The sequence below is a fragment of the Nocardia flavorosea NBRC 108225 genome (assembly GCF_001613385.1).
Classification (GTDB): Bacteria; Actinomycetota; Actinomycetes; order Mycobacteriales; family Mycobacteriaceae; genus Nocardia; species Nocardia flavorosea.
In genome coordinates, this window is the sequence record NZ_BDCG01000014.1 from 1 (window position 1) to 115343 (window position 115343).

A 115343-nucleotide genomic window follows, 5' to 3' on the forward strand; every position below is an offset into this window, starting at 1 on the left:
ACCGGTTCCGAACCCACCGGGTTCATCCACCCCGAAACCGCCGGAGTTTCCGGCCCCGGAGCCGTCGTTTCCGGACTCCGGCGTCGAGGTATCGCCCGAACCATCCGGTGCCGTCCATCCGGTGCCCGGTTCCGGCCACTCGCCGCCCGGCGCCGTCCAGTTGCCTCCCGGTGATTCCTCACCACCGGACCGACTCCCACCCGGTATCTCCGGTATTCCGGGGTTACCGTTATCGGGAAGTCCCGGTACCGGTCCGGTGCCACCGTCCGAATCCTGTTCCGGCTCACCGGTTTCCTCCCCCGGCTGTCCGCCGGGTGGGTCGACGATGGGCGTATCGCCGTCCGGGTCCGGCACGCCGGGAAGTTCGATTCCGGGAACCTCCGGTTCCGCGGGATCCGGGTCCACGGGGCCCGGATCCACAGGGGCCGGATCGGGCCGCGCCGGGAGAGCGGGCGGATCGAACGGGATCGGATTCCGGAATCGGGCCGGATCGTCGTAGCGGGATTCGTTGTCGGCGTGCCGATCGCGGGGCGAGGTGTGCGAGTCGTTGCGGTCGCCATCGCGATCCTGTGCCGGAGCCGCGGGCGCTGCCGCGGTTGCGGGCATCGGGGGTCCGTACGGTCGTGACACCCCCGCGGGGGCGATTCGCGGTCCGGTGCCGAGCGGCGCGTAGGACACACTCCATCCGCTGCCGGAGCGCTCCACCTGCGCTTCGCCGTGGATTTCGTACAGCACTGCCCCGGGGGTCTGCAGCGGCATCCTGTCCCGGTCCGGCACCACGGTGTCGGCGGCACCGTTGCCGAGGATGGTGGCCGCGGACATCGCCACCGCGGAGAATACGGCAGCACCGGAGAAGATCGGGGCATGTTCGGCCCGGGACGAGCCGGCCAGCGGAACACTTTCCGCAGCCATGGCGGCGGCACCGAGCGCCACGCATTGGGCCGAATCGGCGGCGACCGTCACCGGCAACCCGAGTTCGGCGAGGGTTTCGGCGACCTGCGGTGGCCGGGACGCACCGCCGACCACCAGAATGCGCCCGATATCGGACAGGGCGACGCCAGCCGAACGGACAGCGCCGCGCACCACCTCCAGCGAATCGCGGATATGTTCGCGACGCAGGCCTTCCGGGTCGACGAAGGACATCAGCGAAACAGTGCCGTTACCCGGTTCGGCCGGGCCGATCGCCCGCTCGCCCGCGCAGCGGGCGATCATCGCGCCGAGCGGACGACCACCGAAATCGTAGGACCGCACCGGTTTTCCGACCACGGGATGATCGGGCCAGTCCATCCCGGTCCGCACCACCGCGACATCGAGACTGTTCCCGCCCAGGTCGTAGACCAGGACGAATCCGGTATCCAGCGGGCCGTGCTCGGTATCGAGCCAATGCGCGGCGGCCACCGGCTCCGGAACCAGCTGGACATGCCCGACACCGGCGAGGTCGAGACTCTGCCGGAGCAGGTCGAGTTGTTTGGCGCTGTATCCGGCCGGATGGGTGGCGACCACTCCGGCCGCCGGTTCGGCGGTGACCAGTCCCTGCACCACCGAGGCGAAGATGGAGGCCGGCGCCCAGATCCGGCCGTCGACGTAGACCGATTCCGGGTCGCGGCCGAGGTCGGCGAATTCGCTGATCGCCGTGGAGAATCGGGTGATTCCACCGAGGCGTGCGGTACCGCGGTTGTCGAATCCGACAGCCGTCCGCCGTGTCCGCACGATCGGCCGGGCGTCGTGCTCGGCGACCCGCGCCGAGACAACGTTCACCGTGCCGATACTGATACCCAGCCCTGAAGTCATTTGCCATCCCGTCAACGCACCGAGACCACGTCCTGCGAAAAAGCCATGGGCGCGGTCGTTTTCCAAACAGCGACCACAGGTTAGCTGCAATGGCCCGAATAAATCGAATAATCGGCGATGAAAGATGAAGTTACAGAACAACTCCCCGAATACCGGCCGAAAAACAAACCGGCAGTTCAATTGCCCACCACTCAGAAAATAGGCTATGAACTGGCAATATGATAGAAATCCTCGGGGACACACCACTACCTGCAGACGTGTCCCCGAGTAACCCCCGCTGACATCCGGACGTGCATTCAGGCACGACTACCGACCGGTAACCGATCAATAGCTGTCCAGGGAGAATTCGCGCCGTGCAAACGAGGACCGCCCGCCCGGTGTGATACCGGACGGGCGGAAGCCGGCGGGTTGCCTCAGGTACGAGCGAACAAGCGGCGCACCGGCTTGGCTGTGCGAGTCACCGCACCCGCGGCCCGGACCTGAGGCCGGCGCTGCCGCAACAGCCGATCGAACGCCTCCGCGCTGCCCGCGGGCTCGGCCAAACGACCGGCGTTGAAATCGTGGGCCAGCTGCTGCACGGTTTCCTGGGCGCAGGATTTGTTGGTGCCGATGAACCCGGTGGGGCCGCGCTTGATCCAGCCGGTGACATACGCACCCGGGAGCACATCGCCTTCCGGACCCGTCAGCACCCGGCCGGCCCGGTTCGGGATGATCGCGCGCTGCTCGTCGAACGGCAGGCCGGGTGTGGGTACGCCGCGGTAGCCGACCGAGGTAAGCACCAGCCCCGTCTCCAGGAGGTCGATATCGCCCGTGGCGACCGCACTGACCCGGCCGTCGTCGCCGGGGACGAGCTCGGTCCGGTCCACTTCGATACCGGTGACCGCGTCGGGTCCGAGGATCCGGCTCGGCGCACTCAGGTAGCGGAAGACGATCCGGCGGCGCTGCCCGAACGGCCGATCGGCCACGCGGTGCAGCAATTTCAGCTTCTGCTCCACCTGGTACGGCAGGTCGCCGGTGAGCGGCGGCAGATCACCCTCGACCGCGATATCCACATCGGCACCCAGCAGCCCGACGAACTCGGGGACGGTGAAGGCAGATTCGGCCGGACCGCGCCGGCCCAGCACCACGACCTCGCGTACTTCGCTGCGCCGCAGTGCCTCGAGCGCGACCGGCGAGATATCGCTATCGGCCAGCGCTTCCGGATCGCTGGTGAGGATCCGGGCCACATCGAGGGCGACATTGCCGTTGCCGACCACGACCACCCGGCGCTGGGACAGATCGAAATCATCGTCGACATGATCGGGGTGCCCGTTGTACCAGGCCACGAAATCGGTGGCCGAGACGTTCCCGGCCAGACCTTCACCCGGGATACCGAGCTTACGGTCGGAGGAGGCACCGACCGCGTACACGACCGCATGGTGGTACGCGAGCAGTTCTTCGTGCGAAATATGTTTGCCGACCTCGATATCGAAGTACGACCCGAATCCCGGCTGCCGCGACATCACATCGAACAGCTCGGCGACCTTGCGAGTCTTCCCGTGATCCGGTGCCACACCGTAGCGGGCCAAACCGTAGGGAACCGGCAGCCGGTCGAAGACGGTCACCCGCACATCGGGCTGGGTGAGCAGTTCGTCCGCGGCATACATGGCCGAGGGCCCGGAGCCGACCACCGCAATCCGTAGCGGGCCGCGACCGGCGGTATCGATCGGCGGCGCCGGAACCGGCCGGGCGAGGATCGGGCGGGGTCGCGACTGCCGGTAGAAGTCGGCGTTGATCTCGATGAACGGCTTCTGCTCATCGGTCAGCTTCTTCGACGAGGTGATGGCATCCACCGGGCAGGCCGAAGCGCAGGCACCGCAGTCGACGCAGACGGCCGGGTCGACGTAGAGCATGTCCGCGGTCCGGAAATCCGGTTCGTCCGGGGTCGGGTGGATGCAGTTGACCGGGCAGGCGTAGACGCAGGACGCGTCGCTACAGCACGACTGGGTGACGACGTAGGGCATCGAGTGGACCCGTCGCTCAGGCGGCGGCGCCGGGCACGGCGCGCAGCGGTTCGGAACGGTACCGGGTGGTGTGCCCGGCGATACCCAGCATCTTCCAGACCCGCTTGGCGACCGGGTTCATCAGGCCGATGTCGTGTGCCAGGGCGCGCACATCGCCGAAGTAGTCGCTGAAGGTCTGCTTCGCCTCGGCGGAGCCGTAGAACAGCTCCTTGCGCACGCTCTTCGGGATATCGAATTCCTCGAAGAAGGTTTTGGGCGGGGTCGCGATGGCGCGGCCCAGGATCCACATGATCACCGGCATGGCCAGCGACAGGATGAACTTGTTGCGCCGCGAGGATTCCGGTACGTGCTGCTTGAGGAATTCGTGCGCGAACGAGATATGCCGCGCTTCCTCGGCCACGTGGATGGCCATCACACCGCGCATGATCGGGTGCACTTCCTCGCCGGAGCGCAGGATGTCCTTCTGGATGTGGTCGATGGGCTCTTCGCCGGCCAGGACGGCCATGAAGAACAGGTTCGGGAAGGCGACCGCGACCGGTACCGCGAGGTGGCGCAGCTGGCGGACCAGCGGACCCATTCCGGGGACGTCGACGCCGATCCGGTTCACCATCTCCTGGAACATCAAGGTGTGGTTGTGCTCCTCGATCATCTCGTGGGAGCAGTAGCGGAACTCCGGGTCACCGTTGGGCAGTCCGAAGACATGCTGCATCATGCCGCTGATCAGGATGGCCTCGAACTGCAGCCCGACCTTGGCGACATTGGCCTGGCGGTACTTGCCGAGTTCGATCTTCTGTTCGTCCGACAGCGCCCGGTACCAGGGGTGCCGGCCCAGGGTGTCGGCGGAAACGGGCAGGATCCAGCGTTCCGGCCGTGCGTTCACGTCGAAGTCCGGGTGATCCCAGTCGATATCTTCGAACGGGTCGAAATGCCGGTTGACCGAGCCTTCCGACAGCAGCAGCAGCTTTTCCGCGTACTCCTGGGCCTGAGCGACCAGCTGGTCGTCGGAGACCGTGGTGGCTGAAGACGTCATCGTCATGCCTCTCGTCAATGATTCCGGCTTAACTGTTTCCCATAGTTACAGCTAAGCTGGGGTACGTCAACACGGCGGCCCGCGCTACGGGATCACAGTCGATAACCGAAAGGCATCACCGCAGCTCAACACACTCATAAACGAGAAGTCGCCGCCCGCTGGGAGCTGCCGCCGCCATGCGTTCGGGACTCTGCCCTCTCTTGCTCTGCGGGATTCCCGGTCACAGATACTTGCCCGATTCGCCGGATAGAACGAGCGGGTCACCAGATCCGGACCTGCCCCGACGCCGTCGGTCCGCCCAGCCGAACCGGACGGATCGGTAGCACGGCGCGACGATGCGTCACCGAACTCGGTCTGCCGCGACGCCTGCACACCCCACCGAACCCCGGCGCTCGTACCGGCCCGCCCACGACCGGGCGGCGGACGCTGCCGGTAGCCCTCGTTGCCTCCGGCAACAAGGGACCTCGCCCGGAGTACCCGGCCTCGGGCCCTGGTACGAGCCGCGTCCGCAATGCCCGCGCACCACCGGAAGGGTGATACTCCTAGGCGACCGGCAGTTCCGGGATCCGAGTGGCACGGGCGTAGACGGTCTCCCCCTCCGCCAGCCGCAGCGCCTCGGCATCACCGCGCGTCACCTGGGCGACGAACAGATCCCCGGTGGCGGCATTGCGCATCTCCACCCGGACCTCGAACCCGAGCCGCACCACCCGTTCGATCGTCGCCCGGGTGACTCCGGCCGATTCGGCCGTGCCCTCATAGGCGGCCAGGGCCATACTCGGATCCCGGCCCACCCGGATATCGTGCGGCCGCACGAGATGGCCGTTCAACCGCGCCACCGCACCGAGGAATGTCATGACGAATTCGCTGGCCGGCCGGTCGTAGACGTCTTCGGGACTGCCGACCTGTTCGATCCGGCCGGCGTTCATCACCGCGATCCGGTCCGCGACGTCGAGGGCTTCCTCCTGGTCGTGGGTCACCAGCACGGTGGTCACATGCACTTCTTCGTGCAGGCGCCGCAGCCAGGTACGCAGATCCGCACGCACCTTCGCGTCCAGCGCACCGAACGGTTCGTCCAGCAGCAGGACCTGCGGGTCCACGGCCAGTGCGCGGGCCAGCGCCATCCGCTGGCGCTGGCCACCGGAGAGTTGCGCCGGATAGCGGTGCTGGAACCCGTCGAGTCCGACGATCTCCAGCAGCTCGTCCACCCGTTTGGCGATTTCGTGCTTGGGACGTTTGCGGATCGTCAGGCCGAAGGCGACATTGTCGCGGACCGTCATATGTTTGAACGCCGCGTAGTGCTGGAAGACGAACCCGATATCGCGTTTCTGCGGCGGCACCCGGGTCACATCACGACCGCTGATGGTCACCACACCCGAATCGAGGTTCTCCAGCCCGGCAATCGACCGCAGCAGGGTGGATTTGCCCGAACCGGAGGGGCCGAGCAGCGCGGTCAGCTCCCCGGACGGGATCTCCAGGCTGACATCGTCGAGGGCGGCGAAAGAACCGTAGTTCTTGCGCGCGTTGGTCACGGTGATCATGGGCGGCCTCCGGCGTGCACGGTCACGAAATTTCCTTCGAAGCTGATTCATGCGGTCCGCGGAGGCCGTAGCGGAGGCGGAGGTATCGCATCATGACACGTCCCGCTTACGTTCCAGGAGCGTCATCAACAGCAGGGTGATGAGGGCGAGACCCATCAACAGGACTGCGGCGCAGTAGGCGCCGAAATCGTTGTGATCGTTGATATAGCGTTCGTGCACCAGCAGGGTGAGTGTCTGCGAGACACCGGGGAAACCGGACGACACCATGATCACCGCACCGAATTCGCCGAGTGCGCGGGCGACGGTGAGCACCACACCGTACGTGAGGCCCCAGCGGATGGCGGGGAGTGTGATCCGCCAGAAGGTCTGCCAGCGGGACGCGCCCAGGGTTGCAGCCGCCTGTTCCTGGTCGTCACCGATCTCGTGCAGGACCGGTTCCACTTCGCGCACCACGAACGGCATGGTCACGAAGATGGTCGCCAGCACCATCCCGGGCAGCGCGAAGATCACCCGGAAACCCCATTCGGTGATCACCCCGAACCAGCCGCCCACACCCCACAGCATGATCAGCGCGACACCCACCACCACCGGTGAGACCGCGAACGGCAGGTCCACCAGGCCCTGCAGCAGCCGCCGGCCCGGGAAGTTCCCGCGCACCAGGGCCAGCGCGATCACCACCCCGAGGATCACGTTCACGGGCACCACGATGATCAGGATGATCATGGACAGGTTGAAGGCGGAGATGGCGGCCGGCGTGCTGATCTGGTCGATGAACGCGCCGATACCGTGCTCGAACGCCCGGTACAGGATGATCCCCAGCGGCAGTACCAGCAGCACGAACAGATAGCCGAGCGCCAGCACCCGTAAGCTCACCCGGCTGGGTGTGGACAGTTTCATCGGGCCTCGCGTTCCTTCCGGGCCGTCCGCTCGGCGAACACCCGCAGCACCAGCAGTGCGACGAACGCGATCACCAGCAGCGCCACGGATACCGCCGCGGCGTTCACCGGCCGGTCGATTTCGATCTGCTGCTGGATGTACTGCGAGGCCACCTGCGTTTCGCGGGGGATATTGCCGCCGATCAGCACCACCGACCCGAATTCGCCGATCGCCCGGGCGAAGGCCAGCCCGCCGCCGCTGATGATCGCGGGCGCCAGGGTGGGTAGCACGATCCGCCGGAAGGTGGTCCAGTTGTCGGCGCCCAGTGACAGCGCAGCCTGCTCGACCTCACGATCGGCCTCGATCAGTACCGGCTGCACCGACCGCACCACGAACGGCAGGGTGACGAAGGCCAGCGCGACCACCAGCCCCGGTTGGGTGGCATTCAGATGAATATCGATCGGACTCTTCGGCCCGTACAGCGCGAGCAGCACGATACTTGCGACGATGGTCGGCAGCGCGAACGGCAGATCGATCAAGGCGTTGACCATGCCCTTGCCGGGGAAGTCGTCGCGTACCAGCACCCAGGCGATCAACGTGCCCATGACGACGTTGAGCAACGCCACCACGAGGGATACGAGCACCGTCACCCGTAGCGAGGCCAGTGCCAGCGGGTCGGTGATCGCGCCCCAGAATCCCGACCAGCCGTCGTCGAAGGCGCTGAAGGTCAGCGCGGCCAGCGGTAGCAGCACGATCACGCTCAGCCAGAGCATGGCGGTGGCAATACCGAGCGGGCCCACCGAACCGGTGAACCGCAGCCAGGAGCCCAGCGGGCGGCGGGTGGGTTCGGCGCGCGCCGCGGCCGCGGCGGGCGCGGGCTCGGTGTCGGGGCTGTGTTCGGTCACGAGTATCGAGTATCGCGTGTGGTCCGGGTCACCCGGCTACTCGGTGGCGTTGTCGTAGGCGATGGCGATCGCACCGGAGTCGGGAGCGAACAGTTCGGCCTCTACCGTCTCCCACCCGCCGAGGTCGGCGATGGTGTACAGCGTGGCCGGTTCCGGGAACTCCTCGGCGTACTCGGCGGCGACCCCCGGGTCGACCGGCCGTAAGCCCGCCTCGGCCCACGCCCGCTGCGCGGCCGGGGTGTAGAGGAAATCCCGGAATGCCAGCGCCTTCTCCGGGTGCTGCGCATGTTCGAGCACCGCGACCGGGTTCTCGATCCGGAACGTGGTTTCCGGCACGATATGTTCGACCGGGTCACCGTGGCGTTCGGCGAAAATCGCCTCGTTCTCGTAGCTGATCAGCACATCGCCGGTGCCTTGTAAGAAGGTCTCGGTGGCCTCCCGGCCGGATTTCGGCTGCACCCGTACCCGGGTCAGCATCTGATTCAGGAAATCGATCCCGGCCTGCTGATCGCGGCCTCCGTCGCCGGCCGCAGCATAGGGCGCCAGCAGGTTCCATTTCGCGGAACCGGAACTGAACGGGTTGGGGGTGACCACATCGACATCCGGGCGCAGCAGATCGTCCCAGCCGCGGATGTTCTTCGGATTACCGGCCCGCACCACCAGGGCGACCACCGATCCGAACGGAACCCCGCGGGTGGCGTCGGCATTCCACTCCGGGTCCACCAGCCCGGCGTCCACCAGCCGGGTGATATCGGGTTCGAGCGAGAAGCTCACGATATCGGCGGGGGCACCGCGCGCGATCTTGCGGGATTGATCCGCGGAGGCGCCGTAGGACTGGCGCACCTCCACTCCTTCGCCCGCCTCGGTCTCGTTGAATGCCGGCACGACCTCGTCGTAGCCGGGCTTGGGAATCGCGTACGCATACAGGTCGACCGTGCCGCCACTGCCGTCGGCACCACCGCCACCGACCTCGTCGCTGGAACCACCCGCACAGGCGCTCAGCACTATGGGTAACGCCATCAGCGCGGCCAACAGCCGGCGGCGTCCCGCGGGGCGACCCGTACGCGACATCATGAACATGGACCTTTCCGCGCCGAATCCGCGCCGAGCTCGCGCGGCTCCGCGGCCACCCGGGCGGATCACAGTGTGAACAACCAGGCGATGACCACCAGCACCAGCAGCGCGGCCAGTGCCAGCTGTACTCGCGAGCGCGGCATCAGCCCACCTCGCTTCCGGTCTCGCGGTCTCCGTCGGTGTCAGCGTGCCCCAGCGCCCCGGCGGCCAGGCGCACGGCCCGGTCGATGAGGTAGGCGATACCGAAACTGATCGGCACCATGCCCACCAGCACCACGAGGAACTGCGGGATGAACGGCAGCCCCGCCACCCACAATTCGAACCCGTCCCACCAGTCGGCAATGCGCTCCACGGCGACCAGCGTAGAACACCGGGTCGGGGGTCCTGCCCACCTGGCATGACCGGAGACCGCATGATGACCTTCGCCACTGCCCGGGCGGGACCACTCTCGCCTTGACCTCGAGCGAGCTCGAGGTTGCAGGCTGAAGTCATGACTCAGGCCCCCGACATGTGGAACTCCGCCTACGACAACGACACCGCGCCGTGGATCATCGGCGAACCGCAACCCGCGATCCTCGCCCTGGAACGCGCCGGCCGGATCCGCGGCCGGATACTCGACCCGGGGGCCGGCGCCGGTGAACACACCATCGCGCTGACCGCAGCGGGTTACGACATCCGCGGTGTCGACCTCTCCCCCAGCGCCGTCGCCTATGCGCGGCGCAATGCCACCGCCAAGGGCGTACCCGGGGCCCGGTTCGAGGTGGCCGATATGGTTGCGCTCGCGGATTCGCCGGACAACCCGCTCGGCACCTTCGACACCATCGTCGACAGTGCCCTGTTCCACGTGTTCTCCGACGACGAGGCCCGCACCGCATACGTGCGTGCCCTGCACCGGCTGTGCGAGCCCGGGGGCTGTGTGCACATCCTGGCGCTCTCCGATGCGGAGCCGGGTTTCGGTCCGCGTATCGGGGCGGACCTCCTCCGCGATTCCTTCGCCGGACCGGGCTGGGAGCTCGAGGACCTCCGGCCCGATCACTACTACGGGCGGGTCACCGAAGCCAATGCCGACCAGCTCGGAGACCTGACGGTCGACGCTACGGGCAAGGTGAAAGTCGTGGCCTGGCTCGCCCGGATCCGGCGCACCGGATAACCGATAGTGGCAACTCGGGCCTCGGCAACACATCATGGGTGATATGCCGAGTCCCGAGCACACAGCACCGGCGAGCGGACTGCCGGGCACCTACCCGGCGGCGCCGCGTCGCGAGGACAACTTCCCGGCCATCGACGACTACGCATTCCTCTCCGACTGCGAAACCACCTGCCTGATCGCCAGCAGCGGGGCGGTGGAATGGATGTGCATACCCCGCCCCGATTCACCGAGTGTGTTCGGTGCCCTGCTGGATCGCAGCGCGGGCCATTTCCGGCTGGGCCCGTACGGGCATTCGGTTCCCGCGGCCCGCCGCTACCTGCCGGGCGGGATGATCCTGGAAACCACCTGGCAGACCGCGACCGGCTGGCTGATCGTGCGCGATGCGCTCGTCCTGGGCCCGTGGCACAGCACCGAACAGCGCAGCCGCACCCACCGGCGCACCCCGACCGACTGGGATGCCGGGCATATGCTGCTGCGCACGGTCAAATGCGTGAACGGCACCGTCGAGCTCGAAATGAGCTGCGAACCGTCCTTCGACTACCACCGGGAGACGGCCGCCTGGGAGTACACCGGCAAGGTGTACGAGGAGGCGACCGCGGTCTGCGCCGCCGATCCGACCGCCGGGCCGAGCCTGGTGCTCACCACCGATCTGCGCCTGGGTCTGCAGGGCCGGGAAGCCCGCGCCCGCACCCGGATGACCGAGGGCGACTGCGCCTATGTCGCGCTCACCTGGTCCGAACTGCCCGCGCCGCGCACCTTCGACGAGGCCGCCGACCAGATGTGGACCACGATCGAATGCTGGCGGCAGTGGATAACCCTCGGCGATTTCCCCGACCATCCCTGGCGCCGCTATTTGCAACGCAGTGCACTCACTTTGAAAGGCTTGACCTACGCGCCGACCGGCGCACTGATGGCGGCGGGCACCACGTCACTACCGGAAACCCCCGGCGGAGAACGTAACTGGGACTATCGGTACTCCTGGGTACGCGATTCCAGTTTCGCCCTGTGGGGCAACTATACCCTCGGCCTGGACCGCGAAGCCGACGATTTCTTCGCCTTCCTGCACGACGCCACCACCGGCCCCGACGGCGAACCGGTCCCGCTGCAGGTTCTCTACGGGATCGGCGGCGAACGCCATCTCCCCGAATCGACCCTCGACCACCTCTCCGGCTACGGTCACGCCAAACCCGTGCGCATCGGCAACGGTGCGTTCGACCAGGAACAGCACGATATCTGGGGCACCATGCTGGACGCGGTGTACCTGCACGTGAAATCGCGCAAACACGTCCCGGAAACCCTGTGGCCCATGCTGAAACGCCAGGTCGACGCCGCCATCGCGAACTGGCGGGAACCCGACCGCGGCCTATGGGAGGTCCGCGGCGAACCACAGCATTTCACCTCTTCGAAGGTGATGTGCTGGGTCGCGCTGGATCGTGGCGCGCGCCTGGCCGAACTGCACGGCCAGGCGCAGATCGCCCGGAAATGGCATGAGATCGCGGCGGAGATCCGCGCCGATGTCCTGGCCCACGGGGTGGACGAGCGCGGCCGTTTCACCCAGGTCTACGGCGGTTCCACGCTGGACGCCTCGCTACTGCTCGTGGTGCTGACCCGGTTCCTCCCCGCCGACGACCCGCGGGTCCGCGCCACCGTTCTGGCCATCGCCGACGAGCTCACCGAGAACGGGCTGGTCCTGCGCTACCGCACCGAATCCACCGACGACGGGATGTCGGGCGCCGAAGGTACCTTCACCATCTGTTCGTTCTGGCTGGTTTCGGCGCTGGTGGAAATCGGCGAGATCGACCGCGCCCGCGTCCTGTGCGAACGACTGCTCACCCACGCCGGCCCGCTCAAGCTCTACGCCGAGGAGATCGACCCCTACACCGGCCGCCAGCTCGGTAATTTCCCGCAGGCCTTCACCCATCTCGCCCTGATCAACGCCGTCACCCACCTGATCCGGGCCGAAGCCGCGGAACCGGCCGGTACGTTCCGGCCGGCGCACGACAAAACCGGTGGCACCCCGTGGCGCAGCCGCCCCCGCGATATCGGCGGGATGCGCTGACGCTCGCCGTCAGGCGGCGGCGATACTGCCCGCCTGCTGCCGCAGATCGCGCAACTTACCCATATCGGTATCGAGCCGGGCGAGCCTTTCCGCGCCCCGGTCGCCGTACTGCGCGCCGGCCTCCTCGGCCACCCGCAGCGCCTCATCCGCCGCACGCAGTGCCTCGGTGGCGATATCGGTGAAATGGTCCCGCAGAACCCGCTGCACCTCACGCAACCGGGTCCGCGACTCCTTACCGACCTGGAAGACCACATCGTCCATCAACCGCGAGACAGCCGCTTTCGCCTCGGCCTGCCGGCGCAACCGGCGCGCCCGGCGGTCCTCCCACAGGGCATGCAGGCCGAGCAGGATGCCCGCCCCGGCCGAATACCAGTTCACCAGCGACATCCCGAGCAAGCTGGTGGCCAGGCCGACCATCAGGATACCGCCGTAGGACCCGCGCAGCGCGGACAGGAACTGTTCGGTGACACCCGCTTTCGCGCTCTGCAGCGGTTCCAGCGGCGCGACGTCGGTCAGCAGATCCGAGGCATACCGGGGCCGGATATCGGGTAGCTCCGGACGGCGGTGCTCGGCGGGAAAACGGGCCGCGACCTGTTCGCCGAGCTCCTCGGCACGGTAGTTCGCGGTCTCGAAATTCTCCGCGATGGCCTCGGCGATCCGCCCCTCCAATTCGGTGCCGAACCGCTTCCACCGGGTGGCCGGATCTATTCCGGAGATCTCGGTTTCGGCGTCGCGCATCAGGCCCCGCAGCCGGTGCCGCAGATCGTGCTCGATATCGGCCATCAGTTCAGTACTGCCGTCGGCCAGCGTGACCTGCCAGGTCGCGGTGCGCTGCCGCAGCTGATCGGCCTGATCCCGGGCGGTCGCCAGCTGCTGGGTCACATGGGCGCGCCGCCGCGGATCGCGCAGCGCGTCGGCCTCGGTGCGCAACACCACCCCGAGATGGTCGCCCACGAGCTGGATATCGCGGACCGCGGATTTCACGGCCATGGCGTCGGCGTGGGCCACCACATAGTCGCGCAGATGCTCGACCAACTGCGGTACCCCGGATTCGACCGCCCGCTGCTGATTACCCGCCCGCTGCGCCTGATGGTGCAGTTGCGCCGACACCGGCGCCACCGCAAAGCCCAGCCCGGCCTCGTCGAGCAGTTCCCGGTTGAGCTCCTGCACCTGCGCCCAGTGCGGATTGCGGTCGATCTTGTTGAGCACACAGATCACCGTGGGGCAGATCTGCCCGATCCGCCGCAGATGCGCGATCTGATCCCGGTTGTAGGCGGTATCGGCATCGCTCACATACAGCACCGCATCAGCAGCCGCGATCATCGACCAGGTGGTGCTGTCCTGCACCGCGGCCCCCGGCGCGTCCATCAGCACGATGCCCTCGGCCAGCAACGGACTGGGGTGCGTGAAATCGGCGCGGATCACGCCCTTGGCCGACAGCGCCGGGGCCGGATTCAGCGGATCCACGGGCTGGCGCCGGACCCGGCCGCCGCCCTCCCGCCGGACCAGCGTGGCCGTCGCTTCGGGGCCGTACTCCACGATGGCCGGCACACTGATCGGGCTGTCGGTGGCGCTGACCGGCGCTCCGGCCAGCGCGTTCACCAGGGTGCTCATCCCGCTCTTCGGCGGGCCGACCACCACCAGCCGCACCCGCGTATCGGCGACCCGGGCGCGGACCATACCGAGCCGGCCCCGGAGATCGTTACGGCTGGCGGTACGGGAAACATCCCGCAACTCGTCGATGATCTGGATGAGCGGGGCCATCACATCCGGATTCTTCACCGTGGCGGCCTGCGGTCCGGCTACGGCAGACAAGCCCTGCTCCTTCGCTCTCGGTCACAACACGTCATACGGCCACGATCGGCCGTTTCACCCCCGCCCACCCGACCGGATCCAATCCGGGATCGTGAACCGTCAGAAATATACCCAGAAGCCGGGGTCGGGAACCGGGTCTTCGGCCGGCGACCCTGTATGCGGCACAAATCCCGCCGACAGATCACCGGTCAGCTCGCCACCGGCGAACCCCAGCACCGTGTGATCGGTGTAGGGCGTAGCGGTGGCGACCCCGTGCACATCGTACGGAACGACCACGGCGCCGTGCTCGGCGATCGGCTTCACCTGTGGCGCGGGCAACGGTGTCGGCATCGGCTGCGGCATCGGCTGCGGCATCGTCGGCAGCTGCGCGTCGGGCATGCTCGGCTGCTGGGCGGGCATGCTGACCGTCGGCACTTGCGGCTGCTCGATCGTCGGCACCTGCGGCGCAGACTGATCCGCGGTCGGAATCTGCTGAGTGGGCAGATCGACGGTGGACGGAGTGGTGCCCGAGGTCTGCTCCCCGGCACTCGGTGTACCGGCACTTCCACCGGTGGGTTCGGTGGTGCCACCTGTGTCACCGGTGGAAGAGCCCGGCGCGGTGGTGGTCGCACCGCCGGATTCGCCGGTGGTGGAGGCCCCCTCGGTGGCGGTGCTCGACTCCCCGGAACTGCTCGTCGGTGCCGATCCGCCGGTCTCGGTGGTCTCGGCGAGTTCCGTGGGCGTAGTGGAACCGTCCGGCGAGGTGGTGCTGTCCTGGGGGGAGGTCGTAACGCCCGGCAACACTGTCACGCTGCCACCGATCGAGGTCGGACTGCCGTCGGTGGTGGTGGTTCCGCCCGGGCCGGTCGTCGTCGAGCCTCCCGGGCCCGTCGTCGTCGAGCCGTCAGAGCCGGTGGTCGTGGTATCCGGTGTCGTCGTGACACCGTCGGAGGTGGTCACGGGCGCCGTAATGGTCGGCAGCACCGTGGTGGAATCACCCGGCAGCGTCGGCTCGGTGGGCAACTCCGGTGTCACCGGCTGCGGCAGCCGGTGGAAGAGGTCCGGCAGCTGGGCCGCCGGGGCGGTCAACGGCGAAGGCCCCGCCGGCGGCTGGAAGACATGCGCGACCGGGCTGGTCGCCACATCCGGCTGCACCGTCGTCTGCAACGGAGTGGCCGCGACCGGCTGCACCGCGGGAGCCACGGCCGCCGGCGCCACCGGCGGCGGAACCGGCGCCGCCACAACCGGAGCGGGCGCCACGGGCGCCATCGGAGCGACCGCAACCGGCGCCGGAGGCGCCACCGGGGCAACGGCCATCGGTGCGGGGGCAGCGGCCGGTGCCACCGATATCCCGGAGGTCGCCGGGCCGGCGCTACCCGCCGCATTCTGCGCGGAGGCCGTACCCGTTCCGTTGCCGGTACTGCCGCCCACCGCAATCGCGGCATCGTCGCGCTGCACCGCCGCGTCCACATCCGCCGGACCGCCGGGTTCCGGAACACCCGCCTGCCCGCCTGCGAACGCCGATTCCGCAGCACCGGTGTACATCCAGCCGGTGTACTGATCGAGCTGATCGTCGAGGGAGAAAGCGCCATCGGCCGTGATGCCGAAATCCCAGGCGCTGTCGCCCCGGACACCACCGGCGCTATCCGATTCGGCCTGCACCGACCCACCGGCGCCGCCGGCCGCCGGCCCGGCGAACCCGCTACCACCCGCATCCAGGGAGTACTCGAACCAGGCGCTGTCGTCGCCGGAACCGCCGTCGCCCGTGGTCGTCCGCGCGCCACCCAGCAGATCGGCGAAGCCGAAATCCCGGTCGGCGGGCCCGGAATCGGAGCTCTGTGCCACTGTCTTCGGCTGGCCGACCGGATTCAGGCCGAACCCGGGCAGGTCGAAGATATCGGTTTTGAACGCATCGCCGGGTGCCGGTAGATCGAAACCGCCGGACGCACCGGGACCTTCGTTCCCCGTGCCGGGAAAATTACCGTCCAGCCCCGGAATATCGCCCCCCAGGCCGGGAATACTGTCGAATCCCGGGATCCCCCCGGGGGCATCCGGGGGACCGAACTCCGGCAGACCCGGGATATTCGACTCGGGCACACCCGTTCCCGGAGCCCCGGGGACGAAATCGGATCCGGGAAAGTCGCCGTCCGGGCCGCCGGGAATCAGCTCCAATCCCGGAACCTGGTCCATGTACGGCGAGCTGTAGGAGTCCAGATCCTCGAAGCCGAATTCGCCCGGACGACCGACCTGGATATCGAAGCTTCCGTGTGGCAGCGGCACGGTAACGCTGGCGTCGCCCGGCGAACCGAACGGCATATCTTGCGGCGCAACCGGTTCCGGGTCCGGAAAGGTGACCACCGGGCTGGGCACATCGGGATCCGGATCGACATTGTGCGCCCAGCCGGCATTGCGGCTGTCCAGTTCCTCGGGCGAGGCCGGGACACCGCCGCCGTTGGCAGCAACCAGCGCGCCACCGGTCACATACGCGCCGCCGCGGGCAACTCGCGCGGTGGCGCTGGCAATACGATACGCGGCGTCACCGCCCCGCTCGGCGACCTCTTCTTCGTCGTCGAACGGCAGATCACTCGCCATTGGCATAACTCCACTCTCGCGTGCACCGGCGACCGCGCCGCCGTCGTCCGGCGCGGATCCGCCACCAGCCTATTGTCGACATCTACGGCTGTCACATTTTCGTTATCAGCAGATATCCAGGCGAGGCGAGGGGCAGCGGAACCCGGCAGCTACTTCTTGTCCTTCGGTTTATCGGACTGGGCGTCCGAGGACAGCGCCGCCACGAACGCTTCCTGCGGGACGTCCACCCGGCCGATGGTCTTCATCCGCTTCTTGCCTTCCTTCTGCTTCTCCAGCAGTTTGCGCTTCCGGCTGATATCGCCGCCGTAGCATTTGGCCAGCACATCCTTGCGGATGGCGCGGATGTTCTCGCGCGCGATGATCTTCGAACCGATGGCCGCCTGGATCGGCACCTCGAACTGCTGGCGCGGGATCAGCTCACGCAGTTTGGTGGTCATCTTGTGGCCGTAGGCCTGCGCAGCGTCGCGGTGCACGATGGCACTGAACGCGTCCACGGCCTCACCCTGCAACAGGATATCGACCTTCACCAGCTGCGATTCCCGTTCGCCGGCCTCCTCGTAGTCCAGTGAGGCGTAGCCGCGGGTACGCGATTTCAGCGAATCGAAGAAATCGAAGATGATCTCGGCCAGCGGCAGGGTGTAGCGCAGCTCCACCCGGGTCTCGGACAGATAGTCCATCCCGCCGAGGTCGCCGCGGCGCGACTGGCACAGTTCCATGATCGCGCCGATGAACTCGCTCGGCGCGATGATCGTGACCTTCACCACCGGTTCGAAGACCTGGCGCACCTTGCCTTCCGGCCAGAACGACGGGTTGGTCACGGTGTGCTCGGTATCGTCCTCCATCACCACCCGGTACACCACGTTCGGTGCGGTGGAGATCAGGTCGAGCCCGAATTCGCGCTGCAACCGCTCCCGGGTGATCTCCATATGCAGCAGGCCCAGGAAGCCACAGCGGAAACCGAAACCGAGGGCCACCGAGGTCTCCGGCTCGTAGGTGAGCGCGGCATCGTTGAGCTGGAGTTTGTCCAGTGCGTCCCGGAGAACCGGATAGTCGGAGCCGTCCACCGGATACAGCCCGGAATACACCATGGGCCGGGGTTCGCGATATCCGGTGAGCGGTTCGGTGGCGCCACCGCGGGCGGAGGTGACGGTATCGCCGACCTTCGACTGCCGCACATCCTTGACACCGGTGATCAGGTAGCCGACCTCGCCGACTCCCAGGCCCTGCGTGGGCTTGGGTTCCGGGGAGACGATCCCGATCTCCAGCAGCTCGTGGGTGGCGCCGGTGGACATCATCTTGATCTTCTCGCGCGGGGTGAGCTTGCCATCCACCACACGGACATAGGTGACCACACCGCGGTAGGTGTCGTAGACCGAGTCGAAGATCATCGCCCGGGCCGGTGCGCCGGCGTCGCCGACCGGCGGGGGCACCCGCTCGATCACCCGATCCAGCAGCTCGGTCACGCCGACCCCGGTCTTCCCGGACACCCGCAGCACATCTTCGGGCTCACAGCCGACGATATGGGCCAGCTCGGCGGCGTAACGCTCCGGATCGGCGGCCGGTAGGTCGATCTTGTTGAGGACCGGGATGATCTCCAGATCCTTGTCCAGCGCCAGATACAGGTTCGCCAGCGTCTGCGCCTCGATCCCCTGCGCGGCGTCCACCAGCAGGATCGCGCCCTCACAGGCCTCCAGCGCCCGCGAGACCTCGTAGGTGAAGTCGACGTGGCCCGGGGTATCGATCAGATGCAGGACGAATTCCTCGCCCACATGCTCGCCGGTCCCGGGCGTCCACGGCAGCCGCACGTTCTGAGCCTTGATGGTGATACCGCGTTCGCGTTCGATATCCATCCGGTCGAGGTACTGCGCGCGCATCTGCCGCTCCTCCACGACCCCGGTGAGCTGCAGCATCCGATCGGCCAGCGTCGACTTGCCGTGATCGATATGCGCGATGATGCAGAAGTTCCGGATCCGCGACGGATCGGTGAACGTCGTATCGGCGAAGCTGGCGGGCACTCCACTCCTCATGGGTATCGGGCGTACTGGCGACCATCGTCCCATGGTGAGCCGGACCACCGGCCCCCGGTCCCGCCCGCGCCCACCTTCTACCGAACGGGCCGCTACGCACCGAGCGACTTGTCCGGCGCTACTTCGCAGCCCCACCGCAGCACCGCTTGCGGTGTGTCCGGGCCGCTACCGGTCCGCCGCGTACAGGAGGCGCTGCCCGACAGCGCCTCCTGCGCAGCTCGGACCGGGCTGTAGCGCCGGACGGAAACCCCTGGTCCGGGCGCCGGGCGGCCCGGACTATGGCCATGCCAGGGATTGCGCGCATGGACGCCGACCGGTCCGAAGCAACGGCACACGCACCCAACCGCCACCTGGCCACACCCGGCAGCGAAACCCCGGTTCTCCCCAGGCGACTGCCGTCGTAACCCCGGCAGCATCCGCGGCGATACTTCCCCGGCCGGGTGTGCCGTTATCCTCCTGAGATGCCCCGCAGTTGGAACAGTCTCGGCAAGCAGCTCACCGCGATCGCGATACAGCAGGGGCCGAAGCTCGTCCGGCGGCAGGCACCGCGACTGGTGGAAGCGCTACTGGTCCGTGGCAGCTCCCGCGCCACCCGCCGCGCCCCGCGCGCGGTGACCGGATCCAAGGGCATCCCCGTCCGCCCGGCGGCCTCTACTCCGGTACCGACCGCCCAGCGCGCCCGCCGGGTGGTCTACGCGCCCCAGCTCGACGGCCGCGCCGACCCCGGCGAAATCGTATGGACCTGGGTGCCCTTCGAAGAAGATCCGGACAACGGCAAGGACCGGCCCGTGCTGGTGGTCGGGCGCGACGGACGCACTCTCCTCGGGTTGATGCTCAGCTCGAACCCGGACCGCGACCACCATCCCGAATGGGTCGGGATCGGCGCCGGAACCTGGGACCACCAGGGCCGCGCCAGCTGGGTCCGGCTGGACCGGGTACTCGATGTCCCCGAGGACGGTATCCGCCGGGAGGGCGCCATCCTGCCGCGCGCGCTGTTCGATCGGGTGGCGCATCGCCTGGTCCGGGAATACCACTGGAGCTGAGCCGAGCCCCGGCACCGCCGGATCAGGCCTCCAGTTCCCGGGACCGCCCGAAAAGCATCCCGTACAGCAGTGCGCCGAGCACGCCGCCGATCAGCGGGAACAGGATGAACGCCCACAACTGCCCCAGCGCCCCGTCCTGGTAGGGCGCTACGGCCAGGCTGCGGGCCGGGTTCACCGAGGTGTTGTCGACCGGGATCGAGATCAGGTGGATGAGCGCAAGGGTGAAGCCGATGGCCATTCCGGCCTGCGGAATCTCGGAGATCCGGTCGGTCGCGGCCAGCACCACGAAAACGAGCAGCGCGGTCAGCATCACCTCGACGATGATCATCGCCGCCATCCCGTACCCCTCCTGGATCACCACCTCGCCGCCCGGACCGGTGACCGCCGACGGGCTGTGTTCGCCCCAGCCGTTGGCGCCCAGCCCCGCCGATGCGCGATCGTAGGAGGGCAGGTTCTTGGCAATCGCGAACAAGACCAGACCGGCGAGCAGACCGCCTATCACCTGGGAGACGATGTAGCCCACCGCACTCATCGGCGAAAGCCGGCCCATCATGAGCTGCCCCACCGTCACCGCGGGGTTCACATGACAGCCGGATACCGGCCCGATCGCGTAGACCAAGACGAGCAGCGACAGGCCGAACGCCAGGGCAACCCCCAGCGGGCCCACCTTCTCCCCGGCCAGAACTGCCGTCCCGACACCCCCCATCACCAGGACGAACGTGCCGAGTGCCTCGGCGATCCATTTCTTGGTATCGGAGATATCCGCGGGCTCGACACCTTCGAGTACAGCTTCTCGTTCTTGCGCAGTGGGAGACATGAACGCCGCCTTCCGAGAAGATCGCCGCCCCGCCCGATACCGGGGCGCGCACCGGGAAAACCTGGGTCCTGCTGCGAAACCATATGGGCCGAACTTCTCGGCACCTTACGCCGCACGAATGCTATTCACAACGACATCGGGCCAGGTCAAGGCGTTGCAACACACCCACGATTTCGCGGCCACGCCCCCTGCTGGTAACCTGGCCAATCGGCATTGCCGTACCCCGCGCCCGGAGTGTTCCGAGCCGGCTGTAATCAGGATTGGTACGCGCAGACAGACTTTTCCGACCGAACCAGACAGGAACCAGAGGATACCGGCGTGGCCAATATCAAATCCCAGATCAAGCGGATCCGCACCAACGAGGCGGCGCGCCAGCGCAATCAGTCGGTGAAATCCGAGCTGCGCACCCATATCCGCGCCTTCCGGGCCGCCGCCGCGGCCGGCGACAAGGAAGCCGCCGCCACGCGCCTGCAGTTCGTGAGCCGCAAGCTCGACAAGGCCGCCTCCAAGGGCGTCATCCACGCGAACCAGGCCGCCAACAAGAAGTCGGCGATGGCCCTCGCACTGAACAAGCTCTGACAGCTCGAACTCTTTCGGACAAAGCCGCCGCGGCTTCGATGACCACGGCGGCTTTTGGTATGCCCGGTCTCGGTCAGCGCATGTTTTCCGCGGCGGTACCGGATGGCGGCCGCCCGAAGGCCGAGCGCCTGTCGTAGCATGCGGCCCATGGTTATGTTGTATGCGAACCAGTCGGTCGTCCAAGCCGAGGATCTGCCCGGCGTCATCCGCGCCGCCGAGGTACTCGGTATCGGCGTGAAAATCGAGAATGTGCTGGTCCCCGCCGATGACGACGGTAGCCAGGTCGTCGTCTGGATGGTCACCCGTGAGGAGGAGGCCCCCGTCTACGAAGAGTGGGACGGGCGTTTCGACGAGGTCGCGGAGGAAGCGCTGGAACTCAGCGCAGTCGACTAGCCGGCCCGCCCGGACCGGCAGTACACACTACGTTCCCTCGACACCCTTCGCGCGGCTTCGGCACCGCGGCCACATCCGCACATCCCGGCAGCCTCCAGCGCGGCGGCCACACAGTCACATCCCGGCAGCCTCGAACTCCGTGGCCTCAGTCACGTCCCTGGAGCGCCAGCAGCTTCAGTACGGCGTGCTCCAGGGCAAACCCCGAGTCCGCGGCTCCACCTTTCACATCCGCGTTCAACGTCGCCACGACCTGCAACGCGGAGCCGATCGCGGCCGGTGACCAGCCGCGTGCCTGCCCCTGCGCCTTCTTCACCTTCCACGGCGGCAGTCCCAGCGGTCCCGCAAGTTTGAACGGGTCACCGCGCCCCGCCGACCCGACCTTGGCAATCGTATGCACGGAATCGGCGAGCGCGTCCGCGAGCACCACATGCGGAACCCCGCGGTCCTGCGCCCAGCGCAACGCCTCCACCGCACCGGCCCTGTTCCCGGCGACGGTCAGATCCGCGACCTCGAAACCCGATACTTCGGCCTTGCCGGAGTAGTACCGCCGCACGGCCGCGAGATCGATCTTCCCGCCGGTATCGGCGACCAACTGTGAGCAGGCAGCCGCCAGCTCCCGCAGTTCCGACCCGACCGCGTCCAGCACCTCCTGCACGACCTCACCGGAGACCCGCGTTCCCGCCGCCCGGAATTCGCTCCGTACGAATTCGGCGCGTTCGGAGGCCTTCGTGAGTTTGGCGCATTCATGGACCTCCGCCCCGGCCTTCCGCAGCGCCGGCACCAGCGCCTTGGCCCGGCCACCACCGGAATGCACCACCATCAGCACCACGCCCTCGGGCGGGGCTGCGACGGCCTCGGTGATCACGGCAACCGCATCCTTACCGGCCTGATCCGCCGATTCGAGAATGATCACCCGATCCTCGGCGAACAGCGAGGGACTCAGCAGCTCGGCCAGTTCCGCACTACTGGCATCACCCGCGCGCAGCCGATCGACCGGGACGGAGTCCGGATCGGGGGCGACCGCCCGCACCTGCGCCGTCACCCGCGCAATCGCCCGCTGGATCAGCAGTTCTTCTTCCCCCAAGACCAGGTGCACCGCCGCCGCTCGCTCGTTCACGGCTCCGATCGTACGGCCGGACCCCGACCGTTCCCGGAATCGACCTCACCGGGCGCTGCATCCGCTCGGAGGCATACGGTACGAGACTGCACACTGTCCGGCTGACCGAGCAGGCCGACACCACCGCCCGTCCCCTTCTTGCGCCGATAGATCCCCTCGGCCTTCGGCCCATACACCGAGCCTGTCCGCTATGTACAAACCGGCAGCCGGACCGGTACGCCGTCGTCCAGTGGACACCGCGGCCGGGCATACAAGGCGCCGAGCCGCGTGCCGAGCACTGCTCACCAGTGCAACCACAGGAGCAGCGGTAGACAAGCGGCGCCAACGCCGAGTGCTGTGGCCACCAGGTATCGCCGTAACCCGGCAACGCGCAGCGCGGCGATCCCGACAGCCACAGCGCAGGCGGCGAACAGCCCGCCGGGCGACCCGCCCGGCACGGTGAGCACCGCACCGGGGAGAGCGGCGGCCTCGGTGGCCACGGTGAGCAGCCACCACAGCGGTGGGCCGGTGAGGTGCAGGATCAGCTCCGCGGGCGGGTACCAGCAGGTGGATACCACCGCGGCGGTGGCCCCGAGAACGGTGATCGGCGCGATCACCGGTGCCACGAGGATATTCGCGACCACCGCCACCATGCTGACCTTGCCGGACAGAGCGATGGTGATCGGCGTGGTGACTATGAAGGCCGCGGCGGCCACGGCAACGAGTTCGGCAGGCAACCGCCACCACCCGTGTGCCCGGAGATAGTCGGCCCAGCTCGGCGCCAGCAGCAGTAAAGCGCCCGTGGCCAGGACAGAGAGCGCGAACCCGGCCTGCACCGCGAGTGCGGGCCAGAGCACGAGCAACCCGATCACTGCGGCACAGAGGGCGGGCAGCGCATGTTTACGTCGACCGGTCAGGAGGGCGAGCAGCGTAACCGACCCCATAGCGGCCGCCCGCAGGACGCTGGGGTCGGGCCGGGCGATGACGACGAAGAAGATCAGTGCGGTCGCAGTCGCGCAGAAGGACAGCCCTGGACCGCAGGTCAGAACCCGGGTAAGTGCCAGCACGGCGGTCAGCAGCACGGAGAAGTTGGCACCGCTCACTACACACAAATGCTGTAGTCCGGACGCGACGAAATCCTCGTGGACTCGATCGGGCAAACCCGAGGTGTCACCCACGACCAGTGCGGGAAGCAGCCCGGCCGCGTCCGGTGCGAGCGTGGACCGCGCGACGGCGGCCAGATCCGCGCGCACCCCTGCGGCCAGAGCCTGCCACCACGGCAACGGCCCCGCCGCGGCCGGCGGACCGACCGGGCGGAGCGTGACGACCGTCAGATCGTGTTGCCGCGGAGGCGCGGTTCGGGCACGGAATTCGATGGGCTGCCCGGGCAACAGTTCACCCCAGCGCCGACCGGCCGCCAGGACGACCACCGACCCGCCCGCCCGGACCACCTCGTCGCGGTAGCGGAACTCACGTAGTCCGGCACGTACCACCCAGAGCCGACCGGCTCCGGAGCCACTGCTCCGCACGGGTTTCGGATCGTCGGACGGAGTGATCACCACATGCACCGTCACCTCGTCCGGCACCGCCCGGAGCGGATGCACGCTCACCTGATGTTCGCGCCATGCACCCGCCAGCGCGAACCCCGCGCCGAGCACGACGGCACCGATGATCGTCGTCGCGACCACGCGATTGCGCTCACTGCGGTGAGCTATTCCGGCCCACAACAGGGCCCACGAGACGAGTGCCACCAACGTCAGCGCGACCGCCACCACGATCCCGGTGAGCCAGCCCGCAGCGACAGCCGAGATCGTTGCCGCCCAGCAGGCCAGGGCTGCGGGGAGCAGCCGGACGTCCAGGACCTGAGCAACGTCATCGGAACCATCTCCGGGCCGGCCATGTCGATCCGCATTCTCGGCACTGTCCGCGCCGGTCACCGGCGGAACCGGGCGATGGTCCGCACAAGCCACCAGCTCCACTCACCCGCACTGTCATTCGGTGCGGGAGCACCGGGAAAAACAGCGGCGAGCGCGCTCGGGACGCATCGGATCTCACGGAACTCCGGCACGCCTCCCGGCCGACCCGCACCGCTCGCTCGGGACCCCCTCGCCACGGCCGGGCCGGCCTCTGCACAGGTGGCGACACGCGAACCGGAACGACGCACCACCGACTGGAACCCCGGTTCGCTACGAGCAATCAAGTCCGGCGCGGCAGTCCGCACACCCGGAAAGCCGGGCGGCCCGCTCCCCGCGTCCACCGTCACCGGCGGGACGACTTGCGGGCCCTCTCCGGCGGCTCGCCACACTGCGGGCCGATGGACGGCAACCGTCGCGGCGAATTCGCGATTGCCGCTCATCATGCTCAGCGGCGAGAGGGCACTACCGGCAGGACTCGATGCTCCCGGACTATCCGAGACCGAATCCCCGGCGATTTGCCCCGTGCGGGTTCGCCGACGTTCGGGTTCGTCGGCCGGATCGACAGCGCCACCCACATTCCCCGGAGCACATCGACTCGCCCGACCGTCCGCTGTCGAACGGCTCGACCGCGCCGGCGTCCCGGTCCCCGGCCCGGTTCCGCCCGCCTCGGTCATACCGTCACCACTTCCCTGAGCCGCGCGAGACGGGCCGGACCGATGCCGTCGACCTCGGCCAGTTGTTCCACATCGGTGAACCGGCCGTTCGCCTCCCGCCAGGCGATGATCGCCTTCGCGGTGACCGGGCCGACACCGGGCAGCGCGTCCAGGTCCGATTCGGTGGCGGTGTTCAGGTTCACCGGGGTACCGGCGGAGGGCCCTGCGCCGTCGGCCTCCGGATCTGCCGCCACGCTCTTTCCGGCGCTCACCGTGGCGCTACCGGGCGGCGGGGTCGCGGTATCGGCGGGGCCGACCCGGACCTGGTCACCGTCGGCGAGGCGCTGGGCGAGGTTGAGCCCGGTCAGATCGGCACCGGAAAGTGCTCCGCCGGCGGCGGCGAGGGCGTCGGCGACTCGGGCACCAGGTGGTAAGCGGACCAGACCGGACTGGTGCACCAGGCCCACCACGCTGACCACCAACTCGGCCGGTGCGGGCGGGGCCGGTGCGGTTCCGGACGCGGCGGGTGCCGAAGCGGAGGCCGGTACCGCGGCCGGTAGCGCGGTGGGATGGGCGGCCGGTAGCGGGGGGACGGGCTGCGCGACCGGGCGCTCCCAGAACACCACCACCAGTGTGACCAGAAAAGCGAGGAGCCCGACCCCCGCCATGGTCGCCACACCGCGACGGCCCGGGTCGAGCCGTGCGCCACGGAATCGGGGCGGTATCAAGCGTTCTCGCCAGGTGGGCGTTCCGGGCCCGGCGTCGAGCCAACGCGGAGTCCGGACGCCGTCGTCATCGTCGGTGAGTGCGGTATTCGGGTGCGGCGTATCTATCCCGGGATCGTCGCGCCGGCCGCCGAGGTATCCGCCAAGCTGCCGATGTACCCGCTCCCGCTCGTCTTGTCGTGCCATGCTCGCGACGCTAGGCCTGGAGCGGTGCCCGATCTCTGGGCCGACCAGGCACTGCGGCCAACCTGTGGACAACCCTGGTCTGTGGATAACCCTGCTTGCGCATCGGACCCGCCGAACGGGCGCCGCGGCCACCCGGCACAACTGTGCGGTGAACTCAGCCCCAGCCGCCGGGGAGTACCAGGACGCCGACCGCCCCCACCCCGAGGTGCACCCCGAGCGCGGGACCGAATTCCGCCGTCAGAATCTCCCGGACCTGCGGAAGTCGTTCACGCAGCTGAGCGACCACCGTTTCCGCCGCATCGGCCGCATCCAGATGCTGCACCCCCACTACGGCTTCCCCGGACCCGGCGGCGGCCGCGGCGGCCGCCACCAACTTCACGACAGCCTTCGACCGGGTGCGCACTTTCTCCCGTAACTCCAGCCTGCCCTGCACCAACTGCAGGATAGGTTTGCTCACCAGTTCACTGGCGAAGAATCCCGCCGCCGTACTGAGTCGTCCACCGCGGCGGAGCTGTTCGGTGCGGTTCACCAGGATGAAGGTGTGGGAATTCTCCGCCGCTGTAGCGGCGGTCCGGTGCACCGCTTCCAACGGTGCCCCCGCGGCGGACGAACGGGCGGCGGCCAGTGCCGGCAGCCCCGTCGCGAGGCCGGCACCGAGCGAATCCACCAGTAGCACGGATTCTTCGGCGCCCATATCCCGGACTGCCTGGCGCCCGGACTCCCAGGTGGCGGACAGCTGCCGGGACAGATGCACCGCGACCACGCCGTCGCCGCCGCTGCGCGCCAGTGCCGCGGTGTACGCATCGCGGAGCTCACCGGGAGATGGCGCGGAGGTACTGACCGAATCCGCGGTGTAGTCGATATCGAGGTCGTCGACACCTTCGCGGTGCGTCGTGTCCCCGACGAGGACATGCAGGGGCACGATATCGATACCCAACTCGCCGATGAGGTCCGCGGGCAGGCCGGCGGACGAATCTGTGACGACCACGACCGCCACGGCTCACCCCACCTCGCGCAGGGTTTTCACCATCGATGTGGCGACCTCGGAATGCCCGTCCCAGCCCCAGTGGATTCCGTCGGGGTTGGCGTCGCCGGAGAAGATGTTGTCGTGCACGGCGGCCTTCAGATCGACCAGCGGCACACCGGTCCGCGCCGACCAGCTCTCGAGTGCCCGCACTGCCGGTTCCCGGCCGCGGTGCACCCGCCCGTAGGCGTCACAATCGTGCACCGACGGCAGTACCGCCACCATCGGCAGGTCGGGCCGCAGCTGGGCCAGCGCCGTACGGCACTGCTCCAGGTAGTCCACGCTGATCTCCGGCGGCAGCGCTACCCGGCTGCCCAGCTTCGAGGCCCTGGGCTGGACCCACTGGTAGACCGAACGCACAACCCGGCGAAGCCCGGCAGGCCGGACATAGCGGATCAGTTCGCGGAGCGCGGTGGGCAGCGGCGAGGGCAGCGAATCCATACCGCCCACCGCGAAAACCACCGCACCGGCATACGGTACGGCCGCCCAGACCCGGGGGTCGCCGATCAACGCCCAGTAAGCGTCGCGGCAGGTCCAGCCGATACGGGCGACCAGTTCGACATCCCAGTCGAGTTCGGACGCCACCAGATTCGGCCAGATCCGGGGATGGTCGGCGGGTAGCCCGCCTTCGGGGCCGAAATAGGACAGCGAATCGGCGATCACCAGCAGAACCGGCCGCTTGCGGGCCGGATCTGCGGATACGGAATCCTCGAGCGGAAGTGCAGTGGCAGCACCGGCGGTGGCGTCCGCGGTCGAACCGGTGCCCGGCATGGGATGCGGGCCGGCCGAACCCTGTACCGTCCCGGCCGATTCCGGCCGGCTCGTATCCTCCGACCTGGCTGTCACTGCGCGACCCTCCTGATGATCAGACTGCCTTACGCATATCGTCGCCGTCGGCACTGTCGGCGTTCTCGTCCTGTTGCGGCTCGGTCGCCGGGCCGAACAGCGCATCGGGTAGCGCGCGTTCCGGTTTCGCCGAAACCCGCTGGAACAGTTCGTCCGGAATCTGCCGGTTCAGGTCTTCAGATGACATCGGGTGCTACTTTCGCCGCTGCGTTCCACACATCGAGACGCCAGCCGGGCTTCTCGATGCTCGGACCGTGGCTGCTGAGCTGCACCCAGCTGGCATTGGCGAGCCCACCGAGGGCCGGCCAGTTCTGAGGCGGCAGGTCGAGCAATGCGGCCGTGAGCGCGGCGATCAGCCCGCCGTGCGCCACGAGAATCATAGTGGCGCCCGGCCAATCCCGCCGCTCGGTGAACAATTCCTGCACCACCGGCAGCGCCCGGGCGCCGACCTCGAGCTTCGATTCGCCGCCCGGCGGGGTGTAGGTGGCGTCCATCCGCCATTCCAGGCGCGCGCCCGGATAGAGCGAATCGACCTCCACATCGCCCATCCCCTGCCAGTCACCGAGATGGGTCTCGCGCAGGCGCGGCTCCCGGACCACCTCCAGGCCGGAATGCTCCGACAGCGCCTGCGCGGTCTCGTAGGCCCGTTTCAGGTCCGAGGAGACCAGGCCGATCGCCTTGTGCGATACGAGCTCCCGTGCGGCTTCCTTCGCCTGCCGCCGGCCCAGATCGGTGAGATCGGTATCGATCTGGCCCTGCATCCGATCATTGGCGTTCCACTCGGTTTGGCCGTGCCGCAACAGGATCAGGGTGCGTGCACCGGTTTTCTGTGTCACTCGGTCTCCCCAGCACTTTCCTCATCGGCGGCCTCGGGCGCGCTGTGTTCATTCGGCGTGACCGAGGGCCCCGCGTGGTCCCGCTCCGCGACCGCCTCCGGGCCCGGCTCGTTCATGCCGATCCCCTCGACCGGAACGACGGGGCAGTCCTTCCACAGCCGTTCCAGCGCATAGAAATTACGTTCGTCGTTGTGCTGGATGTGCACCACCACATCGACATAGTCCAAGAGCGCCCAGCGGCCCTCGCGGGTCCCTTCCCGGCGAACCGGTTTGTGCCCGGCGGCACGCAGTTTCTCTTCGACATTATCGACGATGGCGTTCACCTGGCGCTCGTTCGGCGCCGAAGCGATCACGAAGCAGTCGGTGATCACCAACTGCTCGGAGACGTCGAGTACCACCACATCGGCGGCCAGTTTCTCGTCCGCGGCCAACGCGGCGACGGTCGCCATCTGCACTGCCTCGGCTGTCGCAGTCATGGTGTGGTTCCCCCTGGTCCTCGGTTCACGCTTCCATTACCTTCCGCTTGCGCCGGCACATAGAGGTGCCGTTTCGATATGTATTGGACGACCCCGTCCGGCACCAGGTACCACACGGGCCGGCCCTCGGCCGCGCGCCGGCGGCATTCACTCGACGAGATGGCCAGCGCGGGGACCTCGATCATCGTGACCGCGTCGTCGGGCATGCCGCGCAGATGGTCGGCCAGATGATCGATGTTCAGCTCGTACCCCGGCCGGCTGACGCCCACGAACTTCGCCAGCTCGAACAGTTCCGCCCAATCCTGCCAGGTGAGGATGCTGGCGAGCGCGTCCGCCCCGGTGATGAAGTAGAGCTCGGCGCCCGGATACTGGGCGTGCAGGTCGCGCAGGGTGTCGACCGTATAGGTCATCTTGCTGCGGTCCACATCGGCCCGGCTCACCGAGAACCGCGGGTTCGAGGCGGTGGCGATCACCGTCATCAGGTAGCGGTCCTCGGCCGGGCTGACCCGCCGGCCCGATTTCTGCCACGGCTGGCCGGTCGGGACGAAGATGACCTCGTCGAGATCGAACCGGTGCGCGACCTCGCTGGCCGCGACCAGGTGCCCATGGTGGATGGGATCGAAGGTGCCACCCATCACCCCCAGCTTGGGTCCGCCCCGGCCTGTTCCGCGCATGAGTGTCGAGCTTAACGGGGGGTTCGCGGCGGGTTCCGGTCAGACCGGCAGCAGCCGGGAGACCACGGCCGTGAGCTGGGACGCGGACCGGCATTCGTGCATTTCGATGACCTGCTGGTAGCGGTCGGCGGCCGAATCACCGGACCCCCAGTTCTGACGCGGTTCCGGGTTGAGCCAGTGGGCGTGCTTGGCGGTATCGACCAGCTGGGACAAGGTGGAGAGTTCCGGGTCGCGGTAATTGGTGCGGGCGTCGCCGAGGATCAGCAGTGAGCTACGGCTGGTGACGGCGTCGGCGAAGCCGTCGGCGAAGCTTGTCAGGGCGCTGCCGTAGTCGGAATGGCCGTTGAAGCCGACGATATCGGCCTCGGCGAAGATCCGCTGCATGGCTTCGTCGAGCCGGGTATGTGGATCGAAGAACCGGGTCACCTCGTCGGTGTTGTCGACGAAGGCGAAGATACGCACCTTCGAGAACTGCTCGCGCAGGGCGCTCACCAGCAGCAATGTGAAATTGCTGAATCCGGCGACGGAACCGGAAACATCGCACAGCAGCACCAGCTCCGGGCGGCCGGGTCGCGGTTTACGGTTCACCAGGTCGATCGGGACCCCACCGGTCGACATGGATTTGCGCAGCGTTTTCCGCAGATCGATTTCGCCGCGCCTGGCATGCCGCCGGCGGGCCGCCAGCCGGGAGGCGAGGATCCGTGCGAGCCGCTGCGTACTGCGTTTCAGCTCGGCCAGCTCGTTCTGCGAGGCACGCAGGAAATCCACGTCCTCGGCCTGCCGGGCGACCCCGTACGAAGCGACCCGTTCCCGGCCGATCCGTTCGGCCACCCGCCGCCGTGTCTCGGCCTCCACCGTCCGGCGGAAGTTGTCGATCCGGCCGCGGGCCGTCCGGCGCGCGATCTCGGTATCGAAATCGCTCATATCCGGTGTGGTCATCCCGGCCAGGATCTGCGCCAGCAAGGTCTGCGGCTGGATCTCCTTGAGCGCCTGATACGACGAGAACGACGCACCGCGCGCCGACTGGTACTGCCCGAGTTGCTCCACCAGCTGCGCGGCCATCAGCGCCTGCGCGCCGCCGGAGTTCTCGTCGGCGAGCATTTCGGCCAGCATCTGTCGCAGTGCCGGTACGTCGAGGCGGCCGTCGTCGCGGTACGGCAGTTCGATCTCCGCGGCCGCATCGCGCTCACCGATCGCGACGGGGAACCACAGGTCGAACAGGCCGTCGTAGGTGGCGCGGTGCGTGGTGCGCCGCAGCAGGGCACAGGCCAGGCCCTCTCGCACAGCTTCCCGGTCCATGAGATCGAGGACGGAGAGCACACGGCCCGCGTCCACCGTTTCCGAGGGACCCACCGGGATCCCGCGCGCCCGCAGCGCCTCCACGAACCCCACCAGATGCCCCGGCAGACCGTGCGGGGCCGGTGGCCGGTCCTCGGTGACCGCCATGATCAGACCGGTTTCAGCTCGGCCAGCGCGCGCTGGTGGTCGCTGCGGTGCTTCAGCACGACCCCGAGGGTTTCGCGCACCGTCGTATCGTCGAGGTCGGTATGCCCCAGCGCGAGCAGTGTGCGCGCCCAGTCGATCGTTTCGGCGACCGACGGCAGTTTCTTCAACTGCATCCCGCGCAGCACATGCACGATCCGCACCAGCTGCGCCGCCACGGCCTGTGGGAGTTCCGGCACCCGGCTGGCCAGGATGCGCCGTTCCAGGTCTTCGTCCGGGAAATCCAGGTGCAGGTACAGGCAGCGCCGTTTCAGCGCCTCGGACAGCTCGCGAGTGGCATTGGAAGTCAGCACCACGAACGGTTTGCGTTCGGCGGTGATCGTGCCCAGCTCCGGGACGGTCACCGCGAAATCGCTGAGCACCTCGAGCAGCAGTCCCTCGATTTCCACATCGGCTTTATCGGTTTCGTCGATGAGCAGCACCGTCGGGTCGCTACGCCGGATGGCGGTGAGCAGCGGCCGCGACAGCAGGAACTCCTCGGTGAATACATCGGCCTTCGTCTCGACCCAGTCGTTTTCACCGGAGGCCTGGATACGCAGGATCTGCTTGGCGTGATTCCACTCGTAGAGCGCCCGCGCCTCGTCCACACCCTCGTAGCACTGCAACCGCACCAGTTCCGCGCCCGAAGTCTGCGCTACCGCGCGCGACAACTCGGTTTTGCCGACACCCGCCGGGCCCTCGACGAGCAGCGGCTTACCGAGACGATCGGCCAGGAAAACCGAGGTCGCGGTCGCCTTGTCGGCCAGATAGCCGGTTTCGGCGAGGCGAACCTGCACATCATCGACCGACGCGAAGATCGGCTCCTGAACCGGCGGGATGGGGGAACTCGCGGGCTCCATGGGGCGTCCTTCCGTCGAACTCTGCCCATCCCACGCTACCGGGCCGGTGAGCGACCGGCCTCGTCCCCTGGGGCCAAGAGACCCAGCTCACGACCGAGCCCTGCCACTGGATAGTCGGGCAGGCGCAGGCGGGGTTCGCGGCCCGACGACAAGGACGCCTGAATCCACGCGTCGAGCCCGCGCCCGGCCACTCGGCCACTCGGCCACTCGGCCACTCGGCCACTCGGCCACTCGGCCACTCGGCCACTCGGAAGCGTCCGCCCACCGAGAACCGGCCGCAGGTCCGCTCCCGGACGGTCCTCGGGGCGGTACCGTGCCGCGAACCGCCTTGCCGGTGCGGTACCGCTTACACGGGCCGGATCTGGCCCGATCCCCGGACGATCCACTTGGAAGAAGTCAGTTCCGGCAACCCCATCGGCCCGCGGGCGTGCAGTTTCTGGGTGGAGATACCGATTTCGGCGCCGAAGCCGAACTGCTCACCGTCGGTGAAGGCGGTGGATGCGTTGACCATGACGGCCGCGGCGTCCACCCGGCGGGTGAACTCGTCGGCCGCCGCGAGTTCGCCGGTGACGATGGCTTCGGTGTGGCCGGTGCCCCAGGTGTTTATGTGGTCGACAGCGGCGTCGAGATCGTCGACAACTTTCACCGCGATATCGAGGGTCAGGTATTCCTCGGCCCAATCCTTGTCCGTGGCCGGAGTCATACCGTCGAGATCGCCGTGCAAGGTGACGCCCTTGTCGGCCAGAGCCTTGCCCAGCCGCGGCAGGGCGGTTTCGGCGATGGCAGCGTCGATCAGCACGGTTTCGGCGGCATTGCATACGCTGGGCCGGCGAGTTTTGGCGTTGATCAGGATTTCCTCGGCCATATCGAGGTCGGCGCCGGAATGGACGTAGACGTGGCAGTTGCCGGTACCGGTTTCGATGGTCGGGACCTGGGCGTCCCGCACCACGGCGTTGATGAGGCCGGCGCCGCCGCGCGGGATCACCACATCCACCAGGCCGCGGGCCTGGATCAGGTGGGTCACGCTGGAGCGGTCCTCGCTGGGCAGCAGCTGGACGGCGTCGGCCGAGAGGCCCGCCTCGGTGAGCGCGGACCGCAGCACCTCGACCAGCGCGGCATTCGACCGAACCGCCGACGACGACCCGCGCAGCAGCGCTGCGTTACCCGATTTCAACGCCAGCCCGAAGGCGTCCACGGTGACATTCGGCCGGGCCTCGTACACCATGCCGACCACCCCGAGCGGCACCCGGACCTGCCGGATCTCGAGCCCGTTGGGCAGCGTCGAACCACGTTCCACCACACCCACCGGATCCGGCAGGGCCGCCACCTGGCGCAGGCCGGCGGCAATCCCGTCGACCCGGTCCTTGGTCAGCCGCAGCCGGTCCAGCAGCGAATCCTCGGTCCCGGCCGCCTTGGCGGCCACCAGATCCTCGCCGTTGGCTTCCAGCACCGTATCCGCGGCGGCCAGCAACGCATCCGCCGCGGCGTGCAGTGCCTCGTTCTTCCGGGCCGTGGTGAGCTGGGCGAGCACCCGGGACGCGACCCGGGCCCGGCGTGCAGCCCCGTGCACGGCCTCGCGCATATCGAACTCAGCGGTGGTCTCTGCCGTCATAGGTATATAGCCTACGCACCGGGAAAACCGGATTTCACCGGTGCTCACGCGTTACGTTCTCCCTGTGACCACGCCACTGATCGCCGTGCTCGGCAGTATCAACATGGACCTGGTGACCACCACCGCGACCCGTCCCGCGCCGGGCGAGACGGTACTCGGCCGCGGTTTCACGATGGTGCCGGGCGGTAAAGGCGCCAACCAGGCAATCGCGGCGAGCCGGGCCGGTGGGCAGACCATGTTCCTGGGCGCGATCGGCACCGACGTATTCGCCCCACGGCTGCGCGCCGTACTCACCGAATCCGGCGTGGACACCACCGGGCTGCGGGTGATCGACGGGCCGAGCGGTATCGCGACGATCGTGGTCGACGATTCGGGCGAAAACACCATCGTTGTGGTCGGCGGCGCCAACTCCTCGATGACAGGCTTGACCACCACTGACCGCGCGGTCATCGCCGCCGCCGACATCCTCGTCTGCCAGCTCGAGATCCCCCTCGAGACCGTGACAGCCGCCGCTCGGCACGCACGCGCACACGACACCACGGTGATCCTCAACCCGTCGCCTGTGCAACATCTTTCGGATGAGCTGTGGGAACACGTGGACCTCGCCGTGGTGAACACCGGCGAGTCCGAGCATTTGGGCAGCCTACTCGACCGGGTGCCACACGTGGTGGTCACGCTCGGCGCGCACGGTGCCCGGCATCGTGGGCCCGACGGTGTGGAAACCACCGCCACGGGGCCCGCGATCCAGGTCGTCGACACGACCGGCGCGGGCGATACGTTCACCGGAGCACTCGCCGTGCGCTGGGCACAGGGACCGGCCACCGCTCTGCGCTTCGCCTGCACCGCGGGATCGCTGGCGACCACCGCGCTCGGTGCCAGTGCGTCGATTCCGTGGCGCACCGAGATCGAGGCTGCCATTCCCGGCTGAATCTACTTGCGCGCCAGAATGTCACCGGCCGTTCGGTCGCCTAGGCTGACCGAATGAGCGTGTACAACAACCGCTTGCAGACGCTGGCCCAGCGGGCACGGCAACTCATGGCCGATACGGAAGATCTGGACGAATCGACCTGGGATCTTGCCCACCTCACCGTTCTGGCCGCGCGTTTCGACTATGAAGTGAACAATGGCGGCTTCGAACAGCTGATCTTGAACATCAGCAATCAGGGGGAAGATGGGGTGCTGGAACAACTGGACGACATGTTGCGCACCGTGAACGCACCGGTCGCGTTGTCCTTCTACATACGCGCGGCGACGCGCTGCGCCGAGAACCTGGACGACTACCGCGATTTCTTGACCAATCCCACCGCACCGACCGAACTCGGCCGAGACCTGATAGTGGTCAGTATCGAATACCTGAACGGCGACATCAGTTTTGCCGACGAGATCACCGAGTTCCTCGACTACGCGCAAACCCAGCTCTGAGCCGCTTCCTTCGCTTTCGGCGAAGCGGTCAAGACACCGCTCCCGGCCCGGCGGCCGGACCGGCCGGCACCTCGAAAAATCGGATGCCCGCCCGCGACACGCGGCCTACCGTGAAGTACGGCGGCGAGCAACGGTCCGCCGTGAACGGAAGGATCGAAACAATGTTTCCCGTCGAGCTGTCCGGTACCCGGGCACGGACGTTGATGTGGGCCCAGGAGAGCGAGATCGATGCCGCGGCGCTGCAACAGCTGCGCAATATCGCCCGGCTGGAGTGGGTGCACGGGGTCCGCGTCATGCCGGATGTGCACCTCGGGAAGGGTGCCACGGTCGGTTCGGTGATCGCCATGCGCGATGCGGTCGCGCCGGCGGCGGTCGGGGTCGATATAGGCTGCGGGATGGAGAGTGTGCGCACCGATCTGACCGCGGCCGATCTGCCCGACGACCTGCGCGCGCTGCGCTCGGCGATCGAGGCGGCAGTACCGGTGGGCTTCAATGCCCACAAGAATCCCGTGCAGGTGAACAAGCTGGCACCCGGACCGTCCGGGGTCGCCACCTCGACCCTGCGTACCGGCTGGGACCGGTTCTGGTCGGCGTTCAACGATCTCGACGAGGCCGTAGCACCCCGGGAATCCAAGGCGCACAAGCAGTTGGGGTCGCTGGGCGGGGGCAACCATTTCATAGAGATCTGCCTCGATCAGGACGACCAGGTGTGGATCCTGCTGCACTCCGGCAGCCGCAATATCGGCAAGGAGATCGCCGAGCGGCATATGGCTGTGGCGCGCAAGCTCCCGCATAACCAGAACCTGGTCGACCGGGACCTGGCGGTGTTCCTTGCGAACACCGCCGAGATGACGGCCTACCGGCACGATCTGACCTGGGCGCAGGAGTACGCGGCCCGCAACCGCGCGGTCATGCTGGCGCTGGTGTCCGAGGCGGTGCGCAAGCAGTTCCCCACCCGCGATGTCCGGTTCGATACACCGGTGAGCTGTCATCACAACTATGTGGCGGAGGAGAAGATCGACGGTGTCCCGATGCTCGTGACCCGCAAGGGCGCAGTCCGAGCGGGCGCAGGCGATATGGCCCTGATCCCTGGCTCGATGGGAACGCGTTCGTACGTGGTGCGCGGTAAGGGGAACCCGGATTCGTTCCAGTCCGCGTCGCACGGCGCAGGCCGGCGGATGAGCCGCAATGCCGCCAAGCGGCAGTTCAGCGTCGCGGATCTGGTCGCCCAGACCGAGGGCGTGGAGTCGCGTAAGGACGCAGGTGTCCTGGACGAGATCCCGGCCGCCTACAAGAACATCGACGACGTGATCGAGGCGCAGCACGATCTCGTCGATGTGGTGGCGACCCTGCGTCAGGTGCTCTGCGTGAAGGGCTGAGCATGCGGCGGACCGGACCCAGCGGTCCGCCGCGTTCCCGGTCGGTCGTGACGGTCGGCCGGGTACGCGGCGTAGCCCTACAGCGGTGCGCAGCCGGTTGCTCCGCCTGCGGCGTATGGCCCCGACTCGACACCCACGGGAGAGTCGTACGCAGCTGCCCTCGGAGCCGCCGCCGCGAGCGGTCGGAGCGATAATTATCCTGCGAGTCTGCGGCGCAGCAGCACAGCGGTGAGTCCGGCACCGAAAAGCAGCGCTCCGATCAACAGCACGACCCCGCCCGACAACCAGCTGTGCAGCGCATGGTCGAGGTCGGTGGGCACACCGGGCACCGCTGAGATCAACCGATAGGTGTTGTCGGGTATCACGATCTGGACCACCCCGGGCAGGATTCCCCACACCAGCCCCGCGGCCATAGCCGCCACCGGCACGGCGACGGCGAGCGCCGCGACGGCCAGTAGCAGGACCGCGCCGAGCACGGACTGGACCGGGGCCAGCCAGCGATCGGTGGCGTCCCACCATCGCCCGGTGAGGACGGCGCCGTTCGCCGCTGTACCGATCGCCACCGGTGTGAGTATCAGCGCGCCCAGAGTCGCTGCTACTGCACGCAGAGGTCTCACAGGGAAGCGACCGTTCGCGTCCGCATCTCTCCGATCAGCACGGTCCCGCTCGACGAGTTCGGTCATCCAGCACTCCTCCGGGACGGTCGGCATTTGATCGCGGTGCCATTGTCGCTGCCGCGGGCCCCGCTCCGACAACTCGCCACCCCGGCGGGGCCATCGCTCACCGCGCGGTAACGGTCCGGCCACTCGGCAGCGGCGGAACCCGGAACACGACCCTATTGACTAGTTATCAGTCGATGCATACTCTTATTTATCATTCGATAACAACAACTATTCGGGTCCGCCCGAATCTCCTTTCCTAGGGATCCCCATGTTCGGAACACTCATGATGTTCGTCGTCCCCACCCTCGTTCTCCGCCTGCTCGGCCTGGCCGGCGTACGCCGATTCGCCACCTGGCGGGGCGCCGCCGCGCACGGGCTGGCTTTCCTGTTCACCATGACCGGGCTGGCGCATTTCGTGCCCGATTCGGTCACCGTCATGCCCAGCCACAGCGATCTCGTGGCGATGGTCCCCAGCGCCATACCGTTCCCGGAATTCGCCGTGTATGCGACGGGTGTCCTGGAGTTGGCCGGTGCCGCCGGCCTGCTGTTCGCCGGTACTCGCCGCTGGGCCGGGCTCGGGCTCGCCGTCCTACTGGTCGCGATGGTCCCGGCGAATATCTACGCGGCAGTCGAGGACATCCCGCTCAACGGCGAACCACCCACACCGCTGTGGTTCCGGATCCCCGAGCAGATCGTGTACATCGCCGCCGCACTTTGGATTGCGCAGGCGCTGCCCGTGCTCCGGGACAGCCGCAACCAACCCGAGCCGCCCACGGTCGCCGACCCGGGCACCACCACCCCTGCCGTGCAGCGAGGAGGCCACTGAATCGCCGTGCGGTGCGGGAGAAGTCCTGCACCACACCGAGGATCAGCCCTGCGGAGTCGGTACGAGGACCAATTCGGCGATATTGAGCCGCGCCGGAACCGAGGTCGCGAAGGCGATCGCCTCGGCGATATCCCCCGGCTCCAGAATAGTCATCGACGAGCGCCATTCGTCCAACTGCTCGCGCTGCGCCTCCCAGCTCATCCCGGCACCGAGTTCGGTACCCACGAAACCGGGCTCGACACTCTTCACCCGCACACCTCGTGGCCCGTACTCAGCCCGCATATTCCGGGTGAGATGCGCGACCGCGGCCTTGGTGGCGCAGTAGACGGCATATTCGGGAAAGATCGCATGCCCGCCGATCGACCCCACCAGCACCAGATCGGCCCGCCGGCCGTCGCCCGCCGCCGCGAGCAGATCGTCGATGAATACCCGCGCCGTGTACAGCAACCCGGTCACGTTGGTGCCGACCATCTGCTCCCACTCCCCGACTTCCGCGGATTCGAACGGCGCGCCGAGCATGACACCTGCGTTCGCCACCACCAGATCCACCGGCCCGAGGGCAGCCCGGATCGTGGCGGCCGCATCGCGCACCGAGTCCCGGTCCGCCACATCGGCGACCACTGCCACGGCGGCACCGCCGATCTCGGCCGCCAGTTCCTCGATACGTTCCTTGCGCCGGCCCAGCAACGCGACCCTGGCCCCGTCTGCGGCCAACCGCCGCGCAGTGGCGGCGCCGATTCCACTGGATGCTCCAGTCACTACCGCGACCCGGACGTTCAGATTCTCGTTGTTCGTCATGTGCACAACATTCGCCCCGCGTGCCGGTCGCTACCAGGTCGCGGGTTTCCTGGTAGTCGCAGGGCCACCCGGCCCGGCCGCCCTGCGCATACCCTGAAAACATGAATTCGGACAACCGTTTGGGTGCGTTCCTGCGGGCCCGCCGCGAACTGGTCCGGCCGGAGGAATTCGGGCTGCCCGGCGGTGGCCGGCGCCGGGTCGCGGGGTTGCGGCGCGAAGAGCTCGCGATGCTCGCCGGCGTGAGCGCCGACTATTACGTGCGGCTCGAACAGGGTCGCGATAAACATCCGTCCGAGCAGGTCGTCACGGCACTGGCCCGGGTGTTCTCACTGGACGACGAAGGAACTGCCCACCTGCGGGAACTGGCCCGGCCCACCGCGGCACGGCCGCGTACGCCGCGGCGCCCGGAACGAGTGACTCCCGGCCTGCTGCGGTTGATGGACGCGTGGTCTCACACTCCAGCGGTGGTGCTGGGCCGGCACCTGGACGTTCTGGCCGCGAACCCGCTGGCGGCCGCGGTGAACGCCTGCTCGGTCCCGGGCGTCAACCAGGTACGGATGGTCTTCCTGGACCCCCGCGCCCGCGACGTGTTCCCGAACTGGACCCAGATCGCCGCGGATACGGTGGCGAGCCTGCGGGCGACCGCGGGCACCGACCTCGACGATCCCCGCCTCACCGAACTAGTCGGCGAACTCTCACTCAAAAGCGACGAGTTCCGCCGGTTGTGGGCACGCCATGAGGTCCGGGCGAAAACTTCCGGGGTCAAACAGTTCCACAACGAGATGGTCGGGGAGCTGACACTGGCCTACGAGAGTTTCGCGGTGAGCGGGGCGCCCGGGCAGTTGCTCATCGCCTATCACGCCGAACCCGGGTCACTCTCGGAACGTTCACTCGCGCTGCTCGGCAGCCTGATCGCGGACGGCGCTCCCGGGGTGGAGTCCCGCCGGGCCGGGACCTCCGCCGGGCCGTAGGGGCCGAATCAGGCCGACAGCTCGCCGGCGATTTTCTCCACCCGGCGAGCCCGGGTTTCGGGCCGTTTGGCCGATTCGACCGCGATTACGTGCGCGCGTTGTTTGCTGTAGGAGAGCGCATCGAAACAGGCCGACGCCGCGCGCCGTATCGCCGAAGCCGGCCCAGCACCCGCTGCTCGGCACTTCCCGCGCCCCCGAGGCCCCCGGCCAGTGCGGCGGCCAGATCGCCGGGGACTGTGACAGTACGTTCCGACGTATCGAGTTCGACGTCGACCGTGACGGTCTCGCCCGCCGACACACCGGCCGCGTTCCTGTTCTCGGCGCTCAACGGGAGCATGTACTCCCCGCCGTAGACCGCGACGGTGCTGCGGTACGTATGACCACCGATCCGGACTGCCACCTTGGGTTTCTTCCCGCTGCCCAACTCCTCGACCACAGGGGCGGGCACCCGGAAACCGGTGGCGGTCTTACCGGCGAGTTCGATCACGGTGTCGAAGGTGAGCATCTGTGTCCTTCCCGCCGACTCGTCGTGTATCGGCCGGCCTAAACGCGCCGCGGCCGTTAGGGTCGGTGAATGGGCAGCGGCACGGGCGCGGCAGTGGAGCTGACAGTGGGCGACCGCGAGGTGCGGATCACCAACCCCGACCGGGTCTACTTCCCGGAAAGCGGCATCACCAAGCTTGATCTGGTGCAGTACTACCTGAGCGTGGGCGACGGGATCGTCAACGCACTGCGCGACCGGCCGTGCATGCTGCACCGATTCCCGAAAGGCCTCGCGGGCGACAAGGTGCACCAGAAGCGGCTACCGGCCGGTGCGCCGGAGTGGGTGCCCACGGTGCGGGTGTTCTTCCCCCGCTACAACCGGCACGCCGACGAACTCTGTGTGCGGGAACTGGCCGATGTGGTGTGGGCGGTGCAGATGTCGACGGTGGAATTCCACCCTTGGAACTCCCGCCGGGCCGATACCGAATGCCCCGACGAATGGCGGATCGATCTGGATCCCATGCCGGATTGCCCCTGGTCGCGGGTGCAGCGGGTGGCCGGGGTGGTGCAGGAGGTGCTGGACGAGATCGGCGCGGTGGGCTGGCCGAAAACGTCCGGGGGCTCCGGTTTGCACGTGTATGTCCGGATCGCTCCCGAGCACGGGTTCCAGCAGGTGCGCCGGGCAGCGCTGGCCTTCGCGAAGGAGGTGGAGCGCCGCGCACCCGACGATGTGACCACCACCTGGTGGCGCCGCGACCGCGATCCCGAACTGCTGTTCATCGACTACAACCAGAACGCTCGCGACCACACCATCGCCGCCGCCTATTCGGTACGCGGCGTCCCGGCCGCCACCGTATCAACCCCGGTGACCTGGGACGAGGTACCGGATATCCATCCCCGCGATTTCACCGTCGCCACCGTCCCCGGCCGCTACCGCGAGCTGGGCGATCTGCACGCCGGTATCGACGACGCGGTCTTCGATCTCGCCCAGCTCATCGACTGGGCCGATCGCGACGAGGTCGACCTCGATGAGGACGCCGACACGTCCCCCTAGAGGGCTCGACGAATACTGCCGACCTATACCTTGACGATCTTGATCCGTGGTCCACACAGCATCGTGAGATCCTCCGGATCGGAGGTCAGGATTGTCACCGGCGGCTCGGCGGCTCGGGCGACGGCAGCCAAAGCCGCATCGATCGCATATTTGTGTCCACTCAGCGTGTTCGACCGGAGAAGTTCCGCCGCAGCATCGCTGACGGCGCGACCGACGCCGTGAACGTCGATCCGGGACAGGACCCACCTTATCCTGGCGGGATGTACACGGTCGTACTCGGCTTCCAAGCGGGTCATCGCAGTGGTGCCGACACGAATTCCTTCTTGCCGGGCGGCTTCGATCCGAATTGTCGTCGCACGATCTCCCTGATACAGCTTCGACAACCCTGCACAGTCCAACAAAAGAGTGCCAGGCATCAGACAGCAGCCCCCGCCGGCCCGTCGGCATCATGACGGAGTTCGGCCCTGGCGCAGTCGATCTCCTCCTGGCTCAACGGCTCGTTATCTTTCGTGTAGTCCTCGACAAGCTCGGAAAGCTTGTCCATCGCCACCCGCTGTTCGAGGGCGTCGGCGATATAGGCAGAAAACCCGCCGGGCCCCACCTGTGCACGCACGGTCTCGGCCAAGTCTTCGGGCAAGCTGACCGAATACTTCCTGCTCCCACTCATTCATCGATGCTACCACCGGTAGCATCGATGACTTCGAGTTCAGTTCGGCCGACTCATGTCGGGGTGGCCAGAGCGAACGGCAGGACCGCACGGGCACCGGCGCGGCGCAGAGTCCAGGCGGCGACGGTGAAGGTCCAGCCGGAGTCGGTGAGGGTGTCGACCAGCAGGATCGGGCCGTCGGCGGTGGACAGGTCCGGGATCTCCCAGGAGTCGTACAGGGCGGCGACCCGATGGGCGGAGTTGACCGCCGATACCGGTGGATGGTCGGGACGCAGATACAAGGTTCCCAGATTGCGGAGGCGGCCGATATCGGCGAGGCGTTCGGCAAGCGAAGTGGTCAGTACGGGGTGGTCCGGTGATTCCAGGGCGAGTACCGCGGTGGGCCGTACGGCCCAATCCCATTCCCGCAGCACGGGAATACACGCCTGCACCACTTCGTCGGGAACCGGCCCGTCGGGTCCGTCGAGGACGGGGCGCAGCCGCCGGCCCCAGCCCAGGGAGTTGAGACGGCCCAGGACTCGTCCGGTTTCGGCGCCTTCGGCGATCTTTCCGGACAGCGAGATACCGAGTTTGGCCATACCGGTGGGCCACTGTTTGCGGGGTGCGAGATCGAATCCGGGCCGGTCCAGCCGAGCCCGGGTCGCGGCGAGAGCCTCGGTATCGACGGTGGTGTCGCGGCGGTTGCCGGTGCAGTTGTCGCAGCGACCGCAGGCACCGGTACCCGGAGCGGCGCCGATGAGGGCCGGATCGTCGAGCTGGCGGCGCAGGAATTCCATCCGGCAACCCGCGGTCTGCTGATAGTCGAGCATGGCCTGCTGTTCGGCGGTGCGGGCGGTATCCAAGCGCTCATACCGGTCCGCATCGTAGGTCCAGGGCTGCCCGGTCGCCAGCCATCCACCGCGAACCCGGCGAACCGCGCCGTCGACATCCAGCACCTTCAGCACCATGTCCAGGCGTGAACGGTTCAACTCGACCAGAGGTTCGAGGGCCGCCGTGGACTGTGGACGTTCGCGGTCCAGCGCTTCGAGTACCGAGCGGACCACGTGTTCGCGCGGGAACGCGACCGAGGCGAAATAACTCCAGATACGGGTGTCCTCGGGACCTGGCAGCAGAACCACCTCGGCCCGTTCGGTCGCACGACCCGCACGGCCGACCTGCTGGTAGTAGGAGATCGGCGACGAGGGCGCCCCCACATGGACCACGAAACCGAGATCGGGTTTGTCGAAACCCATACCCAGCGCGGAGGTCGCAATGAGGGCCTTGACCTCGTTGTCCAGCAGCGCGGTCTCGAGCGCTTCGCGTTCGGCCGGATCGGTCTGGCCCGAATATGCGGCGACCCGGTGACCGTGGGAGTTCAGCACATCGGCCAGATCCTGCGCGCCGGCGACGGTGAGGGCGTAGATGATGCCGGAACCGGGCAGCTCGTCGAGGTGGCCGCTGAGCCAGGTGGTGCGTTCCACCGCGTCGTCGAACCGGACCACCGACAGATGCAGCGATTCGCGATCCAGGCTGCCGCGCAGGACCAGGGTGTCGGTGCCGATCTGACCGGCGACATCGGTCACCACGCGATCGTTCGCGGTGGCGGTGGTGGCCAGTACCGGCACATCGGTGCCGAGATCGGCGATCAGGGTGCGGATACGCCGGTAATCGGGCCGGAAATCGTGGCCCCAGTCGGAGACGCAGTGCGCTTCGTCGATGACCACCAGCCCGGCGTCGGCGGCCAGCCTGGGCAGGACCTGATCGCGGAAATCGGGATTGTTGAGCCGTTCGGGGCTGACCAGCAGCACATCCACCGCCCCGGAGGCGACCTGCTGGTGGATCTCGTCCCATTCGGTGACATTTCCGGAGTTGATGGTGGCCGCCACCACCCCGGCACGCCGGGCGGCCGCGACCTGGTTGCGCATGAGCGCCAGCAGCGGCGAGACGATCACCGTCGGCCCGCGTCCCTGCGTGCGCAGCAGTTTGGCGGCGATGAAATACACCGCCGATTTACCCCAGCCGGTGCGCTGCACCACCAGGGCCCGGCGTTTGTCCATTACCAGTGCTTCGATCGCGACCCACTGGTCGTCACGCAACCGCGCGGCCGGCCCGGCCAGCTCGCGTAGTAACTCTTCCGCATGTCCCCGCAACCCGTCGCCGATCGCTGCGGTCTCGTTCCGAGTGCTGCCCGGTGCCGTGGTCATACGCCCATCCTGCCGCAGCGCACCGACAGTGCCCGGCCTGCAGGGCGAACCGCCCGGTCACACCGCGGATACCCGCGGGGCCGGTTTCCACAGCGATCGTGCCCGGCTGCTGGACCGGTTCGTCGCCGACCGCGGAACCGGCGTCACCCGGCATGCCGCGCGGGGAGGCCAGGAAGATCGCGGGCCGCACTCTGTTCATCCGGCTCCATCGCCGTGACCTCCTCCGGACAGCACTGTCACCGTACCCGCCGTACCGTCGACCCGAATCCGCATACCGGTCCGCAGCTTCCGGCGGCAGCCCGGCACCTGGAATACCGCCGGCACACCGAGTTCGCGGGCGACGGTTGCCGCCGGAACGAGCGGCCCCCCGCGTTCGGACACCAGCGCCGCCGCCGTCGGCAGCGCGGCCACCCACCGCGGGTCGACACGGTCGGCGACGAGGATCCCGCCCGCCACATCGCGCGGTTCGTCCACCAGTACGGCGATACCCTCGACCACACCGGCCGCCGCCGGCGACCCGGCCAGCACATCACCGGGCACGGCCGGCGGGGCTTCGGCGAGCGGGACCCAGCCGCGCTCCCTCAGCTCCGCATCCGTGAGGCCGGGGCCGATCGTGGTGAAACGCGCCGGGGCGACCAGGTCGGCGGCGACGGTCCGGTCGACCTTGCGTGCTGTGATCCGGTCGGCCAGACCCGGCATCGGCACGCGGTCGTAGCAGTTGCGCAGCTCGTCCACTGTCAGCGAGAAGATATCGGCGGCCTCGCCGATGAGGCCACGAGCGGCAAGATCGCGCCCCATCACCCGGATCATCTTTTCGACCATCCCGAACGCGCGGGTCCGGCAGTACCTCAGTTGTTCCCGGTGCGCGGCGCAGCGGGCGGTGCGGGCGCGCACCCGGTCGTAGAGCGACCGGCGGACCCCGCCGAGGTGTGCGTCGAGATAGGCGTCCGGATCGAAGCCGGGGCCGGCGGGCGGGTTCACGAGCGATTCCGGCGCTCCCGGCAGGAAGGCTTTCGTCAGCAGGAGCAGGGCGCCGGTGAAGGTCAGCACGATCGCGTCCAGCACCAGCGTCGGCCCCCAGTGCAGTACGAGGTCCCGGTCGAGGCGCCGGAACTCGGCGTAGGCGTGTTCCCCGTGGACGTATTCCATGGTGTCGTAGCGGTCGTACAGGCGAGCGAACTCGAGGCAGAATTCCCGTGTCATCGTGTCGACGGCGAGTAGCCGGCGAAGGTAGACGATGGCGGTCCGGGCCCGTGACCACGCCCGCTGCCATCCATTCTCGAAGGCGAAGGGATGCAGGGTTTTCGCCAGATCGTCCGGGAGAGGTTCGCCCACGCCGAGTTCCGCCGCGAGCGCGAGGCGGGCCGAAGAGCTACCGGGCGCGATCCCCACCGTCCGATACCAGTGCAGCAGGTTGAGGTACCCCCGGCCGTGGAATATCCCCAGCAGATACGGTGTCCACGACTCCATGTCCCGCAGCTGCTTCTCCGGCACACCGAGCGACTGCGCGTAACCGCGGTACACCCGGCTGTAGACGTCCGCCGTCATAGTGAAGACCAGCGGTGACATCGGCCCCGGAATGCGCTCCGACTTGGTTGCGGCGGCCCATATTCGTGGCTCCCCCGGCGCCACCGGTTCGCCCGCGCCGCGGAGCGCCGCCGCGGTCATCTCCTCTCCGCGGCGCGGCAATGCCCGGGTGTGTTCGATACGCCCGGGCCGGTACCCGGACGGCCCCGGCCTGCCCACATGCCCCGGCCGATCGGGCGAATCCCCCAGGGTGGTGATGGGCCGTGCCTGTAGAAACCACAACCCGTCGGCGTCGAGCGCCCATTCGATATCTCGCGGCCCACCCAAGGCATCGGCCAGTGCCCGGCCGCGGCCGGCGAGCAGCGCGATATCCTCGTCACCGAGGACAACCTCCGACCTGCGAGGTGGCACAACCTCCACAACTTCTATCCCGGCCTTGTCCGCGGGCACGTACTCGACCTCTTTGCCGCCGATGACCCGCGTGAGGACCGTACCGGCCCGGTCCACCACCACCGTATCGGCGTCGACGGCTCCCGCAGCCAGACCGTCCCCGAGCCCGTGCACCGCATTCACCACCACCTCACCGGCGGCAGGGGCCACCGGATTCCAGGTGAACAGCACGCCACTCGCCCTGGCTGCGACGAATCGCTGCAGCAGCACAGCGATCGCGGTCACCGGCGCAAGGTTTCGAGCGAATGCGTATCGGACGGCCCGCTCGGAGAAACCGGAGATCCAGCAATCCCGTACACGATCGAATACCTCACCCGGCCCGACATTCGAGTACGAATCGAACAGACCCGCATACGAGTTCGCGTCACTGTCCACTCCCGCCACAGACGAGCGGACCGCCAGCGCACCCTCGCCCAGGCGAACGTGGGCGGCGCGCAACAACTCCCGTAACCCGATGCTCTCGATCACCGCACCGGCCGACGCGATATCGGCCCGGATCCGCCCGGCCAGCTCGAGCGCTGTATCCACATCTCGGGCGTGGGCCAGTTCGCCGATCAGATCACCCAGCCCCGCCCCGGCCGCGAACTCCGCGAATACATCCGCGCCCAGCACCAGCCACTCCGGAACCCGCGCCCCCGCCGCCCCCAGTGCATACAGCCCCCGCGCCTTACCACCACCGAGCGACGCGATATCCGCTTCGGTGTCGTCCGCCGAGAGCACCCGCAAGAACCGACCTCCAACCCCGCCTGCCGCGGCGGCACATCGTTGCCCGTTCCGCATGAGTAAACCTCAGGGACGCCTTCTTTATCGCCCGATCGGGCGTTGTGTCAGCCCCGAACCCACCGATTCGGTCCGCCGTACCCGGCCCACCATCGCCCTGCCTCTGTTCTGACCGGGCGCCTCGGTCGGTCCGGCAGCGCTCCCGTCTGCCACAGCGGTACCTCTCGGCCGGTCCGGCGGTGCCCTCGGCCCGGTCCGGCGCTATCCCTCGGCCGGTTCCTGGCAGGCCCTCATCTGTCCGGCGTGGTTTCGCCCGGCGCTCCGGCAAACCCCCGACCACCGGTACGCGCCGGCACACCGGCTACTGCCGAGGCGAGCAGTTCACGACATACCACCTTTTCGCGACCGTCGCAGAACCAGTGCGGATGGGCCCCGCCCGGCCGCACCTATTAGGCTGTGGTGGCCCGCGCAGGTATCGGTGAGGATGTGATTCCGCGTGAGTTGGAGCCTGACCCCCGACGAATTCGCGCATATATGGCGCCAAGCCGACCTCGACCGGCTCCCCTACCCGTTGCGTGTCCTCGAATCGCCGCGCACCGAACGCGACGCCCAGGCGCTCTACGCCGAACTCGTCGAGCGCCTCCCACCGGACCCCGACCGCGATGCCTGCCTGCGCATCCTGGCCGACCCGCATACCCGGGTGATCGCCATCGGCGGCGCCGCCGAACCGGGCCGGGAACTGCGCGCACTGGGTTGCGTCGTCTACGACCGCGCCGTCCTCGCGGTGCAGGAGCCGGGACGTACCGCGGAATTCGGCGGCACCATCCGGTTGTCCATCGGTCACAGTGCCAAACTCGGCGCCCGCCTGGCCGCACTGCTCCCGAAATCCCGGGCCGGCCGCCATCCCGCACGCACTGCCTCGACCGCGGCGGTGCGTGACACCGAAACCGTGGTGCAGGAGGAACGCGCCGCCGCCCCGATCCGCAAACTATTACGCGCCCCGCACACCGCCCAGGGGCATATCCGGATCGAGGCGCACCTCGACCGGCCGAAACCACCGCCCGCGGTGCACTACACCTGGCTGGACCTGGAGAACGACGGCCGCTACCTACTGAGGGCCGACGACACGGTCCACATCGTGCCCGCCTCCACCGAACAACTTGCCATGCACCTGCAGAAGCGGATCCCCGCCTGATCGCCGATCATTGCGACCCGCTGTCCGCGACCCGCGGTTGCGATTAGGCTGAGCGTGACCGACGGAGGGGTACGCCAGTCATGCAGATCGAAGACAGTCGAGCCGAGATCGTCCGGTTCCGCCAGGCAGCCCATGCGGGGACCGTCAAGTTCGAACCGGAGGCGGCGCGGCGCTGCGCCGATTTCTACGACCGGCAGGCCGATCAGCTGATCCAGCTCAGGCAGAATCTCACCGACGCCGCCGACCCCCACGGATTCGGCGGCTTGAACTCCGCCCGGCAACTCCAAGCCGGGTTCGGTCACAAAGCGCGCGATACCGCGGCCCTGCTCGACCACTACATCGAAGCCGCCTACCGCATGAAGGAAGCCTTCCTGCTCAGCGGCGGCCTGTACGAGGAAGCCGACGCCGCGAACGCCGCGGCCGTGCGCGCCGTCGAAGCGAGGATTTCCCGATGAGCGGAACCGACCCCGATTACATCAGCGCCATGGAGCATTTCGAAGCCATGCGCCACGAAGACATCTACCAGGCCACCCAGCAGATCGACGCCGGTGAGATCCTGCGCCTGTCCGGCACCTGGATGAATGCCGCCGCCACGCTGCAGAGCACGTTCCCCCTCACCCGGGCGAACGCGAACCTGGTCATGAACGAGGCGGAATGGGAAGGCGAGGCCGCCGATGCCGCACTCGCCTGCGCCCGCAGCTTCGCCGAATCCATCGAAGAACTCGCCGGGGTGGTCGGTCAGGTGGGTCTGCGCCTCGGCGCGGTGGCCGCGGCCGCGGAAGCCGTGAAGATCGCGGTGGTCCCACCCGGCGGTACCGGCCCGGTCGGCGCCCTGGCCCGCCTGCTGGAAGCGGCGAAGGTGATCGACGCGGGCATGCTGCAGGAAGTCCTGCGCCAGGAAGCGATCCTCACCATGAACATGGTCTACAAACCCGCCTACACCGCCGCCGGCAGCGGCGTCCCTGCCCTGCCCGAACCACCTCCGTTGCCCGGAGCCCTGCCCCCACTGGCCCCGCCCATCGCCACGCCACAGGTCACCTCAGCACAACCGTCGTCCACCGGAACCACACCGGACGACGTGGACCCCGGACTGCCTGATCAGCCGGGCACCATCCCCGCTCCTCCGCCCGCCGGACCGTCCCCCGCACCAGAGGCCCCGGCACCGAGCCCTGAGAGCGAGGCGCCGAGACCACAACCCACACCGGAAACCCCCGCGCCCACCGATAATCCGCCGCCCCGGTCGCCCGGTACCCCCGCACCGCCGGCTCCTCCTGCCCCGGCACAACCTCCTGCTGCCGAAGCACCTCCGGAACCAGACGAACCCGATCCGGCCCCGCCCCCGCCGCCTCCCGGCCAGCCATCATCCGGCGCCCCGCTCTCCGACCCCGAAGGCCAGCCGGGCATCACCGGCCCCATCCCGGGCGGACGAGCTCCGGACCAGCCCGGCGTAATACCGCCGCCGTAGCGCTCTATTCGGAGAATGCGACGGGCCGAAAGCGCGCGGGTCCGGTGCTCATGGCGAGCAGGAGCACTAGAACCGCAGGGGCGATCGAAGCAGCTCCTGGATTCCGGGATGGGGAGTGGTGAAGTGCACTGCGCAGCGGACTGGACCATCTCACTGTGGTCACCCACGACCGGACCATGGCCGCCGTCGCTGAACCATCGCGGCCGGGTGGGGTCACCTCTTGATCCCGACTCCACCCGTCATGAAGCGAACCCCTATGGTCGTGGCGTCGGTGACGATCTCATCCGGCCGCCACAACGGCAGTGGGACGATGCCCGGTGAGAGGATCTCCAGACCGTCGAAATACTCGGCCAGTTCCGCAGGCGTCCGCACGCGGCCCGTTCCCAGCTGCGATAGCAGCACCTGTTCGAGCTCTTCGCTTTCCCGGGAGTCGCTGAGCCGGGTGAAATTGGTGATGAAGAAGTACGAACCGGGCGGCACTGCCGCGCGCAGGGTCGCGACGATTCCTTTCGGGTCTTCCTCGTCGAGAATGTGGTGCAGGATTCCGACGAGCATCACACAGACCGGCTTGTCGAAGTCGATCAGTTCCCGCACATCCGGGTGCGCGAGAACCTCGCCGGGCGTGCGGACATCGCCGGTGACCACCCGGGTATTCGGGTTGGTCTCCAGGTGCGCCCGGCCGTAGGCGAGCACAATGGGGTCGATATCGACGTAGACGACCTTCGCCTCCGGATTCGCTTCCTGCGCAACCTCGTGCGTGTTGCGCGCCGTCGGCAGACCGGAACCGATATCGAGGAACTGGGTGATCCCTTTCTCGGTGGCGAGATGGCGCACCACCCGGTGCAGGATCGCCCGGTTGTGCAGCGCGATCTCCTTCAGTTCCGGCATGACGGCGAGACTGGCTTCCGCCACCTGGCGATCGATCCGGTGGCCGCCGCCACAGCCGTCGCAGTCGCCCTGCGGGCAGTCCGCGGCCGTTCGGCGGGCGGGCCGAAAAGATTGGAACACATAATTTTTCGTTTCGAAGACGATTCATCCCGCATTGGGGAAATCCTGCACCCAGTGGAATCCGTCGCCGTTCAACGGGAAGGAACCGGGGTCGACGGCGCTGAACTCGATTCGGGTCGGGCGGCCGTCGAGTTCACCCTCCAAGTGGAGATGTTCCGGGTCCGGGCGTACATAGGAGAACGTGGCCGGCGGCTCCTGTGTCCCTGGAGCGGTGACGATGGTGAGGGTCTGTGCGGCAGGGTCCACTTCCGCGGGAGCACCCGTCAAGCGCCCGTCCATACCCTGAACGGTCACCGCGCCCTCGACCTCGATCACGAGTCGCTGCCAGCGGGTCTCGTCGGTCAGCAGGGGCGGGACGGGTTCGCCGTCGACCCGGAACTCGGTCACCTCCCATAAACCGTAGAGTTCCGGTTTCGGGGCACCGCCGCCGAATTCCTGCCAACTGCTCCAGCCCACCCACGAAATTCCGGCGACCAGCCACATCCCGATTACCGCCTGCGCCCAGGTCGCGTACCGGTTGTACCGGGCGGTGGTGAACAGCGGCGGTTGGACCGCAGGCTCGGTGTGCCGGGCCAGGAGGAAGAAATCGGCGAACCGACGGGCCTGCGGGGCGAGCAGGACCAACGAGAAGACCAAGAGGTGGAAGGACAGGATCTTGACCGGTACGTCGAAGGTCATGTTCAGCACGAATACCTGTGCCATGCTCACCACACTCAGCATCGCACCGAGGGTCGCGGTGCGCGGCAGCAACAGGAGCACTCCGCCCGTGAGTTCGGCGACGCCGAGCAGGATTTCGTACACCGGCGAACTGCCGACCTGCAACCACAGCACCGACATCGGTGTGAGCTCGCCGTACGGGAGGAGCAGAGTCGACAGCGAGGGCGGTGGCATCTGACTCGGTATCGCTTTGGCGATACCGTAGAACAGCATCTGCCCGGCCAGACACAGCCGCAACGCGGTCAGAAACCAGGCGGCCAGACGCGGATAGGCCGGGCGGCGGTCCAGCACCGACCAGACAAGGGTCACGACGGCGGCGACGACCGCGATACAGACCAGCATCACCCAGATGGCGGCCTGGTCACCGCTGCCCGAGTTCTCCTGGAATACGGCTTCGACCCCGAATACCGTGCGGCCCACCCACTCCAGCACCGGCGCAACCTGCTGTAAAGGCCACATCGGCGCGGTATCGGGAAGCCATTCGTCCAATACCGCAACGAGGGCGAAGACGATCTGCCCGATCATCACGCAGAACAGGACCGTGTAGATCACCCCGAAGCGGAACCCCACCCGCGCGGCCCACGGCCAGCGCACGGGCGCGGCCTTTCCCGTCACGGGCGGAGCCGGATCGGCACCGGATTCGACGACCGCTGTATCGATGGCACTCACACCGCACCTCACTCTCCTGGCCCGTAGCCGGCCCACGCGATCCCACGCCCGCCGGGCATCACCTCGAACCTAGGCCACCTCGATGTCCGCACGCCTCCGTGATAACCCCCATCCGCAATCCTCCGGAAGCAGCATTTCCCCCTGGGGCCGTCCCACCGGTGCACCTATGGTGAGGAGGTGGGAGCACAACCTGACCAGAATTCCCAAGCCGCCGCGACAGCCCAGGCCGTCACGGAGGTGCTCGGTGACAACCTGGCCGGACTGTATCTCTACGGTTCGGCAGTGGCAGGCGGGCTGCGTCACGACAGCGATATCGACCTTTTCGCCGTGGTCGAGGGTTCCCTCGCTGGTGACGTCCGGAAATCCTTGGTCGATATGCTGTTACACACTTCCGGCCGGTGGCCGCGGTCCGGACCGGCTCGGCCGGTGGAACTGACCGTGGTCGTCCGCGACGAGGTGGTGCCGTGGCGTTTCCCGCCACGCTCGGATTTCGTCTACGGCGAATGGCTGCGCGCGGAGTTCGAACACGGACAGCTGCCCGCCCCCACCGAAGACCCGGACCTGACGATTCTCACCACCATGGTCCGCGATTCGTCGTCGACACTGTTCGGCCCGCCCGCCGCGCACCTCTTGGATCCGGTCCCGGCGAGCGACCTGGTCCGGGCCATCGTCGCCGGCCTACCCGAGTTGATCGCCGGTGCCCGGGGCGACGAACGCAATGTCGTGCTGACGCTCGCCCGGATGTGGGTGACGGCCGAATCTGGTGTCGTGGTGTCCAAGGCAGATGCCGCCGCAGCGCTCGTATCTCGGCTGCCCGCCGGGCACGCCGCGGTGTTGCGCCTCGCCCGGGCCGGATACCTGGGCGAAGTCGCCGACGAGTGGACCTACCGCGAGACGGAAGTGGACTCGTTCACGGCCTACGCCGAACAGCAGATCAGGGACGCATGTAAGGCAACCGGCCGGTCCGGGGTTTCTCCCCCGCACAGTGGCGGACCGGTACCCCACGCCCGGTTCACCGTGGCGCCGGCATCATCCGACAGTGACCGCGGCTCCGTGTGACGAATCGGGCCGTCTCCGGCGCATGGCCCGATTCGTCACAGACGCTCTGCTACCAAGGGATCGGTCCGCCCGCACCCACGAAAGCCCCGTTGCGGCACGGGTCGGCCGATTCCGCGGCGGAAAGGATGAGCCCCGCGGCATCGGCCGGTGTGGTCGGCGCGTCCGCTGCCGCTGGGGCGAGTTCGGTCGCGACGAAACCCGGGCAGACCGAGGTCACTCGAACCGGGGTATCGGCAAGCAGTTTCGCCAAACCCACTGTGAGGCTGTTGAGGGCCGCCTTCGATGCCTGATATCCGGGCACCACCATCGAGTAGTAGGCCGAATCCGGGTTGCGCTGTTCGGACAGCGACCCCATCTCGGTGGAGACGTTCACGATATGGCCGGCCGGAGCCCGCCGGACCAGCGGCAACAGGGCTTCGATCACATTGGCCGGGCCGAAGGTGTTGGTCATCAAGGTTTCGGTGAAGGCGCCCGGGTGCGCGAAGTTGACCGTTCCGGATGCTGTTGCCTCGGGGAGGATCCCGGCATTGTTCACCAGCACGTCGATGTGGTCGTACCGCTCGCCGAGCGATTCGGCCAGGCAGCGAGCGCTGTCGACCGAGCATACGTCCAGCAGTTCACCGTCGGCGGCGAGATCTTCGGCACGCAAGTCCCGCACCACGGCGTCCACGGCTTCGGCGCGACGGCCCGTCACCACCACCCGGTAGCCTTTGCGGGCGAATGCGGTGGCGGTCGCCCGGCCGATTCCGCGCGTCGCGCCGGTGACCACCACGATATTCTCTGCCATTTCGGTCCTTTCGCGTTTTGCTGATGTACTTCGAGCAAACGCGATTCACGACATGAACGCTGGCAGAAAATCGCCATCACGTTCGAGCGCCGATACCGCGGCGACCGCGCGAGTTCCTGATCACAGTAGAGTCGCGGTGACGAGGAACGGGATCGCGACGACCAGTGCCGAAATGGTGCCGCCGGGGTCGGCGAGGTCGGCCTGGGGCCAATGATTGCCGGTGAGCAGTTGGGCCGTCACTTGGAACGCAGTATGGAAACCCATACACGCCCACAGGCTCCCGGTGACCGCATGTATCGCACCCAGCAGCGCCGAGAATACGGCGAACAGCACGATCCGGTCGATCGAGCCCGTCGCGCCGATCAGCGTGCCCCATACGGTGAACAGCACGGTCTGCCCGCATACCGAGATGGGAGGCGACCAGCGCCCGGCGAGCGCCGTATACAGGAATCCACGGAAGTGTGCGATCCGGACGCTGTGGCCGGAAACCGCACAGACAGGATGGGGTTCGTCGTTGATCCGACGCGACCAGTGTCGTTCGCAAGGTCGTCGATGCTCGTCTCGACGGACGCGCCGGCCTCGGGTTGGGCGATGCCCTGAGCGAGGCGTGCGGCGTGGGCCGGGGAACGCATCAGGCAGAGCGTCTCGCGCAGAGAGTTGTACTCGTCCCCGGAGATCAAGGTCCGGCGCCTTGCCCTGGTCGTATGTCCAGTCGGTCGTCGGATAGCATAGTCGCGGCCGCAGTGCGGCCCGCGGCGTGGTGAGGGAACCCGGTGGGAGTCCGGGACTGGCGCGCAACGGTGACACCGTGCAGGTGAAGTCCGATCGCTCACGCGCCGCACCGACGCCGGCCTCGCGCACAGGCCCAGACGCAAGGAGTCCAGCCTCGATGCGGTCCTTTCCGCTGATCATCACCACCGTCCTGGCCGCCGCCGCACTCGCCGGCTGCTCGGCCACCGAAGCCGGAACCGCCTCGGATACCGCGACCGACGCGGCGGGCTATCCGAGGAAGATCGGCAACTGCGGGGTCGAGGTCACGGTGGATGCTCCGCCGCAGCGTGCGGTCGCACTGAATCAAGGAGCAGCGGAGATCATGCTGTCGCTCGGCCTGGCCGACCGGATGGTGGGCACCGCGACCTGGACCGATCCGGTGCGCGAGAATCTCGCCGCCGCGAACGCGAAGGTCCCCCGGCTGGCCGAGAACGCCCCCTCGTTCGAGGTGGTTCTCGATACCGAACCCGATTTCGTCGCGGCCTCCTTCGGCGGCACGCTCGGCCCCGGCGGAGTGGCCGACCGGGAGCAGTTCGCGCAGCTGGGCGTGCCGTCCTATCTGTCGCCGACCGACTGCGACGGGAAAACCGATGCCAGTGTCAATGCCGACGGCGCCCGCACCGAACCGCTGACCATGAACTCGGTCTACCAGGAGGTCCGCGACCTCGCGGCAATCTTCGATGTCGAAGATCGCGGCGAGCAGCTGGTCACCGAACTGCGCGGCCGGCACGACGCCGCGGTCGGCCGGATAGCCGCCCGGGACGTATCACTGGCGTATTGGTTCGCCGACACCTCCACGCCCTATATGGCGGGCTGCTGCGGGTCGTCCGGCATCATCACCGGAGCGGTCGGCGCGAAGAACATTTTCGACGACACCACCAACGAGTGGCCACAGGTGAGCTGGGAAACGGTCCTCGACCGCAATCCGACCGCCCTCGTCCTGGCCGATCTGAGCCGGCGCAGCCTGGCCGGCGACGCCCTCGACAGCAAGATCTCGTTCCTGGAATCGAATCCGGTCACCGCGCGACTGGATGCTGTCCGGAACAGGCGCTATATCGTCGTCAACGGTGCGGATCTGAATCCGTCGATCCGGACGGTCGACGGTATCGAGAAAGTCGCCGACGCCCTGGAACGGTGGGGCTACGGTTCGTGAGTCCGCAGACAGCGCCGGTCACGCGCGCACCCGCGACGGCCGCGCTGGTGCTGCTCGGGCTGGCGGCGCTGGCCGCCTCGATGGCGTTCACGATCACCATCGGTCCCGCGGAGCTGTCCATCGGCGATGTCTACGCCGTACTGTTCGACAAGCTCGGTGTCGGCGCCGCGGAGGTTTCGGCGATCCGAAAAGGCATCGTCTGGGAACTGCGGCTACCGCGAACACTGCTCGCCGCGATCTGCGGCGCGGGGCTGGCCGTCTGCGGGGCGATCATGCAATCGCTGCTGCGCAACCCGCTCGCGGATCCGTTCGTCCTCGGTATTTCTTCCGGCGCGTCCACCGGGGCGGTGATCGTGGCGGTGCTCGGGGTGGGTGGCGGCCTGGTATCGCTGTCCACCGGCGCGCTGGTCGGCGCGCTGGTTTCGTTCAGCCTGGTGCTGCTGTTGGCGGCGGGCGCCGGGGGCGGCGCGGCCAAGGTGGTGCTGGCGGGGGTCGCGGGCACCCAGTTGTTTTCCGCGCTCACGTCGTTCATCGTGCTGTCCTCCGCCGACGCCGAACGCACCCGCGGCATCCTGTTCTGGCTGCTGGGGTCGCTGGCGGGTGCGAGCTGGACCGATGTCACGGTCACCGCGCTGGTCTGCGCCGCCGGTTTCGTGCTGTGCTGGTGGCGGCATTCCGCGCTGGACGCGTTCACCTTCGGGTCGTCGGCCGCGGCGACGCTGGGCATCGGGGTCGGACGGACCCGGCTGCTGTTGCTCGTCGTCACCGCCCTGATGACCGCTGTGCTGGTCAGTGCGGCCGGGGCGATCGGTTTCGTCGGCCTGGTCCTCCCGCATGCCGCCCGGTTCCTGGTGGGTCCCCGGCACAGCCGGCTGCTACCGGTCTGTGCGGTTCTGGGCGCGGTGCTACTGGTCTGGGTCGACGCGCTGGCGAGGACCGTTTTCGCACCACAGGAGGTGCCGGTAGGGGTGGTCACCGCATTGATCGGCGTGCCCGCGTTCGCGCTGCTGCTGTTCCGCACCCGAAGTACCGAATGACCCTGCCACAACATCCGGCCGCTCGGCGAACCGCAGGACGCAGGTGAACAGATGACACTGAACGGCACAGACCTGTCGTGGACCCGCGGCGGCAACCTGGTCGTCGACGATATCGATATCCGGCCGCGTCCCGGGCAGACCGTGGGGTTGCTCGGGCCGAACGGGTCCGGTAAGTCCTCGCTGCTGCGGTTGCTCGCGGGCGTCTCGCGACCCGATCGCGGCACCGTCACCCTCGACGGCACTCCCCTGCACCGCCTCGGGCGGCGCCCGCTGGCCCGCAGGGTCGCGATGGTCGGCCAGCATGCCCATACCGAGGTCGATATCACCGTGCGCGATGTCGTACGTCTGGGTCGTATCCCGCACCGGGACCTGTTCGGCACCGATCCCCGGGAGGACGAGTCGATCGACAAGGCATTGCACGCCACCGGTCTCGCGGCACACGCGCACCGCATCTGGCGCACTCTCTCCGGCGGCGAGCGCCAGCGCGCCCAGATCGCGCGCGCCCTGGCGCAGGAGCCCAGCGAACTACTGCTCGACGAGCCCACCAACCACCTGGATATCGCCCACCAGCTCGAGATCCTGGAGCTGATCACCGAACTGCCCATCACCACCGTGGTCGCCCTGCACGATCTGAACCTCGCGGCGATGTTCTGCGACTACGTGCTGGTGCTCGACCGCGGCCGGGTCGCCGCCCACGGACCGCCTGCCGAAACCCTGACCGAAAGCCTGGTCCACGACGTCTACGGTGTTCGCGCCACCGTCACGATCGACGACGGCGTTCCCGTGATCCGGTATCGCCGCCCGGGGGCCGTACCGCAACCTGTCGACCGGTAAGACACCCGCCGTGAGCCAGGCGCAGATATCGATGATCATGCGGCCCACAATCCGTTCGCGGCCGGCGCGCACCGTGGGCGGGACGGCCGACAGATGTTCGTGGATCTGCGCAATCACGCGGTCGTCGACTCGTCGGCACGGGCGGATTCGGTGAGCATGGCGGCGGTGGACGGTGTGATGGCCAGTTGACGTTGTAATCGCGCCCGCAAGTCGGGGTGGGCAAGGATCCGATATGGCCGGTCACCGGCAGGATCAGGCATTGCAGATATTCCGTGAGACCGGGGTCGGCCGGGAGCCGGGCGATCAGATCGGCACGGATGTGGCGTACCGGTTCGCGATAACGGTCCACCAGTTCGCGCAGGAGTTCGTCGCGTCCCCCAGCAGCAAGTGGTGCAGACGGTATGCGGGCAGGTCGCCGCAGGTCAGCAGACACCGATGGAAACCGGGAACATCACGGCACTGGCCGATACCGACAGCATGGGGACGGTGAGCATGTATCTGGCCATGGGGTGGATCATGGCCGGTTTCATGGTCATCATCGTCGGCTCTACGGCGGCACCGATGGTGATGGGCCTGCCTACCCTGCTGCCGCTCCTGGGCGGTTGGTCCTCGGCGATGTCGGCGGTCGTCTGGTTGATCGCGGGCCCGCTCGTCGGCGCCGTACACGGGCACTTCCTGCCGCTGTTCGGGGTGGGTGCGGTGGCGATATGCAGTACAGCCCTGTTCACCACGATCTTCGTGCGACTCCTCGGCATGCTGGCCGTACTTCCGGTGATCGCGGTCCTGATGTTCCTCGGTGTGCCCGCATCCAACGGCGCCATGTCGATCTATATGGAACCGGAGATGTTCCGGGTCCTGCACGAAGTGCTGCCGACGCCGGCGGCGGTGGAATCGGTGCGCTCGATCCTGTACTTCGATGCGGATACGGTCGGCACCCATCTGACGACATTCGCGGTATGGGGCGTGATTTCGCTGGTAGTCGTGATACTGATCGACCGGTCGCGGCCGCGCCGACCGGACGCCGCGCTTCCCGTAGGCACCGAAAACTGAATCGGTAGAACGCATCCGATACGTTCGGCTCGCGGCGCCACCCGGCGCCGCGAGCGGGACGGTCGAGTGCACAATCGGGCCGCGATGGCGCACTGACGCCACCCCGGGCGCGCGAACGGGAGTTGCCCGGCGATTGCCGATATCATCACAGGCACCCGAAGCAACCCTGGAGTACAGGTAGTACCGATGACATCCCAGCCGAGCACGCTGTCCGCCGAACCGCCTGAAGCCGAGGCGGGTCCGGGTGTGCAGGCCGGTCCGCCCCGGATACAGCCGGGCGGCTTCTTCCCGCCGCCGCGCGAGCTACGCGGCAACCTCAACGGCTGGACCTATCCGGCTGTGTTCCTGGTGGCGATTCTCGCCACCTTCCTAGCTGCCCAGGCGGCCCTGTCCCTCGACTCCGGTGAACCGCTGCTCACCGCGCTGCATATCGCGGCCACCGTCTGGGTGGCCTCGTTCCTGCCGATGATCTCCGCGACCTCGCGGGGCCGGTCGCGGATCAGGGTCGACGGCGCCCGGTTCGCCAGCGATCGCGGCGCACTGGTGGTGCGCCGCTCGCTCGGCTACGAGATCGCGCTGGTGATCTGCTTCCTGAGCCCGGCGGCACTCTGCGCGAACTACGGGATCGGAGTACTGACCGGCAACCTCACCCTGCGTTTGCCGATTCCGCCGTGGCTCGCGATCACGGTCGCGGCCGTACTGCTCGGATACCTCGCGGTCTACGCGCGCCGCCCGGAGATCCGCCGCCTGGTGCTCACCCCGATGCATATCGTGGTACCCACCAAGACCTCCATCGGGAACCGGGTGAGCTGGACCGCTGTGGAACGGGTCGCCGTGCAGTCGCGCAACAATTCCAAGGGCACCATCCGCATCGAATCCCCCGGTCGCCGACCCGGTCGCACGAGCATCAAACGGATACACGCGGAAAAGCTCTCGATCGGGGCCGCGGGAACATACTGGCTGATCCGCTACTACCACGAACATCCCGAGGCGCGCGCTGAACTATCCGACGACCGCGCCGTCGAGCGGTTGCGTAACTACGGGGTCGTGGATCCTTTCTCCGGGTGAGCCCGCCGACCCGTCCGGACCACTCCCGCTGAGGTGCTGTCGGACCGGGGCCCGGCAACACGGTCGAACCCGTGGCCATCGCCGGGCCCACAGATCCCCGCCGTAACGAAGCTCTTACACGGGTGGAGGCCGCGAACATGGGCCGCTGGTACGTCGACCCCGCGTCCGCGCGCTCGCCCCGGTCTGCCGAGTCGGCGGTGCGCCGCGCCTGCCAACCCGCGGTGACCGTCCGCGAATACGTCCCACCCCGAGGCGCAGATTAGGCTCCGGGAATGGTCCGGGTGCGGCAGATGCACGAATGGGTGGTGTCCGAGGAAGAGGCCGTCGCCATACAGCAGCGACTCCGGTCGCAGGTTGTGGTGGGCGACGACCACGGGCCGGTACGGCGGGTGGCCGGACTGGATGTGGCCTATCGGAACCCGGATATCGCTATCGGAGTGGTGACGGTACTGGACGCCGGATCACTGACGGTGCTCGACCAAGCCGTGGTGCGGGAACGGATCGACTTCCCCTATATATCCGGTCTTTTCGCCTTCCGTGAGGTCCCCGCACTCTCCGGGGCGCTGGAGAAGCTGACCGTCGAACCCGATGTGCTCGTGTGCGACGGTCACGGGCTGGCTCACCCCCGTCGCTTCGGTTTGGCCGCGCACCTCGGCGTCCTCACCGGCCTGCCGAGTATCGGCGTAGCGAAGAACTCCTACGGCGAGGCGGGCGCACCCGGGCCCGATCGCGGCGACTGGAGCCCGGTCGGCGCCGATGGCGAGATCGTCGGCCGCGTCCTGCGCACGCAACACGGGATCAAACCGGTCTACGTCTCGGTGGGCCACCGCTTCACCCTCGACTCGGCCTGCGAACTGGTGCTACGCCTGGCGCCCCGCTACCGGCTACCGGAAACCACCCGCGCCGCCGACCATCTGGGCCGCATTTCCTGAGCCGGGCCACCGGCCGACCGCACCGGCCGGGACCGTCAGACCTTCACGAGGTCGTCGGCGTGGATCACCGGGCGCTGCATACTGTCCGGTAGTTCCCGGGTGGACCGCCCCAGCATCGTAGAAAGTTCGGCCGCATCGTATTCCACCACGCCACGGGCCACGATCGCGCGGTCCGGGCCGACCAGATCCACCACATCGCCGCCGTGGAAACGCCCGCGTACGCCGACGATCCCCGCCGCGAGCAGCGACCGCCGGGCCTGCGCCACCGCGGTGACGGCCCCGGCGTCGATGAGAATGGCACCGCGACTGTCGGCGGCATGCCGGACCCAGAACCTGCGGGCCGACAAACGCACCGGACGGGCCGCGAAAGCCGTACCGACGGTGCCCGTTCCGAGTGCACTCGTCGCATCGGCCGCGGCCGCCAGCAGCACCGGCACACCCGCATCGGCGGCCAGCCGGGCGGCCGACAGTTTCGAGGCCATGCCACCGGTTCCGAGCACACCGCCGCTCCCGGCGATCACACCGTCGAGATCGGCGCTGCTGCGCACCTCGGCGATGAAATTCGCGTCGCCCTTGCGCGGATCTCCGTCGTAGAGGCCCGCCACATCGGAGAGCAGGAACAATGCGTCGGCGCCCACGAGATGGGCGACCAGCGCGGCGAGGCGGTCGTTGTCACCGAACCGGATCTCCTCCGTGGCGACCGTATCGTTCTCGTTCACCACCGCGACCGCCCCGAGCGACCGCAACCGGTCCAAGGTGCGCTGGGCATTACGGTGGTGCTCGCGCCGGGCGAAATCGTCGGCGCTGAGCAGCACCTGGCCCACCGTGCGGTCGTACCGGGCGAACGAGGTCCCCCACGCATGCGCGAGCGCCAGCTGACCGACACTGGCCGCGGCCTGTTTGGTCGCGAGATCGCGCGGCCGCCGGGTGAGCCCCAGCGGCGCCAGCCCGGCGCCGATCGCGCCCGACGACACCACCACCACATCGGAACCGGCCCGCATCCGCGCCTCGATGGCATCCGCGAGCCGATCCAGCCGATCGTTGTCCAAACCCCCGTGCAGGCTGGTGAGCGCGGACGAACCGATCTTCACCACGACCCGCCGCGCCCCGGCTATCGCCTGCCGGGCATCACTGAGCTCTAGCGGCAACTGGGTCACGGCCGTGCCCCTGCTCCGCGGTTCCCCAGGTTCACCTGCCTACTCCCTGTCTTCTTCGTCGACGAGTCCACGCCGCACCCGTGAGGCGTGCTTACGTTCGGCCGCACCGACCCGGTCGGTCTGTTCGAGCCGGACATCGGTGCCGCGGCCGGTGGGAACGATATCGGCGCCGGCCGCGATCTGCGGTTCCCAGTCGAAGGTCACATCGCCGATCGTCACGGGCGCACCCGGTTCGGCGCCGAGCCGCACCAGTTCGTCCTCCACACCGAGCCGGGCCAGCCGGTCGGCCAGGTAGCCGACGGCTTCGTCGTTGTCGAACTGCGTCTGGCGGACCCAGCGTTCGGGCCGGGTACCGCGGACCACGAAACCACCCGGTTCCTCCGGGTCGGGTATCACCGAGAAGCCCGAATCGTCCACCGCGATCGGGCGGATCACCGGCCGTTTCGGTTCCGCCTTGGGATGCGCTTCGCGGTACTGCTGCACCAGTTCGGCGAGGGCGAAGGTCAGCGGCCGCAAACCGGCGTGGCTGACCGCGGAGATCCGGTAGACGGGCCAGCCGCGCTCGCGCAACTCCGGCGTCACCAGATCGGCAAGGTCTTCGGCATCGGGCACATCGGCCTTGTTCAGGATCACCACCCGCGGCCGGTCGGCCAGATCACCGAGGCTCGCGTCGCCGCGCAGCGCCGGTTTGTAGGCGGCGAGTTCGGCCTCGAGCGCATCGATATCGGAGATGGGGTCGCGGCCCGGTTCCAGGGTCGCCAGATCCACGACATGGGCGAGGACCGCGCAGCGCTCCAGGTGACGCAGGAAGTCCAGGCCCAGCCCGCGGCCGTCACTCGCACCGGGAATCAGGCCGGGAACGTCGGCGATGGTGAAGGTGGTGTCACCGGCGTTCACCACGCCCAGGTTCGGGACCAGCGTGGTGAACGGATAGTCGGCGATCTTCGGTTTCGCCGCCGAGAGCACCGAAACCAGCGACGACTTACCGGCCGACGGGAACCCGACCAGCCCCACATCGGCGACGGATTTGAGTTCCAGCACCACATCGCGGACCTCGCCCTCCTCGCCGAGAAGCGCGAAACCGGGAGCCTTACGCGCCCGGGACACCAGTGCCGCGTTCCCCAGCCCGCCGCGACCGCCCTTCGCGATCACGAACCGGTTGCCGGCACCGACCAGATCCATCAGGACCTCACCGTCGGAATCCAGGACGACGGTTCCGTCCGGAACCTTCAACAGCAGCTCGGACCCCTTTTTCCCGTCCCGGTTCCCACCCTCACCCGGTTTACCGTTACCGGCCTTCGCATGCGGGTGGAAGTGGAAATCCAGCAGGGTGTGCACATTGGCGTCGACCTCGAGTACCACATCCCCACCGTTACCGCCGTTGCCGCCGTCGGGCCCGCCGAGGGGTTTGAACTTCTCCCGGTGCACCGACGCACAACCATGGCCGCCTTTACCGGCGCTGACATGAAGAACGACGCGGTCGATGAACTTGGCCATGGCCGGATCATCCTCCTCGGGAACTGGAAGGTCGGGAAGGCGCGGCATCCGATACCGGGACCGCGGGAAAGCTACGGCGAACCGTAGAAACGCGAAAAGCGGGTCGAGGGTGAATCACCCTGACCCGCTCGCTGTGGTGGAGTCGTCAGCCGGTCAGGCTTCGACCGGCTCCGGGACCACGATGTTGACGGTCTTGCGACCACGCTTGCTGCCGAACGTCACGGCACCGGCTTCCAGCGCGAACAGGGTGTCGTCCCCGCCGCGGCCGACGTTGACGCCGGGATGGAAGTGGGTGCCACGCTGCCGCACCAAGATCTCGCCGGCCTTGACGGTCTGCCCGCCGAAGCGCTTCACGCCGAGCCGCTTGGAATTGGAATCGCGGCCGTTCCGGGAGCTGGATGCACCCTTCTTATGTGCCATTGCTGATACTCCTTCAGCGCGGGACGAAAGCCCTGCGAGTGGTTACTTGATGCCGGTGACCTTCAGGACCGTCAGCGGCTGACGGTGACCCTGGCGCTTGTGGTAGCCGGTCTTGTTCTTGAACTTGTGAATGCGGATCTTCGGGCCCTTGGTCTGCTCGACCACCTCGGCCGATACCGAAACCTTCGCGAGCTTGTCGGCTGCGGTGGTCAGTTCGGCGCCATCGACGAGGAGCACCGGCGACAGTGCCACGGAGGTGCCCGGTGCACCCTCGATCTTCTCGACCTTCACCAGGTCACCGACCGCGACCTTGTACTGCTTTCCGCCGGTCTTGACGATCGCGTACGTTGCCATCGGTCGGCTGCCCTTCTTCCTATAGTGCTCGGCACTCGTTCGCACGGTTGTCTCTCGGAGTGCACCGGGATCCACCGCACGACTGGTCTGGTAATCGTCGCCGCCTCGGTATCTGGTGGCTCTCGGTATCGGGAACCGGCCACGGAACAGCTCATGCTGTCACCGGGCAGCGAGTGCCAAGGTTACCCGATGCCGGTTCCCGCGACCAAACCGGTCCCCTCGCGGCACCCGATCGCCGGCCACTGCGCCCGGTTCACGCACCCCGTACGAGACGTCCCGCGCACAGCGAAGTGCCCGATCCGAAAGCCGGACCGGGCACATTCACCTCGACTCAGTTGTCTTCGTCGACCGGTGGTCCTGCCGGGCGCCCGGCCGCACGGCGCCGTGTCCGGCGGACCGGCACTTCGGCCGCCACGGGCTCGGCCGCGAGGTCGGCGGCCGGCGCTGCCGGCGGCTCCTCGGCGGGCAGCACGAAGACCGCGGCCGCGGCGTCGACTGCCGGTGCGGACGTGGACCTGGCGACGCGACGCCGCCGGGTACGGGACTCGGCAGTGCCGTCCTCGACCGATGCTGCGGCAACCGGAGGCTCTTCCGGGGTCTCCGTTGTGGTGCCTGTCGCCGCCGGCGCAGTGGTGCCGTTTGCCGCGGCAGTGGTGCCGTTCGGCGCGGTAGCGGTTTCCGGGGCACCGTTCGAGATGGACCCGGTCACCGGGGTGCCGGTCTCGTGTTCGGTGCCGGTGACCACAGCGGCGGAGGTGTCCGGCACGGTCGTGGCACCGGGAGCAACGCCCAGTGTCTCCGGTTCGTTACCGGTTGCGACATCGGCGTCCGCGTCGGCAGTCGACGCGATGCTCTCCGAAGCCGCGGCCGCCGCGCTTGCGGCGGTCGTGTCCGCAGCCGTCACCGGCGCTGCGGTATCGGCATCCACTCCGTCGGCGTCCGCTGTCGTTTCCGCGGCGACTCCAGCCGATTCCGCAGCAGCTCCGGTCGTATCGACTCCGGCCGTATCGACCGTGGCTTCGGCGGGACCAGCGGCATCGGCTTCGGAGACCACGTGCGCTGCGCTGCCGTTCGCCTCTGCAGCAGGACGATCCCCGGACGATGCCGCACCGGCGGAGCGCCGGACCCGGGTACGCCGCCGCCGCGGTTCCGCGGCACCGGTCCGGTCCGCGGCGGCGCCGGCCCGGGCTGCCGGCTCCGCGCCGGTTTCCTCCCCGGCCCGGTCGGCGGCCTCTCCGGTCGCGATCTGATCCGCGGCTGTGGCCGCCTCGTCCGCCGAGTCCTCCGATTGGTGCGCGGCCATGGCCAGCGCCACCGGATGCGCCCGTTTGGCTGCCGCTTCCTCTTCCGAGATTTCGGGCACCGGCGCCGGCGCGGCCGCAGCGGGCGCGGCCTTGTCGCGATTGCGGCGCCGCCGCGAACCCGATTCGCGACCGCGACCCGAGCTCTCGTCACCGCCGCCGATTTCCACCGGGTAGCTGTGCACGAGGATGCCGCGGCCGTGGCAGTGCTCGCAGGTGGTGGAGAAGGCCTCCACCAGGCCCGTGCCGAGCTTCTTACGGGTCATCTGCACCAGGCCGAGCGAGGTGACCTCGGAGACCTGGTGGCGGGTGCGGTCGCGGCCCAGCGCCTCGGTAAGTCGGCGCAGCACCAGGTCGCGGTTGGATTCGAGGACCATATCGATGAAATCGACCACGATCATGCCGCCGATATCGCGCAACCGCATCTGCCGCACGATCTCCTCGGCGGCTTCGAGGTTGTTGCGGGTGACGGTTTCCTCGAGGTTGCCGCCGCCGGACCCGGTGAACTTACCGGTGTTCACATCGACCACTGTCATGGCCTCGGTGCGATCGATCACCAGGGTGCCGCCGGACGGCAGCCAGACCTTGCGGTCCAGCGCCTTGGCCAGCTGTTCGTCGATCCGGTAGGCCTCGAAAACATCGACCCCGTTGTTCTCGTGCCGGGAAACCCGCGTGAGCAGGTCCGGAGCGACCGTGCCGATATATTTCTCGACCGTGTTCCAGGAGCGTTCGCCCTCGATCACCAGTTTCGAGAAATCCTCGTTGAACAGGTCGCGGACCACCTTCACCAGCAGGTCCGGCTCTTCGTAGAGAGTTTTCGGGGCATGGGATTCGCCCTCGGCGGCCGCGGAGACCTTACGCCACGTGGCTTGCAACCGCTCCACATCGCGCGTCAGTTCCGCCTCACTGACTCCTTCGGAGGCGGTGCGGATGATCACCCCGGCATCGGTGGGCACGATCTCGCGCAGGATCTCCTTGAGACGTTTGCGCTCGGTATCAGGCAGTTTGCGGCTGATACCGGTGGAGGTGCCGCCCGGCACGTACACCAGGAAACGGCCGGCGAGGCTGATCTGGGTGGTCAAGCGGGCACCCTTGTGCCCGACCGGATCCTTGCTGACCTGCACCAGCACCTGATCACCGGGTTTGAGCGCCTGCTCGATCTTGCGTTCCCTGCCGCCGAGTCCGGCGGCCTCCCAATTCACTTCACCGGCGTAGAGCACACCGTTGCGGCCGCGGCCGATATCGACAAATGCGGCCTCCATGCTCGGCAGCACGTTCTGCACCTTGCCCAGGTAGACATTGCCCACCATGGACGCCGATCCGGTGCTGGTGACGAAATGCTCGACCAGGATATTGTCCTCGAGTACCGCGACCTGGGTCGCCGACGGATGGCCGGGGAACTCCTTCTCCCGGACCACCATCACCCGGTCGACCGATTCGCGCCGCGCCAGGAATTCCGATTCGGTGAGAATCGGCGGCCGGCGCCGACCGGCCTCGCGGCCGTCCCGCCGGCGCTGCCGTTTGGCCTCGAGCCGGGTGGAGCCGCTGATGCCCTGGACCTCGTCCGCGGTCGTGCGGGCCCGGGTCTTGTTCCGCGGCTCGCGTTCGTGAACCACCGTATTGGGTGGATCGTCCTCGGCGGATTCGGCCGTCTCACCCGATTCACCGGATACCTTCCGGCGGCGTCGCCGCCGGCGGCGACGGCTCGAACCACCCTCGGATTCCTCGCCGGTATCGCCGGTTTCCTGGTCGTCGGTATCCTCGCCGGCCGCGGAACGGTCCTCGGTTTCGGTGGCAGTTTCGGCCGATTCGGCTGATTCGCCCTCGTCGGCATCGCCGTCGCCGTCGCCGTCGGACTGCTGTTCCCCGCGACCCCGGCCGCGGCCCCGGCGGCCCCGGCGACGGCGGCGCGGCTGATCGTCGGAATCGCCGCCCTGGTCGGACTGGTCGTCACCGGTTTCGGTATCCGCGTCACTGTCCGCGGCCGGCTCCGGCTCGGTCTGCCGTTCCGTCTTCGGCTCGGCTTTCGACTCGTTCTGCCGTTCCGCCTGTTCTGCCTGTTGTTCGGCCTTGCGGCGACGGCGCAGATCCTCGGCGGCAGCCGCGTCCGGGGAGAGGAACAGCGGGGCCGCGACGACCGCACTTTCGAAAACGACCGGTTCGGCGGCGGCGGGTTCCTCACGGACCGGGCTCGCGAACAGATTCGCTGCCGCGGTGAACGCGGGCGGCGGCGTAGCCGGGGAGAGCGGTGCACTCGTGGAGACCGTGGCCGAGACGGAGACCGCCGCGGGCCCGGCCGGCTCTGCGGAATCCTCGGTATCGGCGGCCGCAGCGTGTTGCGCGCCCTCCTCGCCGTGCGCCGATTCCGCAGTTTCGGCCTTCTCGCCGGGCGCGGTTGTTCCAGCTGCTTCCGCGGGCAGGGCGGCGAGACCGGCCCCGGTCGTCTGTGTTCCGCCGGAGTCGCCGGCCCGGGCGGCTTCGGCGGTGAGCGCCGTTTCGCCGGTCGCCGGCACACCGCCCGGTACCGCGGATTCCCCGGCGGAATCGGCAGGAGCCGATTCGGTTGCGCTCTGTTCCCCGGCGGCGGCAGAGGCCGCCGTGCCGGAGGTGGCCGCGGGGTCCGGTGCAAGACCTGTACCGGCGGGCATCATATCGGGTGCGGGCGGCTCTTCCGGTTCCCATACCGCCGCACCCGCGGCCACGGTTTCGGTGTCGAAGCCAGGAATTTGCCCGGCTCCACCACTGGGCGCCGGGGCCTGATCCGCCCCGGTGGATCGGTCTGCCTCGGCGGCACCGAGTGCCTCGTTCGCTGTCGCCGACCGACCGGCCGCGCCCGTTTCCGGGACGGCAGCGGCCGGCTCGAACAGGCCCGGTTCGGCGGGAGTCAGGTTGGGAGTGGTCAACGATTCGCGGACCGATTCCGCGACGGCCCGGTCCACACTCGACTGCGGGCTGCGGACCTCGGTCCCCAGTTCGCTGAGTTTGGCCAGGATACGTTTGCTGGTCACGCCCAAGCGCTTGGCAAGGGCGTGCACTCGGATTCGCTCCGGCAAGTGATCGTCGTCCTGTGATGTTGTGTCCAGCGGCTCTTGATCGGCCACGAAGTCTCCTCGGGCCCCCGGGCGCGTTCCTCTACGAGTGACGCGGCCGTCGCGGGGACGCTTTCCGTCCGCCTCGCGCGGTTGGCGCAAGGTCAATGGTCTCGCCCCGCGTGCCCGGTTATCTCCACTATCGAACGTCGGTCGGGCTAACTGGCCACGCGGCGCCTGGCATCTGGCTGAACGCCGCGGTCCGAGCACTCGTCCAGCGCGCCGGGCAGACGCAGCCGAGATCTCCGGCTTCTACGTCCGCGGCAGCGATGGCGGCATCGTTCCGCAGTGTGTCATCCGGTCGCACCCGGTGTCGGGCGCAACCAAGTACCAGTATCCCACACCGTGCGCCAGGTGTTCGCCATGGCGCTGCGCGAGGCACTCGCACGGATCCGGAAAACCCGTTACCGGGCAGTGTTCAGAGCGGGAATTCGGGGAACCAGAGGGAGATCTCGCGTTTGGCCGACTCGGGCGAGTCCGATCCGTGCACCAGGTTCGACTGGGTCTCGAGACCCAGATCACCGCGAATGCTGCCGGGTGCGGCTTTCTCGACCGGATCGGTGCCCCCGGCCAGCTGCCGGAAGGCGGCGATGGCACGCGGCCCCTCCAGCACGGCCGCAACCACCGGGCCCGAGGTGATGAATTGGATCAGTGAACCGAAAAACGGCTTATCGGCATGCTCAGCGTAGTGCTCGCCGGCAAGTTCCTCGCTCACCTGCTTGAGCTCGAGGGCGGCGATCTTCAGGCCCTTGCGCTCGACCCGGTTCAGCACCTCGCCGACACAACCGCGCGCCACGCCGTCCGGTTTGATCAGAATCAATGTCTGCTCTGTCACGCGGCCAGCCTAATGGGCGTGATCGAGCAGGTCTCAACCGCAGTCCGCACACGGCCGAAGGTGCCTCTCGCAGGAGTACGGGCTAGGAGCTTCCGCCCATCCGCTGGCTGGGCAGCGTCCCCGCCTCCATCCGGCGTTTGACATCGGACCGCAGCACCAGGATGAACCCCCACACGACGAGGAAGACGATGCCGATGATCGCGATGGAGATATGGAAGATGCCACCGATCAGCACCAGCGCCTGCAAGCCCAGATTGAACGGAATAGCCCAGGACCGCCGCTGCAGACCCGCCCCGGCGACCATGATCAGGGCGAGTACCACCAGATAGGTCCCCGAAACCCAGGTGATACCCCCGGCGATATCGGCGACCACCGGCAGGGCGAGCAGCACCGTGATCGCCTCGAGCACCAGCACCCCCGCCATCACCCCGCGCAGCCCCTTCCAGGGATCGGGCGGGGCAGGAACCGGCTCGGCCGCCTTGGGTTCGCTCTCATTCATCATGTGTCCTTATCGTTGGCGCGGCGGCGGGGATGCCGATCGGCACCACCTCCGGCAGCGCGGCGTTGCCTCACGCCGGTTCCTTGCCGAACAGCGCCCGTGCGGCGCCGGCGGTGACGACCGAACCCGTGACCACGACGCCCGCGCCGGACACCATCTCCCCGCCCTCCCCGACTTCCTCGGCGAGGGCGACAGCGGTTTCCAGCGCATCGGGCAGGCTCTGCGCGGTCACCACACGTTCGTCTCCGAAGCGCTGCACAGCCAGATCGGCCAGCCGATCGACCGGCAGGGCACGGGGCGACCCGTTGGTGGTGACGACTATCTCCTCGAAAACGGGTTCGAGCGCGGCGAGGATACCGGCCGCGTCCTTGTCGCCCAGAACCGCCACGACCCCGACCAGTTTGCGGAAATCGAACTCCGCGGTGAGTGTGGCCGCCAGCGCGGCCGCACCGGCCGGGTTGTGCGCGGCGTCGATGAACAGGGTGGGTGCGTTGCGCATCCGCTCCAGCCGGCCGGGGCTGGTGGCCGCGGCGAAGCCCGCACGGATCGCCTCGATATCGAGCTGGCGTTGCGATCCCGCCCCGAAGAACGCCTCCACCGCGGCCAGCGCGAGGGCGGCGTTATGGGCTTGATGTTCGCCGTGCAGCGGCAGGAAGATCTCGTCGTATACGCCGCCGAGTCCCTGGAGTTCGAGTTGCTGGCCGCCGATGGCGACCCGGCGGCTCAATACCTGGAATTCGGCGCCGGCCCGCGCGACCGCCGCGTCCACCTCGACGGCGCGGCGCAGCAGGACATCCATGGCTTCCGGTTCCTGTTCGGCGATGATCGCGACATTGTCGACCGGGACCAGGGATTCGGGGGCGGGTTTGATGATCCCGGCCTTCTCCTTGGCAATGGCGGTCAGATCGGGGCCCAGGTAATCGGTGTGGTCGAGGCCGATGGGGGTGATCACCGCGACCTGGCCGTCGATCACATTGGTGGCGTCCCAGCTACCGCCCATCCCGGTTTCCACCACGGCCACATCGACCGGGGCTTCGGCGAACGCCGCGTAGGCCATGGCGGTGAGCACTTCGAATTTGCTCATCGGCGGGCCACCCGCAGCGGTGGACTGCGCATCGATCATCTCGATATAGGGCTGCAGTTCGCGATACAGCTCCACGTACTGCGCCGGGGATATCGGCCGGTTGTCGATTCCGATCCGTTCGGTGGCCAGCTGAAGATGCGGACTGGTGAGCCGGCCGGTGCGCCGGTGCAGTGCGGTGAGCAGCGAATCGATCATCCGGGTCACCGAGGTTTTCCCGTTGGTGCCGGCGATATGGATCGACGGGTACCCGCGCTGCGGTGATCCCAGCACATCCATCAGCGCCGAGATCCGGGTGAGCGACGGTTCGATCTTGGTTTCCGGCCAGCGCCGGTCCAGTTCGGCCTCGACCAGCGCCATCTCCGCGAGTTCTACCGGCGACGGACCGGTACCGAGCTGAGCGCCACCGTGCTGCGGCTCCGGTTCCGGGTTCGGTTCGTGGTCGTTCACTTGCCGCTCAGCTCGGACAGCCGGGCCCCGATACGGTCCACCTCGGCCGCGGCGATATCGCGTCGCGACCGGATCTTGTCCACCACCTGCTCCGGTGCCTTGGCCAAGAAAGCGTCGTTACCGAGTTTGGCCTCGGTGCCGGCGAGCTCCTTCTGCGCGGCGGCCAGATCCTTCTCGAGGCGGCGCCGCTCGGCCACCAGGTCCACACTGCCGGAGGTGTCCACCTCGACGGTGACCGTGGTGGCGCTCAGCCGCACCTCCACCGACGCGGTGGCGGCGAAGTCCGCGCCCGGTTCGGTGAGCCGGCCCAGGTTCGCGACTTCAGGATGCAGCCGGTCCAGCCCGGCGGTGTCCAGACCCAGCACCCGCGCGGCGACCTTCTGCTTATCGTTGAGCCCCTGATCGCTGCGGAACCGGCGGATCTCGGTGACCAGCCGCTGCAGATCGGCGATCCGCTGCGCGGACCCGGTATCGGCGGGGACGCCCGTCGGCCGCGGCCACTGCGCGATCACCACCGATTCGCCGCCGGTGAGTGCCTGCCACAGTGTTTCGGTGACGAACGGGATCACGGGGTGCAGCAGCCGTAGCACCGAATCCAGGACAGTGCCGAGCACCACACGGGTGGATTCGGCGCGTGCCTCGCTCTCGGTGAACTGGACCTTGGACAATTCCAGGTACCAATCGCAGAGTTCGTCCCAGGCGAAGTGGTAGAGCGCCTCGCAGGCCTTACCGAATTCGTAGGCGTCGAACGCGGCGTCGACCTCGACGAGCACGGCGTCGAGCCGGTCGATGATCCAGCGGTCGGCGTCGGTGAGCGAATCGCGAGCCGGGAGGTCGCCGGTGCGAGCGCCATTCATCAGCGCGAACTTGGTGGCGTTGAACAGTTTGGTGACAAAACTGCGCGAGGCCAGCGCATGCGGTTCGCCGACCGACAGGTCGCCGCCCGGCTGGGCGCCGCGGGCCAGGGTGAACCGCAGGGCATCGGCGCCGTAGTCGCGGATCCAGTCCAGCGGGTCGATCCCGTTACCGCGCGATTTCGACATCTTCTTGCCGTACTGGTCGCGGATCAGGCCGTGCAGGAACACATCCTTGAACGGCACCTGATATTCCGGGCCCTTGCCGGCGGTGATCGCGGCATCGTCGGATACGAAGGTGCCGAACATCATCATCCGGGCCACCCAGAAGAACAGGATGTCGTAGCCGGTGACGAGCACACTGGTCGGATAGAACTTCGCCAGTTCCGGGGTGGCGGCCGGCCAGCCCATGGTGGAGAAGGGCCACAGACCGGAGGAGAACCAGGTGTCGAGGACATCGGGATCCTGCACCCAGCCCTCGGGGGCGTCTTCGTCGGGGCCGACACAGACGACCTCGCCCTCGGGTCCGTACCAGATCGGGATGCGGTGCCCCCACCACAGCTGCCGGGAGATGCACCAGTCGTGCATATCGTCGACCCAGTCGAACCAGCGCGGTTCCTGGCTCGCCGGGTGGATCACGGTGTCCCCGTTGCGCACGGCAGCACCGGCGGCCTCGGCCAGCGCCTCGACCTTCACCCACCACTGCATCGACAGTCGCGGTTCGATCGGTTCGCCGCTGCGCTCGGAATGACCGACGCTGTGCAGGTAGGGGCGCTTCTCGGCGACGACCCGGCCCTCGGAGGCCAGCCGTTCGCGCACCTTCACCCGGGCCTCGAAACGGTCCATACCGTCGAATTCGGTGCCGGTACCGGCGATCCGGCCGCGTTCGTCCATGATCGTGGGCATGGGCAGGTTGTGCCGCAGGCCCATCTCGAAGTCGTTCGGGTCGTGCGCGGGGGTGATCTTCACCGCGCCGGAGCCGAACTCCGGATCGACATAGGAGTCGGCGACGATCGGGATCTGCCGACCGGTGATGGGGTGTTCGAGGGTGGTGCCGATCAGGCTCTGGTACCGCGGATCGTCGGGGTGCACCGCGACCGCGGTATCACCGAGCATCGTCTCGACCCGGGTGGTGGCGACGATGACATGCGGTTCGGCATCGTCGAGCGATCCGTAGCGCAGCGACACCAGTTCCCCGGCCACCTCGTCGTATTTGACCTCGATATCGGATATGGCGGTGCGCAGTTCCGGCGACCAGTTCACCAGCCGTTCGGCCCGGTAGATCAGGCCGGCGTCGTAGAGGCGTTTGAAAATGGTCTGCACGGCCCGTGACAGGCCTTCGTCCATGGTGAACCGGTCACGCGACCAGTCGACACCGTCGCCAAGGGCCCGCATCTGCCCCTGGATCGCGCCACCGGATTCGCGCTTCCAGTCCCAGACCTTCTGCACGAACAGGTCGCGCCCGAAATCCTCTTTGGTCTTACCGTCGGCCGCGAGCTGTTTCTCGACCACCGACTGGGTCGCGATACCGGCATGATCCATCCCCGGCAGCCACAGCACCTCGTACCCCTGCATCCGCTTCCGGCGGGCGAGGGTATCCATGAGGGTGTGGTCCAGGGCGTGGCCCATGTGCAGGGTGCCGGTGACGTTCGGTGGCGGCAGGACGATCGAATATCCGGGCGCGGAACTCTGCGGGTCGGCAGTGAAGTAACCGGCGGCTACCCAGCGTTCGTACAGGTCGGCCTCCACCTCGCCGGGATTCCAGCTCTTGGGGAGGGCATCGGCACGATTACGCGTATTGTCAGGGGCTGCGCTGGTCACGCGCCGATTCTAGTGTCATCGGCAGTCCCTCCGGCACCGCGGGTGCTGTGTCATGGCGCCACCTCCGGCAGCGCAGGGCCGGAGCCCTGTCAACCTCGGTCTTCACTTCTCCACTCCAGACCATGGTGGGCCCCGACCATTGAGCTGGACGGTATCGGATGTCGGTGAGCGGCGCCGGCACCAACGGTGGGTCCGGACCGAGACGGGCAGCCCGGGAAAGGCCGAGGCGGAGCCTTCGGTGGATGAGGGACACCGAAGACTCCGCCTACATCGATCAGCCTACCGCCGTTCCGCTGCGGCCTCGCGAATCCACAACCAATTCTCAGCTTGAGCACCGGAATTCTCAGGCACGTCACAAACCGGCGCGCGCCGCCGGTTTCTCCCGGGCCCCGATGCGGCGACCCGAGAATCGGCGCATCAGCGGGTCGTCGATCCAGTGGTAGATGGCCGCCCCCGCCACCGTGGACAAGACCAGACTCAGCGCGGCGAACCCCAGCCAGCCCAGCAGGCCGAACTGCTTTCCGCCGATGAGGAAGCGGGTGATCAATGCCATCACCGGGAACTGGATCAGATAGAAGGCGAAGGAGATATTGCCCAGCCAGACCATCCGCGGCGAGGCGCTGAACCCGCGGATCCCCGCCAGGTCGCGTGCGGCCAGCGTCGCCACCAGGGCTGTCATCGGAGCGAGCAGCAGCGCCGACATCTTGTAGTTCGGTGGCACCACCCAGGTCGCCGCGTAGGCGATCAGCAGCGCGATCACCGGTAACGCGAGCCGGGTGTTGCGCCAGCGGCCCTCCAGCACCAGCCGTGCCGCGAGGACCCCGAGGAAGAACTCCGGCAGCCGCGAAAGCGGGAAGTTGTAGCTGAGCCAATAGGACAGGGCCACCGGAATATCCGGCTGTTCGAACCAGATGGGCGCGGCATGGAGTTCGAAATACGGCGACGCCTCCCCCGGGATCAACCGCGGCGCGAACGTATTCGCGATCCCCTTGGGACCGGGCACCCACAAGTAGTACGCGGTATGCAGCAGAAGGATCCCCACCAGTGTCCCCGCCAGCGCCCACGCCACCCGATGACCTTCGATCCGGCGCACCAGCGGTAGCAAGAGCGGAAAGCTCAGGTAGAACAGGATCTCCGCGGCAAGCGACCACGACGGCACATTGAGCCCGCCGACCGTCGTCCACTTCGGCACCCAGGTGTGGATCAGCGCGAGGTTCGGCGCCCAGACCACCGGCCGCGTCAACGGGACGCTCACCACCAGGATGAACGCGGCAGCCGCGACCAGATGTGTCGGGTAGATCTTCAGCACCCGGCGCCAATAGAACCGTGGCACCGAGCTCCCCGGCCGGAACGACCAGTAGATGATGAACCCGGACAGGACGAAGAAGAAGGTGACGCCCGCGGCCCCCAATTGCATGGGCATGAGCTGATGGATCTGACGGAACAGCTCCGACTTCTGGAACGGATACACCGGCAGGAACACCAGGGCGTGCAACACGAATACGGCGAACGCCGCCCACCAGCGTGCCCCCGTCAGCGATGGCAGCGACGGCCGGACCGCCGCCGTATCGAGGAACTCCGATCCGCTCTCGACGCGGGCCGGAACCATCTTCACCGGCGGATCGCTTCGTACACAGCCGCTGCGGTCACCGCATCACCGTGTGCCGAGGGATGGAACGGCATCCCGGCCACATCCGCCGCGGGATCGAAGAAGCCGTTCAGCCACGGCTCGTCCGAGCACAGCCCGTGGCCCGCGGTGACCGAGCGGATATCGACGAACTCGAGTTCCAGCAGCTCCGCGGCTTCCCGTTGCGCATTGTCGAGGCGGTCCAGATACTCGGTCACCGCCCGGCCTCGCGGCTGCACGACCTGCCCGGCGCCGAGTACGTTCACACATACGTGCTCCTGCCCGGCAGGAAACAATTCCGGGTATCCGACCAGCATGATCCGGGCGTTCGGCGCGTAGTAGCGCATATAGGTGACCACTTCACGGATGCCCTCGGCGTAGAGCCGGCCCGTGACGTTCCGGTACTCGGTGAACCGTCCCTGTTCGGCCGCCTCCAGCCCGCATCCGTCCACGAAGTTGAACACACAGGACTGCAACGAGGTGATCAACGATGCCGAATTGGTCTTGGACCAGACATCGTTCATGCCGGTCTGGATCGCGATGACCTCGGTCTCCGGCCCGAATGCCTGCTGCTTTGCCGCCTCGGCCACCTCGTGTACCAGCCACCAGCCCTGTCCCGACGAGATCGTGGAACCACTGCAGGAGGCATCCACGAACTCCGGTGTACCCGCGACCCCCATCTGCTCGCTCAGCCGAGTAGGCCACGATGTGGCCGCGTGCAGGCACTCTTTGGTGCCCGAGAACAGCTTCGGGTAGTTGGCGGTGAACGAATCACCGAGCACCACCAGGGATTTTCCCGCGGGGCGGGTGTTTTCGACCGGAGCCGCCGCGGCCGGTGCGTACATGGTGGTCACGGTGAGAGCGGCCGCCACCACGGCGCCGGCCATCGCACCCCGCCACCGGAAGAATTTGCGCAACACGATTTATCCGTCGATCAGTAGCCGGCCTGCGGATCGAAATCGGGGAGCGTGAGTGTCGGCTCGGGCTGCGCGGGTTCGGGTTGAGCAGGTTCGGGTTGGACAGGCGCCTGCTGCGAAGGAGGTTGCGGGGCCGGTTCCCCGGCCGGTGGTTCCGCGGCAGGCGGGGGTTCGACGGCAGCGGGAGCCGGTGGCGGGCTCTGCGGCACCGGAGTGGCCGGGGTCGCGCTCGCCGGTGCCTCCGTGCTGGTCACAGCGGTACTGGAGGTCGCCCCGTGGTCGTCGTGCGATGCCGAGTCGTCGCCACACCCGCTTACGCCGAGAACCACCGCGGCGCATGCGAACACGGTCACCAGGCAACGTTTCATGAGATTCCCGATCCTGCAGGCATTACGGCATCCACGATCCACCCGTTCCGGGTCGCGGAATTGTTCACCGGCGATATCGCCGGACCCACCGGACCCGTTACCGTCCGGTACTCTGCGGGCGGCGCACCACGTACAGTTGCCGAATTCGTTCGCACTGTGGACCCTGGACGACGTGAACCCCCCGCTCGACTCGGTCCCGCTGTATCCACCCGAATCCATCTTCCCCGAATCGGATTCGTTCGTTGCGAACCCGAGGGGAGTCGTGGACCTACGGGGCCGCCGCACCGGGGAGTTGCGGTATCCACCCACGGCCACAGTGATTTTCGCCGGTATCCCCGGGGCGGGTAAAAGCACCGCGCTGCGAAAACTGTTCGGCTCCGAACCCGACGCCGAAACCGCGCCGGTGGCGCCCGGCGGTGCTTTGGTACTCGATTCGATCCAGGCCCGGAACTCGTGGCGGCAGCGGCTGGCCTGGTTGCCCTACCCGCTATGGCGCCCGGTGGTGCATCTGGTGCATTTCCGCCGGATCTGGATCGCCCTGCGCGACCATACGGGTCCGGTGGTGGTCCACGATTGCGGCACCGTCACCTTCACCCGGCATATGCTGACCCGCTGGGCCGCGCTACGCGGTCGCGAACTGCATATGGTGTTACTGGATGTCCCCGCCGCGGTCGCCCGGAACGGGCAGTACGCCCGCGGGCGACGGGTGGGCCGGTCCTCTTTCAACTGGCATGTACGGCGCTGGAGACGACTGCTGGACCGGGTAGAGAGCGGCACGGGACCACAACCGCAACCCGAGTCGGTAGTTGTCCTGGACCGTTCCGGTATCGATCAACTGAACGAGATCCGGTTCGCCGCCTGACCGGTAGCAAGTGGGCGCGGATACCGGCCGCCCCCCGCAGGGCGGCCCGCCCATCGCCTCGCCGCGTCCCCCGGTACCGGAAGAACTCAACACAACACGGTCAGCGCGCGCGGTGCGATCCGCAATGTGACCGGGAGGTGTCCGGCAGGTTCGCCGTCGGCGGTAGCAGGGGCATCCGGCGCCGACAAGCGCACCGATTCGACCCGGTACTGGCGCACGGCGGGGTGCTCGATCCGTTTACCCGCCGAAAGCGCGGGCAGAATGCGCAACATCTCCAGATGCGACACCTTGCCCACAATTGTCACATCGAGCAGCCCGTCATCGCAGACGGCACCGGGGCAGATCCGCATTCCACCGCCATAGGTGGTGGTGTTACCCACCGCGACCAGCAGCGCTTCCGTCTCGACGACCGACTCCGTATGGACTCCACCCAGTTCGATGCGATACGGCACGCTGGTACCGTGCGCGATCTCGGCGACCGCGGCGAAGGTGTAGCGCAGTCGCCCGCGTGGCCTGCGCATCCGATTGGCGCGCAGGGTGACCCGGGCGTCGTAACCGGTGCAGGCGACCGTAGCGAACCACATCGGTTCGTGCCCGCTGGATTCGAGCCGGCCCAGATCGATCGTGCGCACGCTCCCCCGGCGGACCAGGTCGGCGGCGGCGCGGGGGTCGTCGCCGATCCCCAGTTCACGAGCGAGATCGTTCCCGGTGCCCGCCGGGAGCAGGGCGAGCGGAACCGTTGTATGCGCCAGCGGATCGAGGATTGTGGAGACCAGTCCGTCGCCGCCGACGCAGACGACCGCATCGGGCGGTCCGGCAGCCAGGACGGCCCGCAACTGTTCCCGTGTTCCGGCAGCGGAAGGGGCGTGGATCTCGATGATCTCGACCCCGTCGCGGGACAGCTGTTCCATGATTTCGCGTGCCGCATGGCGGGCCCGGCCCTGACCGGCGGACGGGTTGGTCACCACGGCAACCGCTCGCACCTCGCGGAGATCGGCTCCGCGGCCGCCGGCCTCGCTCATGGCAGCAGTGTGCCAGGGTTGAGGATCCCGGCCGGGTCGATTTCGCGTTTCACCGCATGGAGCACCCGGACGCCGAGCTCCCCGATCTCCTCCGGTAGCCAGCGGCGATGGTCGGCACCGACGGCGTGATGGTGGGTGATGGTGGCCCCCGCCGCGGCGATGGCATCCCCGGCGGCCTGTTTCGCGGTCAGCCACTGCGTGATCGGATCGTCGAGGAGTTTCGCGACAATGGTGAAGTAGAGCGAGGCGCCGGTCGGGTAGGTATGCGAGATATGGCACATGACCAGCGCGGGCGTGCCCTGGGCGGTCAGCGATTCGGTAAGCGCGGCGGTGACCTGTGCTTTCAGTTCGGCGAGGCGGTTCCACGTGGTAGCTGTTTCCAGGGTTTCGCACAGCACGCCGGCGTCGAGCAGGGCGTCGCGCAGGTAGGGAGCCGCGAAACGGCCGTGCTCCCAGGCCTGGGCGGGGCCGGGCCCCAGTTCGGTACCGCCGGCCGCGCGTAGCAGGTCGGCTGCCTCGGCACTACGGGCGGCGACATGGGCTGCGCTGCCCTCGAAGGTCGTCACCGCCAGGCACCCGGAAACCGGGGCGGCGCCGACCTCCTTGGAACGGGCCAGATTCAACCCGGTTTCCGCCTCGTCCGACAGCCGCAGCACGGTCGGGGCCGCGCCGGCCTGCACCACCGCGCGCAACGCGGCGGCTCCGGCGGCGAAATCGGGGAATGACCAGGCCATATGGTCTGTGGTTTCGGGGACCGGGTGCACCCGCGCCGTCACCTCGGTAAGCACTCCGAGCGCCCCTTCGGAACCGACGAAAAGCTCACGGAGGTCCGGTCCGGCCGCCGAGGCCGGCGCCCGGCCGAGTTCCACTGTCCCGGTGGGGGTGGCGACCCGCAGCCGCTGGACCATATCGTCGAACCGGCCGTATCCCGCAGAGGCCTGGCCCGACGAACGGGTCGCGGCGAAACCGCCGATACTGGCGAATTCGAAACTCTGCGGGAAATGCCCGAGCGAAAGCCCGTGCGCCGCCAGCAACTCTTCGGCACGCGGCCCGGTGACCCCCGCGCCGAAGGTCGCGGTACCGGAGACGGGGTCGCAGTCCAACAGGGCGTCGAGGCGACGCAGGTCCAGGGCGATCACCGTCTCGAAACGGCCGCGTACCGGGTCCAGTCCGCCGACCACACTGGTTCCGCCGCCGAACGGTACGACGGCGATGCCCTGTTCGGAGCAATAGGCGAGCACCTCGGCCACCTGCGCGTGATCGGCCGGGTAGACCACGGCGTCGGGGGCGTCCTGGGGCCCGGTGGCACGGCGTCGCAGCAGGTCGAGGGTGCTTTTTCCGCCGGCATGCCGCAATCTGACGACGTGTTCGGTGGAAATGTGCTGCTCCCCCACCAGCCGCGCGAGTCCGGCGCGCCGGTCCGCGGACAGGACCGGCGGCCGCAGCGGTACATCGCCCTCATCACGACGTATCGCCGGTTCCCCGGAGACGCCGAACACCTGGCCGAGCAGACCGCGGATCTGCTCCGGCAGCGGTGTGTGCCCAGCGGGAACTCCCCAGGCGTCCCACACCATATCGGGTCGTGCGGCGGTCGCGGCCGGTACTTCGGGGGTGTCACCCTGCCCAGTGTTCATGCGTTACAGTTTGACATGTTCTGTCAAGCAGTAACGAATTGAGATGAGGTCGCAACCCGTGTCCGCAGGTGCAGTCCCCGAAGACGCCGGTTCCGTGGATCGGCTCATCCTGGACGCCGCACGTGACTGTGTCGCGGAATTCGGGGTCCGGCGAACCACGCTCGCCGAGGTCGCCCGCCGCGCGCGGGTGAGCCGGCCCACGGTCTACCGGCGCTGGCCCGACAGCAGCGCACTCATCGGCGAACTGCTCGTGCGCGAACTCCGCGCGATCATCACCGCGGCCATGCCCGAATCGGGCAACGCACGTACCCGCCTGGTCGGCGGCATCATCGACGGCGCGGCGCAGGTGCGGTCGAACCCCCTGTTCGGCAAGATCTTCCGCACCGATACCGATCTCATGCTCACCTATGTCTTCGGCCGCTTGGGCCGCAATCAACGCGAACTGCTCGACCTGTTCGGCACGGGTATTCGCGCGGGGCAGGCCGACGGATCGGTTCGCCACGGCGACCCGGCCCAACTGGCCGCGATGGTCCTGCTGATCGCGCAGTCGGCGGTCCAATCGGCCGCCACGGTCGCCGAACTGCTCGCCGGACCGGCGATGGATACCGAACTCCGGCACGCCCTCGACGCGTACCTCGCGCCCGAGGCCCTCTCGTCCAGGAAGGAGTAGCGCACGGCCCGCGGACCACCGCCCCGCACCCAGTGGGCAGCCGTGCCACGAAACCATGGTCAGCAAATCTTCCGACACCACCGGCGCCGCGCTCAACGCTCGCCGGCGCAACCACGAACTCACCGCCCTCGGCGACGACCCCACCGTCGACCTCCTGGTCGTCGGCGGCGGAGTCACAGGTACCGGCGTAGCCCTCGACGCCGCCGCCCGAGGCCTGCGCACACTGCTGGTGGAGAAACACGATCTGGCACACGGCACCAGCCGCTGGAGTTCCAAACTGGTCCACGGAGGCCTGCGCTATCTGGCGAGCGGCCGGGTCGGGATCGCCTACGAGAGCGCGGTGGAACGCGGGATCCTGCTGCGCCGCAATGCCCCCCATCTGGTGCGCCCCTTACCCCAACTGGTGCCGCTGCTACCCGATATCGGCCTGTCCTCCCGCGCACTGATCCGCACCGGTTTCCTGGCCGGCGATCTGCTGCGCACCGGCGCGCGCACACCCGGTTCACTGCTACCGCGCTCGCGCCGGGTGACCCGCGCCGAAGCGCTACGTCTCGCCCCTACCGTGCGCGGCGACGGGCTACGCGGCGGACTGCAGGCCTGGGACGGGCAACTCGTCGACGACGCCCGCCTGGTGGTCGCGCTGGCCCGGACCGCGGCCGCCCGCGGCGCGACCGTACTCACCCGCGTCGCGGCCGAAGCCGTCACCGGAGACGGGGCCACCCTCCGCGACACCCGGAGCGGGGAAACCCTCACCGTCCGCGCCCGGGCGGTGGTCAACGCCACCGGAGTCTGGGCCGACGAGGTCGATCCCAGTATCGAACTGCGCCCCAGCCGGGGCACCCATCTGGTGTTCGACGCCGCGGCCTTCGGCGGCCTCACCGCCGCACTCACCGTCCCGGTTCCCGGTTCCGTGGGCCGGTTCGTCTTCGCCCTGCCGGCACCGCACGGCCGGGTCTATCTCGGCCTCACCGACGAGGACGCACCCGGACCGGTGCCCGACGACCCCCGCCCGACACCCGCCGAAATCGATTTCCTGCTCGATACCGTGAACACCGTGGTGCGTATCCCGCTCACCCACAGCGATATCCGCGGGTCCTATGCCGGACTGCGCCCACTGCTGCGCACCGGCGGTGACAGCACCGCCGATATTTCGCGCGCGCACGCGGTCCTCACCGCACCATCCGGCGTGGTCACCGTAGTCGGCGGCAAACTCACCACCTACCGCAAAATGGCACAGGATGCCCTCGATACCGCGATAGCGCATGCCCGCCTGACCGCCGGTCCGTGCCGGACAACCGATCTACCGCTCGCGGGCGCCGCCGCCGGCGCGGCCCGTGATCATCTGCTCGCGCCGCAACTGCTGATCGAACGCTACGGCGCCGAAGCACCCGCTGTCGCGACCCTCGCCGCGACCGACCCCGCACTCGCCATCCCCGTGGCGCCGGGAGCGGACGTACTGGCGGCCGAATTCGCATGGTCGCTCACCCAGGAAGGAGCCCTGGACGCCGGCGATCTCCTGGACCGCCGCACCCGGATCGGCCTGGTCGCGGACGACCGCGCCGCGGCCTGGGCCACCGCCGAGGCAATGGTCGCCGCCTATTCGGAGTGACCCGCGGCGTAATGCCACTCCGGCACGGAAGCGGTCATACAGGCACGCGGCCAGCGGTCCAGCCCGTGCGCGATCTCCTCGGCCCGCACCGCGCGCAGGCCGGGGGTCTCGTCGGCGGCATCGAGACAACGGAATCCGAGGCGGGCGTAATAGGGCCCGTTCCAGGCAACTTCGGTGAACGTGGTCAGCGTGATCGCCGGCAGCCCGCGGTCCGCAGCCCAGCGGACCGCCCGGTCGATGAGCCGCCGCCCGATCCGTTGCCCGCGGCATTCGGGCAGCACCGATACCTGGTCGATATGGGCGTTACCGTCCACGACACTCACGATCAGATACCCCACCGACACCCCTGCGCTCGCCCACACCCACGCCCGGCCGTCGAGTACGAACTCGCCGAGCACCGCCGCGGACAGCGGTTCGTCCCCGGCCACCGCGTCCATCCCCACCGCGGCGAACGGTTGCCCGGCCCGCACCTCGATCTCCTGCAACCGGGGTATATCCGTGGCGGTTGCCTCACGAATCATGCGCACTTCTGTCCGGTGACTGCCGACTGCCGAACGGTACCGGCAGACCTACTCGCGGGTCTGCTGTGTTTCGCTGCGGCGCTGTTCGGTAGACGCGCCCCGGAACCTCCCGAGGCACACCGGATGCGGTCCGGTGTCCGGGCCGCCGGATACAGCGGCTCCGCCGACCCCGGCACTACCGGTGAACAGGTTCGGTTCAGCGCAAACCGGTATCTCGGAGTCATCCGCCGACGCGGCGCCGGACGCCGGGCGCCGAAACATCGACACGGTACGGCAGGCACCGAGACATCGATCTGCATCTCCCAGTGGCGCGAAATCGGCACCCTGACAGGTTGGCTGGAACGGGCCGGCGCGCCGCTGGAGACGCCGGCCGCCGCGCATGATCACCACGGTGCCCACGCCGGCACCGGCCGCTCCATGGCCGGGATGGCATCGAACGAGGAACTGCCCCGCCTGTACGACACCGACCTCGGAGCCGGGGCGGGCGAGGGCCTCGAAGGGTTGGGGCCGCGGCGTGCTTCCGCCCTCGACACTCGCGGCTGCGCAGCGCATCGAGGGGCGGAAGCACGAAGCTGAGGGCCTCGACCACGCGGCGCCGCACGCGCCGCAAGAAAATACAGCCCCCCTCTATGCTGGTGCGGTGGTCCGAGGAAGGAGCCGGGAGTGCGTGTCGATACGTCCACCATCGGTATCGCGCCGGGTGAGGGCCTGATCGCGCGCTTCGGTGACGTCGTTATCTACCTGGTGGGTGCGAATGCATCCACCGAGCGGATACTCGGCGCCGTCGAGGCGGTGGCGGATGTGGAGCATCCCGGTGCGGCGATCGCCCAGCGGCTGGCGGCGGTGGTCTTCGGGACCGGTTCGGAACCGCCCCCGTTCGGACTGGTCGCACCCACCGCCGATGGCACCCTCGTGCTGCTGCGGGGCCCGGTATCGGCGTTGATCTCCGGTGCCGAAGGTTCCCGCCGGCTGGTCGGTGCGCGTGCTTTCACCTGGGTGGACGAAATCGTGCGTGACCCGGTCCGCACTCTGGCGGTGGGCCCGGGCGCAGACGCCCAGGTGGCGCCGTATCCCCGGACCGATCTGCGCGCCGGCGTGGTGCCCGGCGGCGGTTTCGTGATCCACGCGGCGGTGCGCCGGAGCAAGAAACCGGGCCGGTCCGCCACGGCGATTGCGGCGAAACGCGTCGCCGGTGAGCCGCCCGCCACGGCACCGGCCGGCCTGGTCGCCGCCGATCCGGAACCGGCGGCCGATTCCGGGCCACCTACAGGCCTCGCTGCTGCCCGCCCGGCGGGACCGCTTCCCGGCACCCGCGCTTGGTCCGCGGCACCGGCGCGCCCGGCGGCGGATCCCATCCGGCTGGGGAAGGACACGGCGAAACCGCGCCCGCACGCCGCCCACAACGGCGCGGACGGCCTGGATGCGGTACTGGTCGCCGAGGACGGTACGAGCTACCCGCTGGACCGCGCGTACGTGATCGGCCGCGGCCCCTCGGTCGACGAATCGGTGCGCCGGAAAACCGCCGCCCCGCTGGTACTGCAGCGCGACCGCCATATCTCGCGTGTCCACGCCTACCTCTCGGTGGACGGCGGCAAGGTGTACCTGCGTGACGCCGGCACCGCGGCGGGCACCTTCGTTTCGACCCCCGACGAACCGCGCTGGACCCGTATCGGTCAATCCCCGACCGAACTACCGCCCGGCGGCCGGATCCGCATCAGCGAACAGGTCCTCACCTACCCGTCGGAATCCGCGCACGCCGACTGAGTGGTGTGCCCGGGCCACGTGTCCGCGCCGCACAGCGCACAATGGCGGTATGCACCGCAACGGCCCGACCGAGGATATCGACGAATCTGCGCTCGCCGTCACACCACCGAAGGCGCAGGCAGCGGGCGTGCGGGCGGTCGGAGTCGCGCTGGGGCGAGCAGTCGCCGATATGGGCGTAGTCCGTACTGCGCGCACGCTGGCGCGGGTGAACCAGGTGAACGGGTTCGACTGTCCGGGGTGCGCCTGGCCGGAGCCCAGCGGACCCCGCCGCCCCGCCGAATTCTGCGAGAACGGGGCGAAGGCAGTCGCGGAAGAGGCGACGCTGAACACCGTCGGCCCGGAGTTCTTCGCCGAACATTCGATCGCCGATCTCGCCGGGAAATCCGGGTACTGGCTGGGCCGTCAGGGCCGGCTGACCCATCCCATGGTGCTGCGGCCGGGCGATACCCACTATCGCCCGATCGCGTGGGACGACGCCTACCGGTTGATCGCCGAGCAGTTGCGGGCACTGGACTCCCCGGACGAGGCGGTGTTCTACACCTCCGGCCGCACCGCGAACGAAACCGCGTTCCTCTACCAGCTGATGGTCCGCAGTTTCGGTACCAACAATCTGCCCGACTGCAGCAATATGTGCCACGAATCGTCGGGCACCGCACTCACCGGTTCCATCGGTATCGGCAAGGGTTCGGTGACCGTCGACGATTTCGCCGCCGCGGATCTCATCCTTATTGCGGGCCAGAACCCGGGCACCAACCATCCGCGTATGCTCAGCGCGCTCGCCGATGCGAAGGAATCCGGCGCCGAAATCGTCGCGATCAACCCGCTGCCCGAAACCGGCCTGATCGGTTTCCGCGATCCGCAGACCGTTCGCGGCCTCACCACCGGCGTCGATATCGCCGACGATTTCCTGCAGATCCGCCTCGGCGGCGATATGGCCCTGTTCCAGGGGCTGGCGAAACTGCTGTTCGAGGCCGAGGACCGGGCTCCGGGCACTGTCCTGGACCGTGCCTTCATCGAATCGCATACGGCCGGTTTCGCCGCCTACGAGCGCCATATCCGCGCGGTCGACCTGGATACCGTGTACGAGGCGAGCGGTCTGACCCCCGACGAACTCGCCCGTACAGCCGACCGGCTGGCCCGCTCCCGCAACACCATCGTCTGCTGGGCGATGGGGCTCACCCAGCACAAGAACGCGGTCGCCACCATCGAGGAAGCCACCAACCTGCTGCTGGCGCGGGGCATGATCGGCAAACCGGGCGCGGGCGTCTGCCCGGTGCGCGGTCATTCCAACGTGCAGGGCGACCGCACCATGGGCATCTGGGAGAAGATGCCCGAACCGTTCCTCGCCGCACTCGACAACGAGTTCGGGATCACCAGCCCCCGCGCCCACGGCTACGACACCGTCGCCACGATCCGTGCACTGCGTGACGGGCAGGCCCGCGTGTTCTTCGGGATGGGCGGCAATTTCGTCGCCGCCGGCCCGGATACCACCGTCACCGAGGCCGCCCTGCGCAACTGCGCACTCACGGTGCAGGTGTCGACCAAACTCAACCGCAGCCATATCGTCCACGGCGCCACCGCGCTGATCCTGCCCACCCTGGGCCGCACCGATCTGGATATGCAGAACGGCCGCCGCCAGCAGGTGTCGGTGGAGGATTCGATGTCGATGGTGCATCTGTCCACCGGGCGGCTCGATCCGGTGAGCGACGAACTGCGCAGCGAGGTCGCGATCGTCTGCGAACTCGCCCGGGAACTGCTGGGTCCCGGGCATCCCGTGCCCTGGGAAAATTTCCGCGGCGACTACGACCGGATCCGCGACGCCATCGCCCGCGTGGTGCCGGGTTGCGCCGATTACAACAGCCGGGTCCGGCAGCGCAACGGTTTCGTTCTCCCCCATCCACCGCGCGATACCCGCGAATTCCGCACCGCGACCGGGAAAGCCAATTTCGCGGTGAACGACCTCAGCTGGGTGCCGGTACCGCCCGGCCGGCTCGTCCTGCAGACGCTGCGCAGCCACGACCAGTACAACACCACGATCTACGGCCTCGACGACCGCTACCGTGGTGTCCATCACGGCCGTCGGGTGGTGCTGGTGAATGCCGGTGATATCGCCGAGATGGGTTTGCGCGACGGTGATCTCGTCGATCTGGTTGCGGAGTGGACCGACGGTATCGAACGCCGGGTGACCGGTTTCCGGGTGGTCGAGTACTCCACTCCCCGTGGGAACGCCGCCGCCTACTACCCCGAAACCAACCCCCTGGTCCCGCTCGACCATGTGGCGGAGCGGTCGAATACACCCGTATCGAAGGCGGTCGTCATCCGGCTCGAACCCCATATCCACCAGCGCAGCGCCGAATGAGCAGAGTTACCGCGCGACGCCGGATGCGACGGATCACTCCGGCCGGCGAGATCACTCGTCCCGATACCCTGGCCGTCGAAGAACCCCTGGAGATCCGGGTCCGCGGGGAGTCGCTCACCGTCACCATGCGCACCCCGGGCAACGATATCGACCTGGTGCACGGTTTCCTCTTCGCCGAATCGCTGATCACCGAGGCCGCCGATATCCGCACCGCCCGCTACTGCGCCGGCACGGACGACGAGGGCCGCAACACCTACAACGTTCTCGATATCGATCCCGCCGCCCCCATGCCCCTGCCGAACCGGCCGTTCCTGACCACCGGGGCCTGCGGTCTGTGCGGGAAAACCGCCCTCGACGAGATCCGGCAGCGCAGCCGCCACCCACTCCCCCCGCCGCAACCGTTGATCGAGGCCACGGTCCTCGCCCACCTGCCGCAGGCCCTGCGCCGCGGGCAGACGGTTTTCGACGCCACCGGTGGGCTGCACGCCGCGGGCCTGTTCACCACCGACGGTGACGCCGTGGCCGTGCGGGAGGATATCGGCCGGCACAACGCGGTCGACAAGGTCATCGGCTGGGCGCTGCGGGAGAACCGGATCCCGGCATCGGATCTCGTGCTGGTCGTGAGTGGTCGCGCTTCGTTCGAGCTCGCACAGAAAGCCGTCCTCGCGGGTATTCCGACCCTCGCGGCAGTGTCGGCCCCGAGTTCGCTGGCCGTGGACCTCGCCGCCGAATCCGGGCTCACCCTGGCAGGTTTCGTCCGTGGCGAGACCATGAACATCTACACCGGCGCGGAACGGGTTGCGGGATCGATCGTCGGCGGCTGACGTCGCGGTCGCCGAACGCGGCACAGCCCCTGCCGATTCGGTGACCCCCTGATCAGCGCACTTGGAGGGCCGGGTAATCGGCGAGCTCGATATCGTCCGTGGCGTCGTCGGCGTACTTGTCCATCAGATCGAACAGGCGCGACCCCAGGAACCAGTCGCGCACTCGTAACCCGTAGCCGGTCTTGGGCGCCAGAAAGCGGCCCGCGTTGCTGTTGCCACCGATCTTCACGTAGCCACGCATGAGCTTCTCGTACCGGGCGAAGGCGGTGCCGTATTCACCTGCGGCGACGGCGAGTTCACCGGCCAGGACGTAGGCACCGACCACCGCCGACCCGGTGCCGAATCCGCCGAGCGTGTTGCCGTAGGCGCTGTCCCCGACCAGCGCCACCCGCCCCGAGATATACCGGGGCATCCGCACGCGGGCGAGGGCGTCCAGGTAGAAATCAGGAGGCAATGGCCGCCGCCCTGGAATTGGCCGGCGACCGTTATCCACGGCTGATCGAGGCGATATCGGACCACCCGCAAGCACAGCAACCGGCCGAATGCGCACAACAGCGCGATGCCGCCCTCGAATTCGGAATAGACCGCATACTCGACGGCGTGGCAGCACTCCTGGCTCAACGCACCGCCCGATGACGGGATAACCACACACCACTGCCCGGCTGCTGCGGTCACATCCCCGGCAGGCGAACCCCCCGCTCGGCCGCCACCCGGGCCAATTTCTCCGCCTCATCGATAGCGACGGCGACATATGTGCGCAAGCCCTCATCGTCACGACGCAGCAAATACTCGTAATCACTGTCGGTGAGCAGCGCATCGTCACCGTCGTAGAAATGCCAGCGCACGCGGATCCGCACCAGCGCGGAGGTGAGCTCCGCGAATTCCAGCACGCTGTGATCGACCCGGGAGAGGCCGAGCATCTGGAACATGGGATGCGCCTGCGCCAGGCCTCGCGCCATTTCTTCCCGGGTATGCAGCGACCCTACGAATTCATCGCCGACAATGGTGCCCGGTGTACCCCACAGCGCGGCCGTACGCTCGGCATCGAAGGCACTCAGCGTGGACTGGTACTCGTCGAGGAACGACTCGACTTCATCACGTGTGGACATAGCAACACCTGGCCCGCCGGGCCACGCCGGTCGTTCGGACAGACGACCGGCTCGGCCACGGCCGGAGTTCGGAGCGCCCACGTTCGGACGCTCCCCTCCTCAGTTGGCCAGCGCCTCCAGCAGCGCCGCCCGCTGGCGGGCCCCCAGACCGCCGATCCGGCGATCCTCCGGGATTTCCGCCTGGTCCATCAGCTTGGCGGCCTTCACCGGCCCGACGCCCGGCAGCGCCTTGATCACAGCGACCACCTTGGTCTTCTTGACCAGTTCATCGCTATCTGCCTTGCGCAGCAGGTCGGCGACCGAAACTTTGCCGTCTTTCACCTGACCGATCAGTTCGGAGCGCGCCTTGCGCACCGCCGCCGCTTTGGCCAGAGCCTCCGTGCGTTGTTCCGCGGTCATCGTTGGCAGTGCCATATCTCCTCCGCTTTCACTCGTCGCTCGAACATCTGGTTGATCGGGGTCGATTCAACATCACAATACCGACACCGAACCGCCGACACACCGGCCAGACCAGCAGTCATAGCAATGATTTCTGAGTGAGTTCCCGCCGCGGGGCCGGATTCGCCCCTCCACACACCCCGCAAAAGGCTGAAACGGACGCTGGAACACGTAACATCCGCCGGTTCGGCAGCGAAATTCCGGGCAGACGCATCGCTTGCGCGGCGGCGATTCAACGGCGAACCGAGGGGTCAGCGCAGACACCCGCCCGCCGCGCAAGGTATGCGTTCTGACCAGTACTTTTATTCTCCCACCTCAGTGTTGCCCGAATGCGCGGGCATCCGGTCGGCTGCGCCGTTCCCGGTGCCGGATCAGCACTCGGCTGCTACGCTCGCGAATCTAGAACACGTTCCAATTCGTAGGAGTGGTGATGGCACGGGAGATCCGCGACGTTGTCGAGCAGTACGTGAAACTGGTCGGCTCGGGGCCGGCCGAAGATATCGTCGCCCTCTATGCACCGGATGCCGTGATCGAGGATCCCATCGGTACCGAGCCCAAACAGGGCCACGACGCCATCCGGGAGTTCTACAACGTCGTCACGAGCCTCGAACGGGAAACCTCGCTCGCGCCGGAAACCGTGCGGATCGCCGGTAACCATGCCGCCTTCGTCTTCACACTGATCACCAAGTTCGACGGTCAGCGGATGACTCTGAGCCCGATCGATGTCATGGAATTCGACGCCGAGGGCCGGATCACCCGGATGCGTGCGTACTGGAGCGCCGACGATATGGCCGTCGAGCCGGAATGAGCCGCGATACGTCGGCTCTACTGCGCTGAGCCGACGTATCGCCGACCTCGGGGCTGCCCACGGCCGGGCCCCGGCCCCCATCACGCGCGGAAACTCCTGGAGATTCCGCGCGCCGGGCCGGCACCGTGGGCACCCCGGGCGTCACGCCGCGGGACCGCATCTCGTCCAGGTAGTAGAAGCATCCACCCGGACCGAGGAGACACCCGATGAGCACAACCCGTATCCCCGCACTCGCCCCGAAGGACGCCGGGCTGCTGACCAAGGCCATGTACTGGTTCGCCCGGCGCAAGGTCGGCGAAGTCCCCGAACCGTTCGCGGTCAGCGGCCACCACACCGGAATTCTGCTCGCCGGTGGAATACACGAACTCGTGGCGGAGCGGGCCTCCACCAAGCTACCCGCCAATATCCGGGAAATCGCCGTCTATCGGACGGCCTGGACCGTCGGCTGCTCCTGGTGCGTGGATTTCGGCACCATGTTGCAGCGCCTGGACGGCCTGGACATCGACCGGCTCGAGCACATCGACAAGTACGAGACCTCGCCGCACTACACCGACGACGAGCGAGCCGCCATCGCCTACGCCGACGCGATGACCGCGACCCCGATGACCGTTACCGACGAGCAGGTGGCCGACCTGGAACGCCGGTTCGGCAAGGCGGGCGTGATCGAACTGACCTACCAGATCGGCCTGGAGAACTCACGGGCGCGCAATAACCACGCGCTCGGTATCACCTCGCAGGGGTTCAGCACCGATTCGTGCCGGGTGCCGTGGGCCTGAGCGGGTCAGGCCGGGAGGCAGCAGCGAAGCGTAACCACACTGCGCCCCGCTCGTACCCCATGGATACAGCCTGAGCGGTCAGGCCTGGAGGCGGTGGCGAAGCCTTACCACCGCAGGTCAGATCACCCAGCACGCATAACCGATATGGGCGCCGCGGCCCACGAACACCTGTACCGATGGGGCTGTGCCGCCACCCGGCTGGGCCGCCTGCAGAGTGTGGTTCCCCTCGTAGGCGGGCACCCAGTTGATCAGCGCCAGCCCGCCTCCTGCGGGCGGAACCGTAGCGATCGGAATGCCGTTGTCGTAGAACGTCACCGGTGTCACCGCCTCGCTGAGCCGGGCCCGTAGCGTGTAGCTGCATCCGGTGCCGTAGTTCGTGCGGATCCCGACATTCAGATCCGGGGTCACACTGACCTGTATGACGGTGGCGGCGGCCGGCGGGGCGCCCAGCACAGCGGCGGCCACTGCCACCGCCAGCACACAGAAAACGGCACCCGCCCGGCCGAACCGTGCGGGCGCCGGGATATCGTCACATTGTTCGCGCCGTAAAACTCCGGTAAGCAGCTGTGTCGCCATAACCGCTCCTACATCGCACGAATGTCGAGTGGTGCCGACCATACAGCGGGTTCGCCGCCGACCAGGCCGGAACCGGCCTCGGAACGGTTGCGGTCGGGCGTCAGGCCGACTTGTCGCGGCGCTCCGGACGCTCGCGCTTGCGCGGAACGATCGTGGGCAGCACATTGTCGTTGACGGTATCCGCGTCCACGACGACCTTCGCCACATCGTCGCGGCTCGGGATATCGAACATCACCTGCTGCAGCACTTCCTCCATGATGGCGCGCAGGCCGCGCGCCCCGGTGCCCCGCAGAATGGCCTGATCCGCCACGGCCTCGAGCGCGTCGCGAGTGAATTCGAGATCCACACCGTCCATCTCGAACAACCGGATGTACTGCTTCACCAGTGCGTTCTTCGGCTCGGACAGGATCTTGACCAGCGAATCCTTGTCCAGGTTCGTCACCGACGCAACCACCGGCAACCGGCCGATGAACTCGGGGATCAGACCGAATTTGATCAGATCCTCCGGCATCACCTCGGAGAAATGATCGGTGGTATCGATTTCGGCCTTCGACCGCACCTCGGCGCCGAAACCGATCCCGCGATGGCCCGTACGATCGGAGATGATCTTCTCCAGACCGGCGAACGCCCCCGCCACGATGAACAGCACATTGGTGGTATCGATCTGGATGAATTCCTGGTGCGGATGCTTACGACCACCCTGCGGCGGCACGCTTGCCTGCGTACCCTCCAGAATCTTCAGCAGGGCCTGCTGCACACCTTCACCGGAAACATCCCGCGTGATCGACGGATTCTCGCTCTTACGCGCGATCTTGTCGACCTCATCGATATAGATGATGCCCGTCTCCGCGCGTTTCACGTCGTAATCGGCGGCCTGGATGAGTTTGAGAAGAATATTCTCGACATCCTCACCGACATAGCCGGCCTCGGTGAGCGCGGTGGCATCGGCGATCGCGAACGGCACATTCAGCATTTTTGCCAGCGTCTGCGCCAGATAGGTCTTACCGCAACCGGTAGGGCCGAGCATCAGAATATTGGATTTCGCCAACTCCACGCTTTCCCCGCGCGCGTCGCGGCCCTTGTCCCCGGCCTGAATACGTTTGTAATGGTTGTACACCGCGACCGCGAGCGTCCGTTTGGCCGTGTCCTGGCCGATCACGTAGTTCTCCAGGAAATCCCGGATCTCCGCCGGTTTCGGCAGTTCGTCGAGCTTGACCTCGCTCGATTCGGCCAGTTCTTCCTCGATGATCTCGTTGCACAGATCGATGCACTCGTCGCAGATGTACACCCCTGGTCCCGCAATGAGCTTCTTGACCTGCTTCTGGCTCTTCCCGCAGAACGAGCATTTGAGCAGATCGCCGCCGTCGCCGATGCGCGCCATCGTGTGGGTCCCTACTTCCTTGTTCGCGTGCAACCATCCGTCCAGCTGTCAGCCGGCCGCGCCCGCGGTGAAGCGAAATCCGGCGCTGTCACCCGGATCGAGGGGCGGTGCTGTCAACCGGGAACAAAGGTCCCTGGGTTTGACCGTACCCGGTGTGTGCGATCGGGGTCGACAACTCGGGCAGGTTTCTCATCGCGGTTGTGCGGGGTTTCACGCGGATACGGCGTCGTCGCGCGATTTCCACCGCGCGGGCCGCACGGGGCGTGTCGCACGTTCGCCGCCGCAACGGCGTGGCCGGGTCCCGCGGCCCGGCCGGCCCGGCGTACCGCGAACGACCACGGTGCGCCGGACCCGGCCACGCTCATTTCTGAGCGCTGAGCTTCCGGTAGTCGAACACCGTATCGATGATCCCGTATTCCTTGGCCTCCTCGGCCGTCAGGATCTTGTCGCGATCGGTGTCCTTGCGGATCGTGTCCGCGTCCTTGCCGGTATGGCGGGCCAGCGTGGTCTCCATCAGCCGGCGCATCCGCTCGATCTCGGCGGCCTGGATCTCCAGATCCGACACCTGCCCCTGGATACCGCCCTCGACCGACGGCTGATGGATCAGCACCCGCGCGTTCGGCAGGCAGGCCCGCTTACCGGGGGTGCCGGCGGCCAGTAGCACCGCCGCCGCCGACGCCGCCTGTCCGAGGCAGACGGTCGCCACATCGGCGCGCACGTACTGCATGGTGTCGTAGATCGCCATCAACGAGGTGAACGAACCACCCGGGGAGTTGATGTACATCGTGATGTCCCGATCGGGATCAAGCGATTCCAGTACGAGCAGCTGCGCCATGATGTCGTTCGCCGAAGCATCGTCGACCTGCACGCCGAGGAAGATGATGCGCTCCTCGAACAGCTTGTTGTACGGGTTGGATTCCTTGACGCCGAAACTCGAATGCTCGATGAACGACGGCAGGATATAGCGCGACTGCGGGCCCGCCGGGGCGAGGCCGCCCAGACCGGCGCGTGCAACGTTCGGATTGGCCATATTCGTCTCCAAGTCTATGAGTGAGCTGTCCGCTGAACACCGATCGCGGCCACCGCCCGCGCAGCGGCTCCGCGAACGACGTCCTAGTTGCCCGTGCCGCCCGCCTGGCGCGCACTGGTGATCACCTGGTCGATGAAGCCGTACTCCAGCGCCTGCTGGGGGGTGAACCAGCGGTCGCGGTCGGCGTCGGCGTTGATCTGCTCGACCGGCTTGCCGGTGTGCATCGCCTGCAACTCGTTCAGCTCACGCTTGGTGTAGGCGAACTGCTCGGCCATGATCGCGATATCCGCGGCCGAACCACCGATACCGGCCGACGGCTGATGCATCATGATCCGGGTATGCGGCAGCGCGAAACGCTTACCCTTCGCGCCGGCGGTGAGCAGGAACTGCCCCATGGAGGCAGCCAGGCCCATCCCGTAGGTCGCGATATCGCATTCCGCGAACTGCATGGTGTCGTAGATGGCCATTCCGGCGTTCACCGAACCACCCGGCGAGTTGATGTAGAGCGAAATATCCCGGGCGGGGTCCTCCGCCGACAGCAGCAGGATCTGCGCACAGATCTTGTTCGCGATGTCGTCGTCGACCTGGGTGCCGAGGAAGATGATGCGCTCACGCAGCAGGCGCTCGTACACGGAATCGCTGAGATTGAGCCCAGCGGTCGGAGCTGTCATGACCTCGGCTTGGTTGATTGTCACGGATACCTGCCTTCTCTCGCCGGCTCGTTGCTGTCACAAACATTAACGAAAGGTGGTGCGGCCGAACTCCCGGTCCCACGCCTATTCGCTGAGAGCGCAATTACACGGCATACGGTTCGTTGTCCATCGGTCTCGGATCTTCCGGCCTCGGCCCGCGATCCGCCGCGCGGTAATTTCGGAGCCGCTCCGCGGCTCGAGGGTAGGGCCCTCATGGGCCCGGTTCTTCACTCCTCCGCTCCTCCGCTTCGCTCCCCGCGCCAGAACCGGGCGGGCCCCGCCCGGGAAGGTGGGCCGTACGGGGGAGGTAATAGAAGGGAAGCCCTGAGAAACCTGAGGTGGGCATACCGAGGACAGGGAAAAGTTTCCGCGCATTCTCTGGATTGCCGACACCGCCTCTGGTCTCAGGGCTTCCGATCCGTACTACTGGTCAGGGCTACTCCTTGTCCGCGGTCTCCGCAGTCTCCGCGGTGGCATCCTCGGCGGTCTCGTCGTCGGCGGGCTTCGGGTTGCCGAACATCTCCTCGGTATCGACGGTATTGCCGTCCGAATCGGTGACGGTCACCTTGCCGACGATCTCCGCCAGGGCCTTGCCGCGGCGGACATCGGCGAAGACTGCGCCCAGCTGGCCGGCCTGCTGCACCTGCTGGATGAACTGCTCCGGCGCCATCCCGTAGCGCTGGGCCTGGAACAGGATGCGCTCGGTGAGCTCTTCCTGTCCGACCTGGGTGCCCTCGGCCTCGGCGACGGCATCCAGCAGCAGCTGGGTCTTCACCGACTTCTCGGCGGCTTCCTTGGTGTCGGCGTCGAATTCCTCGCGGCTGGAGCCCTGGGCTTCCAGTGCCGCGGCGAACTTCTCTTCGTCGTGGTCGAATCCGTGCACCGCGTCGTGCTCGACGGCGTCGATCTCGGCCTTGACCACGGCCTCCGGCAGCGGGACCTCGACGGTGTCGAGCAGCTTCTCGAGCACCTGATCGCGGATATCGCCGGCCTGCTGCACCTTCTTGTTCCGCTCGACGCGGGTGCGCAGATCGGCCTTCAGCTCGTCGATGGTGTCGAATTCGCTGGCCAGCTGGGCGAATTCATCATCGGCCTCGGGCAGTTCGCGTTCCTTGACCGATCCGAGGGTCACGGTGATGGCGGCTTCCTTGCCCGCGTGGTCACCGGCGACCAGGGTGGAGGTGAACTCCTTGGACTCACCGGCCGACATGCCGAGCAGGGTGTCGTCCAGGCCCTCGATCAGCTGACCCGAACCGACCTCGTGCGACAGCCCGGTGGTCGCCGCCTCCGGGACCTCCTCGCCGTCCACGGTGGCCGACAGATCGATGGAGACGAAATCGCCGTCCTGTACCGCGCGTTCGACACCCACGAGGGTCCCGAACCGCTGGCGCAGCGACTGCAGCTGCTCGTCGATATCCGCATCGGTGATCTCGATGGCATCGACGGTGACGGCGATGCTGCTGTAATCCTCGGGCAGGGCGATCTCCGGACGGATATCGACCTCGGCGGTGAACGCCAGCTCCTCACCGTCTTCGATCTTGGTGATCTCGATTTCGGGCTGCCCGATGACCTTCACCTCGGAGGTGGTCACGGCTTCGCTGTAGCGGCCGGGCAGCGCATCGTTGACGACCTGCTCCAGCACCGCGCCGCGACCCAGGCGCGCCTCGAGCAGCTTGGCCGGTGCCTTGCCCGGACGGAAGCCGGGAATGCGCACCTGCTTGGCCAGGGCCTTGTAGGCGCGATCGAAGTCCGGCTTCAGCTCCTCGAAGGGCACCTCGACATTGATCCGGACCCGGGTCGGGCTCAGCTGCTCGACGGTGCTCTTCACGGACATGCTCCTTGTTCTCGTCGGTTCGTCTTGACCTCGCCCGCCACGTGTTCCGTGCCGGTACGCGGTGATGGCGCGCGGTCTGGCGACAGCACGCGGGTACGCGCCGCCGGCGTACCGTCCGGAACGGCGAGCACCAGCGGTTTCACGCGCCCGGGATACGCATCCCGACCAGGGTAGTTGACCGGGTCGGGTGGGCTGCACGCCGGGAGGCGGTTGACGGCCTCCCGGCGGCGGGCGAGGTGGTTCACACCGGCGCCCACCAGCACGGCTCAGTCCTGGGGTACCGCCACGGCGTCGGTGACGAAGACCAGTGTCTCGTTGGGCGCGACCCCGTTGCCGCCTGCGCCGTACCCCAGATCCGGCGGGATGATCAGCAGCCGGCGGGCGCCCTGCTGAACTCCTTCGAGGCCCTGCTCCCAGCCGGGGATGACCATGCCGGAGCCGAGGGCCAGCTCGAAAGGTTCACCGCGATCGAAGGAGGAATCCAGCTTCTGCTTGTCCGACCAGGTGACCAGGGCGTAGTTCATGGTCAGCTGATCGCCGGCGGCCGCACCGGGCCCCGTGCCGGGAACCAGATCCTTCACGACGAGTTGTTCCGGCGGATCGCAATCGTCCGGGATGGTGATCTCGGGTACCTCACCGAAACCACCGGTGACGCCGATATCGTCGGCCGTGCATTCGCGACCCTTCGATGCGGTGGGCGCCCCTTGCGCGGACGCGCTCCGCGGTGCGGACGCCGCGGTCGTGGAGGTAGCGGTGGTCTCGGAAGCGTCGTCCGAACCGCATCCGGTGAGTCCGAACGCGGCCGCGCCCACGGCGGCGACGGCGATGATCCTGCCGAATATCTGCATCCGCCGAGCCTATGGTGCGCCCTCGTGCGTGTCGGAACCCCCTCGGCCGAACCCCGTGCCCCGGGCGTCGAGAACATCGAAACTCCGGGACCGGTCGCACAGGCACTTCGCCGGCAGGGTCCGCCTCTATCCTCCACCGCGAGCCGGGCAGGCGGAACCGCACTACGACGCCGCGGCGGTATTCGGCGGACGCCCCGGTTACCGGCCCGCTTCGCGGGTATGCCGCGGGCGAAACGCGGAGAAATCACTGCGGCGTGCACCCGCACGCAAGAATCGCCCCGGACGCGGCACACCTCCAGCTATCGTTGGGGGCGTCCGTACCGGCGTGCGGAGTGCCCGGCGCGACCACGACCTCCAGGAGGTTCGGCGTATGACGCAGTTGGCAAGTGCAGGTGGGGATACCGCTGCCGACAATCTCGCCGGTGACGGCGGTGAATCGATCGCGCCCCGCCCTTATGTGCTCTCGGCGACGGCGCAGGGACCGCTCGACGCCGACGAGCTGGAGCTCCTCGACGCGTGGTGGCGGGCGGCCAATTATCTCTCGGTCGGGCAGATCTATCTGATGGCGAATCCGCTGGTGCGCGAACCGCTGGCACCCGAACATGTCAAACCGCGGCTGCTCGGCCATTTCGGCACCGTTCCCGGCCTGAATCTGGTGTGGGTGCACGCGAACCGGGCGATTCTGGCGCGCAACCTGGACGCGGTGTTCGTGGCCGGGCCCGGGCACGGTGGGCCGGGCCCGAATGCGTGTGCGTGGCTGGAAGGAACCTATTCCGAGCTCTACAGCCATGTACCGCGCGATGCGGAAGGGATGCGGGCGTTGTTCGCGCAGTTCTCGTTTCCCGGCGGGGTGCCGAGCCATTGCGCGCCGGAGACACCCGGTTCGTTCCACGAGGGCGGGGAACTGGGCTATTCGCTGCTGCACGCGTTCGGTGCCGCCCTGGACAACCCGCATCTGACGGTGTTCTGCGTGGTAGGTGACGGTGAGGCCGAAACCGGGCCGCTGGCGGGCAGCTGGCATGCGAACAAGTTCCTGAACCCGGCCCGCGACGGCGCGGTACTGCCGATTCTCGCGCTGAACGAATACAAGATCGCCAACCCGACCCTGCTGGCCCGGATCCCCGAAGACGAGCTCTGTTCACTGTTGCGGGGCAACGGTTACGACCCGCTGATCGTCGCCGGCGGCGATCCCGCGCAGGTCCATCAGGATCTGGCCGCCGCCATGGATGCCTGCCTGGAGCGGATCGCGCAGATCCAGCGCGCCGCCCGCGACGGGACCGATACCGCCCGGCCGCACTGGCCGATGATCGTGCTGCGGACCCCCAAGGGCTGGACCGGACCGCCGCAGGTCGACGGGGAACCGGTAGAGGGCACGTTCCGCGCGCATCAGGTGCCGTTGCCCGCCGCCCGCCAGAACGCCGGGCACCGGGCCGTGCTCGAACAGTGGTTGCGGTCCTACCGGCCGGAGGAGCTGTTCGACGAGGCCGGCACCCCGGTCTCGGAATTGCGGCGGATGGTGCCGGTGGGAGCGAAACGGATGAGTGCGAGCCCCGTGGCCAACGGCGGCGAACTGGTCCGTGATCTGCGGCTACCCGACTGGCGCGAATACGCGGTGGATGTCGCCGAACCCGGGCGTACCGACCATGAGGCGACCCGCGTGCTGGGCGGCTGGCTCCGCGCCGTCACCGAACTCAATCCGGACAACTTCCTCACCTTCGCTCCCGACGAACTGGCCAGCAACCGGTTGCAGGACATTCTCACGGTCACCGGCCGTAACTGGCAGGCCGAGATCGGCCCCGACGACGTGAAACTCGACCGCACCGGCCGGGTCGTCGAAGTGCTGTCGGAGCATATGTGCCAGGGCCTGCTGGAGGGATATCTGCTGACCGGGCGGCACGGCGTCTTCACGTGCTACGAGGCCTTCGTCCATATCGTCGACGCCATGTTCAACCAGCACGCCAAATGGCTCGACGCCAGTGCTCAGGTCCCGTGGCGGCGGCCGCTGGCGAGCCTGAACTATCTGCTGTCCTCGCATGTCTGGCGACAGGACCACAACGGCTTCACCCACCAGGATCCCGGTTTCCTCGACGTGGTACTGAACAAGAAACCCGAGATCGTGCGGGTGTATCTGCCGCCGGACGCCAATACGGTGCTCTCGGTGTACGACCACTGCCTGCGCTCGCGGCACTACGTGAACGTGGTGGTGGCGGGTAAACAGCCGCAGCCGGACTGGCTGTCGGCCACCGACGCCGCGCTGCACTGCGCCCGCGGTATCGGGATCTGGGAGTGGGCCGGTAACCGCGACGAACCGGCCACCACCCCGGATGTGGTGCTCGCCTGCGCCGGCGATGTTCCCACCTTGGAAACCCTTGCCGCGGCCTCGATTCTGCGCGAAAAACTGCCCTGGCTACGAGTGCGGGTGGTGAACGTGGTGGATCTGATGCGCCTGCTGCCGACCGAGGAACACCCGCACGGCTTGCCGGACAGCGAATTCGACACTCTGTTCACCCGGGACTCCCCCGTGATCTTCGCCTTCCACGGCTACCCGTGGCTGATCCACCGGCTCACCTACCGCCGCACCAACCATTCCGGCCTGCACGTGCGGGGTTACAAGGAACAGGGCACCACCACCACACCCTTCGATATGGTCATGCTCAACGATCTCGACCGCTACCACCTGGTGATGGATGTGATCGACCGGGTACCGGCGCTACGGCAGCAGGCGGCGGGGTTGCGACAGGACATGGTGGATGCCCGGCTGCGGGCCCGGACCTGGACCCGGCAACACGGCGAGGACATCCCCGAGGTGGCGGACTGGCGCTGGCCCGCGTGAACCGGCACCGGCCCGGGGAGAACCGGCGCCGGCCCGGCCGAAACTGCCTTGCCGCACCGGTGTGACTCGGCCACGATCACAGCATGCTGTTGACGATCACCTGCACACCGGTTGCGGGCAGTGCCATGCCCGCAACCGATCTCGGGTTCCTGCTGCACAAGAACCCGGACCGGGTGCAGGAATTCGGATTGTCCTACGGCATTGCGCATGTGCTCTACCCGCAGGCCACCGCCGAGGGCTGCACCGCGGCGCTGTTGCTGGAAGTAGACCCGGTACGCCTGGTTCGGGGCCGGGCCAAGGGACCGCAGGCGTTCGCGCTCGGCCAGTATGTGAACGACCGGCCCTACGCCGCATCTTCGCTGTTGTCGGTGGCGATCGGCGCCGTTTTCCGCAGCGCCTTGCGCGGTGAGTGCACACAGCGCCCGGAACTGGCCCGCACGCCCTTGCCGCTGCGGCTGGAACTCCCGGCACTCGGCTGCCGGGGCGGCCCCGAACTCGCCGAACGGGTCTTCGCCCCGCTCGGCTGGTCGGTGGACGCCACCCCTCTGCCGCTCGATCCGGCGTTCCCGGCGTGGGGTGATTCTGCGCATCTGCGTCTCGTACTGACCGGAACGGTGCGACTGGCCGACGCACTCAACCACCTCTACGTCCTGCTGCCTGTCCTCGACGGCGCCAAGCACTACTGGCTCGACAACGACGAGGTGGACAAATTGCTCCGCGCCGGCGGGAGCTGGCTGGCCGCTCACCCGGAGCGTGGCTGGATCACCCGCCGCTACCTCGCCCGCCGCCAGTCGCTGGTCCGCACAGCCCTGGCCCGGCTGGCCGAACTGGACAACTCCGACCCCGAGGAACTCGGCGCCGTCGATGAAGCGATCCAGGCAGACGAGACCACGACCGAGCCGAACGCCGAAGTCCGGCGCGCCACCGGACCGATAGCCCCTGCGCCCTCCTCGGATGACCCTGCGCCGACCACTCCGGCACCGGCCACCTCGGTGCCGGTGGGCACCACAACCGACGAGAACACGAGGCCCGAGGGCGCTGCGGGCAATCCCACCAGCGTGGGCGAGAATTCGACCACAACTGCGAGTGTGAACGGTGACGAGCCCGCGCCGACGGCAATACAGCGACCGCCGGAAGTGGTTTCCGCCCTTCACAACGTCACGGACACTCCTGTGGGCGCACCGGGCGACGAGGCGTCCGCCGGCACGACGGCAGTCTCCGGTACGTGCCGCCCCCGGCGCGAGCACCCGATTGCGGCCGCGGCCGTGGGGGCCGATGATGACACCCCCACGCTGCCACTGGCGGCGCAGCGGCGGGCGGCGGTGATTGCCACGCTGCGAGAGGCCGGAGCGGCCCGGGTCCTCGACCTCGGTTGCGGCGACGGCGCCTTGCTTCGGGAGTTGCTCGGCGACAGCGCTTTCCGAGAGATCATGGGCGTGGATGTCTCCACCCGTGCGCTGTCGATCGCGCGCCGCCGGTTGCGGCTCGATCGGCTGCCGGAGCCGGTCGCGCGCAGGCTGACCTTGCGGCAGGGATCGCTCACCTATACCGACAGCGCACTGCGCGGATTCGACGCGGCCGTGCTGATGGAGGTCATCGAACATATCGATCCGCCGCGGCTGCCCGCGGTCGAGTACGTCGTATTCGGGGCGGCGGCGCCGCAGTCGGTGCTGGTGACCACGCCCAATGCCGAATACAACGTGCGGTACGACGGTCTGTCGGCAGGCGCGTTCCGCCACAGCGACCATCGTTTCGAATGGAACCGGGCGGAGTTCCGGTCCTGGGCGCAGGGCATCGCCGGACACTACGGCTACGAGGTCCGGTTCGCACCGATCGGCCACCCCGATCCCGAGGTCGGCCCGCCGACCCAGCTCGCGGTGTTCACCCGCGCCCACACCGCAACCGAAGGAGCCTCGCAGTGACCGATCTCGCCGTACCGGATCTGTGTCTGGTGGTACTCATCGGTTGCACCGGATCGGGGAAATCGACCTTCGCCCGCACGCATTTCCCGCCGACGTCCGTGATCTCCGCCGATACCTGCCGCGGGCTGGTGAGCGACGACGAGGACGACCAGTCGGCGACACCGGAGGCTTTCGCGCTGCTGCACCACATCGTCGGAGTGCGCTTGCGACGCGGGCTGCGGACCGTGGTCGATGCGACCAATGTGCAGCCGGGCTCCCGCAAGGAACTCGTCGCGCTCGCCCGGGACCACGATGTGCTGCCGGTGGCTATCGTGCTGGATGTACCGGATTCGGTATGCCTGGAACGGAACGCGCGGCGATCGGATCGCGCCGCGCTGGGCGCCCACGTCGTGCACCGTCAGCAGCGGGAGCTGCGGCGCGGGCTGCGCGGGCTGGAACGCGAGGGATTCCGGCGGGTACACACGCTGCGCGGTGCCGAAGAGATCACCGCGGCGCGGATCGTGGACGAACGCCTGTGGAACGACCGCCGCGACCTCACCGGCCCGTTCGATGTCATCGGCGATATCCACGGCTGCCGATCGGAGCTGGAGACCCTGCTCGCCACACTCGGCTACCGGATCGATCGCGACCCGCAGGGCCGGGCCGTGGGCGCCTGCCACCCTGGGGGCCGGACCGCGGTTTTCGTCGGCGATCTCGTCGATCGTGGTCCTGATACGCCGGGGGTGCTGCGCTTGGTGATGGGGATGACCGCTAACGGAGACGCACTGTGCGTCACCGGTAACCATGAGCACAAACTCGTCCGCGCCCTATCCGGCCGGAAGGTGAAACCGGCCCATGGGCTGGCCGAATCGCTGACTCAGCTCGCGGCGACCGACGACGAATTCCGGGCGGCCGCACTCGACTTCTGCCGTGGTCTCATCAGCCACTATGTACTCGACGGCGGCCGGCTGGTCGTGGCCCACGCCGGCTTGAAGCAGCAGTATCACGGGCGGTCGTCCGGACGTGTCCGGTCTTTCGCCATGTACGGCGAGACCACCGGCGAAACCGACGACTTCGGCCTGCCGGTGCGCTACCCGTGGGCCGAGGAGTACCGCGGCCGGGCGACCGTGCTGTACGGCCACACACCGGTCGCCGGCCTGCGCTGGGTGAACAACACGCTGTGCCTGGACACCGGTGTGGTTTTCGGTGGGCAGCTGTCGGCGTTGCGGTACCCGGAGCGGCAGACGGTCTCGGTACCGGCCGAGCGGGTCTGGTACGAACCGGTCCGCCCGCTGGCGCCGGTAGGCGGCGGTCCGGACACCGAGGGCCCCGCGCACCGCGATCCCGGCATTCTCGATCTCGACGATGTACTCGGCCGCCGGGTGGTCGAAACCCGCCACCACGGGCGGGTCGGAGTCCAGGAGGAGAACGCGAGCGCGGCACTCGAGGTGATGAGCCGGTTCGCCGTGGACCCGCGGTGGCTGGTCTATCTGCCGCCGACCATGGCCCCGTGCGCCACCTCCGAATTGCCCGGCTACCTCGAGCATCCCGCGCAGGCATTCGAGTACTTCCGCGGTGAGGGCGTGACGCGGGTGGTGTGCGAGGAGAAACATATGGGATCGCGGGCGGTGGTGCTGCTGGCTCGCTCCCCGGAAGTGGCCGCCGAACGTTTCGGGGTGGCGCGGGGCACCGGCATGATCTACACCCGCACGGGTCGGCCGTTCTTCGACGAACCCGACCGGACCGAAGCACTGCTGGCCCGGATCCGCGCGGCGGCCGAAGCCGCCGGACTGTTCGACGAGTTGGGCACCGGCTGGCTCCTGCTCGACACCGAGATCATGCCCTGGTCGGCGAAGGCGCAACAGCTGCTGCGCAACCAGTACGCCGCGGTCGGCGCCGCGGCGCGGGCCTCGGTCGACACGGCCCGCCAGGTGCTGGCGGCGGTGGCGGCCCGGGGCCAGGATACCGGCGAGCTGCAGGCCCGAATGAGCGACCGGGCCGCCGATATCGCTGCCTTCACCCGCGCCTACGGCCGCTACTGCTGGCCCGTCGACGGGCTGAACGGGTTACGGGTGGCACCGTTCGGACTGCTGGCCGGTGAAGGTGCAAATTACGCCGTCCGCGATCATCACTGGCAGCTGGACCTACTCGACCGGCTGGTCGCCGCCGACCCGGATCTGCTGTCCGCTACCCGGCGGATGACCGTCGACCTCGGCGATCCCGGCAGCGAAGCGACCGCTACCGCGTGGTGGCTGGCGCTGACCGGCGACGGCGGCGAGGGCATGGTGGTGAAACCGGTGGACGCTCTGGTGCACGCGGCGCCGAAGTCGCGCGGAGCGGCGGCCCGCACAACGACGGGCGCGATCGGCTCGGCCACTGTGGGAGCCACGACCGACGCAGGCCCCGCGGGAAACGCGGGCAAGGTTCCGGATCGCGCGGGGGACGGCGGCGTCGGCGCGCAGCTGTACGGCGGTGAACTGCTCGGGCACGGTGCGGTTGTGACGGGAAACCGTGACAACGGCGTACCGGTGGGCCGACTCGTGCAGCCGGGGGTCAAATGCCGCGGACCGGAGTATCTCCGGATCATCTACGGCCCCGAGTATCTGCGACCGGAGAACCTGCATCGCTTGCGGTCCCGTGGTCTGGGCCGGAAACGGGCGCTGGCGCTGCGTGAGTACGCATTGGGCATGGAGGCTCTGGACCGCCTCGCCGCGGGTGATCCGCTGTGGCGGGTCCACGAGGCGGTGTTCGCGGTGCTGGCACTCGAATCCGAACCGATCGATCCGCGACTCTAGAGGTTTGCGGCCGCGGAGCGCCCCGTGGCCACAACCCTCCTTTGCTGCCCGTTCCTATCGGCGGGTACTCGACGGGCCGGCGCCGAGCTGCGGATACGGCAATTCCCTTCCCAATCATGAGAAATAAACGCGCGACTATCCAACACTCGCGTATCGTACCGTTAAACAGCGGCTCATAGAACAGCGGACCTCGGGTTACCGAATCGCCGTTGAAGTTCTATTCCGCCAAACGAACGGAGCCCATCATGACCATCACCCGCACTCATGAACTGCTGAAGAAGATCGCCGCAGCCTTCGCCTTGACCGGCGCGTTCGTCCTCGCCCCCGCCGGCCTGACAGTCCAGGCGGCCCAGGCGGACGTCGGCCACAGCACCCGGGGTGATTCACACGCAGGTAACGGCACATACAACGACACCCATACGATCCCCGCCGATACCAGCAACCGCAGCGAGCCGGTACACGCGATCCCGGCATACCGGAGCGACACCTACGACGGCGACGGCGTCTACCGAGACATCTGCGCGTACAAGCCGTACTTCTACGCTTGCCGATGAGTCGATCACAGAAGCCGTGAACCCGATCGGCAGATCATCGGTCTCGTGATGACGAACAGTGGCGCAAAGTCGACCATCGGCAACCAGCCGGTACGATCTCGACCCCGTCACCCACCGCCCCCGCACAACGGGTCGCTACAGCGCCGATCTCCGATGCGAACCACTTCTCCGAGGTAAGGAGATCAACCCCTTCCGATACGATTCATCGACTGTATGCCGCCCACCTGGCGGCGACCTCGGCCGGAAGCATCCGGATGATATCCGGCCTCAGGACAAGCAATGCTCGACACACACCCGCGCGGACTGCCGGTAGCGTATCTGCACCACCGCGCTGTCGAACGTAAGCACATCGAGCAGACGCAGACTCGACGGATCGACCGACGCCTGGAACAACGGAACTCCATCGCCCAACAACACGGGATGGACGAACAGCCGGTATTCGTCGATCAGATCGTGCGCCAGAAAGGCCGCGGCAGTCTCGGCCCCGCCGAGCAGCACCAGATCTTGCCCCGAATCCTTGCGCTGACGAACCTGTTCGACAAAATCAGCGCCGATAACCTCGGTGTTCCAGCCGGGCGCCTGTAGCGTCCGGGACACCACGAGCTTGGACGCATCCCGCCAGAACCGCGCGAAATCGACATAGAACGGCGACACCGGCGCGAGATCCGCGGTCGGCCAGTAGTCCGCCATGATTTCGTAGGTCTTGCGACCGTACAGCAGTGAATCAGCGCGCCGGAGCTCGTCCAGGTAACCGGCGCACAATTCTTCGTCGACGACAGGCCAGTAAACCTCTTCGTCAGGCCCTTCGACGAACCCGTCGAGCGAGACCTGCATCCACAATGTCAGGCTTCCCATACCGCTACCTCATCTATCACGTTGGGTGTCCAGAGCAGATTCTGCCGCGAATCACCGCTGTGCACATCGGTAGGAAGGGAAGAGAATACTTAGGTGGACGTAAGGAAATACTCACAACGTAGAAATTCACAGCATATCGCCACATAAGACACGAGCATCGGCCAGCCGCCCACCTGTGGGAAGTCCGATGACGACCAGTGGCCGGTGGATCAGGCGTCGGTAGGGAGGTCGGCGAGCTCACTGTCTGCGGCGATGTACTGCCCGACAAACCGGGTCACCAGCTCGGAAGCCGCCCTACCAGGTAAGTTCCGGGCCAGTTGTAGCTGCCCGGTCAGTTTTGCCAGGTCATCGGCAGTGCGTTCGGAGTCCTGATACTCCTGCCATACCGTGCGCTGGAAGAGATCGACGAAGCGGCGCGCGATCCGGTCGCAATCCGATCGTATCCGCTCCAGCTCACCGAGGACTTCGGCATCGGGAATTCCGGCGGCGGCCAGCTGTTCGGCAAAGCGGATCATCTGTTTGTCGGCGGGCCGATAGGTGGCGGCATCGACCGGTTCGTACAGTCCGGACGCGACGATACGGGCCAGGCCGTTGGGAACCACAGCGTAGCGTTCCTGCAGTTCGGTGGCCGGAATCGTATCCTCGCCCGCTTCCGTTCCTCCTACGGGGGGCTCGTCGGGGTCCGCGCCGCTCAGCAACGTGCCGACGCCCAGGATATCGCCGAGGTCGTCACCACGATCCCACGCTTTGAGCAGCTCCTTGATACCGTTCAGCTTGATCCCGCGATCGAGCAGCCTGCTGATCGTATGCACCCGATTCAGATGCTCAGGGCTGTAATATCCCGTTCTCCCCTTGACCTGCGGCGGAGGCAGAACGCCCCGTTCGTGATAAACCCGCAGGCTGCGCACGGTCGTGCCGGCGGCGCGAGCCAGCTCATCGATCGTGTACTCCACACCAGCAGCCATACATCAAGGAAACCACATCGAATCGATTACGGTGCACGTCGGACACGACCGAAAGGCCCGATTCAATGCTTGTTGGCACGGGGTTTCCTCGATCGTTGTTCACCGTCCGACGGTACGTTGTGTATAGGCGCGTCGCTCGTCCTCCGACATTCCACCCCAGACCCCGTACGGTTCACCCACCTCGAGCGCGTAGCTCCGGCACCGATCGAGAACCGGACACGCGTCGCAGATCTGCTTCGCTCGCCGCACCCGGGCGGCCCGGGCTCGGCCACGCTCACCTTCCGGATGGAAGAACACCGTCGATTCCAAGCCACGGCAAGATCCGAGCAATTGCCAATCCCACACGTCGGCTGCCGGGCGCCGGTACTGGACCACGGTGGACATCGAAACTCCTCTACCCCGATTGTGTAGTCAGCGTAATTAGTCCCCACATATGGGAATTCGCTGCTCCCGGATCCGGCCGCGGCTTCCCGGCAGTGGCGAATCACGCCGGGAACGAAACCACCGAAACCGTCCTATGCTGCGGGTATGAGTGAGCTACCGGGGGCACGGATCACCGTCGGGGAGCGCGAACGAGCATTGCGCGAGCTCGCCGAACATCTGGGCGCGGGCCGTCTGACACTCACCGACTACGAGGAACGGGCGGCCGCCGCGACCGTCGCGACCACCAGACCCGAACTGGCCGTCCTTTTCGCAGATATGCCCGGCGCGGCGGCACCACCCGGCGAGCTCCAGCACGCTGATCCGGCCACCGGATTCGCGATCATGGGAGGTTGCGCGGCCACCTTCGCCCTCGTCCTGGCACTGGTATTCGGCGGCTGGTTGTGGCTGCTGCTTCTGGTCGTCCTGCTGGTCTCGGCGCCTCTGGTGCCGGTGGCGCTGCGGCGCCGGCGACTACCCGGACCCTCCTGACCTCACCACCGGGTGCGTGGCCGGACCGTATTGGCCAGGTCCACCAGCCGGTAGCGATGCAACCGGTCGGGCGCCGTACGAGCCAGCGCACGCAACCGCGATTCCAGACCGCCCCGCAGCCCCGGAATCGTCAGCGGGTAGCCGAGCAGGGTGGTATCGGCTGCGGCCGGGCGCATCCGCGACCGCAACCAGTCCAGCGCGGCGCCCACCACCACGACCTGTATCTGCAGCACCCGCGGCTCGTCGACGAGCTCCAGCCGTGCGGCGGCCTCCATCAGATCGACTTCGGTGATATCGCGGTGCGGCCGGGACACCAGCACGAGGCTGCCGGTCATCCGGGCCGTCGTGTAGTGGCGGGAGGTATCGGGGACCTCGTCCAGCACTTGCACCGCCTCCAGCGGTGCGCCGTCCGCGGCCAGCCGGCGCGCCAGCCCGAAGGCCGCGCTCACCACCCCGTGGTTGGTTCGCCACACCAGCCGGTAGAACGTTTCAGCGGCCCGGTGCCAGCGTTCGGAATCCTCTGGGTCGGCCGACGATTGCAATACCAGTTCCGCGGTACCGGCCAGCGCCAGCGCAGGCGCGATCTCCCCGGGCAGCATGGTGTGCACCTCGTCGAAGTGCAGGTAGGCGCGCTCGTAGAAACCTCCCAGCAGCGCGACCACGCCGTCGAACCATTCGATCCGCCAATCGGTGGCCTCGCGCGGCCGTAGCACCTCGAGCAGCGCCCGCGCCGCCTCCAGATCGCCGAGGTCCAGATGGGCTCGGATGGCGGCCAGCGCACCTTCGACCTCGAACGTCTCGGGGGCGTCGATGGTGCCCGCCGCAATACGTTCGGAGGTCTGTCTCAACGCGTCGAGTGTCTGGCGCGCATCGCCGTACAGCAGCGGAGTGATCAATTCCACGCTGGGATCGTCGGCATCGATCAGCGGGATCGGCAACGCGGCCACCACCGCGGTGGCGTCCAGGCCCATACTGCGGTGCATGCCGTCGACCATGCCGTCCGTCTGGCCGATCAGGGCATCGATGCCGAAATCACCCCGCAGTGAGCCGAATTCGACCGACGCCTGCGGATATTCCCGGCCGGTGTCGGCGGCCAGCACCATCCGCAGCACACCGGCCATCTGGCAGTACATGGCGTAGGTGGAGGGGAACCGGCGGGCCGGATCCCGATGAGTGGACCGGATCAGCAGCCGGTGCAGGTACGGGTAGCGTTCCAGCAGCGGATACTGCTCGGGCGTGGGCATTTCGGTACGGGGATCGCCACCGGTGTCTTTGCTCAGGTCGAGGAACAGCGCGGCCAGCGTGCGGCCGGCGGCGAAAATATCGGAGGCGACGGTAGGGCCTGTTTCGATGATCTCGGGCGCCTGGTATCCGGGTGTACCGTAGATGCTGCCGTAGGACTCCATCGCCGCCACGGCGCCGAGGTCGATGAGTTTGACCTCGGCGTCGGTGACCATGATGTTGTCCGGTTTGAGGTCGTTGTAGGCCAATCCGAGCGAATGCAGATAGTCGAGGGCCGGCAGTACCTCCATCAGGTAGGCAAGGGTTTCGGCCACCGGAATCCCCTCCGGCCCGGCCAGATCCAGCAGCTTCTTCAGCGACCGCCCGCCCACGTACTCCATGACGATATAGCCGTCGGCCACCTCACGGCGGGAGCGGTGCTTGACAAAGTTGTAGATCTTGACCACACCGGGATGGGTGATCTCGGAGAGGAACTGCCGTTCGGCCAGCGCTACCACGTGCGCCTCGAAATCCTGCGGGTTCTGCAGGCCTTTCAACACCACCCAGCGGTCGCTGACATTCGTATCGACGGCCAGATAGATCCAGCCGAGACCACCGTGGGCGAGACAGCCCTTGACCACGTACTGTTCGGCGACCATCTCCCCCGCCGACAACGCCGGCAGGAAGTTGTAGGCCGAACCGCACTGCCCGCACTCCCCGATCACCGAGCCGGGGCCGTCCGGCCCGGAACGGCCGGTGGGAGCCTGGCATTTCCAGCAGAAACGCTTGTTCTCGGGGACGACCGGGTCCTCGAGCACCGCGGTCCCGGGATCCACCGGGTCCACCCGCGGCAAGACCACCAGACCGGCGCCCAGGCGGCGCACGCTGGGCCGGGACCGGGAATTGCGGCCCGACGGCGGATCGTCGGAGAAACCGGCGAAGGGATCGAAATCGTCCAGGTCGTCCTCGTCGTCGGCCAGCAGCAGTTCGTCGAGATCATCGTCATCGGGACCACCCAGGCTGTTCAGCCGGGCGATATCGTCACCGGTGAGAGCGGCGACGGCGCGGTCGAACTCGCTGAGGTCGGGCGCCGCCGGCGGCGGACCGGATTCCTGCGGTGCGGCAACGGCCGGGATCGGACCCACGGTCACCGGCACGAAAACACCCGTAGCGCTTGGGGGTGCGCCGGCATCGGTGGGGCTGCGGGGTTCGCTCGGCGCCGATTCGGCCAGTAGTTCGTCGGCGGCGCGGGTGAGGTCGGATTCCGCCGGGTTGCGTGGTATTCCGTCACCGCCCGTGGTGCGGCGCGTCGACCAGGTGTGCGTCACCCGCCTGGGCATCGCGGCGCCCCGGATCCGCCGCTTCGACCAGGGCGGGAGCGGACGTTCGGATGAGCTGGGATGCTCTGGCATGCACGACCTCTCAAAACCCACAGGGGAACTGAGAGTCCATTGTTATCCCGGTACTCGGACCCGGGGGATTCGAGGTTCCCTTCTCTGGGAATGGGACTTCCCCGGGCGCGGCGTGCGCGGCCGGGGAAGTCGTCATATCCTTGCTTACTGCTTGTCGTCGGGTTCGTCCAGAATCCGGACCGTCACGCCCGGCTCCGGTGAAGCAACCGGGGCCACGGCGTCGGCGCTGCGCTGCTGGACCAGTTCATCGACCCCCTTGCGAGCGAAGAACCAGCCGACGACCAGGGCCGGAACGCCGACCAGCACCATCGCGATCACCGCTGCACGCTGTTCGATCTCATCGCTGAACAGCATCAGCAGAACAACGGCGGCCAGGAAGACCAGGGTCGCGTAATTGGTGTAAGGAGCACCGGGCAGCCGGAACTTCGGCCGGGTCACCTTACCCTCCTTCGACCAGCGGTACAGCTTCTGCTGGCAGAGCAGGATTGCTGTCCACGAGAAGATGGTGCCGAGCGCGGAGACGTTCAGCACGATCTCGAACGCCTGCTCGGGTACCAGCGCGTTCAGTCCCACACCTACCAGGGCGATAGCGCCGGTCGCGAGGATCCCGACGTAGGGTACGCCGTTCTTGGACATCCGGCCCGCGATCTTCGGCGCACTACCGTTCATCGACATCGAGCGCAGGATGCGACCGGTCGAGTACAGGCCGGCGTTCAGGCTGGAAAAGGCGGCGGTGAGCACCACCAAGTTCATGATCGAACCGGCGCCTTCGATGCCGATCTTGGAAAAGAACGTGACGAACGGGCTCTCACCGGCGGTGAAAACGGTGTAGGGCAGCAGCAGAGCGAGCAGAACCAGCGAGCCGACGTAGAACAGGGCGATCCGGGCGATCACCGAGTTGATGGCGCGCGGCATGATCTTCTCGGGGTTCTCCGTCTCACCGGCCGCGGTGCCCACGAGTTCCACCGCGGCGTAGGCGAAGACCACACCAGTGGTGACGACGATCAGGGGCAGGAAGCCGGTCGGGAACCAGCCGCCGTTGTCGCTGATGACGCTGAGACCGGTGGCCTGGCCGTCGATCTCGAAGCGTCCGGCCAGGAAGATCGTGCCGAGGACCAGGAAGCCCACCAGCGCGACGACCTTGATAAGTGCCGCCCAGAACTCCAGCTCACCGAACCATTTCACCGAAATCATATTGATCGCGACGACGATGGCCAGGGCAATCAGCGCGATGGTCCACTGCGGTACCACCTCGAACGCGCCCCAGAAGTGGACGTAGGTGGCGATCGCGGTGATATCCACGATGCCGGTCATGCACCAGTGAAAAAAGTACATCCAGCCGACCGAGAAAGCCAGTTTCTCCCCGTGGAACTCTCGAGCGTAGGAAACGAACGAACCCGAAGACGGGCGGTGCAGGACCAGTTCACCCAGGGCGCGCAGGATGAAGAATACGAAGATTCCGCAGACGGCGAATACCAGGAACAGGCCCGGTCCGGCCTCGCGGAGACGGCCGGCGGCACCGAGGAACAGCCCCGTGCCGATGGCGCCACCGATAGCGATCATCTGGAGCTGACGTGGACGCAGGGACTTGTGGTAGCCCGCATCTTCGGCGTGCAGGGCGTCCGCCGGCGCCTCCTGTCCCCGAGGCCCTTGAACAGTGGTCATCATGTTGCCTTTCGAGTGGCGCAGATCATGTCTTCGACTAACGTACCGCTGGATGGCGGCTCGTTCAATAGGTAGACACTCTTTTCGATTTACGGAAACCAGCAGCTTTCCCGGAACGCGACGCCCCAGCGCCCTTGGCGCCCAATTGATTGCGCCGCTGAACGTCGATACGCTCGATTACGACACCACCCGAGGAGCGCTCATGGCCTGGTTCGAACGCGAGTTCATCGCCGTCCCGGAAACCGGTAAGAACCAACTCGTGTACAAGTGGCCGGACGTGAACATCCGGCGCTATTCCCGCGTCATCGTCAATGCCGACGAGATCGCCCTGTTCGTAAAATCCGGGCAGGTCATGGGCGCGCTCGGCCCGGGGCGCCATCGCATCGACGCCGACGAACTCCCGGTCCTCGGTGCACTCGTCGACACCCTGTCCGGCGGCAACTTCTACCGCGCGGAGCTGTATTTCATCTCCACCCGGGAGTTCACCGGCCTCGAGTTCGGCGGCCGGATCGCCGATATCGCAGACCCGGTGAGCGAACAGGTGGTGACGCTCCGAGTGTTCGGCGAACACGCCCTCGCCGTCCGGGATCCGGCCGTGCTGGTCACCTCGCTCACCGGCACAACCGATATCGATGATCCCGCCGCGGTCCGCTCCTGGTGCCGAGCGCTGTTGCTGAAATCCATGAAGGTCGCTGTCACCCGCGGTGTTTCCCAGGGCAGGTGGCCGGTCCTGGGTCTGTCCGGCCACCTGCCCGAGATCGAAGCAGCGGTGATCGAGCACACCAACACCGTGCTCTACGAGTACGGGTTGCGGATCCCCCGTCTCGGAAATTTCGATATCACGCTCGCGCCCGAGGACACCGACCGGCTCAAACGGCTGGCCAAGGATGTCACCTATATCCGCCTCGCAGGGGATTTCCGCCAATATGCCGCCGGCGAGCTGGCACTCGGAGCCGGACACGGTCTGGCGCATCACGGGAACGAAGGAGGTTTTCTCGGCGCGGCCCTCGGGATCAACGCGCTGCAACAGTATCCCGGCGGACAGGTGGCCTCGCCCTCTCCGGCCGCGGAATCCCGGGAGCAGCCCGCACTTCCCGAAGGCGACCGGCCCTCCTGCACTCGGTGCCGGACCGTCAACCCGGCCGGCGCGAAGTTCTGCATCGACTGCGGTACCAACCTGTCCGCCACCCGCTCCCATTGCCACGATTGCGGTACCGAACTGGTCGCGGCGGCGCGCTTCTGTATCTCCTGCGGTACCGCGGTGGCCGAGAAATAGAAACGGCGACGGCCGGGCGATCCGATCGCCCGGCCGTCGCCGTCGGTATGGTCTCAGGAAGCCCCGGCCATCGCGACAGCGCCGGGATCGGCACCGCCCACCAGGCTGCGCACCTGCCGTACCGCCACCGACAGCGTCGCCAGATCGTAGCTCTCACCGGCGAATATCTCGGCCAGCGAGGCAGTGGCCCGGGCCAGCCGCGAGCGGTTGGTGGATTCCCAGTAGGCGATCGTCTCGCCGATCGCGTCGCCCGGTTCATTCGCCACCGCGATATCCAGCGTGAGCAACCGCAGCGATTCGTACAGATCGTCGCGCACCGCGAGCCGGGCCAGGGTGGGCCAGCGCTGTCCCTGTTCCACATCACCGACCGCGGTGAGCAGCCGGTCGATCTGGTAGTGCGAGCTCAGCGCGAAATAGAGACCGGCGATCTCCACGGGTTCACGACCGGCGATATCGGCGATATCGGCGATATCCAGCAGCGGGAACCGATGGATCAGGCGCAGCACCTCGCGGGCCAGATCGGCGGGCGCCCCACGTCCGGCCAGCTCCGCCGCCCGCTGTGTCAGTTCCGTTTCCAGGTGCTCGGGCAGCCACTGCGGCATCCGCGCAGCGAGCTCCTGCACACCCGCGCGGTAACGCGCGATATCGGCGCCGATGGCGATCGGCTGCGGCCGGTTGAGCAGCAGCCAGCGGGCCGCCCGTGCCAGGGTACGCCCGGCTTCCAGCTCCAACTCGTCGCGCACGGCCGTCGGCATCACGGTATTCCGGATCTGCTGCCAGATCGGCCGCAATCCGAAGATGTCGACGGCGGTGGTGAAGGCGCGCAGCGCATCCTCGGTGGTCGCCCCGACTTCCTCGGTGAGCTGGAAGGCGAAGGTGAGGCCGCCGTAATCGACCAGCTCGTTGACCGCGACCGTGGCGATGATCTCGCGCCGCAGCCGATGCCGGTCGATGGCCGCGGCGAAACGGTCGCGCAGCGGGGT

At 67.7% G+C, this 115343-nt stretch carries 104 protein-coding genes (1 of these 104 running past the window's edge); 37 read left to right on the top strand and 67 right to left on the bottom strand.

The features are described 5' to 3' along the window. From NFL01S_RS17710 to NFL01S_RS17745, 8 genes are all read right to left on the bottom strand, one after another. A partial coding sequence (locus NFL01S_RS17710) for an Hsp70 family protein (RefSeq protein WP_062976710.1) occupies positions 1-1791 on the bottom strand: 1791 nt, incomplete at its 3' end. Between the two features lie 413 nt (positions 1792-2204). After that, positions 2205-3794, bottom strand: coding sequence for an FAD-dependent oxidoreductase (locus tag NFL01S_RS17715; protein ID WP_062976712.1), 1590 nt, complete (start codon positions 3792-3794; stop codon positions 2205-2207). 16 nt (positions 3795-3810) lie between these two features. Then, positions 3811-4830, bottom strand: a complete 1020-nt coding sequence (locus tag NFL01S_RS17720; RefSeq protein WP_062976714.1) for an AurF N-oxygenase family protein — start codon at positions 4828-4830, stop codon at positions 3811-3813. Between the two features lie 536 nt (positions 4831-5366). Then, positions 5367-6362, bottom strand: coding sequence for a sulfate/molybdate ABC transporter ATP-binding protein (locus NFL01S_RS17725; protein ID WP_062976716.1), 996 nt, complete (start codon positions 6360-6362; stop codon positions 5367-5369). Between the two features lie 90 nt (positions 6363-6452). Then, on the bottom strand, positions 6453-7259 hold the full coding sequence (gene cysW, locus NFL01S_RS17730) for a sulfate ABC transporter permease subunit CysW (RefSeq protein WP_062976718.1): 807 nt from the start codon (positions 7257-7259) through the stop codon (positions 6453-6455). Further along, positions 7256-8068 (bottom strand): sulfate ABC transporter permease subunit CysT, encoded by an 813-nt coding sequence (gene cysT / locus NFL01S_RS17735; RefSeq protein ID WP_280507841.1) that lies wholly within the window; start codon positions 8066-8068, stop codon positions 7256-7258. The genes cysW and cysT overlap by 4 nt, the downstream gene beginning before the upstream one ends. A 111-nt stretch (positions 8069-8179) precedes the next feature. Beyond that, the gene (locus NFL01S_RS17740) at positions 8180-9214 is read right to left on the bottom strand and encodes a sulfate ABC transporter substrate-binding protein (RefSeq protein ID WP_157116663.1); all 1035 of its coding nucleotides are present in this window, start codon (positions 9212-9214) and stop codon (positions 8180-8182) included. Between the two features lie 145 nt (positions 9215-9359). Continuing rightward, the gene (locus NFL01S_RS17745; protein WP_062976722.1) at positions 9360-9569 is read right to left on the bottom strand and encodes a hypothetical protein; all 210 of its coding nucleotides are present in this window, start codon (positions 9567-9569) and stop codon (positions 9360-9362) included. 138 nt (positions 9570-9707) lie between these two features. On the opposite strand from NFL01S_RS17745, the gene NFL01S_RS17750 reads away from it, so the two are divergent. Both NFL01S_RS17750 and NFL01S_RS17755 read left to right on the top strand, forming a co-directional pair. Further along, entirely contained in the window at positions 9708-10367 is a 660-nt protein-coding gene (locus NFL01S_RS17750; RefSeq protein WP_062976724.1) for a class I SAM-dependent methyltransferase, read from the top strand. A gap of 43 nt (positions 10368-10410) precedes the next feature. After that, on the top strand, positions 10411-12426 hold the full coding sequence (locus NFL01S_RS17755) for a glycoside hydrolase family 15 protein (protein WP_084492850.1): 2016 nt from the start codon (positions 10411-10413) through the stop codon (positions 12424-12426). 9 nt (positions 12427-12435) lie between these two features. Here the strand turns inward: NFL01S_RS17755 and NFL01S_RS17760 are convergent, their stop codons facing one another. The 3 genes from NFL01S_RS17760 to lepA form a co-directional block, all read right to left on the bottom strand. After that, positions 12436-14241, bottom strand: coding sequence for a P-loop NTPase family protein (locus NFL01S_RS17760; protein WP_157116636.1), 1806 nt, complete (start codon positions 14239-14241; stop codon positions 12436-12438). Positions 14242-14340: 99 nt separating this feature from the next. Further along, positions 14341-16818 carry a hypothetical protein gene (locus tag NFL01S_RS17765; protein WP_157116638.1) on the bottom strand — a complete coding sequence of 826 codons (2478 nt, stop codon included), beginning with the start codon at positions 16816-16818 and terminating at the stop codon, positions 14341-14343. A gap of 143 nt (positions 16819-16961) precedes the next feature. Next, complete coding sequence (gene lepA, locus NFL01S_RS17770; RefSeq protein WP_371851833.1) at positions 16962-18872, bottom strand: translation elongation factor 4; 1911 nt, start codon at positions 18870-18872, stop codon at positions 16962-16964. A 428-nt stretch (positions 18873-19300) separates the two neighbouring features. Between lepA and NFL01S_RS17775 the strand changes: the two genes are divergently transcribed. Further along, positions 19301-19882 (top strand): type II toxin-antitoxin system PemK/MazF family toxin, encoded by a 582-nt coding sequence (locus tag NFL01S_RS17775; RefSeq protein ID WP_062976731.1) that lies wholly within the window; start codon positions 19301-19303, stop codon positions 19880-19882. Positions 19883-19904: 22 nt separating this feature from the next. Here NFL01S_RS17775 and NFL01S_RS17780 read toward each other — a convergent pair whose 3' ends face one another. Further along, positions 19905-20699 carry an aquaporin gene (locus tag NFL01S_RS17780; protein ID WP_062976733.1) on the bottom strand — a complete coding sequence of 265 codons (795 nt, stop codon included), beginning with the start codon at positions 20697-20699 and terminating at the stop codon, positions 19905-19907. Between the two features lie 318 nt (positions 20700-21017). Between NFL01S_RS17780 and rpsT the strand changes: the two genes are divergently transcribed. Next, positions 21018-21278 (top strand): 30S ribosomal protein S20, encoded by a 261-nt coding sequence (gene rpsT, locus NFL01S_RS17785; RefSeq protein ID WP_062976735.1) that lies wholly within the window; start codon positions 21018-21020, stop codon positions 21276-21278. Between the two features lie 147 nt (positions 21279-21425). Beyond that, complete coding sequence (locus NFL01S_RS17790; protein WP_062976737.1) at positions 21426-21671, top strand: hypothetical protein; 246 nt, start codon at positions 21426-21428, stop codon at positions 21669-21671. Between the two features lie 145 nt (positions 21672-21816). On the opposite strand, the gene holA is transcribed toward NFL01S_RS17790, so the two are convergent. The 12 genes from holA to NFL01S_RS17845 all read right to left on the bottom strand — a co-directional run bounded on the left by holA (position 21817) and on the right by NFL01S_RS17845 (position 34057). Continuing rightward, positions 21817-22788: a DNA polymerase III subunit delta gene (gene holA, locus NFL01S_RS17795; RefSeq protein WP_062976739.1), complete on the bottom strand. Its 972-nt coding sequence runs from the start codon at positions 22786-22788 to the stop codon at positions 21817-21819. Between the two features lie 281 nt (positions 22789-23069). Next, the gene (locus NFL01S_RS17800; protein WP_245670755.1) at positions 23070-24704 is read right to left on the bottom strand and encodes a ComEC/Rec2 family competence protein; all 1635 of its coding nucleotides are present in this window, start codon (positions 24702-24704) and stop codon (positions 23070-23072) included. Between the two features lie 649 nt (positions 24705-25353). Continuing rightward, positions 25354-26247 (bottom strand): ComEA family DNA-binding protein, encoded by an 894-nt coding sequence (locus NFL01S_RS17805; RefSeq protein ID WP_084492836.1) that lies wholly within the window; start codon positions 26245-26247, stop codon positions 25354-25356. A gap of 154 nt (positions 26248-26401) precedes the next feature. Next, positions 26402-27244: a DegV family protein gene (locus NFL01S_RS17810; RefSeq protein WP_062976741.1), complete on the bottom strand. Its 843-nt coding sequence runs from the start codon at positions 27242-27244 to the stop codon at positions 26402-26404. A gap of 3 nt (positions 27245-27247) precedes the next feature. Next, positions 27248-28042 (bottom strand): diglucosylglycerate octanoyltransferase, encoded by a 795-nt coding sequence (gene octT / locus NFL01S_RS17815; RefSeq protein ID WP_174555701.1) that lies wholly within the window; start codon positions 28040-28042, stop codon positions 27248-27250. Between the two features lie 94 nt (positions 28043-28136). Then, positions 28137-28304 carry a hypothetical protein gene (locus NFL01S_RS35550; protein ID WP_157116640.1) on the bottom strand — a complete coding sequence of 56 codons (168 nt, stop codon included), beginning with the start codon at positions 28302-28304 and terminating at the stop codon, positions 28137-28139. Next, a complete protein-coding gene (locus NFL01S_RS17820) occupies positions 28294-28953 on the bottom strand; it encodes a histidine phosphatase family protein (protein WP_062976743.1) in 660 nt (219 codons plus the stop codon). Before NFL01S_RS17820 ends, NFL01S_RS35550 begins: the two co-directional genes overlap by 11 nt. After that, positions 28950-29429, bottom strand: coding sequence for a ribosome silencing factor (gene rsfS / locus NFL01S_RS17825; RefSeq protein WP_168433952.1), 480 nt, complete (start codon positions 29427-29429; stop codon positions 28950-28952). The genes NFL01S_RS17820 and rsfS overlap by 4 nt, the downstream gene beginning before the upstream one ends. Further along, entirely contained in the window at positions 29426-30103 is a 678-nt protein-coding gene (nadD, locus tag NFL01S_RS17830) for a nicotinate-nucleotide adenylyltransferase (RefSeq protein ID WP_062976745.1), read from the bottom strand. The genes rsfS and nadD overlap by 4 nt, the downstream gene beginning before the upstream one ends. Before the next feature lie 39 nt (positions 30104-30142). Beyond that, positions 30143-31549: a vWA domain-containing protein gene (locus NFL01S_RS17835; RefSeq protein ID WP_062976747.1), complete on the bottom strand. Its 1407-nt coding sequence runs from the start codon at positions 31547-31549 to the stop codon at positions 30143-30145. Positions 31550-31551: 2 nt separating this feature from the next. Next, positions 31552-32445: an AAA family ATPase gene (locus tag NFL01S_RS17840; protein ID WP_062976748.1), complete on the bottom strand. Its 894-nt coding sequence runs from the start codon at positions 32443-32445 to the stop codon at positions 31552-31554. Positions 32446-32791: 346 nt separating this feature from the next. Continuing rightward, complete coding sequence (locus NFL01S_RS17845; protein WP_062976750.1) at positions 32792-34057, bottom strand: glutamate-5-semialdehyde dehydrogenase; 1266 nt, start codon at positions 34055-34057, stop codon at positions 32792-32794. Between the two features lie 64 nt (positions 34058-34121). Between NFL01S_RS17845 and NFL01S_RS17850 the strand changes: the two genes are divergently transcribed. The 3 genes from NFL01S_RS17850 (at position 34122) to NFL01S_RS17860 (ending at position 36858) form a co-directional block, all read left to right on the top strand. Further along, a complete protein-coding gene (locus tag NFL01S_RS17850) occupies positions 34122-34985 on the top strand; it encodes a ribokinase (protein WP_062976752.1) in 864 nt (287 codons plus the stop codon). A gap of 53 nt (positions 34986-35038) precedes the next feature. Next, positions 35039-35479: a DMP19 family protein gene (locus NFL01S_RS17855; RefSeq protein ID WP_062976754.1), complete on the top strand. Its 441-nt coding sequence runs from the start codon at positions 35039-35041 to the stop codon at positions 35477-35479. A gap of 161 nt (positions 35480-35640) precedes the next feature. Beyond that, a complete protein-coding gene (locus NFL01S_RS17860; RefSeq protein WP_062976923.1) occupies positions 35641-36858 on the top strand; it encodes an RtcB family protein in 1218 nt (405 codons plus the stop codon). 194 nt (positions 36859-37052) lie between these two features. Here NFL01S_RS17860 and NFL01S_RS17865 read toward each other — a convergent pair whose 3' ends face one another. Continuing rightward, entirely contained in the window at positions 37053-37421 is a 369-nt protein-coding gene (locus NFL01S_RS17865) for a hypothetical protein (RefSeq protein WP_157116642.1), read from the bottom strand. Positions 37422-37788: 367 nt separating this feature from the next. Here NFL01S_RS17865 and NFL01S_RS17870 point away from each other — a divergent pair, with 367 nt between their 5' ends. Next, entirely contained in the window at positions 37789-38346 is a 558-nt protein-coding gene (locus tag NFL01S_RS17870; protein ID WP_063915982.1) for a DoxX family protein, read from the top strand. A 42-nt stretch (positions 38347-38388) separates the two neighbouring features. Here the strand turns inward: NFL01S_RS17870 and NFL01S_RS17875 are convergent, their stop codons facing one another. Next, positions 38389-39144 (bottom strand): SDR family oxidoreductase, encoded by a 756-nt coding sequence (locus NFL01S_RS17875; protein ID WP_062976758.1) that lies wholly within the window; start codon positions 39142-39144, stop codon positions 38389-38391. Positions 39145-39245: 101 nt separating this feature from the next. Between NFL01S_RS17875 and NFL01S_RS17880 the strand changes: the two genes are divergently transcribed. Then, the gene (locus NFL01S_RS17880) at positions 39246-40115 is read left to right on the top strand and encodes a helix-turn-helix transcriptional regulator (RefSeq protein ID WP_062976760.1); all 870 of its coding nucleotides are present in this window, start codon (positions 39246-39248) and stop codon (positions 40113-40115) included. A gap of 8 nt (positions 40116-40123) precedes the next feature. On the opposite strand, the gene NFL01S_RS37475 is transcribed toward NFL01S_RS17880, so the two are convergent. After that, positions 40124-40264, bottom strand: coding sequence for a YdeI/OmpD-associated family protein (locus NFL01S_RS37475; protein ID WP_307615447.1), 141 nt, complete (start codon positions 40262-40264; stop codon positions 40124-40126). After that, positions 40201-40620: a DUF1905 domain-containing protein gene (locus NFL01S_RS17885; protein ID WP_245670756.1), complete on the bottom strand. Its 420-nt coding sequence runs from the start codon at positions 40618-40620 to the stop codon at positions 40201-40203. Before NFL01S_RS17885 ends, NFL01S_RS37475 begins: the two co-directional genes overlap by 64 nt. Before the next feature lie 69 nt (positions 40621-40689). On the opposite strand from NFL01S_RS17885, the gene ligD reads away from it, so the two are divergent. Next, positions 40690-41652: a non-homologous end-joining DNA ligase gene (ligD, locus tag NFL01S_RS17890; protein WP_062976762.1), complete on the top strand. Its 963-nt coding sequence runs from the start codon at positions 40690-40692 to the stop codon at positions 41650-41652. 23 nt (positions 41653-41675) lie between these two features. Here ligD and NFL01S_RS17895 read toward each other — a convergent pair whose 3' ends face one another. The 4 genes from NFL01S_RS17895 to NFL01S_RS17915 form a co-directional block, all read right to left on the bottom strand. Continuing rightward, a complete protein-coding gene (locus NFL01S_RS17895) occupies positions 41676-42035 on the bottom strand; it encodes a DNA-binding protein (RefSeq protein WP_218019624.1) in 360 nt (119 codons plus the stop codon). Between the two features lie 32 nt (positions 42036-42067). Then, positions 42068-42319, bottom strand: coding sequence for a hypothetical protein (locus tag NFL01S_RS17900; RefSeq protein WP_062976766.1), 252 nt, complete (start codon positions 42317-42319; stop codon positions 42068-42070). A gap of 53 nt (positions 42320-42372) precedes the next feature. Continuing rightward, positions 42373-44502, bottom strand: coding sequence for a RecQ family ATP-dependent DNA helicase (locus NFL01S_RS17905; protein ID WP_062976768.1), 2130 nt, complete (start codon positions 44500-44502; stop codon positions 42373-42375). Between the two features lie 195 nt (positions 44503-44697). Next, positions 44698-47199, bottom strand: coding sequence for a PEP/pyruvate-binding domain-containing protein (locus NFL01S_RS17915; protein ID WP_062976772.1), 2502 nt, complete (start codon positions 47197-47199; stop codon positions 44698-44700). 496 nt (positions 47200-47695) lie between these two features. Between NFL01S_RS17915 and NFL01S_RS17920 the strand changes: the two genes are divergently transcribed. The 3 genes from NFL01S_RS17920 (at position 47696) to NFL01S_RS17930 (ending at position 49859) form a co-directional block, all read left to right on the top strand. Then, positions 47696-48394: an ESX secretion-associated protein EspG gene (locus NFL01S_RS17920; RefSeq protein WP_062976775.1), complete on the top strand. Its 699-nt coding sequence runs from the start codon at positions 47696-47698 to the stop codon at positions 48392-48394. A gap of 80 nt (positions 48395-48474) precedes the next feature. Beyond that, positions 48475-48849 carry a hypothetical protein gene (locus NFL01S_RS17925; RefSeq protein ID WP_062976777.1) on the top strand — a complete coding sequence of 125 codons (375 nt, stop codon included), beginning with the start codon at positions 48475-48477 and terminating at the stop codon, positions 48847-48849. Then, complete coding sequence (locus tag NFL01S_RS17930) at positions 48846-49859, top strand: hypothetical protein (protein ID WP_062976779.1); 1014 nt, start codon at positions 48846-48848, stop codon at positions 49857-49859. Before NFL01S_RS17925 ends, NFL01S_RS17930 begins: the two co-directional genes overlap by 4 nt. 213 nt (positions 49860-50072) lie before the next feature. Here the strand turns inward: NFL01S_RS17930 and NFL01S_RS17935 are convergent, their stop codons facing one another. Together NFL01S_RS17935 and NFL01S_RS17940 are read right to left on the bottom strand one after the other, a co-directional pair. After that, positions 50073-50867, bottom strand: coding sequence for an SAM-dependent methyltransferase (locus tag NFL01S_RS17935; protein WP_280507595.1), 795 nt, complete (start codon positions 50865-50867; stop codon positions 50073-50075). 24 nt (positions 50868-50891) lie between these two features. Then, complete coding sequence (locus NFL01S_RS17940) at positions 50892-52253, bottom strand: hypothetical protein (RefSeq protein WP_062976781.1); 1362 nt, start codon at positions 52251-52253, stop codon at positions 50892-50894. A gap of 177 nt (positions 52254-52430) precedes the next feature. Between NFL01S_RS17940 and NFL01S_RS17945 the strand changes: the two genes are divergently transcribed. Further along, a complete protein-coding gene (locus NFL01S_RS17945) occupies positions 52431-53312 on the top strand; it encodes an aminoglycoside adenylyltransferase family protein (RefSeq protein ID WP_062976783.1) in 882 nt (293 codons plus the stop codon). A 49-nt stretch (positions 53313-53361) separates the two neighbouring features. Here the strand turns inward: NFL01S_RS17945 and NFL01S_RS17950 are convergent, their stop codons facing one another. Then, positions 53362-54099: an SDR family NAD(P)-dependent oxidoreductase gene (locus tag NFL01S_RS17950; protein WP_063915983.1), complete on the bottom strand. Its 738-nt coding sequence runs from the start codon at positions 54097-54099 to the stop codon at positions 53362-53364. 120 nt (positions 54100-54219) lie between these two features. After that, positions 54220-55011, bottom strand: coding sequence for a CPBP family intramembrane glutamic endopeptidase (locus tag NFL01S_RS35555; protein ID WP_245670759.1), 792 nt, complete (start codon positions 55009-55011; stop codon positions 54220-54222). On the opposite strand from NFL01S_RS35555, the gene NFL01S_RS17960 reads away from it, so the two are divergent. The 3 genes from NFL01S_RS17960 to NFL01S_RS17970 all read left to right on the top strand — a co-directional run bounded on the left by NFL01S_RS17960 (position 54989) and on the right by NFL01S_RS17970 (position 57894). Next, positions 54989-56023 (top strand): ABC transporter substrate-binding protein, encoded by a 1035-nt coding sequence (locus NFL01S_RS17960; RefSeq protein WP_062976787.1) that lies wholly within the window; start codon positions 54989-54991, stop codon positions 56021-56023. The genes NFL01S_RS35555 and NFL01S_RS17960 overlap by 23 nt on opposite strands. A gap of 80 nt (positions 56024-56103) precedes the next feature. Further along, entirely contained in the window at positions 56104-57060 is a 957-nt protein-coding gene (locus tag NFL01S_RS17965; RefSeq protein ID WP_084492856.1) for a FecCD family ABC transporter permease, read from the top strand. A 51-nt stretch (positions 57061-57111) separates the two neighbouring features. Next, entirely contained in the window at positions 57112-57894 is a 783-nt protein-coding gene (locus NFL01S_RS17970) for an ABC transporter ATP-binding protein (protein ID WP_062976788.1), read from the top strand. A 113-nt stretch (positions 57895-58007) separates the two neighbouring features. On the opposite strand, the gene NFL01S_RS35560 is transcribed toward NFL01S_RS17970, so the two are convergent. After that, the gene (locus tag NFL01S_RS35560; protein ID WP_157116646.1) at positions 58008-58154 is read right to left on the bottom strand and encodes a hypothetical protein; all 147 of its coding nucleotides are present in this window, start codon (positions 58152-58154) and stop codon (positions 58008-58010) included. A 175-nt stretch (positions 58155-58329) separates the two neighbouring features. Between NFL01S_RS35560 and NFL01S_RS17975 the strand changes: the two genes are divergently transcribed. The 3 genes from NFL01S_RS17975 (at position 58330) to NFL01S_RS17985 (ending at position 60944) form a co-directional block, all read left to right on the top strand. Then, the gene (locus NFL01S_RS17975; RefSeq protein WP_157116648.1) at positions 58330-58944 is read left to right on the top strand and encodes a hypothetical protein; all 615 of its coding nucleotides are present in this window, start codon (positions 58330-58332) and stop codon (positions 58942-58944) included. Between the two features lie 186 nt (positions 58945-59130). Next, positions 59131-60012 carry a hypothetical protein gene (locus NFL01S_RS17980; RefSeq protein WP_062976793.1) on the top strand — a complete coding sequence of 294 codons (882 nt, stop codon included), beginning with the start codon at positions 59131-59133 and terminating at the stop codon, positions 60010-60012. A 272-nt stretch (positions 60013-60284) separates the two neighbouring features. Then, positions 60285-60944 carry an endonuclease V gene (locus tag NFL01S_RS17985; protein ID WP_062976795.1) on the top strand — a complete coding sequence of 220 codons (660 nt, stop codon included), beginning with the start codon at positions 60285-60287 and terminating at the stop codon, positions 60942-60944. A 35-nt stretch (positions 60945-60979) separates the two neighbouring features. On the opposite strand, the gene proB is transcribed toward NFL01S_RS17985, so the two are convergent. The 12 genes from proB to NFL01S_RS18045 all read right to left on the bottom strand — a co-directional run bounded on the left by proB (position 60980) and on the right by NFL01S_RS18045 (position 77100). Continuing rightward, positions 60980-62101: a glutamate 5-kinase gene (gene proB / locus NFL01S_RS17990; RefSeq protein WP_245670761.1), complete on the bottom strand. Its 1122-nt coding sequence runs from the start codon at positions 62099-62101 to the stop codon at positions 60980-60982. Positions 62102-62140: 39 nt separating this feature from the next. Continuing rightward, a complete protein-coding gene (gene obgE / locus NFL01S_RS17995) occupies positions 62141-63598 on the bottom strand; it encodes a GTPase ObgE (RefSeq protein WP_062976934.1) in 1458 nt (485 codons plus the stop codon). A gap of 153 nt (positions 63599-63751) precedes the next feature. Further along, a complete protein-coding gene (rpmA, locus tag NFL01S_RS18000) occupies positions 63752-64018 on the bottom strand; it encodes a 50S ribosomal protein L27 (protein WP_033244700.1) in 267 nt (88 codons plus the stop codon). Positions 64019-64060: 42 nt separating this feature from the next. Next, positions 64061-64372: a 50S ribosomal protein L21 gene (gene rplU / locus NFL01S_RS18005; protein WP_033244699.1), complete on the bottom strand. Its 312-nt coding sequence runs from the start codon at positions 64370-64372 to the stop codon at positions 64061-64063. 331 nt (positions 64373-64703) lie between these two features. Beyond that, on the bottom strand, positions 64704-68774 hold the full coding sequence (locus NFL01S_RS34570) for a translation initiation factor IF-2 N-terminal domain-containing protein (protein WP_084492842.1): 4071 nt from the start codon (positions 68772-68774) through the stop codon (positions 64704-64706). 406 nt (positions 68775-69180) lie between these two features. After that, a complete protein-coding gene (ndk, locus tag NFL01S_RS18015; RefSeq protein ID WP_062976799.1) occupies positions 69181-69597 on the bottom strand; it encodes a nucleoside-diphosphate kinase in 417 nt (138 codons plus the stop codon). Positions 69598-69679: 82 nt separating this feature from the next. After that, positions 69680-70096: a DUF4233 domain-containing protein gene (locus tag NFL01S_RS18020; protein WP_062976937.1), complete on the bottom strand. Its 417-nt coding sequence runs from the start codon at positions 70094-70096 to the stop codon at positions 69680-69682. 70 nt (positions 70097-70166) lie between these two features. Further along, positions 70167-71627, bottom strand: coding sequence for a bifunctional tetrahydrofolate synthase/dihydrofolate synthase (gene folC / locus NFL01S_RS18025; RefSeq protein WP_425300146.1), 1461 nt, complete (start codon positions 71625-71627; stop codon positions 70167-70169). Then, entirely contained in the window at positions 71624-74302 is a 2679-nt protein-coding gene (locus tag NFL01S_RS18030) for a valine--tRNA ligase (protein ID WP_062976801.1), read from the bottom strand. The genes folC and NFL01S_RS18030 overlap by 4 nt, the downstream gene beginning before the upstream one ends. 352 nt (positions 74303-74654) lie before the next feature. Then, positions 74655-75911 (bottom strand): acyltransferase family protein, encoded by a 1257-nt coding sequence (locus NFL01S_RS18035; protein WP_062976803.1) that lies wholly within the window; start codon positions 75909-75911, stop codon positions 74655-74657. 2 nt (positions 75912-75913) lie between these two features. Further along, entirely contained in the window at positions 75914-76849 is a 936-nt protein-coding gene (locus NFL01S_RS18040; RefSeq protein ID WP_062976805.1) for an SGNH/GDSL hydrolase family protein, read from the bottom strand. Positions 76850-76863: 14 nt separating this feature from the next. Next, positions 76864-77100 (bottom strand): hypothetical protein, encoded by a 237-nt coding sequence (locus NFL01S_RS18045; protein WP_157116650.1) that lies wholly within the window; start codon positions 77098-77100, stop codon positions 76864-76866. Between the two features lie 250 nt (positions 77101-77350). Between NFL01S_RS18045 and NFL01S_RS18050 the strand changes: the two genes are divergently transcribed. Beyond that, positions 77351-78076 (top strand): P-loop nucleotide/nucleoside kinase family protein, encoded by a 726-nt coding sequence (locus NFL01S_RS18050; RefSeq protein ID WP_245670763.1) that lies wholly within the window; start codon positions 77351-77353, stop codon positions 78074-78076. Positions 78077-78162: 86 nt separating this feature from the next. Here the strand turns inward: NFL01S_RS18050 and NFL01S_RS18055 are convergent, their stop codons facing one another. Both NFL01S_RS18055 and NFL01S_RS18060 read right to left on the bottom strand, forming a co-directional pair. Continuing rightward, a complete protein-coding gene (locus NFL01S_RS18055) occupies positions 78163-79098 on the bottom strand; it encodes a diacylglycerol/lipid kinase family protein (RefSeq protein ID WP_062976808.1) in 936 nt (311 codons plus the stop codon). Next, the gene (locus NFL01S_RS18060; protein WP_062976944.1) at positions 79095-80672 is read right to left on the bottom strand and encodes an FAD-binding oxidoreductase; all 1578 of its coding nucleotides are present in this window, start codon (positions 80670-80672) and stop codon (positions 79095-79097) included. The genes NFL01S_RS18055 and NFL01S_RS18060 overlap by 4 nt, the downstream gene beginning before the upstream one ends. Before the next feature lie 103 nt (positions 80673-80775). Between NFL01S_RS18060 and NFL01S_RS18065 the strand changes: the two genes are divergently transcribed. Both NFL01S_RS18065 and NFL01S_RS18070 read left to right on the top strand, forming a co-directional pair. Continuing rightward, positions 80776-81402, top strand: a complete 627-nt coding sequence (locus NFL01S_RS18065) for a TetR/AcrR family transcriptional regulator (RefSeq protein WP_062976810.1) — start codon at positions 80776-80778, stop codon at positions 81400-81402. Between the two features lie 55 nt (positions 81403-81457). After that, a complete protein-coding gene (locus NFL01S_RS18070) occupies positions 81458-83011 on the top strand; it encodes a glycerol-3-phosphate dehydrogenase/oxidase (RefSeq protein WP_062976812.1) in 1554 nt (517 codons plus the stop codon). Here NFL01S_RS18070 and NFL01S_RS18075 read toward each other — a convergent pair. After that, positions 82999-83532, bottom strand: coding sequence for a GNAT family N-acetyltransferase (locus NFL01S_RS18075; RefSeq protein ID WP_062976814.1), 534 nt, complete (start codon positions 83530-83532; stop codon positions 82999-83001). The genes NFL01S_RS18070 and NFL01S_RS18075 overlap by 13 nt on opposite strands. 123 nt (positions 83533-83655) lie before the next feature. Here NFL01S_RS18075 and NFL01S_RS18080 point away from each other — a divergent pair, with 123 nt between their 5' ends. The 4 genes from NFL01S_RS18080 (at position 83656) to fdhD (ending at position 88479) form a co-directional block, all read left to right on the top strand. Further along, positions 83656-84108: a DUF305 domain-containing protein gene (locus NFL01S_RS18080; protein WP_062976816.1), complete on the top strand. Its 453-nt coding sequence runs from the start codon at positions 83656-83658 to the stop codon at positions 84106-84108. Positions 84109-84195: 87 nt separating this feature from the next. Continuing rightward, complete coding sequence (locus tag NFL01S_RS18085) at positions 84196-85296, top strand: FHA domain-containing protein (protein WP_062976818.1); 1101 nt, start codon at positions 84196-84198, stop codon at positions 85294-85296. A 49-nt stretch (positions 85297-85345) separates the two neighbouring features. Then, positions 85346-87655, top strand: coding sequence for an FdhF/YdeP family oxidoreductase (locus tag NFL01S_RS18090; protein WP_062976820.1), 2310 nt, complete (start codon positions 85346-85348; stop codon positions 87653-87655). Next, the gene (gene fdhD, locus NFL01S_RS18095) at positions 87652-88479 is read left to right on the top strand and encodes a formate dehydrogenase accessory sulfurtransferase FdhD (RefSeq protein WP_062976823.1); all 828 of its coding nucleotides are present in this window, start codon (positions 87652-87654) and stop codon (positions 88477-88479) included. The genes NFL01S_RS18090 and fdhD overlap by 4 nt, the downstream gene beginning before the upstream one ends. A gap of 52 nt (positions 88480-88531) precedes the next feature. Here the strand turns inward: fdhD and NFL01S_RS18100 are convergent, their stop codons facing one another. Next, a complete protein-coding gene (locus NFL01S_RS18100) occupies positions 88532-88933 on the bottom strand; it encodes a Rossmann-fold NAD(P)-binding domain-containing protein (protein ID WP_062976825.1) in 402 nt (133 codons plus the stop codon). Here NFL01S_RS18100 and NFL01S_RS18105 point away from each other — a divergent pair. Continuing rightward, positions 88933-89115, top strand: coding sequence for a hypothetical protein (locus tag NFL01S_RS18105; protein WP_062976827.1), 183 nt, complete (start codon positions 88933-88935; stop codon positions 89113-89115). The two genes, NFL01S_RS18100 and NFL01S_RS18105, sit on opposite strands and share 1 nt — an antisense overlap. 35 nt (positions 89116-89150) lie before the next feature. On the opposite strand, the gene NFL01S_RS18110 is transcribed toward NFL01S_RS18105, so the two are convergent. Then, positions 89151-89588: a DUF6841 family protein gene (locus NFL01S_RS18110; protein WP_062976829.1), complete on the bottom strand. Its 438-nt coding sequence runs from the start codon at positions 89586-89588 to the stop codon at positions 89151-89153. A gap of 99 nt (positions 89589-89687) precedes the next feature. Continuing rightward, positions 89688-90002 (bottom strand): integration host factor, actinobacterial type, encoded by a 315-nt coding sequence (mihF, locus tag NFL01S_RS18115; protein ID WP_033244686.1) that lies wholly within the window; start codon positions 90000-90002, stop codon positions 89688-89690. A gap of 454 nt (positions 90003-90456) precedes the next feature. Here mihF and NFL01S_RS18120 point away from each other — a divergent pair, with 454 nt between their 5' ends. Both NFL01S_RS18120 and NFL01S_RS18125 read left to right on the top strand, forming a co-directional pair. Beyond that, entirely contained in the window at positions 90457-90834 is a 378-nt protein-coding gene (locus NFL01S_RS18120; RefSeq protein WP_062976830.1) for a nuclear transport factor 2 family protein, read from the top strand. A 206-nt stretch (positions 90835-91040) separates the two neighbouring features. Further along, positions 91041-91610: a carboxymuconolactone decarboxylase family protein gene (locus NFL01S_RS18125; RefSeq protein ID WP_062976832.1), complete on the top strand. Its 570-nt coding sequence runs from the start codon at positions 91041-91043 to the stop codon at positions 91608-91610. 117 nt (positions 91611-91727) lie between these two features. Here the strand turns inward: NFL01S_RS18125 and NFL01S_RS18130 are convergent, their stop codons facing one another. The 6 genes from NFL01S_RS18130 to NFL01S_RS18160 form a co-directional block, all read right to left on the bottom strand. Then, positions 91728-92186 carry a hypothetical protein gene (locus tag NFL01S_RS18130; protein ID WP_062976834.1) on the bottom strand — a complete coding sequence of 153 codons (459 nt, stop codon included), beginning with the start codon at positions 92184-92186 and terminating at the stop codon, positions 91728-91730. 100 nt (positions 92187-92286) lie between these two features. Further along, positions 92287-93567 (bottom strand): ATP-dependent Clp protease ATP-binding subunit ClpX, encoded by a 1281-nt coding sequence (clpX, locus tag NFL01S_RS18135; RefSeq protein ID WP_058856531.1) that lies wholly within the window; start codon positions 93565-93567, stop codon positions 92287-92289. A gap of 361 nt (positions 93568-93928) precedes the next feature. Then, positions 93929-94597: an ATP-dependent Clp protease proteolytic subunit gene (locus tag NFL01S_RS18140; protein ID WP_051157257.1), complete on the bottom strand. Its 669-nt coding sequence runs from the start codon at positions 94595-94597 to the stop codon at positions 93929-93931. A gap of 83 nt (positions 94598-94680) precedes the next feature. Next, positions 94681-95268: an ATP-dependent Clp protease proteolytic subunit gene (locus NFL01S_RS18145; RefSeq protein ID WP_062976946.1), complete on the bottom strand. Its 588-nt coding sequence runs from the start codon at positions 95266-95268 to the stop codon at positions 94681-94683. Positions 95269-95725: 457 nt separating this feature from the next. After that, on the bottom strand, positions 95726-97117 hold the full coding sequence (tig, locus tag NFL01S_RS18150) for a trigger factor (protein WP_062976949.1): 1392 nt from the start codon (positions 97115-97117) through the stop codon (positions 95726-95728). A 272-nt stretch (positions 97118-97389) separates the two neighbouring features. Beyond that, positions 97390-97971: an FKBP-type peptidyl-prolyl cis-trans isomerase gene (locus NFL01S_RS18160; protein WP_062976838.1), complete on the bottom strand. Its 582-nt coding sequence runs from the start codon at positions 97969-97971 to the stop codon at positions 97390-97392. A 370-nt stretch (positions 97972-98341) separates the two neighbouring features. Here NFL01S_RS18160 and NFL01S_RS18165 point away from each other — a divergent pair, with 370 nt between their 5' ends. From NFL01S_RS18165 to NFL01S_RS18180, 4 genes are all read left to right on the top strand, one after another. Continuing rightward, positions 98342-100804 (top strand): phosphoketolase family protein, encoded by a 2463-nt coding sequence (locus tag NFL01S_RS18165; RefSeq protein WP_084492858.1) that lies wholly within the window; start codon positions 98342-98344, stop codon positions 100802-100804. An 83-nt stretch (positions 100805-100887) separates the two neighbouring features. Continuing rightward, the gene (locus NFL01S_RS18170; protein WP_062976840.1) at positions 100888-102726 is read left to right on the top strand and encodes a 3' terminal RNA ribose 2'-O-methyltransferase Hen1; all 1839 of its coding nucleotides are present in this window, start codon (positions 100888-100890) and stop codon (positions 102724-102726) included. Beyond that, positions 102723-105500: a polynucleotide kinase-phosphatase gene (locus NFL01S_RS18175; RefSeq protein ID WP_062976842.1), complete on the top strand. Its 2778-nt coding sequence runs from the start codon at positions 102723-102725 to the stop codon at positions 105498-105500. The genes NFL01S_RS18170 and NFL01S_RS18175 overlap by 4 nt, the downstream gene beginning before the upstream one ends. Before the next feature lie 245 nt (positions 105501-105745). Further along, a complete protein-coding gene (locus NFL01S_RS18180; RefSeq protein WP_157116652.1) occupies positions 105746-106054 on the top strand; it encodes a hypothetical protein in 309 nt (102 codons plus the stop codon). A 267-nt stretch (positions 106055-106321) separates the two neighbouring features. Here the strand turns inward: NFL01S_RS18180 and NFL01S_RS18185 are convergent, their stop codons facing one another. The 3 genes from NFL01S_RS18185 to NFL01S_RS18195 all read right to left on the bottom strand — a co-directional run bounded on the left by NFL01S_RS18185 (position 106322) and on the right by NFL01S_RS18195 (position 108258). Beyond that, the gene (locus NFL01S_RS18185) at positions 106322-106909 is read right to left on the bottom strand and encodes a dihydrofolate reductase family protein (RefSeq protein WP_063915984.1); all 588 of its coding nucleotides are present in this window, start codon (positions 106907-106909) and stop codon (positions 106322-106324) included. Between the two features lie 209 nt (positions 106910-107118). Next, positions 107119-107874 (bottom strand): MerR family transcriptional regulator, encoded by a 756-nt coding sequence (locus NFL01S_RS18190; protein ID WP_062976847.1) that lies wholly within the window; start codon positions 107872-107874, stop codon positions 107119-107121. 99 nt (positions 107875-107973) lie between these two features. Next, positions 107974-108258, bottom strand: coding sequence for a WhiB family transcriptional regulator (locus NFL01S_RS18195; protein ID WP_062976849.1), 285 nt, complete (start codon positions 108256-108258; stop codon positions 107974-107976). A 144-nt stretch (positions 108259-108402) separates the two neighbouring features. On the opposite strand from NFL01S_RS18195, the gene NFL01S_RS18200 reads away from it, so the two are divergent. Next, on the top strand, positions 108403-108786 hold the full coding sequence (locus NFL01S_RS18200; RefSeq protein ID WP_062976851.1) for a DUF1707 SHOCT-like domain-containing protein: 384 nt from the start codon (positions 108403-108405) through the stop codon (positions 108784-108786). Between the two features lie 2 nt (positions 108787-108788). On the opposite strand, the gene NFL01S_RS18205 is transcribed toward NFL01S_RS18200, so the two are convergent. Both NFL01S_RS18205 and NFL01S_RS18210 read right to left on the bottom strand, forming a co-directional pair. Further along, positions 108789-111347, bottom strand: a complete 2559-nt coding sequence (locus NFL01S_RS18205; protein ID WP_084492844.1) for a serine/threonine-protein kinase — start codon at positions 111345-111347, stop codon at positions 108789-108791. Between the two features lie 216 nt (positions 111348-111563). Beyond that, positions 111564-113084 (bottom strand): amino acid permease, encoded by a 1521-nt coding sequence (locus NFL01S_RS18210; protein WP_062976954.1) that lies wholly within the window; start codon positions 113082-113084, stop codon positions 111564-111566. A gap of 202 nt (positions 113085-113286) precedes the next feature. Between NFL01S_RS18210 and NFL01S_RS18215 the strand changes: the two genes are divergently transcribed. Further along, positions 113287-114360: an SPFH domain-containing protein gene (locus NFL01S_RS18215; protein WP_062976956.1), complete on the top strand. Its 1074-nt coding sequence runs from the start codon at positions 113287-113289 to the stop codon at positions 114358-114360. 53 nt (positions 114361-114413) lie between these two features. Here NFL01S_RS18215 and NFL01S_RS18220 read toward each other — a convergent pair whose 3' ends face one another. After that, positions 114414-115343: the final stretch of an NAD-glutamate dehydrogenase gene (locus NFL01S_RS18220; RefSeq protein WP_168433951.1), read on the bottom strand. The gene runs 3993 nt beyond the window's last position; the window shows 930 of its 4923 coding nt (coding positions 3994-4923); the start codon falls outside the window, past its right edge; it ends in the stop codon at positions 114414-114416.

Coding starts and splice junctions, on each gene's coding strand:
- NFL01S_RS17805 (WP_084492836.1), bottom strand. CDS start 26,247: ATGGCACGACAAGACGAGCGGGAGCGGGTACATCGGCAGCTTGGCGGA.
- NFL01S_RS18055 (WP_062976808.1), bottom strand. CDS start 79,098: ATGAGCGAGGCCGGCGGCCGCGGAGCCGATCTCCGCGAGGTGCGAGCG.
- NFL01S_RS17845 (WP_062976750.1), bottom strand. CDS start 34,057: ATGACGGCAGAGACCACCGCTGAGTTCGATATGCGCGAGGCCGTGCAC.
- NFL01S_RS17980 (WP_062976793.1), top strand. CDS start 59,131: ATGACATCCCAGCCGAGCACGCTGTCCGCCGAACCGCCTGAAGCCGAG.
- NFL01S_RS17905 (WP_062976768.1), bottom strand. CDS start 44,502: ATGACCACGGCACCGGGCAGCACTCGGAACGAGACCGCAGCGATCGGC.
- NFL01S_RS17925 (WP_062976777.1), top strand. CDS start 48,475: ATGCAGATCGAAGACAGTCGAGCCGAGATCGTCCGGTTCCGCCAGGCA.
- NFL01S_RS18125 (WP_062976832.1), top strand. CDS start 91,041: ATGAGCACAACCCGTATCCCCGCACTCGCCCCGAAGGACGCCGGGCTG.
- NFL01S_RS18145 (WP_062976946.1), bottom strand. CDS start 95,268: ATGACAGCTCCGACCGCTGGGCTCAATCTCAGCGATTCCGTGTACGAG.
- NFL01S_RS18090 (WP_062976820.1), top strand. CDS start 85,346: ATGCACCGCAACGGCCCGACCGAGGATATCGACGAATCTGCGCTCGCC.
- NFL01S_RS18065 (WP_062976810.1), top strand. CDS start 80,776: ATGAGGTCGCAACCCGTGTCCGCAGGTGCAGTCCCCGAAGACGCCGGT.
- mihF (WP_033244686.1), bottom strand. CDS start 90,002: ATGGCACTGCCAACGATGACCGCGGAACAACGCACGGAGGCTCTGGCC.
- NFL01S_RS17765 (WP_157116638.1), bottom strand. CDS start 16,818: ATGCCAATGGCGAGTGATCTGCCGTTCGACGACGAAGAAGAGGTCGCC.
- NFL01S_RS17715 (WP_062976712.1), bottom strand. CDS start 3,794: ATGCCCTACGTCGTCACCCAGTCGTGCTGTAGCGACGCGTCCTGCGTC.
- NFL01S_RS17750 (WP_062976724.1), top strand. CDS start 9,708: ATGACTCAGGCCCCCGACATGTGGAACTCCGCCTACGACAACGACACC.
- rpmA (WP_033244700.1), bottom strand. CDS start 64,018: ATGGCACATAAGAAGGGTGCATCCAGCTCCCGGAACGGCCGCGATTCC.
- cysW (WP_062976718.1), bottom strand. CDS start 7,259: ATGAAACTGTCCACACCCAGCCGGGTGAGCTTACGGGTGCTGGCGCTC.
- NFL01S_RS17780 (WP_062976733.1), bottom strand. CDS start 20,699: ATGTCTCCCACTGCGCAAGAACGAGAAGCTGTACTCGAAGGTGTCGAG.
- NFL01S_RS17960 (WP_062976787.1), top strand. CDS start 54,989: ATGCGGTCCTTTCCGCTGATCATCACCACCGTCCTGGCCGCCGCCGCA.
- NFL01S_RS17755 (WP_084492850.1), top strand. CDS start 10,411: ATGCCGAGTCCCGAGCACACAGCACCGGCGAGCGGACTGCCGGGCACC.
- NFL01S_RS18130 (WP_062976834.1), bottom strand. CDS start 92,186: ATGGCGACACAGCTGCTTACCGGAGTTTTACGGCGCGAACAATGTGAC.
- NFL01S_RS18215 (WP_062976956.1), top strand. CDS start 113,287: ATGGCCTGGTTCGAACGCGAGTTCATCGCCGTCCCGGAAACCGGTAAG.
- NFL01S_RS35560 (WP_157116646.1), bottom strand. CDS start 58,154: ATGCCTGATCCTGCCGGTGACCGGCCATATCGGATCCTTGCCCACCCC.
- NFL01S_RS18020 (WP_062976937.1), bottom strand. CDS start 70,096: ATGAATGAGAGCGAACCCAAGGCGGCCGAGCCGGTTCCTGCCCCGCCC.
- NFL01S_RS35555 (WP_245670759.1), bottom strand. CDS start 55,011: ATGATCAGCGGAAAGGACCGCATCGAGGCTGGACTCCTTGCGTCTGGG.
- NFL01S_RS17720 (WP_062976714.1), bottom strand. CDS start 4,830: ATGACGATGACGTCTTCAGCCACCACGGTCTCCGACGACCAGCTGGTC.
- obgE (WP_062976934.1), bottom strand. CDS start 63,598: ATGGCCAAGTTCATCGACCGCGTCGTTCTTCATGTCAGCGCCGGTAAA.
- NFL01S_RS17965 (WP_084492856.1), top strand. CDS start 56,104: ATGGCGTTCACGATCACCATCGGTCCCGCGGAGCTGTCCATCGGCGAT.
- ligD (WP_062976762.1), top strand. CDS start 40,690: ATGGGCAGCGGCACGGGCGCGGCAGTGGAGCTGACAGTGGGCGACCGC.
- NFL01S_RS17900 (WP_062976766.1), bottom strand. CDS start 42,319: ATGAGTGGGAGCAGGAAGTATTCGGTCAGCTTGCCCGAAGACTTGGCC.
- NFL01S_RS17875 (WP_062976758.1), bottom strand. CDS start 39,144: ATGACGAACAACGAGAATCTGAACGTCCGGGTCGCGGTAGTGACTGGA.
- NFL01S_RS18190 (WP_062976847.1), bottom strand. CDS start 107,874: ATGGCTGCTGGTGTGGAGTACACGATCGATGAGCTGGCTCGCGCCGCC.
- NFL01S_RS17790 (WP_062976737.1), top strand. CDS start 21,426: ATGGTTATGTTGTATGCGAACCAGTCGGTCGTCCAAGCCGAGGATCTG.
- NFL01S_RS18035 (WP_062976803.1), bottom strand. CDS start 75,911: ATGGTTCCGGCCCGCGTCGAGAGCGGATCGGAGTTCCTCGATACGGCG.
- NFL01S_RS17840 (WP_062976748.1), bottom strand. CDS start 32,445: ATGGAGCCCGCGAGTTCCCCCATCCCGCCGGTTCAGGAGCCGATCTTC.
- NFL01S_RS18105 (WP_062976827.1), top strand. CDS start 88,933: ATGGCCGCCGCCCTGGAATTGGCCGGCGACCGTTATCCACGGCTGATC.
- rplU (WP_033244699.1), bottom strand. CDS start 64,372: ATGGCAACGTACGCGATCGTCAAGACCGGCGGAAAGCAGTACAAGGTC.
- NFL01S_RS17975 (WP_157116648.1), top strand. CDS start 58,330: ATGGAAACCGGGAACATCACGGCACTGGCCGATACCGACAGCATGGGG.
- NFL01S_RS18160 (WP_062976838.1), bottom strand. CDS start 97,971: ATGCAGATATTCGGCAGGATCATCGCCGTCGCCGCCGTGGGCGCGGCC.
- NFL01S_RS18185 (WP_063915984.1), bottom strand. CDS start 106,909: ATGGGAAGCCTGACATTGTGGATGCAGGTCTCGCTCGACGGGTTCGTC.
- NFL01S_RS18140 (WP_051157257.1), bottom strand. CDS start 94,597: ATGGCCAATCCGAACGTTGCACGCGCCGGTCTGGGCGGCCTCGCCCCG.
- NFL01S_RS17970 (WP_062976788.1), top strand. CDS start 57,112: ATGACACTGAACGGCACAGACCTGTCGTGGACCCGCGGCGGCAACCTG.
- NFL01S_RS18110 (WP_062976829.1), bottom strand. CDS start 89,588: ATGTCCACACGTGATGAAGTCGAGTCGTTCCTCGACGAGTACCAGTCC.
- nadD (WP_062976745.1), bottom strand. CDS start 30,103: ATGCGCGGAACAGGCCGGGGCGGACCCAAGCTGGGGGTGATGGGTGGC.
- NFL01S_RS18120 (WP_062976830.1), top strand. CDS start 90,457: ATGGCACGGGAGATCCGCGACGTTGTCGAGCAGTACGTGAAACTGGTC.
- clpX (WP_058856531.1), bottom strand. CDS start 93,567: ATGGCGCGCATCGGCGACGGCGGCGATCTGCTCAAATGCTCGTTCTGC.
- NFL01S_RS17870 (WP_063915982.1), top strand. CDS start 37,789: ATGTTCGGAACACTCATGATGTTCGTCGTCCCCACCCTCGTTCTCCGC.
- NFL01S_RS18205 (WP_084492844.1), bottom strand. CDS start 111,347: ATGCCCAGGCGGGTGACGCACACCTGGTCGACGCGCCGCACCACGGGC.
- lepA (WP_371851833.1), bottom strand. CDS start 18,872: ATGGGACGATGGTCGCCAGTACGCCCGATACCCATGAGGAGTGGAGTG.
- NFL01S_RS17835 (WP_062976747.1), bottom strand. CDS start 31,549: ATGGCGGTCACCGAGGACCGGCCACCGGCCCCGCACGGTCTGCCGGGG.
- NFL01S_RS17775 (WP_062976731.1), top strand. CDS start 19,301: ATGCCCCGCAGTTGGAACAGTCTCGGCAAGCAGCTCACCGCGATCGCG.
- NFL01S_RS18180 (WP_157116652.1), top strand. CDS start 105,746: ATGACCATCACCCGCACTCATGAACTGCTGAAGAAGATCGCCGCAGCC.
- NFL01S_RS18195 (WP_062976849.1), bottom strand. CDS start 108,258: ATGTCCACCGTGGTCCAGTACCGGCGCCCGGCAGCCGACGTGTGGGAT.
- NFL01S_RS17885 (WP_245670756.1), bottom strand. CDS start 40,620: ATGCTCACCTTCGACACCGTGATCGAACTCGCCGGTAAGACCGCCACC.
- NFL01S_RS18210 (WP_062976954.1), bottom strand. CDS start 113,084: ATGACCACTGTTCAAGGGCCTCGGGGACAGGAGGCGCCGGCGGACGCC.
- NFL01S_RS18200 (WP_062976851.1), top strand. CDS start 108,403: ATGAGTGAGCTACCGGGGGCACGGATCACCGTCGGGGAGCGCGAACGA.
- fdhD (WP_062976823.1), top strand. CDS start 87,652: ATGAGCAGAGTTACCGCGCGACGCCGGATGCGACGGATCACTCCGGCC.
- NFL01S_RS17930 (WP_062976779.1), top strand. CDS start 48,846: ATGAGCGGAACCGACCCCGATTACATCAGCGCCATGGAGCATTTCGAA.
- NFL01S_RS17860 (WP_062976923.1), top strand. CDS start 35,641: ATGTTTCCCGTCGAGCTGTCCGGTACCCGGGCACGGACGTTGATGTGG.
- NFL01S_RS18070 (WP_062976812.1), top strand. CDS start 81,458: ATGGTCAGCAAATCTTCCGACACCACCGGCGCCGCGCTCAACGCTCGC.
- NFL01S_RS18060 (WP_062976944.1), bottom strand. CDS start 80,672: ATGGTGTGGGACGCCTGGGGAGTTCCCGCTGGGCACACACCGCTGCCG.
- NFL01S_RS17880 (WP_062976760.1), top strand. CDS start 39,246: ATGAATTCGGACAACCGTTTGGGTGCGTTCCTGCGGGCCCGCCGCGAA.
- NFL01S_RS18075 (WP_062976814.1), bottom strand. CDS start 83,532: ATGATTCGTGAGGCAACCGCCACGGATATACCCCGGTTGCAGGAGATC.
- rsfS (WP_168433952.1), bottom strand. CDS start 29,429: ATGACTGCGACAGCCGAGGCAGTGCAGATGGCGACCGTCGCCGCGTTG.
- NFL01S_RS18080 (WP_062976816.1), top strand. CDS start 83,656: ATGCGGTCCGGTGTCCGGGCCGCCGGATACAGCGGCTCCGCCGACCCC.
- NFL01S_RS17725 (WP_062976716.1), bottom strand. CDS start 6,362: ATGATCACCGTGACCAACGCGCGCAAGAACTACGGTTCTTTCGCCGCC.
- NFL01S_RS18165 (WP_084492858.1), top strand. CDS start 98,342: ATGACGCAGTTGGCAAGTGCAGGTGGGGATACCGCTGCCGACAATCTC.
- octT (WP_174555701.1), bottom strand. CDS start 28,042: ATGCCGGGCACCGGTTCGACCGCGGACGCCACCGCCGGTGCTGCCACT.
- NFL01S_RS35550 (WP_157116640.1), bottom strand. CDS start 28,304: ATGTCATCTGAAGACCTGAACCGGCAGATTCCGGACGAACTGTTCCAG.
- NFL01S_RS17740 (WP_157116663.1), bottom strand. CDS start 9,214: ATGTCGCGTACGGGTCGCCCCGCGGGACGCCGCCGGCTGTTGGCCGCG.
- NFL01S_RS18170 (WP_062976840.1), top strand. CDS start 100,888: ATGCTGTTGACGATCACCTGCACACCGGTTGCGGGCAGTGCCATGCCC.
- NFL01S_RS17950 (WP_063915983.1), bottom strand. CDS start 54,099: ATGGCAGAGAATATCGTGGTGGTCACCGGCGCGACGCGCGGAATCGGC.
- NFL01S_RS17855 (WP_062976754.1), top strand. CDS start 35,039: ATGAGCGTGTACAACAACCGCTTGCAGACGCTGGCCCAGCGGGCACGG.
- NFL01S_RS17985 (WP_062976795.1), top strand. CDS start 60,285: ATGGTCCGGGTGCGGCAGATGCACGAATGGGTGGTGTCCGAGGAAGAG.